A 112,119-nucleotide genomic window follows, 5' to 3' on the forward strand; every position below is an offset into this window, starting at 1 on the left:
CAGAGCATTCGACTGTTAATCGAAGGGTTACTGGTTCAAGTCCAGTCGGAGGAGCAACCGAACCCCGTACCGGCCAAGGCTGGTGCGGGGTTCTCCTTTTCCTACACGAAATCCATCTCTACTTGGAGGAAGCGTGCGGCTTCGCCAACCGCGGCGAGGAAGGCCTCTTGTTCAGTGGGGGGAGTCCTCGGGTCGCGTGGATGCCATTCATGGGGTGCGGAGTGCACCCGCGTGAATCCGCCACCGGGTGGAGCGTAGAAGATGCCGAACCGCTGTACGGGCCACTCAGGTGATGTTTCGGGCGCGACCAACAACGCGGCGTCGGTCTCGGGGTTGTACCACTGGGCGATGGGCCGCCGTCGATCATCCATGAACAGGCCGGCCGCGTAGAGGGCGGCCGACTGGGCGCTGGTGACCGAGCACAACCGGTCCCACCACAGCGGCAGGATGCGTTCATCCCGTCGCTGCCAAGGGGATGGAAGCGGCTGCAGGTCTTGCCATGGGGGCACGAGGCAATTTTATCGCCGGGCGTGGGTGCAGGAAAGGGGTGGACGAGCCTGGGGAAGAGTTAGTCGCGGTTCCAAGGACCCGGGTTGACGCGGTACAAAAGGGCGGCCCCGATGACAGCCCCCAATGCCGCCCCGAAGGGCGCTCCGCCTACCGTCCGGCCCAACAAAGCACCGGCAATCGCTCCCAACATGGCGCCGAGGAAAAGGCCCCTGCCGTTGCGGTGCGGTTTCTTCATCGACTTCTTGGTCATCGTCCTAGCCTACGGGTTCGGCTGCCCTGGTGAGGGGCCTGGGGGAGTGAACTGGGAGACGGGACTTAGTGGATGGAGGGGACGGTGCGGGGACGGACCACCAACCACAGTGCGGCCATGGAGCCGGAAATGCAGACTGCTTGGACGGCGCCCATCGGAACGGCGGAGCCGACGCCGAGCCAACCAACCACCGGCGGTACGATCCCGGCCATCAGGAACTGCGCGGCGCCCAGCAATGAGGCCGCTGTCCCCGCTTGCGCACCATGCTTGGCCAAGGACAGGACCTGGACGCAGGGGAACATGAATCCGGTGCAGCAGATGTAGAACCACAGCGGAATGAGGATACCGAAGAGGCCGGCATGGACCAGATCCAGGCCGACAATCAGCAGGGCCATGAGCAACATGGCAGCGGTAGCCCCAGCCACGATCCACTGTGGTGCAACCCGCTTTATCAACCGTGAACTGATCTGTACGCCGGCCACGATGCCCAAGGAATTGACCCCAAAAAGCAATCCGTATTGCTGCGGCGAAAAGCTGTAGACGTTTTGGAACAGGAATGTCGACGCCGAGAGGTAGGCAAACAAACCACCGAAGTTCAGGCTGCCAACCATCAGCATGCCTACAAAAATGCGGTCAGTCAGCACCGACTTATAGCGTTGCCGAACGGTGGCCGTGGACTTGCCCCGTTTCTCTGCCGGCAGCGTTTCCCGGATGAGGAAGATCGCGGCAATGATCACCAGGAAGCCATAGCAGGCCAGGAAAACAAAGATGCCGGGCCATGCGAAGATCAGCAGCAGTTGGGAACCAATGATGGGCGCGAGGATCGGTGCGAGTCCATTGACCAACGACATACGGGAAAACATGCGAACCATCGCGTACCCGTGGAAGAGGTCCCGGACCATGGCCATCGCCACGACGCCACCACCTGCGGCGCCGATCCCCATGAGCACCCGGAAAAGGGAAAGCAGGCCTATGTCCGTGGACAAGGCAGCCCCCAAGGATGAGCCGATGTGGACGCCGGTGGCCAGAATTAGTGGAAGGCGCCGGCCAAACTTGTCACTGAAAGGCCCCACAACCAGCTGACCCAACCCAAAGCCCACAGTGGTGCCTGTCAGGGTTAGCTGAATAGCTGCAGCTGATACGTCAAAGCTCTTCTCCAACGCCGGGAATGCGGGGAGGTAGAGGTCCACGGTGAAAGGGCCCAAAGCGGTGAGGGCGCCCAACAGGACAATGTACACAAGCTTTTCGCGTCGGCTCAGGGAATCGCCTGGGGCGATGGAGGAGGTCACGAAGACCAATTCTATGGCCCAAGTCATATTTATTAGCGGCAGCGATGGCGCGGCGCGGTTACAAGGCGAAAATTGCTGAAGAACCTCAGTGATAGCTTTGTGGACAGGCGTGCGGGGATTAAACCCTCCGCATTCGCCCGACACGATGCCCAGAGGAAGCAGTTAGGCGGAACCCATGAGTGGACGTCATACCGGCAGGACCAGCCAAGGACCAGCCATTCGTACTTTGCCGAAGACCCTCAAGCTTGTTGCGCGGCTGGCCCCGCGGCAAATCAACGACGAAATTGCTTTGGCCAAGGTGGAGCTCAAGCGCAAGGCGACCCAGCTTGGGGTTGCCGGAGCCTTCTTTGGCGTGGCGCTGGTTTTCCTGGCGCTACTGGTCATTGCCCTCGTTGTGGCCGCGATCCTGGCCCTCGCCACCATTATGCCGGGCTGGCTTGCGGCTTTGATTGTTGCGGCCTTTTTCCTGGTGATTGTGGCAATTGCAGGGCTGATAGGCCTGGCAAGGTTCAAGAAAGCAATGCCCTTGATTCCGGAGGACACCATCCGGGGTATCAGGCACGATCTCGGAATCGCGAAAGAAGGGTCCGCATTCGACGCGTCGATCCTCGATCCGAATTCGCCCGCCGCCAAGGCAGCTAAGGCTGAGAAGGAAGCTGCCGCACAAAAGGCCAAGGCGGAAAAGGCAGCCAAGGAAGCGGCCAAGGAAGCGGATGCCGTCAAGGCCCCCACTGAGGCCGAATTGCGTTCGCGCTTGACCAGGCGCCGTGAGCACTTGACGGGTGTTCGTGACGAGCTCGGAGAGCAGCTGGACGTCAAGACACAGGGACGGGCCTTGTGGGAGAGTGCCAACGGCAAGTTCCAGGAGGGCAGGGAATTCGCGGGCGAACGGATCTCCGGCCTCGGAGGCTCGGTTCCCGGCGGCCTCTCGGCAAGAATTGCTGCCCGTTGGAAGGACCTTGCGGCCTTCGTAACTGCCGCTGCGGTCTTCATCGTTGCCGTGAGGAAGTTGCTGCAAAAGTAGTCACGTCCCGCTGCGGTGCACATTCAGGAAGAAAGGGGGACAGGATGAAGTTGATTGGAGCCGGTTCTCGGCCCGGCCGTCCCCAAGTGGACCACGACCTCATCTTCACGGTCCCCAACCTTCTTACCGTGCTCCGATTCATGGGCGTCCCGCTGTTCATGTGGCTCGTGCTGGCCAGGCAGGAGTTCGGGTTCGCTGTGTTGGTTCTGGTCCTCATGGGCAGCACGGACTGGGTGGACGGCTACGTTGCGCGTCGTTTCAACCAAACGTCCAAACTGGGCCGGATCCTCGATCCGATGGCAGACCGCGCGGCGCTCCTGGCGGTGGCAGTCACCTTGGTGATTGCCGGCGTCGTGCAGTGGTGGTATCTCGCCGCGCTCATGGTGCCGGACGCTGTTCTCGCCCTGGCGTCGCTGCTCTATTTCCGTGGACATCCCGACCTGCCGGTGAGCATTGTTGGCAAGATCCGTACCGCGCTGTTGTTGCTTGGCACCCCGCTTTTGGTTCTGTCCAAAATGCACCTCGCATTGACGGACGTCTACTTTGTTGCCGCGTGGACCTTCCTGGGCTTGGGGCTCGTGGGGCATTGGATCGCCGCCTACAACTATTTCTGGGCTATCGTGCGCAAGGGTAAAGACTTGAAAAACGACGACGAAGGGCGCCGCTGATGGTTTGGCTGGCGGTTTTCCTGGCCGTCCTCGGGGCCTTTTTCCTGGCTATCGGGGCACAACGGCAAGGCAGTGCCGTGAAGGCGGACACAGGTGGCCTGGCACTGAGCTCCAATGGCTTCCTTCGGCTCCTGCGTAATCCCCGGTGGATGCTTGGTCTTCTCTTCTTGTGCCTGGGGATGGTGATGAACTCCATAGCCCTTGTGTCTGCGCCGCTGACTGTCGTCCAACCCATCGGGGCCATTGCCCTTGTGATCACCACGGTGGTCAACGCCAAGGACCAGGGCCTGAGTATCAACCGTGCAACCGTGGTGGCCATCAGTACCTGCGTCACGGGGTCTGCGCTCTTTGTGCTGCTGGCCGTTTTTGTCACCCAGGAGAACCACCACGTCAGCGGCGAGGACGAGCTGACCATCGTGTTGTTGTTGGCTTTGGCCGTGGGGATCTTTGGCAGCTTGGCGGTGTTGTTCAAGCACCGGCTGAGTGCATTTGTGTACATTGTGGGCGCAGGTGTCCTGTTCGGGTTCGTTGCCGTACTGACCCGCATCATCGGCAAGCATCTTCTCGATCCCAACGGGCTGTTCCTGCTCAACGTGCAGTGGTACACCGTCATTGCGATCATCGCGGCCGGGGGACTGGGCTCGTGGTTTGTCCAGAGCGCCTATTCGGGCGGCCCGCCGGACTTGGTCATTGCGGGATTGACGGTCATAGACCCCATGGTGGGCATTGCTATTGGCATCATCATCCTTGGTGAGCTTCGTCCCGATGTGCACGCCGTGATGGCGATCGCCATGGCCGCTGCCGCTTCGCTTGCTATCGTGGGGGTTATTACCTTGAGCCGCCACCACCCGGAAGTCACCAAGCGCAGGAAAGAAGCGAAGGCGACCTCCGGTCGGAAGGCCTAGGGCAAAGCAGCACCTTGCGCCCCCGCCCTGCGCGGATCGGCAAATCGGCGACACCTCAGCATTACCACCATCAATGCTGTCCGCACCGTGACCATCAGGAGTTCTCTACGTGACCATTCCCGACACCGCCCAACCCCTCACCTTATTGATTGCGGCTGATACGTATCCTCCGCACGTCAACGGTGCTGCCCAGTTCGGCTACCGCTTGGCCAAGGGGATGACGGCCCGAGGACACAATGTGCACGTCTTGGCGTGCCGGCCGGACACGGGCAAGAGTTTCACTGAGTTCCGCGATGAGGCCACGGTCCATCGACTCCGCTCGCACGGCGTGTTCACACACGAATATTTCCGCATCTGCTTCCCTTGGGAGATCAAGAAGGAAATCAGCCTCCTGTTCGACAAAGTGCAGCCGGACGTGGTTCACATCCAAAGCCACTACATGATCGGCGAGCAGGTTCTTTACGAGGCCGTAAAGCGAGGCATCAGGGTGGTTGCCACCAACCACTTCATGCCCGAGAACCTGAATCCGTTTTTGCCCTTCCCGCAGTGGTTCAAGGACATTGTGGGCCGGATCTCCTGGAAAGACATGGGCAAGGTCATGGGCAAGGCGGACGTCGTCACCACCCCCACCCCATTGGCTGCCAAGGCGATGCACCAGCACGCCTTCCTTCGCAAAGTCCTGCCCCTGTCCAATGGGATCGACTCCTCTGCGTACGAACTCCAGCCCGGTGAGACCCTTGAGCCGCATGGCCATCCAACGGTTCTCTTCGTAGGCCGCCTTGCCGAAGAGAAGCACATCAATGTGTTGATCGATGCCGTCGCCAAGACACCGCGGGAGCTCAACGTCCATCTGGAAATCGTCGGTGGGGGCGAAGTCCGTCCTGCCCTTGAAGCCCAAGTGGCGAAGTTGGGGCTACGGGACCGCGTCAGGTTCCTGGGGCTGGCCAGCGATGACGATCTGCGCGAGGCGTACATCAAGGCGGATATCTTCTGCATGCCCGGGACGGCCGAATTGCAGTCCTTGGTCACCCTTGAAGCGATGTCCGCGTCCACCCCCGTGCTGTTGGCCAACGCCATGGCCCTTCCGCACCTGGTCCGCGATGGAGAGAACGGCTACCTGTTCACCCCCAACGACAGCAACGACCTGGCCGCGAAGATCACCAAGCTCGTGGAACTGCCGGAGGACCAGCTCAAGGCCATGGGAAAGCTCAGCCGCGAGATGGTGGAACCGCACAGCATCAACAGCACTCTTCAAACCTTCGAGGACCTCTATCGCGGTGCCTCGTACGAAGACATGGTGGTGTGACCGGAGCACTACCCGGCAGCCATTAGTATTGCTAGAGTGCTTTGCCCGCTGCCGTGATTAAGCGGTGGCTGGGCGGGTGCCAAGGGGCTATAGCTCAGCTGGTTAGAGCGCGGGACTCATAATCCTAAGGTCCTCGGTTCAAGTCCGAGTAGCCCTACCAGATCCGGATCGTCCCCCTTCCCTGCGTATGCGTGGGAAGGGGGACGTTTTTGTGTCCGGCCATGTAGTGCCGATCCAAGCGGCGTCCATTGCGGGAAGACGTGCATCTGCGATATGTTACTGACCAGTAACTTTCCCTGTGGTCCCTTGCCACCCTTGAAGGAGCGAACATGTCCAACGCTGCATTCGACGCCGCCACCCTCCCGTATGCTGACGGTGACTTTTACGCCTTTGAGCAGATGTTGACGGGCAAGGAGCGCGATCGGCTCGCCGAGGTGCGCGAATTCCTGGCCCGTGAGGTAACCCCCATCGCCAATGACTGCTGGAACCGCGGCGAATTCCCCATGGATCTCATTCCCAAGCTTGGTGAGCTGGACCTTGTCAGCCCCGTGCGCCGCCAGGGATTCTCCAACTTGTTTGCCGGCATGCTCCACGCCGAGGTCACCCGCGCCGACGCGTCGATAGCCACCTTCATGGGTGTGCACGACGGCCTCTTCACCGGCTCGATTGAGGCGCTGGCGTCCCAAGAACAAAAGGATGCCTGGCTGCCGGACATCTACTCCTTGAAGAAGATCGGCGCCTTCGGACTGACCGAGCCGTTGGGTGGTTCGGATGTGGCTGGCGGAACCCGGACCACGGCGCAGCGGGACGGTGATAGTTGGATCCTCAACGGCGCCAAGCGTTGGATCGGCAATGCAACTTTCTCGGACTGGGTGGTCATCTACGCCAAGGACGTGGCCGATAACCAGGTCAAGGCATTCCTGGTGGACACCTCACTGCCTGGTTACTCGGCCAGCAAGATCGAGAACAAAATCTCGCTGCGCACCGTGCAGAACGCCGATATCACCCTGGACAACGTGGTGGTGCCGGACTTCTACAAGCTGGCCAACGCCAACAGTTTCCGTGACACCAACAAGGTCCTCAAGGTGACCCGCCTAGCGGTTGCGTGGCAGGCGGTGGGGCTTCAGATGGCCGCCTTTGACGTCGCGCGCCGGTACGCCGTTGAGCGTCAGCAGTTCGGCCGTCCGTTGGCAGCATTCCAGCTCGTGCAACACCAACTGGTGCAAATCCTCGGTAACACGGTGGCCTCCACTGGGATGATGGTTCGCCTCGCCCAGCTTGAGGATGCCGGGGTTGCCAAGGACGAGCAGTCAGCCCTTGCAAAGGCATTCGCTACCGCTCGCATGCGTGAAAGCGTCGCCCTCGGACGCAGCATCCTTGGCGGCAACGGCATCGTCACGGATTATGGGATGGCGAAGGTCTTCGCCGACGCCGAGGCCATCTTCTCCTACGAAGGCACCCATGAGATCAATACCTTGGTGACAGGGCGGGCCATCACGGGGGTTTCCGCAATCGTCTAAGGTGACGGCGTAAATCCAAGGCGCTGGCTGATCATCCCAGTGGCAGCAGTATGGAGGGCCGCATGTCCTGCACGAAATCCAAAGGATTGACGTACTCATCGCCACGTCTCACCCCCCAATGCAGGCATGGACTGCTGCCGCAGTGCCCGGAAACCGGCTCAATTGAACCTATTATTTGTCCTTTGCTCACAGGATCGCCAGGCCTGAGATTACTGGTCGCCGGCTCAAAACTGCTCTTGAGGCCATTGCCGTGGTCAATGGTAAGGACTGACCGATCGACGACGACGCCGGCAAACGTCACCACGCCGTCCGCAGGCGCGGTGACGGGTTCGCCGTCGAGCACTGGCCCCAGATCCACGCCGCGGTGCCCGCTCAGCCACGGTTTGTCCGGCGGATCAAAGGTCCGCAGAACCGCAGGTTTGGGCGAGAGCGGCCAACTCCAATGTTCCCCCGTAGGGTGCACCGGACTGGACGGGCCCGCCGTGATGGCAATGGCGAGGAATGCGGACAATAGGGGCTTCAAGAGGAGCATCTGACAAGCCTTCCGCCTAGGCACCCGCACCGCGATCCCGACCCTTGGCTATGTGGACAACGCGAAGGTCCGCGCGGTCAGATGGAGGGGGTCGCTGTAGTACACTTGTTGGAGCAGTTTGCTGTGCCCTCAAGCTTGTTCAGGATCGTGTCTCATTCAGATATGCGAGGGCGCCGAACTGACTACGCGTATCCAGCCCTCCACCAGCGAAGCCAACAAACTTCAGGCTGCGGAGGATTGCGCCTCCTGCGGTCCGGCAGAGCCTAAGGGCTTACCCGGATGGGAAGTGCAATGGATGCCAGGAGCCGCGCCCGTCCGGGCAAGGCTAAACAACCGTCAACTATTGGCAGGGTAAGAGCAGCCCCATGGGCGCTCTCATGAATGACCTGCCGGAAGGAGCGTCGGCATGCCCGTCGTAACTATGCGCCAGCTGCTTGACAGCGGCGTCCACTTTGGACACCAGACCCGTCGTTGGAACCCGAAGATGAAGCGCTTCATCTTCACGGAGCGCAACGGCATCTACATCATCGACCTCCAGCAGTCGCTGTCCTACATTGACCGCGCTTTCGAGTTCGTCAAGGCTACTGTCGCCCACGGCGGCACCGTCCTTTTCGTCGGCACCAAGAAGCAGGCTCAGGAAGCAATTGCCGAGCAGGCTACCCGCGTTGGCCAGCCGTACGTCAACCAGCGTTGGTTGGGCGGTATGCTCACCAACTTCCAGACCGTTGCCAAGCGCATCCAGCGCATGAAGGAACTCGAAGAGATCAACTTCGAGGACGTCGCAGGCTCCGGTTACACCAAGAAGGAGCTCTTGCTCCTCAAGCGTGAACTCACCAAGCTCGAGACGAACCTCGGCGGTATTCGCAACCTGACCAAGGCCCCCTCGGTCCTCTGGGTTGTTGACACCAAGAAGGAACACCTGGCAGTTGACGAGGCCAAGAAGCTGAACATCCCGGTTGTTGCCATCCTGGACACCAACTGCGATCCCGACGAAGTCGACTTCCCGATCCCGGGTAACGACGACGCCATCCGCTCCGTCAACCTGCTGACCCGCGTTGTTGCCGACGCCGTTGCTGAGGGCCTCATCGCCCGTAACCAGCGCGCAACGGGCACCACCGAAGCTCCGGAAGAGCCGCTGGCTGAATGGGAGCGCGAGCTCCTTGAAGGCAGCAAGGCTGAAGAAGCTCCGGCCGAGGCACCTGCCGCAGAAGCACCCGCAGCAGAAGCTCCCGCGACCGAAGCCGGCGCTGGCGAAGCCGAAGCCGCGAAGTAAATCTTGACCTTCCCTGGTGCCGGTAACGGCTCCAGGGGCAACTGACAGGATGGCAGCTCACCTTGTGGGCAGCCGTCCTGTCAGTCCGTAAACACACAAATTTCTAGACAGAGGGGTTCCCATGGCGAACTACACTGCTGCTGACATCAAGGCCCTGCGCGAGCGCACCGGCGCTGGCATGATGGACGTCAAGAAGGCTCTCGACGAAGCCAACGGTGACGCCGAGAAGGCCATCGAGATCATCCGCATCAAGGGCCTCAAGGGCGCTACCAAGCGCGAGGGCCGCTCCACCGCAGAAGGCCTGGTTGCTGCCAAGGTCAATGGCGGCGTGGGCGTCATGATCGAGGTCAACTGCGAAACCGACTTCGTGGCGAAGGCTGACAAGTTCATCCAGCTGGCGGACAAGGTCCTCAACGTGGCTGTCGAGTCCGGCGCTGCCGACCTCGAAACCCTGCTGGCCACCGAGGTTGACGGAAAGCCGTTGTCCGAGGTTGTCATTGAAGAAGGCGCCGTTCTGGGCGAGAAGGTCGTCGTTCGCCGCATTTCACGCGTCGAGGGCACCACGGTTGATGCCTACCTGCACAAGACCTCCAAGGACCTCCCGGCCCAGGTTGGCGTTTTGTTCGCAGTCGACGGCGAAGGTGAAGCCGCTACCACTGCTGCGCACGATGTCGCTGTCCACGTTGCAGCCATGGCGCCGAACTACCTCACCCGCGAGGATGTTCCGGCTGAACTGGTTGAGTCCGAGCGCCGTATCGCAGAAGAGACCGCCAAGGCTGAAGGCAAGCCCGAAGCGGCACTTCCGAAGATCGTCGAAGGCCGCGTAACTGGCTTCTACAAGGGTGAAGTCCTGGTTGACCAGGCGTTTGCCAAGGATTCCAAGAAGACTGTTGCACAGGTCCTCGAAGAAGCCGGCGTCAAAGCAACCGCAGTATCCCGTTTCCGCGTCGGAAACTAGCACGTCATGAGAAGGGGTGGTCACTTCGGTGGCCGCCCCTTTTTCATGCAACCGTCCGGTCAATAACTGCCCGGGCCATCAGCACGATAACCTAGCCAGAGTCCACCAACGGGAGGCACCATGGAAACCGTCAACACTGCAATCCACCCCGAGAAGACTCGGCGACGCGTACTTCTGAAACTTTCCGGCGAAGTAATCGGTGGCGGCAAGCTCGGCGTCGACCCCGAAACCGTCCGGGCCATCGCCAAGCAGATCGCCGCGGCCGTGTCCGACGTCGAGGTGGCAATCGTCGTCGGCGGCGGTAACTTCTTCCGCGGTGCCGAACTGTCCCAGAGCGGTATGGACCGCTCCCGCGCTGACTACATGGGCATGCTGGGCACGGTCATGAACTGCCTCGCCCTGCAGGACTTCCTGGAACAAGCCGGTGTTGAGACCCGGGTCCAGAGCGCCATCACCATGGGCCAGGTAGCCGAGGCGTACATTCCCCGCCGTGCCATCCGCCACATGGAAAAAGGCCGCGTGGTCATCTTCGGCGCAGGCGCCGGTTTGCCTTACTTCTCCACCGACACCGTAGCCGCCCAGCGCGCCCTCGAGGTGCACGCTGACGAGGTCCTCATGGCCAAGAGCGGCGTGGACGGCGTCTACACAGCGGATCCCAAGAAGGACCCCGCAGCAGAAAAACTCGATGTCCTCAGTTACGACGAAGCGTTGCGCCGCGATATCAGGGTTATGGACCAGACAGCGATGACCATGTGCAAGGACAACAACCTTTCCATGGTGGTCTTCGGTATGGAAGGCGAGGGCAACGTCACCCGCGCTATCTTGGGCGAAACGCTGGGAACCCGGGTAAGCCCCTAGCAAGGGCTAGGATATTTCTAGGACCGTCCGCCCCTCGTGGCGGCGCTTTAATGTGCAGTGCCGCTTCCAGCCAGGCGGCGACTAATTTTGAGGAGACACCCGTGATCGAAGAGACTTTGCTCGAAGCCGCCGAGAAGATGGACAAGGCGGTGGAGGTCGCCAAGGATGACTTCGCGACGATCCGCACGGGTCGGGCCAACCCCGGTCTCTACAACAAGGTCATTGTTGAGTACTACGGCACGCCCACCCCGCTCCAGCAGTTGGCCTCCTTCGGCGTTCCGGATGCACGGACCATCTTGATCACCCCCTACGACAAGACCGCGCTGCGGGACATCGAAAAGGCCCTGAGTGACTCTGAGGTTGGCGCCAACCCGTCCAACGACGGCAACGTTATCCGCGTGACAATCCCTGAGCTCACCAAAGAGCGCCGCAAGGAATACGTGAAGATCGTCAAGGGCAAGGGTGAGGACGCCAAGGTCTCCATCCGCAGCATCCGCCGCAAAGCCAAGGACACGTTGGACAAGCTTGTCAAGGACGGCGAAGCGGGCGAGGACGACGGCGCCCGCGGCGAGAAGGAACTAGACGCCCTGACCAAGCAGCATGTCGACAGCATCGACGAGCTGCTCAAGCGCAAGGAAGCCGAGCTGCTCGAGGTCTGATGAACCAGGCTGAGCCGGCGCCCGCAGAGCGGGCCCCGACACACGATAGGCCCCGGCGTGCCAAGCGGCCCCGGGAGAACCCCACGCCGAAGGCGGGCCGGAATCTTCCGGCGGCCATCGGCGTCGGGCTCGCCATGCTCGTGGCGGTCCTGGGTGGATTGCTGTTCCTTCCCCTGGGCTTCGTCCTGGTGACCACGGCCTTCGCAGTGTTTGGGGTGTGGGAGGTCTTCCGGGCCCTGCAGGCCCAAGGCACCCGGCTGCCGATCGTCCCCGTTATGGTCGGGACATTGGTGATGCCGGTTTCGGCCTACTTCGGTGGCTTGGAAGGCCTGCTGTTTACCATGACAGCCTGCTCGGTGGCGGTGCTCGTCTGGCGTTCGGTGGAGAGTGCCGCAGGGGCGCCGCGGAGTGTTTTCGCCGGGGTTTTCACCTTGGCGTGGGTTCCTTTCCTGATCAGTTTCGCAGCACTGCCGCTCCATGCCACCGGAGGTGCGACGCCGATCGGCTTGTGGCCGAGCGGTATACCGCAAGGTGCTTGGCAGATCGCGACTCTTCTGCTGCTCGTGGTTTCAAACGACACTTTCGGCTACATCGTGGGCGCTTCGATCGGGAAGCACCCCATGGCGCCTAAAATCAGCCCGAAGAAGTCTTGGGAAGGCTTCGCGGGATCCGTGGGTGGTGCCATGGTGATTGGTGTCCTTGCCTGTATTTTCCTTCTCGACAAACCATGGTGGGTTGGCTTGGTGCTGGCCCTTGGCATGGTCGCCGCCGCAACTGCGGGGGACCTTGCGGAGTCCATGGTCAAGAGGGAATTGGGCGTCAAGGACATGAGCAGCATCTTGCCCGGCCACGGGGGCGTCATGGACCGGTTGGATTCCATTGTCTTTGCGGCCCCCGTAGCTTATGTTTTGTTCGCGCTGCTCAGCGGCGTATGAGAACCCGATGAAGGATAATTAGTGTCCGTGGATATTCGACGCCAGATTCCCGCAACTTTCAATCGCGTGGAGCGCAGCAAATACGGCTACAACGCCAAACAAGTGGATGACTTCCTCAGCCGCGCCAAAACGTCGTTCGAGAATCCGGTGGGCGCCCCCGGCCACGTTGCCAGCGCAGACGTCCGTGCGGTTGCCTTCGACCCCGTCAAGGGTGGTTACGACGCCCACACCGTCGATGCAGCCCTGGATCGACTGGAGGATGCCTTGGCCCGCCGGGAGCGGGACGACCTGATCGGGAAAGAGGGCGAAGAAGCCTGGCTGCGCCAGATCGGCAAGCTATCGGGAATCCTGCGGGGCAGGCTCCACAGGCCCGACGGCGAACGGTTCCGCCGCCCGTCACACAAGCGCGCCCGCAGTTACAACGTCCAGGACGTTGATGCTTTGTGCGCGGAATTGGTCGGCTACCTTGAAAACGATCAGACCCTGAGCGTGGATACCGTGCGCAGGGCCGTATTCCGCGCGGCCCGTGGCGCCGACGGCTATGAGGAAGCCCAGGTGGACGCGTTCCTGGAGCGCGTGGTGGAGTTGATGGCGGCCATCGACTAGCGGCCGGGCTGCTTCGATCGGGCTACTTTTTGAGGCTGAGCCATTCCGTGAGCTGCTCCAGCGGCCACGTGGTGACAATCCGTTCCTTGGGCACTCCAAGCGCCTCCGCCCGCTCGGCGCCGTACTGCAGGAAGTCGAGCTGACCGGGGGCATGGGCATCGCTGTCGATGCTGAAGAGGCACCCTGCGTCTAGCGCTAGTTTTATCAGGTTATCGGGTGGGTCCTGCCGCTCGGGCCGGGAATTGATTTCGACGGCGACACCCCATTCGGCGCACTCGGTGAACACCTTAGCGGCATCGAACTCCGACTCCGGCCGTGTACCCCGGGATCCCTGGACGAGCCGCCCAGTGCAATGGCCCAGCACATTTGTGTGTGGATCCCGAATGCCACCTAACATCCGCTGGGTCATGGATTGCCTGTCCGCGCGCAGCTTGGAATGCACGCTGGCGACCACGACATCCAGGCGGTCCAGCATCTCCGGCGTTTGATCCAGGGTGCCGTCCTCCAGGATGTCCACTTCGATGCCCTTAAGCAGCCGAATGTCCTCCTGTGATGAGTTGATCCCCTCCACGATGCCAAGCTGCTTCTCCAGCCGCTCGACGCTCAGCCCGTTGGCGATGGTGAGGTTGGGGGAGTGGTCCGTGAGCGCGAGGTATTCCCGGCCCAGTGTGCGGGCAGCGGCGACCATGGCTTCGATGGGGGAGCCGCCGTCGGACCAATTGCTGTGGCTGTGTAGGTCCCCGCGCAGCGCCGTCCGCAAAGTACCGCCACCAGCGGCCAGTGCTTCCTTGCCACGCTCCCGCAGGTCGGCCAAGTAGTCCGGAACGGCGTCAGACATGGCCTGTGTGATGACCTCACCGCTGCGGGCGCCCACGCCTTTAAGGCTGGTCACCCGCCCGGAGTCGACCAATCTCCGCAGTTCTTTCGGTGCGAGTTGCTGTATCGCATCTGCGGCTTTGCGGAAGGCTTGGACCTTGAACGACGGGGCCTGGCTGCGTTCGAGCCAAAAGGAAATTTCTTCGAGCGCCTCAATGGGATCCATGGGTCCATGATCCACGAACCGGGGCTGCCATCAACAGAAGGCAGGGCGGCCGGTGCGCCGGACAGTGCCATCGCTAGTGGTGATGTCCCTGATTCAGGGTGAGGTTCGTGTCTTGGCCTGGTGCGGGAGCTTGGCCGTGCTCTCCATGGGGAACGGCGTGCTGTCCCGCCAAAGAGGCGGCCAACCCGGGCGTCGCCACGGAGGAAACAACGACGGCGGCGCCGAACGCCGCTGCCAGGAGTCGCCCACTCCGCGGCGGTGCGCCTGCACCGCCGTCGTTGGTCTTGTGTTGCCGCCGGAGCCACCCTGTGCCGGCAAGTGCCATCAGCACCAATCCGAACGCTGCAAGATCGCTGACGCTCATGAACCTGGGAACAGCGCTCAGGCCAGTCGCTATGGAGGCGACATGGCCGACGGCGGCAAGGATCAATGCCGGTGCGGCGTAACGGGTCAGGACCAATGCGTTCCGGTGGAGCCCCCAAAGGGCCCACATCAGGAAGCACAGCCCTGCCAACAGGGTTGCCGGACCGGCAATGATGAGGCCGGGAGTGGGGGCGGCGTGCCCCGCGAGGTATCCGGCAGCCAGGGAGAACTCAACCAGCCCGGCCGCCATAGCCGCGAAGTAGATGAAAAGCAGTACTGCCGCTTTGACTGTTGGGCGTTGGTACTCCATGGTGCCGCTCCCTTCCGGTTCTCTGGTGGTGGGGCTAATCAGGCGCGGGCTGTTGCGACTGTTGCTTTGTCCTGTGACAGGGCGACTCCGAGAAGGAGGACGGCGCTGGCAAGGTGCAGCACGTTGTCTGCGCCGTTCAGGGCAATGATGTTCAGTGAGGTTCCCACGAGGAACAGGCCGAGGATACCCACCAGGAGGTAGACCCCGCCGATGGTTGTGTTGACCGACTTGGCGGCAGTAACGCCGTTCATTCCGGAGTAGAGGAGTGCCGCACCGATAGCCAAGTGGATGACGTTGTGGAGCGGGTTCACATCAAAGATGATCAAGGTGGCACCCTTGGTCGCGAAGAAGCCGGTTCCGGATGTGACGAAAAACCCGAGCAAACCTACCAAGAGGTAGACGGCTCCGAAGACGGTGGCGATCAAGCGGTTGGGCGAAGTGCGCATTGGTCCAAACCTTCCTATGACGGCCGGGTTGGCCGGCCATTCTGCTGAGCCCCGGACGGGACTCTCAGCAGTGATTCGGACCATGGATCGCGGTGGATGGGTGGAAGCCGGATTTATTCTGTTTCTTTGGCGACCTCAGGCCTGCGAGCCCCGCCCTAGCAGGGGTTGAACGCGGTAAGGGATCATCTCACGCATGGCCAGCGCCGTATCCGTTCGGTCCACTCCATCGCAGGCAAGGATCTTCCCGTTGATGCGGAAGAGGTCTTCGGCATCCAAGGCAACAACGCGCAGCAGCAAGTCCGCGGATCCGGTAAGCCCGAACCCTTCGAGAATTTCCGGAATGTCGGCCAGGTCCTGGGCCAGCGAGGCCAGCTTTTGCTGCTGGACGTGTACAGAAATGAATGCCGTAAGGGGATAGCCGAGGGCTGCCGGATTGATCCGTCGTTCGAAGGATAGGAAGGCGTGTTTCTTCTCCAACTGTGCCATGCGGGCCTGGACGGTGTTTCGTGACAGCCCAAGCTTCTGCGCCAGGGCCACCACCGTCCCCCGGGGGTCTTTGGCCATGGCTGAAAGGAGCCGGGTATCAGTGCCATCCAAAGGTTGCATAATGCGCAAGATTAGCACGGTGAAAGCACCCATTACCGTGCGTGATGATCAATTTTTTCGCCGGCAGTTGTACCCGATGCTGGTTGTGAGTAGGGTCACAAATAACTCCGGTGAAGGCGCCGGAGGGCCGATCTGCGGCAGGATCACAAGTCCTGCCAACGCCGGCAAAACCGAACCGGAAGGGTGCGATCACCTGTGTTAACGGATCAGGCGGGCAAACGGGCGCAAGGGTACGCTCCGACCCCGGAAACCCCAGGCAATGACGCTCGGAATCCATTGCGGACCGGTGGCGAGCTGCTTCAGCTGGTCTCACCGGAGGGCGAACGCATCAGTCATCCGGAGTTCGACGTCTGGGTCAAGGACGTTGGGGATGAACAGTTGTGTGGCCTGTATGAGGACATGACGGTCATCAGGCGTATCGACACCGAGGCCACAGCCCTTCAGCGGCAGGGGGAGTTGGCCCTTTGGCCGCCGCTCCTCGGCCAGGAAGCGGCCCAGATCGGTTCCAGCCGTTCACTGCACGACGACGACTTCGTCTTTCCCAGTTACCGCGAAAGCGGTGTGGCTTACGTGCGCGGTGCGCATCTGAGCGAAATCAGCAGGGTATGGCGAGGCAACTCTTCCTACGGCTGGGATCCGCAGCGCATCAATATGGCAACACCCCAAATCATCATTGGCTCCCAGAGCCTGCATGCTGCCGGATATGCCATGGGAGTCCAGCTCGAGGGCGCCACTACCGCTGTGATCGCGTACTTCGGAGACGGCGCCACAAGTGAGGGTGATGTCAGCGAAGCCATGGTTTTCGCCGCCAGCTACCAGGCTCCGGTGGTATTTTTCTGCCAAAACAACCACTGGGCCATATCGGAACCTGTCCGCATCCAATCGCACATCGAATTGGCCGACCGGCCCAACGGCTTCGGTATTCCCAGCATGCGCGTTGACGGCAACGATGTGTTGGCCGTGATGGCCGCGACCCGCCTTGCCCTGGATAGGGCGAGGAAGGGTGGTGGCCCCACGTTCATTGAGGCCGTAACCTACCGGATGGGTCCGCACACCACCGCTGACGATCCCACCCGGTACCGGGATCCCATCGAGTTGGAGGACTGGGCTGCCAAGGACCCGATCGTTCGGTTGCGCAAGCTCCTGGAAACCAAGGGGCTGCTGACGGACAGCGTGGAAGCAAAGGTTAAGGCCAAGGCCGACGCCGTTGCCGCTGAGTTCCGTTCCAGCTGCATAGGAATGCCGGACCCGAAGCCGCTGGAGGTCTTCGACCACGTCTACAGCACGCCCAACTCCTGGATCGAACGCCAAAAAGACCACTACACGCGGTATTTGAACAGTTTCGGCGAGGGCGATGCAGCCCAGCCAGGCCAGGAAGGTGGACGCTGATGTCCAAGCTCACATTCGCCCGCGCCATCAACGCCGGCCTGCGCAAATCGCTCGAGGACGATCCCAAAGTGGTTCTTTTGGGCGAAGACATTGGCTCCCTGGGCGGGGTATTCAGGGTGACCGATGGTCTCCAGAAAGACTTCGGCAAGCACCGTGTCATCGACACTCCCTTGGCGGAGTCCGGCATCATCGGTGCTGCGGTCGGGCTGGCCTACAGAGGATTCCGACCGGTATGCGAGATACAGTTTGACGGTTTCATCTACCCCGCGTTTGACCAGATCGTCAGCCAGGTCGCCAAGATGCATTACCGTACCCAGGGCCGCGTCAAGATGCCGATCACCATCCGAGTTCCATTCGGGGGAGGGATCGGTTCACCGGAACACCACTCGGAATCTCCGGAAGCCTACTTCACCCACACGTCCGGATTGCGCGTGGTGGCAGTGTCTAACCCGCAGGATGCGTACACGATGATCCAGCAGGCTATCGCTTCCGATGATCCGGTTCTCTACTTCGAGCCCAAGCGGAGATACCACGACAAGGGGGATGTGGATGAGGCCTTGGACCTTTCCCGCGCCCTGTCCTTCGAGCGGGCCGCCGTCGTAAGCGCTGGCAAGGACGTGACGTTGGTCGCCTACGGCCCGCTGGTCAAGACAGCCAAGGACGCCGCGCTCGCCGCAGCCGATGACGGCATTTCCGTTGAAGTCATTGACCTGCGGTCCTTGGCACCTGTTGATTACCCGCTGGTTGAGGCATCGGTACGCAAGACCGGTCGATTGGTCATTACCCATGAAGCGGGGCAATCGGGGGGCCTCGGTGCGGAGATAGCAGCGAGCATCACGGAGCGTTGTTTCAACTACCTCGAGTCCGCACCTGTCCGCATCACCGGCTTCGACGTCCCGTATCCGTACTCGAAGCTGGAAATGCACCATTTGCCGGACCTGGACAGGATTTTGGACGGCGTTGACCGGGCGCTGGGGCGCCCCAATTCATTGAGCGGTTTGGAAGGATGAGCGCCACCATGATCAAGGAATTCAGGCTGCCGGACTTGGGCGAAGGTCTGACCGAGTCGGAAATCCTGAGTTGGAAGGTGGCCGTGGGGGACACGGTTACCCTCAACCAGGTCATCGCCGAGGTGGAGACGGCCAAGGCGGTAGTGGAACTGCCCTCACCGTTCGCCGGTGTGGTGGCCGCACTCCACGAGCAACCGGGAACAGTGGTGGAGGTCGGCAAGCCCATTGTCTCCTTCGAAGTGGATTCCGCTGAGGGCGGCTCCGCCCAAGCTGACACCAACGAACACGACGACGGCGGCCACGGCGGCGAAGTGCCCACCGCGGCAGCCAAACGAGAGCCGAACCTGGTGGGATATGGTGCAGTCCTGGAAAACACCGGGCGTCCCACGCGGAAGGCCCGGGGACAGGTGGCCCCGGCCCAGTCGCCGGTGGCGGCCCGAGTCGAACCCACAGTTGCCTTGGAATCAGCGGGCGCTGAGCGCCCGCGCTCCACGCCGCCGGTTCGCAAGCTCGCCCGGGATTTGGGCATCGATTTGAGCGCGGTTCAGGGTTCCGGGCCCGGCGGCCTCATCACCCGGGAAGACATCCAGCAGTACACGGACGCTGAAGCCTCGCAGAAAACCGGGCAGGGAACGGCCACCCAAGCCTCTCCCGCCAGGCAGGGCGAGCGGGAGACGCGGACGCCCATCAAGGGTGTCCGCAAATTCACCGCCGCAGCAATGGTGCAGAGCGCTTTCACTGCCCCGCACGTAACCGAGTTCCTCACAGTTGACGTCACGGCGACCATGGAGCTTTTGGCCCGCCTGAAGGGCAGTAAGGCCTTTGAGGGCTACAAGCTGACGCCCCTGACCCTCGCAGCCAAGGCGTTGCTGGTCGCGTTGCAGAATAACCCGTCGTTGAACTCACGGTGGGATGAGGCCAACCAGGAAATCATCCAATTCAACTACGTGAATCTGGGTATTGCCGCCGCGACGCCGCGAGGCCTGACGGTTCCGAACATCAAGGATGCGGACCGCCTGACGCTGCGGGAACTCTCTGCGGCACTGACTGACCTGACGGACACGGCCCGTTCCGGAAAAACCCAACCGGCGGACCTCTCCGGCGGCACCATCTCCATCAGCAACATCGGCGTCTTCGGCATCGATGCGGGGACTCCCATCCTCAATCCCGGCGAAGCTGCGATCCTTGCCTTGGGAAGCGTCCGGAAAGCGCCTTGGGTTGTGGAGGACCAGGTCGTGGTCCGCCAGGTCATGTCCCTTAGCCTGTCCTTCGACCATCGCTTGGTCGACGGGGAACAGGGCTCCCGGTTCCTGGCTGATCTCGGCACCATCCTGGCCGACCCGGCCATGGTGTTGACCATGATCTAGCCGGCCAGCTTCGCGCCGGACCGCCTCAGTCTTCGGTGGGGGTGGTCCGGCTCGGGTGGACATCGCGCCAGCTGTGCTGGGGTTCAAAACCCAGCAGCTTGCGCGCCTTGTCGATCGAGAGCATCGTTTCGTGTTCGCCCAACTCCTTGACCACCTCGACGCCGGGAAACACTTCGGCGGCCAACGCGGCACTGCTGCGGGTCATCACGGTATCCGAGGCGGCAATGATGAAGGTTTCGAAACCCGGCGTCCCGTGTTCCAGTGCCTGAACCACGGCAAGTGCACCGTCTCGCGCGTCGATGTAACCCCAGAGGTTCCATTTGCGCAGAGTCGGGTCCGAATCAAAGGACGGGAAGGCCTCATAGTCTTCCGGGTCCATGACGTTGGAGAACCTCAGCGCCGTGATGCTCAGGTTCGGGTCCCACCGCGTCAGTTGGATGGCCATCTGCTCTTCGAGGTGTTTCACCAGCGAGTAGGTACTCTCTGGCCGGGCTGCATACTCCTCATCCACAGGGATGTACGGCGGTTCGACGTCGAAGGGCAGCCCGAGGACGGTCTCGCTGGAGGCGTACACCACCTTGGTGATCCCGGCCCTGCGGGCCGCCTGGAACACGTTGTACGTGGAGAGCATGTTGTTCTCAAAAATCGCGGCGTCAGGAGCGAGCCCCGGGGCGGGAATTGCTGCCAGGTGCACAATGGCATCTATGCCGTTGTGCCTGTCGTCGAGGCCAAGGATCACGTCCAGGACCTGTCCGTAGTTGCGGAGGTCCACGTTTACGTAACCCGGGCCGCGAGTTCCCACGCGATCCAGATTCAGTACGTCGTGGCCATCGTGGACGAGCCGCCTGACGACGCTCCTGCCCAATTTTCCGCTTCCCCCGGTGACGGCAATCCTCATCGTGAACTCCTCGCTTGTAGCTGCCCTAGCCAAGGGCCTGTTGTCCGAATGGTGCAACGAATGGTCGGTCTTCCAACCCTAAACTTCAGGAGCACCCATAACAGCCCCGTGGCTGGCCCTGTGAGTCCTAGGATGTGCAGAACGGGTGAGATCCCCGGCGGCGTCAGTGCCCTTCGCCGTCGTCGTCCTGTTCATCAGCGGTGAGGGCATCAGCGGTGAGGGCCGAGTACGCCATTTGCTCCAGGATGGGCCGTGCCGTCTTGGCCGCGATCTTTCGCCCGTGGTGGCGGACCGAGTGGGGTGTGGAATTGATGAGGCCAAAAGCGGCGTGGGCACGAACCCGGAGCCCGGAAATGTCCGAGTCCGGGTGGATCCTTGCCAGCACCTCTACCCACGTCTCCACGTAACTGCGCTGCAGGGACCTGACCTCGGCTTGGTCCGCGTCAGTCAGGCTTCCGAAATCGCGGTCCTGAACCCGAATGACGTCGGGGTGGGTTAGCGCGAAGTCGACCTGAAATTGGACTAGGGCCCGCAGGGCATCTTTTGGGTCGGAGCTTTCAGCTGCGACCCGGCGCCCGCCGTCGAGCAGGTCCCGGCTTACGCTCAAGAGGAGTTCGCCGAGGACTGCCTGCTTGCCCGGAAAGTGGCGGTACACAGCCGGGCCGCTCACTCCAGCTGCCGCTCCGAGGTCTTCCAGCGAAACCCGGCTAAAGCCGTTTTCGGCAAAAAGACCCGCCGCAGCGGACAACAAAGCAAGGCGTCGGACTTCCTTTGCCTGGCTCCTTTGGGTTGCCGTGGCGCGCGTGCCCGCAGTGCGTGCTTCCGGCACTCCAGTCACTTTCTCCTCCTTGGCCCAATACGGGCCGGCTGGCAGGACACCGTCAAGGTTTCCGTCGGCGCCTTCGAATCCACATCCACTCCTGCCCGAGGACGATCCTAGCCGGTGGCACCCGGGGTGCCCAGTTCCCACCCCGGCCGGAAAGACGGAGCTAAATGAAAGGGTGCGGAAGCGTGTTGCCTGGTAGCCCGTTCCCGGCGGCAGCCGCACCAAGCACGTTCCACTCCAACGCCTCGGACATTCGAAGGGGCTGGAGGGTGTCGCAGAAGATCTTCACCGCCCACCAACCCATCTCCTTGATCGCTTGTGGCAGGCGCGGTGTCAGATCCACCAGCGTGTATCCAGCCAAGATGTCCAGCCAAGCTCCTTGCTCTCCGTCTGCGGCGCCCGCCTCCGCATCGGAGCGGAGGAAGTGGCGCGCGCGGGGGATGCGGTCCAGCCATGTACGGATTGCCGTGATACTCGCATCGGCTGCCCAGTAGCGAGCCCGGGCCATCTCACTGGTGATCGGCGGCAGTATGGGCCTCTCGCCCTCGGAATCTTTCATATTGATGAGCAAGGACCTGATTTGCAAGGACTCCTGAACGGCACGCAGCACGCCGAGGAACCGGTCATGTTCCAGGCCTAGTCCCGCGCCCACAACCCCGTGCTTTGTGTCGATGGCAACGGCCATCCACACTGCGTGTCCGTGGGGCTCGTCGAGGAGGACCAGTTCCAGTTCCACGCCTTGGGAGGCGGCGCCTTTGGCCACATCAAGGACCCGGGTGTCGGGGCCTGCGCTCTTCAGCCCGGGAGCTCCGCTGTCGGGTTCGAACGCCGCCTCGGCAAGATCGAACCGCAGTGCTGCTTCGGGCCGGTCCCACCCTCGCATTGCGGCGTGGCGTTCGATGATCTCCTTGGCGGCCGACTGTGCCGCGGTTGCCCGGTTGATGCCCGCAGCGGTCCCCGACGGGCTGGGGTCAAAAAGATCCTGTGCTCCTGGCGATGCTGCACGAGGGAAGTCCACCGCCGCCGCAGGTACAGCCACCGCTCTTTCTGTGCCGTCGCCGTCGTATCTTGTTGCGGCATAAAAGTCCACGTTGGGTAGGGCTGAGATGTCTGCCCAGCTCACACCGCGCGGCGCCATGGGAAGTCCGGCACCGTTGGGCAGTCCAGGGTGGGGGATGAGCGCTCGGCGCTCCACGGCTTCGCCGGCCGCCCGGGCGAACGTCGGGGCGCGCCTGACGCCTGCCGCACCCACCCAACTCATATCGATGCCGGCGTTCGTTTCGTCCGGGCGTTCCTGACCGATATCGACGGCGACCGTCCACAGCAGGCTTTTCGTACCGTCCGGGGGGAGAACGCGAACACGGCGCGCCAATCCGAGGGCAGGGTTCAGTGTCTGGAGGTAGTCAACTCCCATAGGGATCAATCCTTAAGTCAGTCAGGCCGGCGGCCCGGAGACCGGCTGCAAACATTTCCGACACTTGCTCATGCCCCAATTCCTTTTTCATGGGACGCCCCCGGCCAAACCGACGCAGGGTGTTCCGGGCCAACGTATCGGCGAGGCTTGGGGGAATGAGGCTGCCGCCGCCCGAAGGCCCGCTTCCCGAAACATCGCTTACAGGACGCAGGCCCTCGGAACGCCGGCCTCCGGAGCCGGGGGCACGATCCGGCCCCGACCGCGCGGCGCTCGCCGCAGGGGCAACGCCGTCGGCAACCAAGGGCCAGAACTCCTCGAGCTTTTGCACGCTACCCCAAACGGTGTTTCCTCCGGCGACGGCGGCGAGCCACGGCCCCAGCAGGAGTATGGATGCCTGGTTCTTACGGATACCCAGGGCCATGGACAACTCGTTCGCCAAGAACCACAGCGACGACGGCGCCGGGCCACGGCCGCGTAATGACCAACCAGCGTGCGACTCCGCACTCAGCAGGGCCGCATCCAGACGCTCTTGGCTGGACAATCGGAAAGCACTCTCAGTCCCGGCCAGGAGGTTCGCACCAGCGGCTCCGAGCAGCCAACGCCCCTGTGCCTCCGAGTAACCCAGCGCTGATCCGCCTTCCACCAGTGAGGTTAAGAGCCGGACAGCGGGTTCCAACAGGCCCTCTGCCGCGAGCCACGGTGGTGCCTCAAGGAACCCGGGGTCGTAGGCGACCATGGACGTGCTCAAGCCCTCCAGCAGGACCAGGTTCTTTGCCCTGCCCGGCCAGGGGTCGCCGTCGTCACTGCGGGGCGATTCGTAGCAGGCGCCGGCGTTGATCTCGGAACCCGTACCAAACGTGCTGGGGATCACGCCAAGCTCTATGTGGCCCGCGAGCGGCCGGGGGAGGATAGCGACGCCGTTTCGGTCGCCCATACGCCGCAGGAACGGCTCCACGGATGGATCGGACGCCATTGCTACAGCGAGCTTTGCGACGTCCATGGTGTTGCCACCGCCCACCGCAAGAAGGCGTTCGACGCCGGACTGGTCCAACCGCCGTGCGAGCTTTGACGCCGTCTCAATACCGGTTGGCAACCCAGCATCCTCGACCCACAGGAAGCCGCCCGGGCCGAGGATTTCCAGTCGGTCGCTCAAAGCCGGGTCAGCCACCAGTACGGTCCTGGTGGAACGAAAAGCCTGCGCCAGCCGGACGGCCGACCCCGCCCCGGCAATCTGTGCGGGAGTGGCCGGCCTTTGAACAAGGGCGGAAATCACGCGAATTGCCCGGCCAAGTAGTCCGTTACGACACCTTGGATCCGGTCGAACAGCACGTCCAACTCCGCGTCGGGATAGTTCAGCGCCGGCACGAACTGCAGCGCCCCCGGAGAAGGCTGGACGACGGCGCCTCGCCGTCGGCACTCGCTGACGAGTTCGAAGACTTTGTCCGTCCCGATGAGTTCTCCTGCCTCGTCGAAGAGCTGCACAGCGCGGAATGATCCGCGGCCGAACCCTTTGACCCGCGGTGAAAGGCTCTCCAGCCCGGAAATAAAGGCCGCAAGCCTCCTGCCCACGCGGGCTGCGGAGGTAGCTATGTCGAGGCGGTCGATTTCATCCAAAGTCGCAACGATGGCGGCACAGGACTGCGGGGACCCGGCTTGGGTCTCGCCGTGCCAGAACACTTGCTGTGCCTGGTCGAACGCGTCCACAACACGGTCACCCAGGAGCAGCGCCGACGCGGCACATGTTCCGTTGGTGAGGGCCTTGCTGAGGACCAGGACATCGGGCTGGATCCATTCATGGCTTGCGAATCGTGGGCCTGTCCGGTGGAAGCCGGTGGCGACCTCATCGGCAACAATGAGGAACCCTTCGGATTCCCGGTAGGCGTACACCGCGTCGACGATGTCTTGTGGCACCGGTAGCGCGCCGGAACCCAGAACGGGTTCCATGATCACCGCGGCAATTTCCGGACCAAACCTCTTCATCACGATGTCCAAGGCCGCGAGGTCATCGTAGGGAATCTTGATGTTAAGCCGTTGATCCACCTGGTAGACGTCCTGGAAAAGATAGGAGCCCGTAACAGCCATCGCGCCCATGGTCACACCGTGGTAGCTGGCGGTGAAACTGACAATCCTGCGGCGCTTGGGATTCGAGTTGATGTTGTGGAACTGGCGGCTGAGCTTGACCACGGCATCGAGCGCCGAGCTGCCGGAGGTGGCGTAGAAGACCGAAGAGTACTCATGGGGAAGGGCGAACTCCAGCAAGCGGGTAGCAGCCTCGCGCGAGTAGGCACTGCCGCGGCGGAAGATCGGCAGGGTGGCCGCGTTGAGGTTCGCTTCGTTGATCGCTTCTGCTACCGCCACGTTGCCGTAGCCCAGGCTTGCGTTCCAGAGGCCACTGATGCCGCACAAAGCCTCTGTCCCATCCGCAAAGGTGATGGTGTTGCCGCGAGCAGCCGTTGCTTCGGCATTTCCCCAATCCTTGGACGGGAGGTAAAACTCGAAGTACTCACTGCTGGACATCCGTGGTTTCCCCATCGCGTCTGGCCCAGGACAGTGGGCCCTGAAAAGTTTGTAGTCGCCGATCGCACCGACCCGGTTCCGCGGCCCGACGTCGACCGCGTCCTTGAGGACCAATCCCGCCTCGCGCAGTTCAGTCCTTAGCTCGGTTTCGGTCAAAAGATGTGTCGTCACCGAATACTCCGCGATAGCCTGCCCGTCATCTGTTCGTTCGATCAACGTCGAGGAGAACGTTCCGCGGACGGGGTCGAACCTCTCCTCGATTGCCAGGTTCGGCGATACTTCATGCACGTATCTGTTCTGTCCGCCTAAATCGGGAGTACGCAACGAGAGCAGGAGCTCGCCCCCTGGGTTTAACCATTGGCGGATGTCGGCAAGGAGCGAGCGGCGCTGGTCGGCGTCGAAGAGACAGAAGGATGTGGTGCCGAGGACGACGCAGTCGAAGTGGCCACCCGGCTCCAAGCTCAGGATGTCAGCCAGGACGACGTTCGCTTTTGACGCAGCGTTCTTGCGGTTTGGCCGTGCAAGTTCCTCGCTGAGTATGCGCAGGAGCTCCGCTGAGTTGTCCACGGCCGTGATGGATCGGACGAAGGGCAGGAGAGCAAGCGTTATTCGGCCGGAACCTGCCGCCAGTTCAAGCACGCGGGCGTCCTTGCCTCTGAGGCTGTGGATGATCTCTCGCAGTTCAGAGGTGTCCGATTGGACGATCTCATGGTAGAGCTCGGCGCCCCTCCCGGTGTAAAGGGTTGCGTGGGGGCCGCTCATGTGATGATGACCGGAACGATGGTCAGTGCGGGATTCACGGGAACTGCAACTGCAGGGGGCGCTACGGCGTCCATGCCGGGGCTAACGTCGATGCCCAGATGGCTGAACAGCATTTGCAGCTCCTTGCTCCGGGCAATCTGCGCGGAGGGGGCAAGATCCTTGCCCGAAAGCTTCAGCCCGAGCCTGCCCTGCAGTTCCGCACCAAGCTCAACACCTGAAAGAATGGTTTCCACGGCTTGGGCGACGTCCTTGGGAACCTTGTTCAGCCGTCCCGTGCGTAGCTCCGTCACGAAATACTGTTCGTCGGCAACGATGACGAAGACGCTATCCCGGCGGGACCGTTCCGCTGCGGGGTCGCCGTCGACCAACGAGGACCCGAAGCCCGAAATCCGGGCGTCAGCCGGGAACCGGCTTTGTGCGGCTCTTAGCACCTTTGCTGCCCCGAGAAAGCGCCCGATCCCGCTGTTTTCGCTCAGCATTTTCGCGTTCTCCTCACCGGCAACCGGGGAGTGAGTGGTGTACGCGCCGTCATTTATTTCAACGCCGCCCCCGGCCGGTCCCGAGAGCATCAGCGATGATCCCGCGGGGACAAACAGCCGCGCGGGATCACTGCCCAGTTGGCCACAGCGGTGCCAGAATTCCTGGTCCACGATTGTGACGAGCTGGGTCAGCAGGAACCGCGGAAACACCCCGGTTTCGAAGGCCGTCGCGGCATCTGCTGCCACGGCTTCACGGTCAGCGTCTTCTTCGATGGAGAAGGCTGTCGGGCAAGAGATCGCAACGTAGGGGGCCGTTGCATAGCCCTCAAGCTGGACCACGAAATTGGTCCCGATTCCGATTTCTCCGCCGTTCGTCGAGAATTCACCGTTGTAACCGACAACCCTTGAGCGGGTTAGTGCCTGTGCGGCTTCGACCTGGGATTCCTCGACGAACAGCAAGGACTCTTCAGATCCGGGAAGCGACGTCATCGCCTCATCACTAAGGGCGCCCACCACGAGTGCATCATGGACCCCCAGGGCAGGCCGTGTTCCTTCAAGCCACAAACGCAGCCGTTCTGAAAACGCGGCCTCCTGCGTCAAATCTTCACTCATGGTTACCCCTCCTGAATATGTGCAGTTCCATGTCTTTAAGCCTGAATTTCTTGAAGTCTCCGCGCCAACGCAGATCGCATGTGGGCCACAGCTCCGGGGAATCGGTGGCTAAGAACCGTCCCAATGGCTCGGCGGTGGCTGCCGCTGACTACCGGCGCCGCAAGGCCTACCAGCCAGCCATCCTTGCCGCCCGGAAACACGCCCAAGGCGAAGGTCGCGCCTGGAGCTCCGGATGTGCCACCGGAGAACCCGGACATCTCACCCGTAACGTGCGACTCTGCATCCGGTACGGAGCCAACCCCGGTGAGTGGCATCATTGTTAGCGGGTCGTCCTCGATGTCCGCAGCCCAGCGACGGAAGTCTTCAGTGAATTCATCAGCCGGAACGTTCCGGTGCCACTCATCGAGCAATGAAACGGCTGCGTTCTCGCCGGAGGTGCTGGCCAGCGCCGTGACCATGGTGTAGTCCAGCGAATGCCGCCGGGTCGACCCGGAAATGGAAACAACCGCAGTCGGTTCATCGACGGGCTGCAGGGCAGCTCCCTGGCAGGTCATCCGCCACCAGAGGTCCCAGTCCTCAAGGCCGGCTCCCGCGCGGCACCAACCTCCAGCCCGCTCCAACAGCCCGTGACGGTGGGCCACGCGGCTTGGCTCTGCGTAGGGATCGAGGGTGGCAATGTCCGGATGCCACAGGAGGTTTCGGCCGCGAAGGAGGGTGGACTGTCCGTCCTCCTGTTGGTAGGTGGCGCCACTGGCCACGAACTCTGAACCGCCGTCGAGTGCCTTGCCAAGGACCGCGAGATGGTCCCCCCGCCACAGGTCGTCGTGGTCGATATAGGCCACGTACTCGTCGCGGATGCCGAGGCTCAGTTGGCGCCGGACCAGACCCGGATCACCGGTGTGCGGATAACGCAGCAGCTTCACGCGCCGGTCAGCTCGGGCGAAGCCGTCAACGACGTCGTCCGTATCGTCTGTGGAACCATCAGAGCCAACAAGAAGGTCGAAGTTGCCGTTGCTTTGGCCCAGGACGCTTTCAAGGGTGGGCGCGATCGCTGTTGAGCGGTTGTAGGCGGGGCAAATGACGGTAAACCGGGGATGGCTCATGGCCCCATCACCCTGCCCACGATATTTCCCGCCCATTGGGCCATGGTCTGACCTGGAACTTCCCACACGGCTGTGCCGGTCCGCGGTGCCGTGCCGGCGTAGTCAAGGCGAACGCAGAGCGCTTCTCGGGTCAGGTCCGACTCCTTTACGGCCACCGTTGCGGCCAACGGAACCGTGCAGGGGGCTGGCGCTCCGATTGCGGTTGCTTTTCCGATACTGCTGCCGGACACGAGCCCGGGACCAAAGAGGTCCACTGTCCCGCCCGCAGAACCGGTGGAGCCGCCGAGTAAGACAAGCTTTGGACCGTTGGCATCGATATAGAGTCCGCCGCGGACGTTGTTCGGGAAGGGGATTGCTACCACGAGAACCACGGCGGCAGCGAGGAGGGCGAGGGCATATGCGGTGGCAGGGCCCTTGCGGATGCCGGACTTGCGCAGTTCGATCACGTGTCCGATTCCCCGCATGAGCAGCCATATGGCCAAGGCGCCTGCCAAAAACAATTGAATCCACGCGGCAGCCTTGCCAAGCGAAGAGAGGTAGCTGCCGGCAGCAGCGACAACACCGACCAGGATAAGCAGCGGGAATACAGCGCAGAGGAGGCCGAAGAGAAGACGGAGGGGAGTGGACGGCAGCCCGGGCTCCCGGCCGGTGCGGAAAATCAACGTCCGGGTCCAAGCGCGGAACTCATGCATGCAGCGGGCTCGAAGATTCGGCGTGTCCAAAAGCCCGATCAGCGCGATGTAGCCATCCAGCTTCACGAACGGAAGCAGGTTAAGCACACCGTAGAGGAAGCACAGCGCGCAGAAGGTGGCAGCGAGGGTGGCCAGGTCGCGGGGCAGCACGAAGGCGCCGACGCCGGCGACGGCTGCCAAATTGCCTTGGGCGGCGATACCTGCGAGGGCAACCTTGGCGCGTTCGGCGGGTTTCAGTTTCCAGGCCTCGGTGACATCGCAAAAGAACGCCGGAACGAGATAGAACAGCATGAAGCCAACACGTCGAGACGTCCCCCCGTAGGCAACCAGGGTTGCTGCATGGGAAAGCTCGTGAACAAAAACAGCCAGATACAGGGCCAGGAGTAAGTAGAGGTATCCCGCCACAGTGGTGGTGTCGTGCAGGGCACTTTGCGAGTCCAGGAGCAGCGCAGCAACGGCGACCACTCCGACGGCATTGAGGGCGGCGACGCTCCACCAGAAGCCGCGGCTACGGATGATTCGTCCAATACCGGGCAAGCGGCCCAGCAGTCTTGACGGGTCCAACAAGGTCAGCTGGATGGAAAATGGTTTGCGGAATTGAAGGCGCCGGGTTGAAGGTGCGTCTATCCGTGCCAGAGCCGGGTTCTTGCCCAAGGTATCGAGCAACAGTTGCACTTCTTCCCCGGTCACGGGTTTCGTGACCGTTCCGGTCCGCCCTGCTGAAGCGGTGGCCCGGAGCCTATCCGCGATCACTTGGACGTCAATGTCCGGTAATGACTGCTGCGCTTCCTCAACGATGCGCCCCAAAGTGTCCGGCAAACGTAGGACTGGGCCGGCAGCGCTACTAACCAGGACTCGGCCCGCTTCATCGGCATCGGAGAGATGAATCTGGCTCAGCCAAGGGTACTGGCCGTTCATAGGAGGTCGGTTCGTTTGAGTCGGATGGCGGCTGCGGTGAAAAGAAGCACAAGCCACCCCAGGTAGGTAGCGTAGCCGGCGCCTACCGGAAGCATGTCGAACGTGGCCGAAGGATCAAGGCTCATGGCTTGGCCCGCGGCGCCGGGAAGGAACTTGCCGACCACTGGTAGAAGGTTCACGAGGTTGGGCTCGAGGACCAAGGTCCATGCGACCAAAGCGATGACTACGGGCAGGGACTTCCGGCCCTGCCAAGCGACAAACTGGCCCAGGTAGGCCGCAAAGACAATGGTGAAAAAGACTCCCGCCAGAGTGGTCCTTCCGTCGGTATCGAGGATGAATAGTCCGCCCTTTGACGAAAGGCTCATCATGGCTACGGCCACCACGGATAGGGTTCCTGCGATGGCGAAAGCGATGGCGGGAAGCAGCAAAGCGAAGGCACGCAGGGTCAGCAAGCGCAGTGGGCCGCCGGAGAGGAAGGCGCTCCGTCCGATGGAGGAGTTGCCGAAGTCGCGCGTGACACAGATGATTCCAAAAATCATGGAAAACAGGCTCGCTCCGAACCCGAGGCCCACCAGCGAGGCAGTGGCCTTCTCTGAGCCGCCCGGCAATGACAGCCCGGCGGAGTCCATGCCTGTGGAGGTGCCATAGGCCGCGAGGACATTCATGGCGAATGCGCTGAGAAGCAGAACAGGCAACGACCAACCACGGGACATGCGGAAAACTTCAGAACGAATCATGAGCGCTCAGCCACCCCTGCGGTGTCCCGGGCGGCGGTTTCGGGATCGTCGTCGACCAGCGACAAGTACCAGCGTTCCAGTTCCGCCTCATCCATGCCGGGAATGGCGCCGTCGAACCGCAGGCTGCGGCGAACCACGATAGCCCGCTCCGCCAGGCGCCGTATCTCTGAGAGATTGTGGCTGGAGATCAGGGTCGTCTTGTTCCGGGCTGTTCGCGCTTCGATCTTCCTGCGAAGCCAACGCGTTGATTCAATGTCCAAACCGTTCATGGGCTCGTCGAGGACCAAGATCTCCGGGTCGCCCATCATCGCAGCTGCCAGGGCTGTTCTCTGCCGCTGGCCTGTGGACAGCTTCCGCACGCGACGGCCCGCGAATTCGGATAGCTCAAAGTCCGCCGTGGCGGTGGCGACGGCGGTTCCGTCCAGTTTTTGGCCCAGCGCCTCGATGGTGAGGCACTCCCTGACCGTGAGATCCGGCGCGAGGCCGGCGGGATCGAAAACAAAGCCCATTGTGTTGCCGGGCTCCGTGACGGAACACGGATCCTGGCCCAAGATGCGGACGTGCCCTGCGCTGGGCTTGATCAATCCACACAGGGTTTTCAAAAGGGTTGACTTTCCAGCCCCGTTCGGTCCCAGAAGACCGACGCATTCACCCCGGCCAATGGTGAGGGTAATTCCTGTGATTCCTGTTTTCCGGCCGTATCTTTTTTCCAGGTCCTTCACGGAAACGACCGGTTGCGTTGTCATTGCCACTAACTCCGCTTCCGCAGCAGTCCAATGAAAATGCCAAGCACTATCAGCAGGATGAGGCATACCGCCAAAGAAATTCCGAGGAGGATCGGCTGGGTGCCGTTAACCGCAAGCATCGCGGTCAATCCGCCCAGCGTTGCCACGAGGGCTCCAAGTATGGCTATGAGGGGGATGACAGCCTTACCTTGTGTCATTCGAGTCGTCACTCTTTTCTGCACTTTGATGTCAGTGGACCGTGATGAATTGCGGTCGTGGTCTTCAGGGTGTGCCTGTGGGGGCGGAGTGTAATGGCCGCCCCCACAGGGACGGTCATTCCTAGGTGATGGCTACGCCGATGCCGATGCCGCCGGCGACGACGCCTGCAGCACCAACTCCGATAGCTACTCCGCCGAAGAATTCTCCCCAGTTCCAAGCCGCGTCGAGCGACTCCAGTGGTTCGATTCCGGCTACGAGGGTCATGAATTCGTTGTCTACATCAAGAGTGGTTTCCATTTTCACCTCCCCAAAGGCCTTATATGGACAGTCCGGACTCGCCATTGAATATCAGGTGATTGCGACGCCGATGGCGATGCCGCCGTAAATGAGGCCACCGCCAACAACTGCGCCTACGCCGATTCCGGCAACCCACTCACCCCATCCGGGTGCGTCAAGTTCTTCAAGCTGCTCAATCTGAGCCAGTTGGTTCTCCATGGTTCTTACCTCCCCCCAGGAATAGAACAATGCACTTGTCCATTCATTGGACAAATGGAATCTAACAGCAGGAGTGAGCCAAGTCTTGCCCCGGACAACGGCCCCTTTCGTTTGACTTGCGTTCGCTGCTGCAGCATGGGACAGTCTCTGGCCCGTCCGAAGGCGAGCAGCTCTAAAGGGCGAAAGCGCGGGGGTTTTCAGCTCGCCGGGCTGTCCATCGCCTGGCGATTCCGTGGACCTCACGCCGCTTGATCCGCTCCATTTTTAGCTCTCAGCGAAATCGTCAAAGGGCGACACGTTGGCCTTCAAACCGCTGTGCCCGGCATCGCAAGAGGCTGGACATTTCAGTTAATAGCCACTAACCTAAATCCTACTGGGGTGCTACTTGGAGCACGGTCCGGGAGCGGAACGGGACAGGGGTCAATGGAGACGATTTCCAGCTTTGCAGGGGCGGTCAGCGGCACGTTCGAAACTAACCGGGAAGGGCAACTGAACCTGGTGCGGGAGCTGAAAGAACGTTTGGCGACGTCGGCTCTCGGCGGCCCGGCCAAGTCACGGGAGCGGCACGTTGCCCGCGGAAAACTCCTTCCGCGCGAACGGATCGATTACCTGCTGGATGAGGGCAGCCCATTCCTGGAGATTGCACCGCTTGCGGCAAACGGCATGTACAACGACGATTCGCCGGGAGCCGGGGTCATCGCAGGAATCGGCCTGGTTCACGGCCGGCATGTCCTGGTCATCTCAAATGACGCCACCGTCAAGGGCGGCACGTACTATCCCATGACGGTCAAGAAGCATCTCCGGGCACAGGAAATCGCGATGGAGAACAAGCTTCCCTGTATCTACCTCGTGGATTCCGGGGGAGCCTTCCTGCCCAAGCAGGACGAGGTTTTTCCCGACAAAGAGCACTTCGGCCGGATCTTCTTCAATCAGGCACGGATGTCGGCGGCCAAGATTCCCCAGATCGCGTCAGTCATGGGCTCCTGCACCGCAGGTGGTGCCTATGTGCCCGCCATGAGCGACGAGACTGTGATCGTCCGGAACCAGGGCACGATCTTCCTGGGTGGTCCGCCCTTGGTGAAAGCAGCAATCGGTGAGATTGTCACGGCCGAGGAACTCGGCGGCGGGGATGTGCACTCCCGTATCTCGGGAGTCACCGACCACTTGGCCGAGAACGACCAGCACGCCTTGGAAATCGTCCGGGACATCGTGGCGACCTTGCCGAAGCCGGCGCAGCCGGCCTGGGATATGCTCGACGTCGTCCTGCCGCCCGTCGTCGATCCCGCAGGGATCTATGGCGTGGTTCCTACGGATGTCAACGCCCAATATGACGTCCGAGAAGTCATCGCGAGGATTGTTGACGGCTCGGAGTTCCACGAGTTCAAGAAGAACTACGGCACCACGCTGGTGACCGGATTCGCGCACCTGCATGGGCACCCCGTGGGCATAGTGGCCAACAACGGCGTTCTCTTCAGCGAGTCGTCCCTCAAAGGCGCCCACTTCATCGAACTTTGCGACCAGCGCGGCATTCCCTTGATTTTCCTGCAGAACCTGTCCGGCTTCATGGTTGGCAAGGACTACGAGCAAGGCGGCATCGCGAAGAACGGGGCCAAAATGGTCACCGCCGTGGCCACGGCGCGGGTGCCGAAATTGACGGTGGTGATTGGCGGCTCCTTCGGTGCAGGCAATTACTCGATGTGCGGCCGCGCTTACTCGCCACGGTTCTTGTGGATGTGGCCCGCTGCCCGTATTTCCGTGATGGGCGGAAACCAAGCCTCCAGCGTCCTCGCCACGGTGAAACGCGACCAGTACGAGGCCGCCGGCCAGGAATGGTCCGCGGAGGACGAAGAAGCCTTCAAGGCCCCCATCAAGCAGCAGTATGAGGATCAGGGGAGCCAGTACTACTCCACGGCCCGGCTCTGGGACGACGGCATCATCGATCCAGCGGACACACGCCGCGTCCTCGGAATGGCTCTGGACGTCATCTCCCGCCAACCATTGCCCGAGACCTCCTTCGGCCTCTTCAGGATGTGATCATGACGCTGTCACCAACCACAACAGTGCAACCAATGATGCAGACCGCCTTCAGTGCGGTCCTTGTCGCCAACCGCGGTGAAATCGCCTGCCGCGTCATCCGCACGCTGAAAGCCATGGGCATCCGCTCCGTGGCTGTCTACTCGGACGTGGATAAAAATGCCAAGCACGTGGCACTGGCTGACACCGCCGTTGCCATCGGCGGAACCACTCCGGCCGAGAGCTACTTGAGGATCGACGCCATTGTCGATGCTTGTCGGCGAAGCGGGGCCGAAGCCGTCCACCCCGGCTACGGATTCCTCTCCGAGAACGTGGAGTTCGCCAAGGCGTTGGACGCAGCCGGCATCACGTTCATCGGGCCGGGGATTGGCGCCATTGAGGTGATGGGGGACAAGATCCGCTCCAAGAACCACGTGATGGCCCACGGCGTGCCGTGCACCCCCGGAATTTCAAAGCCCGGACTGACGGACCAGCAGTTGATCGAGGCCGCTCCGGAAGTCGGCTTTCCCCTGCTGATCAAGCCGTCGGCGGGCGGCGGCGGCAAGGGCATGCATGTGGTCGAGCGGGCTGAGGACATGGCCACTACGCTGAGCACCGCGCGGCGCGTTGCGGCCTCAGCATTCGGCGATGACACCCTCTTCCTGGAGCGGCTGATCTCCGCGCCGCGGCACATCGAGGTGCAGATCCTGGCAGATAAGCACGGCAACGTCATCCACCTTGGCGAGCGCGAGTGTTCCTTGCAGCGCCGGCACCAAAAGGTCATTGAGGAGGCGCCATCTGCGTTGTTCGAGTCGCTGCCCGACGGCCCGGCACAGCGGGCCCGCATGGGTGAGGCAGCCTGCAACGCAGCCCGTTCGGTCAACTACACGGGCGCTGGAACCGTGGAATTCCTGGTTTCGGATGAGCACCCCGACGAGTTCTTTTTCATGGAGATGAATACCCGCCTTCAGGTGGAGCACCCCGTCACGGAGATGGTGACCGGCGTCGACCTCGTTGAGTGGCAGGTGCGGATCGCCGCCGGCGAGGTGCTCACCGTGGCGCAGGCCGACGTCGAACTTAAGGGCCACGCTGTGGAGGCGCGGGTTTACGCCGAGGTGCCCGAGCGGAACTTCATGCCGTCCATGGGGCGAATCGTAGCGCTCGCCGAACACGGTGCCCCGGACCCTGGGGTGTCCGGCGTCCGAGCGTCCCGTGGAAATGTCCGCATCGACTCCGCCATGCGGGAGGACTTGGAGGTCACCGGCGACTATGACCCGATGCTTGCGAAGGTCATTGCCTGGGGTGCGGACCGCGCCGTAGCGTTGGACACGCTCGACGATGCACTGGGCAGGTATACGCTGCTGGGCATTGACACCAACGTCGAGTATCTCCGGTTGTTGATCAACGATCCGCAAGTCCGCGCCGGAGAACTCGATACCGGCTTGATTGAGCGCAAACTGACGGCGATGAAGTTCCGGCACGCGGGCACTCACGAGCTCATTGCCGCCGCAGTCACGCTGTGGTTGGAACGCAGCGGAACGACGAAGGCCGGCAACGCGTGGGCATCACCGGACTCATGGCGGCTGGGTGGCGCCGGGGCATGGAGGGTGACCCTGGGCTTGCCCGGTGGCGATGCAGCCACTGTGTCCATCACCGAGGCGCATGGCAGCCTGATAGCGACAGTGGCCAATGCCCTGACCGGCAGCCTCTCGGCACCGACCGAACCCCAGTACCGGGTCTCAATGGCCGAGCGCACAGGCGATGGCATCCGGCTGGAGTTCGACGGCGGTCCGGCTGCCTACGCCGTGGGTACCAAACACGGTGTGACTGGTGAAGTGGAAGAGATTTTCCTGGGCAACGACGGCTGGTCCTGCCGGTTCGAGGTCCTCAACCGGGCCGAGCGGTTACGGCGGATGCTTGCTGGCATTGAACGCGAAGAAGGTGCTGCCGATCCCGAGGTGCGCTCGCCGATGCCCGGAACCGTGGTGTCCGTGTCCGTGGCGGATGGTGATTCCGTCAGCGAAGGCCAAGTCCTCCTGGCCGTCGAAGCCATGAAGATGGAGCACCAACTGGTGGCGTCGGTGGCCGGAACGGTTCACCTGACCAGCAAACGCGGGGACCTGGTCAAAGCCGATCAAGTGCTCGCCACGATTCATCAACCCGTTTCTGCTGAGAATGAGGAAGTTTAGCCATGAGCTCTTTTGAGTTGTCCGAGGAATACCAAGACCTGAGTGACTCCGTCCGTGAATTCGCAGACGAAGTAGTTGCCCCCGTGTCCACCAAACACGACGAAGAGCACAGCTTCCCTTACGAAGTGGTCAAGCAGATGGGGGAGATGGGCCTGTTCGGGCTGCCCTTCCCCGAAGAATTCGGTGGCATGGGTGGCGATTACTTCGCCCTCGCACTGGCCCTGGAGCAGTTGGGCCGGGTGGACCAGTCAGTCGCCATCACCCTTGAAGCCGGGGTATCACTGGGGGCCATGCCTGTGTACCGGTTCGGTACCCAGGAACAAAAGGAACGCTGGTTGCCCGAGCTGGCATCGGCACGGTCCTTGGCCGGGTTCGGACTGACCGAGCGCGAAGCGGGTTCGGACGCCGGGGGCACCAAAACTCAGGCCCGGCTCGAAAACGGTGAGTGGGTCATCAACGGAAATAAGGAGTTCATCACCAACTCCGGCACTGACATCACCACGTTGGTGACCGTAACAGCCGTCACCGGGCAGCAGGAGCGCGCCGACGGTAGCATCAAGAAGGAAATTTCCACCATCCTGGTACCCACTGAGACGCAGGGTTTCCGGGCCGAAAAGCCCTATAACAAGGTGGGCTGGAATGCCTCGGACACCCACCCCCTGACGCTGGACAACGTCCGGGTTCCAGAAGCGAACCTCCTAGGCCAGCGCGGCCGCGGTTATGCAAACTTCCTCTCCATCCTGGATGAGGGCCGGATTGCCATTGCTGCTTTGGCTACTGGCGCAGCCCAAGGCTGTGTGGACCTGTCCGTTAAGTACGCCAAGGAACGCAGTGCGTTCGGGCAGAACATCGGCAAGTACCAGGCCATCCAGTTCAAGATCGCCCGCATGCAGGTCAGAGCACACACCGCCCGCCTGGCTTACTACGATGCGGCGGCCAGGATGTTGGCAGGTAAGCCGTTCAAGACCGAGGCGGCCATCGCTAAGATGGTCGCAGGCGAGGCGGCCATGGACAACGCACGGGACGCTACCCAAGTGTTCGGTGGCTATGGCTTCATCAACGAGTTCACGGTTGCCCGGCATTACCGTGATTCGAAGATCCTTGAGATCGGTGAAGGCACCACTGAGGTCCAGTTGATGCTGATCGCCCGCGAGTTGGGTCTGTAACCGTAGGGGAAGGATCAAGGATGATTGACAAGGTTGTTGCCAGTGCCGCCGAGGCAGTGCGGGACATACCCGATGGCGCGTCACTCGCCGTCGGCGGTTTCGGCTTGTGTGGTATTCCGGTCTCACTCATCGATGCGCTCCACCAGCAGGGCACCACGGATCTCGAAACTGTCAGCAACAACTGCGGTGTGGACGACTGGGGGCTGGGGATCCTCCTCAAGGACGGCCGCATCCGCCGCACCATCAGCTCGTATGTTGGCGAGAACAAGGAATTCGCCCGGCAGTATTTGGCGGGGGAGTTGGAGGTGGTCCTGACCCCGCAGGGAACGTTGGCTGAGAAGCTCCGCGCGGGCGGCGCGGGCATCCCTGCGTTCTACACAAAGGCCGGTGTGGGAACCCAGGTGTCCGAAGGCGGCCTACCGCAAAAGTACGACGCCGACGGGAACGTCGCCATTGCCTCCGCACCGAAGGAGGTGCGGACGTTCAATGAGGCAGACTACGTCTTGGAGGAGTCCCTGACCCCGGATTTTGGGCTGGTCCATGCTTGGAAAGGGGATCGGCACGGCAACCTGGTGTTCCATGCTGCAGCCATGAACTTCAACCCGCTCTGCGCCATGGCGGCCACCACCACTATCGCCGAGGTGGAGGAACTGGTGGAGCCGGGGGAGTTGGATCCCGGCCAAATCCACACGCCCGGTATCTTCGTCCAGCGGGTAGTGGTTGCTCCGGCCACGGAGAAACGGATCGAGAAGAGGACGGTGGCACTGTGAACGACCACAGCTACCAAGACATTCCGCCCCGCCCCGAAGCCGTCCGGCACGAGTACCGGCGTGCCGACGTCGAACAGCACGAAACCAAGGGCTGGACCCGGAACGAACTCGCCGCCCGCGTTGCGCAGGAACTGATCAACGGGCAGTACGTGAACCTCGGAATTGGAATGCCCACCTTGATTCCCAATTACATCCCGGACGGTGTGGAGGTCATTCTTCACTCCGAGAACGGCATCCTCGGGGTGGGACCCTACCCGGCCGAGGACAAAGTGGACCCGGACCTGATCAACGCGGGGAAGGAAACCGTGACCACAAACGCGGGAGCTGCGTTCTTTGACTCTGCCACATCATTCGGAATGATCCGCGGTGGTCATGTCGATGTTGCCGTGCTGGGAGCCATGGAGGTTGCCGCCAACGGGGACCTTGCCAACTGGATGATCCCCGGAAAGATGGTCAAAGGCATGGGCGGGGCCATGGATCTGGTGTTCGGGGCCAAGAAGGTCATCGTCATGATGGAGCACGTAGACCGAAACGGCAGACCGAAAATTTTGCAGGACTGTACCTTGCCGCTGACGGGAAAGGGGTGCGTGGACAGAATCATCACGGACCTGGCGGTGATCGACGTCGTGAAAGATGCCGGCAACCCGAGACTGGTCCTGCGCGAGTTGGCCCCGAACGTGACCCTCGACGACGTCGTGGCTGCCACCGGTGCAGAGTTGTTCGAAGAAGACCAGGAGCTCACGGTATGACCCGCGTTGTCGAGCAGCGCGGCTTGTATTTCGATGAGCTTGACGAGGGCGTGATCTACGCGCATAAGCCAGGGCGCACGGTCACGGAAACGGACAATGTCCTTTTCACCACCTTGACCATGAACACACAAGCACTCCATCTGGACGCTGCGTGGAGCTCGTCGCAACCGTTCGGGCAACGGCTCATGAACTCCATGTTCACGCTGTCCACCATGGTGGGCCAGTCGGTCACCCAGCTGACGCAAGGGACGATCATCGCGCAGTTGGGCCTGACCGACGTCAGCTTTCCGCACCCGCTGTTCCACGGCGATACGCTGTACACGGAGACGGTGATTACCGGGAAACGTTTGTCATCGTCCCGGCCGGGCCAAGGGGTGGTGACCATGGAGCACACCGGTCGCAACCAGGATGGGACCGTGGTTGCCTTGGCCAAGCGCACCTGCCTCATGTGGACCAAGGAAGCGCACGCAGCCCAATCCTGAAGTTTTTTTCCCTGACACTCCAGCAGCTAGGAAACCCATGCTTTCTCCCGACTCGACGTCCCCGGCGGCAGCCTTGCCTTTCACCATGGGCCCGGCCCTCTTGTTTTGCCCAGCGGACCGGCCAGAGCGATTCGGGAAGGCGGCCGACCGTGCCGATGCCGTGATTCTGGACCTTGAGGACGCAGTCGCTCCGGGCGATAAATCCGCTGCCCGGCAAGCGATTTTCGAGCAAGTCCGCGACGGCGGTTTGGAACCAGGCAGGACCATAGTCCGCGTGAATCCAGTGGGGACGCCCGAGTTCGCACAGGATATCGAGTTGCTGGCCAAGACTCCTTACCGGACCGTTATGTTGGCCAAGGCCGAGGGCGCGGAGCAACTCCGTGCTTTGGCGGAGTACCAGGTGATAGCTCTTTGCGAGACGGCGGCCGGGGTTGTGAACGCTCCGGCTATTGCGGCCGAACCCAACGTTGTTGGACTGATGTGGGGGGCGGAGGACCTGCTCGCTTCCCTCGGTGGCCTCTCCAGCAGGAACGACGACGGCGGGTACCGGGCCGTGGCCCTGCACTCACGCTCCGCTGTGCTGCTCGCCGCCAAGGCCGCAGGCAAGGAAGCCATCGACTCCGTGTACGTGAACATCCCGGACCTCGAAGGTCTGGCCGAGGAGTCCCGCGATGCCGTTGCCAGTGGCTTCGGCGCGAAGGCGTGCATCCATCCGAAGCAAGTAGCGGTGGTTCGGGAAGCTTACGCCCCGGCTCCGGAGGCAGTGGCTCACGCAACCGAGTTACTGGCAGCAGCATCCGCAGCCGGTACTGGCGTGTTCCAATTCAAGGGCCAGATGATCGATGGTCCCATCCTCAAGCACGCCCAATCGGTACTTCTCCGGGCGGGTCAGCTGGCACTCTAAGGCCCGCTCGCGCCGCCGAGATGCCATTTAATGCCCATAAAGTGCTGGAACACTGGCATTACTGGCATTACTGGCATTACTGGCATTACTGGCATTAACCGACATCTCGGCGGGGGACGCGAAGGGCTAGGCGCGTACCGTCGTCGAGAGTTCTGTCAGTTCAACGGCTGCGGGCCGCGGCGCGGTGCTCCGGATGGCTACGGCTTGGCCTGTTCGCGCCGATTCCAAGACGGACTCCATGACCTCAAGGGCATGGAACGCCAGCTTGCCACCGGCACGAGGTTCTTCGCCGGGAGGGGTGGCCGCAAGGTCGGCAATGCCGAAACCTCGTCCCGAATCCACGTAGCCCGCGGAGACCGGGAGTGTCTCCCAGTCCTCGGCGCCAAGGGCGAACAGCTGAACTTCGCCGTCGAAATAGTTCGGATCCGGGACCACCAGCGAACCGGTCTCGCCGTGGACCTCGATATTAGGGCTCTTGGTCTTGACGGCGTCGAAGCTCATGAACAGGGTGGACAGTGCCCCCGATTGGTGGACCAGGACGCCCGTGACGTGGGAATCGATGTCAACGGGGACTTTCTGGCCCTCCCGCGGGCCCGCGCCGATGGTGCGCTCGTTGCGGGTGTGGCTTGCTGCACCGATCACCGAAACCACCGGTCCCAGCAGTGTGACGAGTGCCGAGACGTAGTAGGGGCCCATGTCCAAGAGTGGGCCGCCGCCGGGCTGGTAATAGAAATCGGGGTTGGGATGCCAGCGTTCGTGTCCTGGTGTCGCCATGGTGGCGGTGGCCGAAACCGGTGCCCCAATCAGGCCGTCGTCGATCGCCTTGCGGGCTGTCTGGATGCCGGTACCCAGGACAGTGTCAGGAGCGCAACCAACCACCACTCCGGCCGCCGAAGCCGCGTCGAGTACCTTCCTGGCTTCCGCCGTGGTGGCTGCCAATGGCTTCTCACCGTAGACGGATTTACCGGCGGCGATGGCCTTGAGGGCGACGTCGGCATGCGCGGCCGGGATGGTGAGGTTCAGGACGAGGTCCACATCGTCCGCTGCAAGGAGATCATCCACAGAAAGCGCGCGAACGCCGTCGTAGGAATCCGCAACTGCCTTGGCGCGGGCCGGGTCCAAGTCCGCCACAGCCACCAGGTTGATGGAATCCAGGCGGCGGAAGTTGGTGAGGTACTGGGCGATGATGGCCCCGCAACCGATGATGCCCACGTTCACGGGCTGGTCTGCCTTTAGCGCGTTGCCCAAAGCATTCCCCTTTCGATGATGGTGCGTACGTTCTGGTCCTGGAGGATTTCCACTCGATGTCCGGGAGTGGAGACGAAGATCCTGCCTTTCCCCCATTGCCGGGTCCAGATGGCGGGTGAGGTGACTTCGCGGTTCCATGGGTCCCATTCACGGACTTTTTGGGTGGTGGTTGCCAGAACGTCGATGTAGTCGTCAGATAACACCCAGTACTGCTCGGTGATGAGATCGAAGTCGCCTATTCCCTGGGTGATGGGGTGTTCGGCGGCCGCGGGCAGCATATTCAAGGTGTAGGGAACGTAGTTGTCCGACTGCTCACCCGTCAGCTCGTCAGGGTGCTTGCCCGGATGGCAGGCAAATTGGCCGCCGATCAAGTGGAGGTAGTCCGAGTTGTTACGGTAGGAATCGGCGATGCCGCCGTGCCAGCCTGCAAGGCCCGTGCCGTTTTCGACGGCGGTGCGGAGCCCCTCGAACTCGTCCTTTTCGATAGTGGACATCGTCATGCACTGCACAATGAGGTCCACGCCGGCCATGTAGTCGGCGTCGGCGTAGATCTTGGGCGACTCTTCCACACGAACCTCGTAACCGTTCTCACGCAGGTAGGGGAGGAACAGTTCGGTGGCTTCCACCGGCTGGTGTCCGTCCCAGCCGCCGCGAACCACCAGTGCTGTCTTGCTGTTGCTTGTCATTGCTTCCTTCGTTTCGGGGCGTCTCAGGTGTGAGTCAGGGCTATGTGCGCGTCAGTTTCAACGACTAGCGAAAGCGGCGTCAAAAGCCGCGGCGGGAGGTTGGATAGCTGCTAATTTGCGGACCATGTCCAACGCCTGGGGAGCGCCGACCAACCGGTCCATTCCTGCGTCCTCCCATTCGATGGTGGTGGGCCCTGCATATCCGATCGCGTTCAGCGTGCGGAAAATCGGTTCCCAGTTCACATCGCCATGTCCGGCCGTGACGAAGTCCCAGCCACGCCGGGGATCTGCCCACGGTAGGTGGGACCCGAGGCGGCCATTGCGTCCGTTGAGTTGGCGGATGGACTCCTTGACGTGGACGTGGAAGATCTTGTCCGCGAAGTCCTGGAGGAACATCACCGGATCCAGGTCCTGCCAGATGAAATGGGAGGGGTCGAAATTCACGCCGAATGATTCCCTGTGGCCGATGGCTTCCAAGGTCCGCTTGGTTGTCCAGTAGTCGTAGGCGATTTCCGACGGGTGGACTTCCAACGCAAACCGGACACCAACCTCGTCAAAGACATCCAGGATGGGGTTCCAGCGCTCGGCGAAGTCTTGGTAACCCCGCTCGATCATGGCGTCGGAGGCAGGCGGGAACATGGCGACGCACTTCCAAATGGACGAGCCGGAAAAACCCGTGACGGTGTCCACTCCGAGCCGTGCCGCAGCCCGGGCAGTAGTCTTCATCGCCTCGGCCGCACGCTGCCGCACCCCTTCGGGGCTACCGTCACCCCACACGGAGGGCGGGAGAATGTCCTGATGCCGCTCATCAATGGGATCGTCGCAGACTGCCTGCCCGGTGAGATGGTTCGCGATCGCATGGACCTTCAACTGGTACTTCTCCAGGATGTCGAGCTTGCCTTGAAGGTACGCGTCGTCATCAACAACGAGCTGCGGGTCCAGGTGATCGCCCCAACAAGCGATCTCCAAGCCGTCAAAGCCCCACTCGCTTGCGAGCCGTGCAACTTCCTCGAAGGGAAGATCGGCCCATTGACCTGTGAAGAGCGTAATGGGTCTGTTCATGATGTCTCCTTTCAGACGATCTGCCAGCGACTTGAGTTCTCCGCGCTCGCCTCGACGGCTGCAAGCACTTTTTGCACCTGCAAAGCATCAGCGAACGACGGCGAGGGCTGCTCGCCCGCGCCGATGGCCGTGACGAGATCCACCACCTGGTGTGTGAATCCGTGCTCATATCCCAGGCCATGGCCAGTAGGCCACCAGTTACCCGTGTAAGGGTGGGACGGCTCAGTGACCATGATTTTCCGGAAGCCGGCGTCCGGTTCCAACGAGGATTCGTAGAACTGCAAGGAGTTCATGTCCTCGAAATCGAAAGCGATGGATCCCTTGGTGCCGTTGAGTTCCAGGCGCATGGCGTTCTTGCGGCCCAAGGCGAAGCGGGTCGCTTCGAAGATGCCGATGGGACCCGCGGGGCCCGAGCCTGTTTTGCCCAAGCCTGTTTTGCCCGGGCCTCCTGCTATCCCGGCGTCGTCCGGTGCCTCAAAGCGGGCCGTGAACAACGCGGCGTCGTCCACTGTCACTGGGCCCTTGGGGCCGTCCGTGCCCCCACGCCCACCAAGTCCCACGAAGTCGCCGCCCACCGGGCGCTCTTTGACGAACGTTTCCATCAGCGCGGAGACGCCGGAGATGTTCAGCCCGGTGATCCATTGGGCGGCGTCGATGCTGTGTGCACCGATATCGCCCAATGAACCCGAACCTGATTTCGACTTGTCCATGCGCCAGGTCAATGGTGCGTCGGCGTCGCTTAACCAGTCCTGCAGGTATTGGGCCCGTACATGCCGGATCTGACCCAGGCGGCCGTCGTCGACCATCCGCTTGGCAAGGGCCAGCGCCGGAGTCCGGCGATAGCTGAACCCGCACATGGACAACACGCCCCGTGCTGCCGCGGCCTCGGCCACAGCGGTCATTTTCTCAGCTTCGGCGACGGAGTTAGCCAAGGGCTTTTCGCACAGGACGTGCTTTCCCGCTTCAAGGGCGGCGATCGCGATCTCAGCGTGCGTGTTACCGGGCGTGCAGATATCGATGAGATCGATGTCGTCCCGCTCAATCAAGCGTCGCCAATCCGTTTCCACAGAGTCCCAGCCGTACTTGGTGGCCGCCGCCCAGACGGCTTCTTCATTCCGGCCGGCTACGGCGGCAAGTTGCGGTGCCAGCGGAAGGTCGAAGAAACGGGGAGCGGTGCGCCAAGCATGGGAGTGCGCGGCGCCCATGAATGAGTAGCCCACCATGCCAACACGGAGGGGTTTGGATTCAGTCATCACATGCTCCTTTCATATTTCCGGCCACTACTTGCTGAAACCGGCCGTCAGGCCACTGAGTAGCTGACGGCGGCCGAGCACATAAAGCACCAGGATGGGCAAGGTGCTGAGGACAACTGAGGCGAGCACTGCCGGGATGTTGACGCTGAACTCGCCTTGGAATGTCCATAACCCCAGGGGCAGGACGCGAAGACCGGGGCTTTGGGTCAGCACGAGGGGGAGGAGGAACCCGTTCCACACCTGAAGCCCGTTGTAGATAGCCACGGTGACAATTGCGGGCCTGGTCAGCGGCAACGCCAGCCGCCACAGGGTCTGCCACTCGCTGCAGCCGTCCAGGCGCATTGATTCAAAGAGCTCGTTTGGTACGTCGCGAATGAAGTTGGACAGGATCAGAACCGTCAACGGAATGGCGAAAGCGATCGAGGGCAGCATGAGCGCCAGAAGGCTGTCATACAAGTTGAACCGGATGATCATCAGGTAGATCGGGATGATGGTGGCCTGGAGTGGGATTGCCAGGCCCATGAGGAACACGCCGTTTACCAGCTTGAGGAATCGGCCCTTGCCTCGGACGATCGCGAAAGCTGCCATGAAGGAGACCAGCACCGTGGGGATGACGGAACCTGCCGTGACGATGACACTGTTGAGGAAGTACCTGGCGAAGTCCGAATCCAGCACCAGTTGATAATTTTCCAGAGTGGGAGACGACGGCGGCGCCAGCGGGTTCTGGCCGAAGTAGCCTGATTGCGTCTTCAAGCTGGTGATGACGATGTAGTAGATCGGAATGATGATGATGGCGAGCCACATCCAGCCGCCGAGGCCTCCGACAATGTTCAGCCGCCGCATCCGGAATCCCAGACCCTGCCGTGTTGTGGCCGGCGGGGTGGGCATGGTTTCTTTGGCGCTGGTGAGGGTGGTGCTCATCCTACAAACCTTCCAATTGGCTGCTCTGCTTGTCCTTGCCTCCAAGGCGCTGCAGGAACAGGGCCAGGACAAGGCCTATGACGACGAGGACAACGGCAATGACGCTCGCCGGCCCCATCAGGTTGGCCCGGAACCCGCGCAGGTACATGTCCAAGGCGAGGATCCGGGTGGAGTTCCCGGGGCCTCCGCCGGTGAGGACGAAGATCAGGTCGAAATACGTCAGGGATCCGACCACCATCAGGGTTGAGGAAGTGATGATGGTGTACTTCAGCTGCGGCAGCGTGATGCTGAAGAACTGCTTGACTGTTCCTGCCCCGTCAATCTGCGCTGCCTCATACAGGGACTTCGGGATCTGGCGGACGCCACCTTGGTAGATGAGCGTGTGGAAGGGCACGAACTGCCAGGCAATGACGAAGATGACCAGGCCTACGGCGAGTTGGGGCACACCCAGCCAGTCCTGGGCCAGAAGCGGCAGCCCCAAGCCCGTGGCCAGACCGAAATTTGGGTCGAGCAGCGCCTTGTAGGCAATGGCTACGGCAGCAGAAGAGAGGAGCAACGGAAGGAAGTACAGGACTGCCAACGCCGCCCGGTAGCGCTGGCTTCCGGCGGTAAAGACTCCGAGCAGCAGGCTGATGGGGGTCTGGACCAGCCATGAAGCGATCATGATGAGGAAGGTCAGCCCCAAGGAGTTATAGAGGCCCGGATCCGAAAAAACGGAGAGCCAATTGCTCACGCCGGCCGAGCCGATAGCGCCGATACCGTCCCAGCTGGTGAAACTAAGGATGATCACACCAACGAGTGGAACGATGGCGAACACCACGAAGACCACCAGGGCGGGCAACGTCAGCCAGGCAAGGCCACCTTTGTTCCCCCGGGTGCGAACGGCCCCACTTGCGGCCGCGGTGGAGGACTTTTCTGCAGTGGAGACAGCGTTACTCATTTGCCGAGGGTGGCATTCATGTTTTGGGCGAATTGCTGCGGCGTGATTGATTTCAGGAAGAGTTGATCGATGTTGTTCAGCAACGCCTCAGCAGCAGTCGGACTCAGCGCCTGGTCCCAGGACTGTTGGAAGTTGGGAGCGTTCTTGGCCATGTCGTAGACGAAGTTGAGGAAATCCTTGTCCGCCGAAGCGCTGAGCTTGTCCTCGATGCCGTTGACGATGGGAACGGAACCGGTGTTGACGTAGGCCGTGAGGACCGTGTCGGTCAGGATCCCATCCTTGAAGAACTTCTTGGCTGACTCCTTCTCCGCATCGCTGGCCTTGGACGAGATGGACATGTATTGGGCCGGGTTTCCCACGCCATTCTTGGGGTCGCCCTTGCCACCGGCGACTGTCGGGAAGTTGACGAAGCCCAGCTTTCCGTTCTGAACGAAGTTCTGCCCGTCCTTTTTCATGGAGCCATAGGTCCAGGAACCGTGCAGCATCATTGCCGCCTTGCCAGTGAACAGAAGTGCTTGATCGGCGTTGGAGTCTGCGGTGATGGAGGAGAAGCCCTTGATGAATCCATCGGCCGAAACGAGTTCCTGAATTTTGGTGCCGGTCTCGATCACTGCCGGGTCCATCCATGCGTTGGGTTTGCCTTCGAATATTGCCTTGAACACGCCCGCGCCGCCGATGCGGTCCAATAGGTACTCCAGCCACATCATGGATGTCCATCGCGACTGGCCTCCCAACGCGAATGGTGCCACTCCCATGCCATTGAAGGTCTTGACCAGCGACATGATGTCGTCCCACGTTTTGGGAGGCTGAACGCCGGCCTTGGCGAAGAGCTCCTTGTTGTAGAAGAGGACAATCGGGGCAATGTATTGGTTGGGTATGGCGTAGATCTTGCCGTTGACGGTGGCTGCACCAAAGACGGAGGGGAAGAACTTGTTTTTCACGTCCGGGTTCTGGTCGAACCAACTGGTGAGGTCATCCACCTGGTTGGCCTCGGCGTATGCCTTCAGAGTGCCGCCGCCCCAGCCGTAGATGATGGTGGGAGCCTGCCCGGCACCGATGGCGGTCTTGATCTTGGTCTTGTAAGCGTCGTTCTGGAAGAACGTGGTGGAAATCTTATTGTTCGGGTTGGCGGAGTTGAAAGCGTCAACAGCCTTCTGCTCGATTGTCTGGTTAGGCTCGCCGGTCAAATACCACATGCTCGCCCCACCGCCACTGGAGGAGCCGGGGCCGGAAGTCCCACAAGCGGTGGTGGTCATGGCGGCCAGGGGAGTGAGGGCAGCAAGGGCGAGAAAGGAGCGCCGGGATGTTTGAGATTGCTTCATTGCTTCTCCAATTGAAAGTCGCTTCAGGGAACTGGCATCTATTGGCAAATTCTCGAAATATTTCGAAACAAGCGAATTAGATCACGACCTAAACTAATGGGGTTGATGCGCACCGTCAAGGGTTTTTGCAGAAGGCTGCCGGGCACGGCGGGTCTTGTTGACCCGGTCCTGGGGATTCGTCAGAATGAAGCCACGATAAATTCTCGAAAGATTGCGAACGCTCATGGTCACTGCAGCTAGTGGGACGAAGGCCACGTTGGCGACCATCGCCCGCGAAGCCGGCGTCTCGGCCCCCACCGTTTCCAAGGTCGTCAACGGACGTGACGATGTTGCCCCCAAAACCAGGGCGCGTGTGCTGGCCGCGCTCGAACAGGTGGGGTATCAATCGCCGGTACAGCGCCGATCCGTCGCGGACCTTACCCCGGTCGTGGAGGTCGTCGTTGACGTCCTTGACTCCGGATACACGATCGAGGTGCTCGCCGGCATCCTCGCCTTTGCGGCGAGCGCCGACGTCGAGATTCTCGTGAGCGTGACGGACCCCTCCGGCCGCCCAAGCCCGGAACGTCGAGCCCAGCGCATCGCCGATGTAGGCAGGGCCGGCATGATCGTTGTGACGTCCGCCTTCAGTGAAGCGCAACTGCACGCGTTCCGGCGTCGTCACATTCCGGTGGTCGTCATTGACCCGCTCAATCCCCCCTCGGCAGATGTGGTGAGTGTGGGGACGACCAACTGGGCCGGCGGCAAGGCGGCAACTGAGCATTTGCTGGACTTGGGTCACCGGCGCATCGCATATATCGGCGGCATAGAGGCGGCCGAGTGCAATCAGGCCCGACTGCACGGATACATGGCCGCACTGATGGCGCGGGGCCTTCCCGTGGAGCCCCGGTACATTGTTTCCGGCGGGAAATTCCGGCGTGAGAGCGGGGTGGCGGGATTTCAGCAGTTGCTGGAGCTCGAACAGCGCCCCACCGCAATTTTTGCAGGAAGCGACAGCATCGCCCTGGGTGTCCTCAGCGAAGCCGTACGGCAAGGCGTGAGCATTCCCAACGACATCAGCCTCATCGGATTCGACGGCACCAGGCAAGGGGAGGAGTCAGTCCCTCCGCTGAGTTCCGTCGCCCAACCGTTGGAGGAAATGGGCCGGGCGGCGCTGCGGTCGGTGCTGCGCCAAGCTCGGGGGGAAGTGTTGGACTCTCATCGCGTGGAACTTGCCACGCAGGTGGTCGTTCGCGGTTCCACGGCGCCTCCGGCTGGGGAACGGCCCGCCTAGGCAGCGCCCCGAGGGCCTCCGCCGTCGTGCTTCCACGGCGCGTTCGCAGCCCTGAGCCGAGGCTGGGATACTTGGACTATGCAGCCGCGCAAGATCGTCATCCTCGGGTCCACCGGTTCCATCGGCACGCAGGCGATCGACGTCGTCGACGCCGCCCCGCACCTTTTCGAGGTGGTTGCGCTGAGCGCTGGCGGCGGAAACCTCGAACTCATCGCGCAGCAGGCCGTCCACACACGGGCTCAGGCCGTCGGCATCGCCGACGGGGACGCTGGGAGCCTGGAGCAACTGATCAACGCCGCCGCTGGGCAGGCAGGTTTGCGCAACTTCCGCCCGGAGATCTTCGTCGGCCCCAACGCCTCCACAGAGATCGCGGCCATTGAGTGCGACGTCGTCCTCAACGGCATCACCGGTTCCATTGGACTTGCGCCGACGCTGGCTGCCCTCGGCACGGGTGCCACCTTGGCCTTGGCCAACAAGGAATCACTGATAGTGGGCGGTTCCCTGGTCAAAGCTGCGGCATGTGACGGGCAAATAGTCCCCGTTGATTCCGAGCATTCGGCGATCGCCCAGTGCCTGCGATCAGGCACCCCCGGGGAAGTGGACAAACTGATCCTCACTGCCTCCGGCGGGCCGTTCCGGGGGCGTTCGCGGGAACAACTTCGCGATGTCACCCCGCAGGAGGCGCTCGCCCACCCCACCTGGGACATGGGCCTCATGGTCACCACCAACTCGGCAAGCCTGGTCAACAAGGGCTTGGAAGTGATCGAGGCGCATTTGCTCTTCGACGTTCCCCTGGACAGGATCGACGTCGTAGTCCATCCGCAATCAGTGGTCCACTCGATGGTCCAGTTCGTGGACGGCTCCATTATCGCGCAAGCCTCGCCTCCGGACATGCGGTTGCCGATCGCCTTGGGGCTTGGCTGGCCAGACCGGGTTCCCCGCGCTGCGACGCCCTGCGATTGGAGCCAAGCCACCAGTTGGACGTTCGAGCCGTTGGATAGCGTCGCGTTTCCCGCCGTGGAACTCGCCAAGGAGGCCGCGAAGCAAGGCAGCACCTATCCGGCAGTGTTCAATGCTGCCAACGAGGAAGCCGTGACTGCTTTCCACGGAGGGCACATCCGCTTCACTGACGTCGTTGACACTGTGGAGTCCGTACTCAGCGAACACTCAGGTTCCTCGGAGCTAACAGTGGAGTCCGTGCTGGATGCTGAGAAGTGGGCACGCACCCGGACCCATGATCGTTTAGCCACCAGCGCCCGTTAGAAGCATCTTTTTATGGAAGCAGTCCCATCGGTATGAATCCCGTCCTTCTTTTCATCCTCGGAGTCGTGTTCGTCGCCCTAGGCGTCGCGATTTCCATTGCCCTTCACGAGGTGGGCCACCTGGTGCCCGCGAAACTCTTCAAGGTGCGCGTCACTAAGTACATGATCGGGTTCGGCCCCACCATTTGGTCCACGAAGCGAGGCGAGACAGAGTACGGCTTCAAGGCCCTGCCTTTGGGCGGTTACGTCGCCATGATCGGCATGTATCCACCCAATAAGGACGACGGCGGTGTCAGGCCTTCGAGTACCGGAATGTTCCAAACGCTCGCTACCGAAGCGCGTTCCATGGCACACGAGGAAGTTGGTCCCGCGGACGAGGCCCGCGTTTTCTACAAACTTCCCGTGTGGAAGAAGATCATCATCATGTTGGGCGGGCCCGCCATGAACATGCTCATCGGTTTGGTCTTGCTGGCCGTGCTTTTGATGGGGTTTGGTGTTGCCACAGCCACCACCACGATCGCAGACGTCTCCAAGTGCCAGGTGGCTGCCGGGAAAACGGTGGATCCCAATTCCACCGACTGCAAACTTACGCCGGCTGCGGCCGCTGGCCTCCAACCCAATGACACCATCAAATCCTTCGACGGTAGGCCGGTCACCAGTTGGGACGAGCTCACCGGCTGGATCCGGGCATCGGCCGGGAAAGCCGTCGCCATCACGGTGGAGCGCAACGGCTCCGAAGTAACCACGTCCGTGACGCCCGTTTTGTCCTCCAGGCCGGTGGTTGGCGCCGATGGCCGGCAAGAACAGGATGCCAGTGGCGCTCTGAAGTACCAAGAGGTCGGTTTCCTCGGGATCGGCGCCCAAAGCGCCTTGGTGCCGCAACCGGCGTCGTCCGTCTTGCCCATGGCGGGGCAGAACATCGCCCAAATATCCGGCGTCATCTTCAATCTGCCGGCCCGGGTAGTGGGAGTCGCGAAAGCGGCGTTCAGCGCTGAGCCGCGGGATCCAAACGGCCCCATCAGCGTGGTGGGGGTCGGGCGGGTTGCCGGCGAGGTAGCGGCCATGGAACAGGTGCCTTTGCAGGCCCGCATCGGAACCCTTGTGGGGCTGCTGGCCGGCCTCAATTTTGCCTTGGCAATCTTCAACCTGGTGCCGTTGCTGCCTCTCGACGGCGGACATGTGGCCGGAGCGCTGTACGAGGGGGCCCGGCGTCGTGTGGCCAAATGGCGAGGCAAACCCGACCCTGGCGCGTTCGACATCGCGAAGTTGTTGCCGGCAACCTACGTCGTGGCGGCGTTGCTGATGGCCATGAGCGCGTTGCTGATCTATGCCGATATCGTCAAGCCCGTGAACATCTTCGGCTAAAGCGGCGGGATAGGCTAGTCCCATGACTGTTTTTGCCGTTGAGTACGTATACGTCGCAGAATCCGATGCCATCCGTGATGAGACCCGGCCAGCCCACCGAGCTTGGCTCGGTGACTTGGCTGAGGCTGGACAGCTGTTGGCCAGCGGCCCGTACGGTGACGGTGCCGGAGCGCTCCTGGTGTTCAAGGCCGCAGGCGAAGCCGCCCTTACCGATCTCCTCATGAAGGATCCGTTCGCTGAGGCCGGGGTCATTGCCGGCATCCGTACCACCGAGTGGTCTCCCGTCATCGGCCTTCTGGCTGAGCACGCTTCCTAAAAGGCCCTTCACCCCAACGATTCACCACACAACGATCCACCCCAACCCAAGGAGTCCACGTGACCTCGGTCAGCCTGGGAATGCCAGCCGCCCCACCCCCCGTCCTGGCGCCGCGCCGCAAGACTCGCCAAATCAAGGTAGGGTCCGTTGGCGTTGGATCAGACTCACCCATCAGTGTGCAGTCCATGACCACAACCCCCACCACGGACATCAACGCAACACTGCAGCAGATCGCCGAACTGACGGCTTCCGGTTGCGACATTGTCCGCGTTGCGTGCCCCTCTGCCGATGATGCCGAGGCGTTGCCGATCATCGCGCGCAAATCCCAGATCCCGGTCATTGCGGACATCCACTTCCAGCCGAAGTACGTCTTTGCCGCCATCGAGGCCGGGTGCGCGGCAGTCCGCGTGAATCCAGGAAACATCCGTAAATTCGATGACCAGGTCAAAGAGATCGCGGCCGCAGCCAAGGATCACGGCACCTCCATCCGGATCGGCGTCAATGCCGGTTCCCTGGAGCCGGGCATCATGAAGAAATACGGCAAGGCCACTCCGGAAGCCCTGGTTGAATCAGCCGTCTGGGAAGCCTCGCTCTTCGAAGAGCACGGCTTCCACGATTTCAAGATTTCCGTCAAGCACAACGACCCCGTGATCATGGTGGCCGCTTACGAGATGCTCGCCGAAAAGGGCGACTGGCCCCTGCACTTGGGCGTCACGGAAGCGGGGCCGGCGTTCCAAGGCACCATCAAATCCGCCACCGCCTTCGGTGCGTTGCTCTCCCGCGGAATCGGCGACACCATCCGTGTTTCGCTCTCAGCTCCGCCGGTGGAGGAAATCAAGGTCGGCAACCAGATCCTGCAGTCCTTGAACCTGCGCCCACGCAAGCTTGAAATCGTCTCCTGCCCGTCGTGTGGCCGCGCCCAGGTTGACGTTTACACGTTGGCCGAGCAGGTGACCGCCGGTTTGGAAGGCATGGAGGTCCCGCTCCGGGTCGCTGTCATGGGCTGCGTCGTCAACGGTCCCGGCGAAGCACGTGAAGCTGATCTCGGCGTCGCCTCCGGAAATGGCAAAGGCCAGATTTTCGTCAAGGGTGAAGTCATCAAGACTGTGCCCGAGAGCCAGATTGTTGAGACACTGATCGAAGAAGCCATGCGCATCGCTGAAGAGATTGGGGAGGCCGGTGGCGAAGATGCTGTCAAAGGCGGCCCCGTGGTTAGCGTCTCGTAACGGGACCGGCCTGGGAGTCAGGGTGCTCGGCAGTGCCGACACCCCGGCTCTTCGTGCTCTGGCGCAGGAAGATCCGGTGGCGAACGTCTTCATCCTGGCGCAACTGGACAGTACCGGGACAGCGGCTCCAACCAGCGCCGGCGCAAGTATTTTTGGAGTGTTCGACGACGGAAACCTTCTGGGCGCCTGCTGGGCCGGGGCTAACCTGGTTCCGATCCAGCTGGACCCGGCGTTGGCCCGGCACGTCGCAACCGCGGCCCATCAGACAGGCCGCCGCTATGCCTCGATCTTCGGGTCCGCTGAGTCCGTGCTGGCCCTGTACTCGGTTTTCGAACAGTTGGGCCACCCGGCGCACGAAGTCCGGTCATGCCAACCACTCCTTGCCATATCGGGAAGCCCGGCCATCGGTGCGAACCCGGCGCTGAGCGTTGCCACCATGGACGATTTTGACCGCCTCCTGCCGGCCTGCGCGGCGATGTTCGAGGAGGAAGTCGGCTACTCGCCGTTTCTCGGTGGCCAAGAGTTTTACAGTCGACGGGTGGCAGGCCTCATCAGGCAAGGGCACTCGTTGGTACATATCGAGGACGGCACCGTGGTCTTCAAAGCCGAACTCGGTGCTGTGACTCGTAACGCCACGCAAGTTCAGGGTGTATGGATGAATCCCGGATTACGTGGCCACGGCCGGAGCGCCGGCTACATGGCCGCCGTCGTAAATCTGTCCCGCACGTTCGCCCCGGTGACGAGCCTGTACGTGAACGATTACAACGCCAAAGCACGGGCAGCATACGAGCGTGTTGGTTTCGAACAAGTTGGTACCTTCGCGACGGTGCTCTTCTAGGCCCAGCGAGCTACATGGGCGATGCGGGCTACAAGGGGGAGTCGAGGTCGCCGGTGAGGTACCGCTGGATGTTTGGGGCCACCATGCGGATCACGTCCTCTTGCGTTGCGGAGGCGATCGGCTCCAAGCGCACCACATAGCGGACCAGCATCAGGCCCACCACCTGCGTGGCCACGAGGTTGCCGCGCATCCTTACCTCTTGGGCAGGGCCTGGAAGCCCCACCATCAAGCGCGTCAGGATGGTCCTGTTCACCATCTCGCGCATGAGGGCGGTCTTCGCCGTGGAGCCCAGCGTTCCGCGGACAAACGCGATGAGGCCATGGTGGGCCGGGCCCTCCCAGAGGAGCAGCACCGCCCGGACAATCGCCTCCGCGCGCCTGCTTGGGCTCGAGGTTTCGACGTCGGCAAGGAACACCGCAGGGTCCGCCGGCAACTCGACGCTGGAGGCGAACAACTCGTCTTTCCCCTTGAAGAAGTGGTGCACCATGGCCGGATCCACGGCGGCTTCCCGCGCTACCTGCCGCAGGCTGGTGCCGTCAAAGCCCTGTTCGGCGAACAACTTACGCGCGGCAGCAAGGATGTCGTCACGGGAGTGATCGCCGGCGCTGCGACGGCCTCGCCGGACCCCCTGGAAGCTCACTTGGTTTGCCGCCGCAGGGTCAGGGATGCGAGGACGAGGACCACGAGCACGATTCCGGCCATGATCAGCGTGTCTTGCCACATGGCGGAAGTCGCCTCGGCATTGGTGGCGATCTCCTTCAGCGCATCTACCGAGAACGTCAAGGGCAGAACCCCGGAGATCGCGTCCAGGACGTCGTTCATGTGGTCGCGGGCCACGAAAAGGCCGCAAAGGAGGATCTGGGGCACCACCACCACTGGCATGAATTGGACGGCTTGGAACTCCGTGCGTGCGAACGCCGAGCAAAACAGGCCGAGCGCGACGCCAAGTACTGCGTTGATCACCGCAATCAGTACAACCAGCCCTGGGCTGCCTTGGATATCCAAGTTGAAAACCCAGTAAGCCACGGCGGTTGCCACCACGGACTGGAGTGCCGCCATGATGGAAAACGCGAGCGCGTAGCCGAAGAGCAGATCTGCCTTGTGGATCGGCGTCGTCAGAAGGCGTTCCAGGGTGCCGGACGTCCGCTCTCGCAGCATTGTGATCGAGGTGACCAGGAACATCACAACGAACGGAAAGATTGCCAGCATCATCAGGCCGACCCGGTCGAAAGTCCGTGGCACGCCGGGCGGAAGGGTCTCGTTCTCGTACAGGAAGTAGACGGCGGTCAGCAACAACGCCGGCACCACGAGGATGAGTGCCACGCTGCGGTGATCGTGCCGGAGCTGTCCCAAGACGCGGGTGGTGGTTGCCAGGGTCATTCGGGGGTTCATCGTGCCACCGGACTTTCGTTGTGCCCATCATCGAGGTTGGTTCGGTCGGAGGTTTTGATCATGGTCAGGAATGCCTTCTCCAGGTCATCGCTTCTGCCACGCTCAGCGAGTTCGGCCGGTGTCAGGTGAGCCAGGAGCAGACCGTCCCGAAGGAGCAGCAATGATGAACAGTGCGATGCTTCCTCCATGACGTGGCTTGAGACCAAAAGCGTGGTCCCGTAAGCCGCCATGGCGCTGAAGCGTTCCCAGAGTTCGGCGCGAAGAACCGGGTCCAGTCCCACCGTGGGCTCGTCCAGCACCAGCAGCTTGGGATGGGAAACCAATGCGCAGGCCAAGGAAACGCGGCTGAATTGGCCTCCGGAAAGGTCCGACGCTTTCTGTTTCGCGAATGACCCCAGCCCGACGGCGGCAATCGCCTCGGCAGCATCGGCGGCCGTTGCCCCGTGCATCGCTCCGAAGTACTTGACGTTGGCTTCGACGCTGAGGTCGCCATAGACGCTGGCGCCTTGGGTGACGTATCCGACGTCGTGCCTCAGGGGGGCGCTCCCCGCCGGAAGTCCGAGGACATTGATGGATCCGCTGGTGATCCTTTGGACCCCTACGATGGCGCGCATGAGAGTGGTCTTGCCGCTTCCCGAGGGGCCCAGAAGTCCAGTGATCTGCCCGGCGCCGACGGTGAAATCCAGTCCGCGGAGGATCTTGGTGCGTCCCCGCGAGATATGAAGGCCAGCTGCGGCGATGGCTTCCTTCTGTCCAACGCCGGCCCTTGGGGCCGCATCGGCTGGTCGGACGTTGTGGTGTGCGATGTGGGACATGCCGGCCTCCGTGAATGCACGTAATTCATCACCTGATGAATTAAAAAGATATGCCCGCCAGCGGCAACGGTCAAGGGGAGTGCGACAATGTCGAGCCATAGAGAAATCGCCTTCTTGAAAATGTGGCTGCAATCACATAAGTTCGTCCCAAGCCGTGTCGTTGGGGCGCGGATGGTTGATGGGGGATTCATGACAATGACCTTGAAGGGTGCCGCGGGCAGCCACACCATCCTGAAGCTCGGCAGTAACCAACGCATCCCAGTCGCAGGTGATTCCGTTCCGCTGGAGGGAACGGAAGACTAGTCACACGACAGAGCCTGCGGCCGATCGGCCGCTGAGCCACGCCATCGCAGGATGACCAGCCGGAAGCGGCCAGGGGCTTCCAGACGCGACGGCGTGGCTCTTCTGTTGTTACCGGCGCCTGTTGGTTGCGGGGCGCGGAGTGCGGAACCGGTAGATTGGTAGGCAGTTGATTTCGCCACATCTGCCATAGAAACGGATACGAACACGTGGTCCTTCGTCTTTCCCAGCTGTTCCTGCGCACCTTGCGCGAAGATCCCGTCGACGCCGAGGTCGCAAGCCACAAGCTCCTGGTCCGGGCCGGCTATATTCGCCGCGCCGCCCCCGGGATCTACACGTGGCTTCCCTTGGGCCTGAGCGTCCTGCGGAAGGTCGAGGAGATCATTCGCCAGGAAATGGCCGCAATCGGGGCCCAGGAAGTCCACTTCCCGGCGTTGCTGCCGCGCGAACCTTACGAGGCCACCAATCGGTGGACCGAATACGGCGAAGGTCTTTTCCGTCTCCAGGACCGCAAGGGTGCGGACTACCTCCTTGCCCCCACGCATGAGGAAATGTTCACGCTCCTGGTGAAGGACCTGTACTCGTCCTACAAGGACCTGCCGCTGAGCCTGTACCAGATCCAGAACAAGTACCGCGACGAAGCCCGTCCCCGGGCAGGCCTCCTGCGCGGACGCGAGTTCATCATGAAGGACTCCTACTCGTTCGACGTCGACGACGCCGGCCTGGACGCCAGCTACGCAGCCCACCGTGCCGCTTATGTGAAGATCTTCGAGCGCCTCGGCCTGGAAGTTATTCCGGTGGCTGCCACGGCAGGCGCCATGGGTGGATCCAAGAGCGAGGAATTCCTGTTCCCAACCGAGATCGGTGAGGATACCTTCGTCCGTTCAGCCGGCGGCTACTATGCCAACGTCGAGGCGGTCACCACTGTTGTTCCGCCGGAGATCGACTTCACCAACGCGCCCGCCGCCCAGGTGATGGACACTCCGAACACCCCGACCATCGATACCCTGGTGGATGCGGCGAACTGCCTGGCTCCGCGCAGCGAGTCCGACGGCGGCGCTTGGGCCGCTGCTGACACGCTCAAGAACGTGGTTCTTGCCGTGACGCTGCCAACCGGTGAGCGCCAGATCGTTGTTATCGGCGTGCCGGGCGACCGTGCGGTGGATCTTAAACGGGTAGAGGCCAACATCGGTTCCTTCTTGCCGATTGCCGGTGAAATCGGGCTGGAAGCTGCCAACGAAGAAGACCTCAAGAAGCTGCCTTGGCTCGTCAAGGGCTACATCGGCCCCGGCCTGTCCCTGACCGAACCTGTTCTGGGCCTTGAAGGCTCGTCCAAGGTGCTTTACCTGGTGGACCCCCGGGTTGTCTCCGGTACCAGCTGGGTCACCGGCGCCAATGCTGGGGGCAAGCACGTGTTTGGGTTGGTGGCCGGCCGTGACTTCACGTGGGATGGCGTCATCGAATGCACCGAAGTCCGGGCAGGGGATCCCGCACCTGACGGCTCCGGTCCGCTGGAAACCGCCCGCGGCATCGAAATGGGTCACATCTTCCAGCTGGGCCGCAAGTACGCGGAGGCCCTGGACCTGAAGGTACTGGACCAGAACGGCAAGCAAGTGGTGGTCACCATGGGCTCCTACGGCGTCGGTGTAACGCGCGCGGTAGCCGCCTTGGCTGAAGCTAACCATGACGATCGCGGCCTCGTATGGCCCCGGACGGTCGCCCCTGCGGACGTCCACGTTGTGGCAGTGGGCCGCGGTGAGGAAATCTTTGCGGCGGCTGAGAAGATCTCGGCCGAGCTGGAGGCAGCAGGACTCGACGTCATTTACGATGACCGCCCGAAGGTATCACCCGGCGTAAAGTTCGGTGATGCCGAGCTCGTCGGTGTGCCGACCATCCTGGCTGTTGGGCGTGGGCTCGTGGACGGTGTGGTGGAGGTCAAGGACCGCCCCACCGGCGGAGCCGAGAACGTTGCCGTAGACAAGGCCGTGGACTACGTGGTCAACGCCGTACGAAGCCGGTGATTTCCGGCTTCGAATCAATCGAGCTGACCACCCTCATCCTCATCGTGGTGGCAGGATTCGCAGCCGGGTGGGTTGACGCCGTGGTAGGAGGCGGGGGGCTGATCCAGCTCCCCGCCCTGCTGTTGGTACCTGGCATCACGCCCGTCCAAGCTTTGGCGACGAACAAAATGGGCTCTATTTTTGGCACCACCACCAGCGCCGCCACCTACTATCGCCGGGTGGGGCCGGACCTGAAGACTGCAGTTCCGATGGCCGTTATCGCGTTGGCCGGCAGCTTCTGTGGAGCCATCCTGGCCGCGTCGCTTCCCGCGAGCGTGTTTAAGCCCATCATTGTGGTGGCCCTGATCGCCGTCGCCATTTTCACTGCCCTTCGGCCCGGCGCCGGTGAGCTCACAGCGTTGCGCCACGAGGGCCACAGGCATTACGTCGTGGCGTGCCTCATTGGGGCGGTGATCGGTTTCTACGACGGAATGATCGGGCCGGGGACCGGTTCCTTCCTGGTTATTGCGTTGGTTTCGGCCATGGGATACGCGTTCTTGGAGGCCAGCGCCAAGGCCAAAATCGTTAACATGGCCACTAATGCCGGTGCCCTGATTTTCTTCCTGCCCCACGGCGCTTTGATGTGGGGTGTGGGGCTGGTCCTGGGGCTTGCCAACATGGCCGGGGGCTACTTGGGTGCCAGGGCGGCGGTGTCCCAGGGGAGCAAGTTTGTCCGGATCGTGTTTTTGATCGTGGTCGCTGCGCTGATCATCAAACTGGGCCTTGACGTCTGGAACGACAACGTCGCCAAGTGACGTGTTGGGCGGCATCCTGGTGCCGTTTGGCCTGCCGGGGGTTTGGTCAGGCTGCCTCGCCCGGGGCGGGCAGGGCGTGTGCCGGCGGAAGCCCGTCCAGGGTCTTGCCTGCCAATGTGCTGGCCACCCAGAGCGAACGGGCTAAGTCTGCCTCGTGTCCGGCCTTCCCGGCATAAGCCACAGCATTTTCCACCTCCCGGGCAATGGTCCACTGCCGGGCCGTTTCGGGGTCCAGACCCGCGGCCACACTGAAGTCGTGGCAGCGCTCCAAGAGACCCTCCTCAGGACTGTTCCGCGGCAGCTCCCGGATCCGGTTCCACAAAATCGGAGCCACCGCGAACTCTGCCTCACCGATTTGGGGCTGGGGGTCGATGGCCAGGTACGCGCCTCGCCTTGATTGCTCATCAGGCATCGTGGCGAGGATGTTCATGAAATGAAGGTCCGTGTGAACGAGCACGTCCGTGCCTGAGCGGCGTCCCACGGCTCCCCGCGTCTGGCACACTTCCAGCGCCGCTTCGAGAAGCCATCTGGGAAATGGCCGGTCCAAGCGCTCCCAATCCGCTGGCAACTCATCGCTCCATCGCTCCGCAGTGGCCGCAATGTGATCCAGGTCAGCCCACTCAGCGCGGTCATCCGGCTCAATGGAGAGCTGACGCATAATGGCGCCCCAAATGTCCCGGGACTCATCCAGGGTCGCGTCTTGGAGCCGGCGCGAGGCGTCAAGCCGTTCGAGCACTGCCGAGCAGTCTGAGGCTTCTGATGCCAGGAGCCGTACTGCTCCGCGGCCTTCCCATAGTGCCAGCGCGTGCTTTTCCGCCATCGCTTCCTCGTGCGGAAAGGCAATTTTCAAGGCAGCGCGTTGACCGCCTTGGCGGACCACCGGAACTACGAGTGCGCCGTGGCCATTCCACGGTTCTTGGCCGGGGACGAGGTCTATGCCGAGATCCCAACGATCCAGCGCCCCGGCGATCAGCCCTGGCAGGCTGGCCAACCAATCCCGTCCAGCAGAGCTGCGGTTGTAGCGGGCATGCAAATCACCAGGAATGGGCACGATCACTCGAAGGTTCACGCGATCAGCTTAACTCCGGGCCAGCGCACTGCCCTTAGAAAACGCCGCTGGCCCCCAGCAGGGTTCCGATGGAGAACGTTGCCGCCAGGGCCAGAGCCCCGCCTAGGACAACGCGGACCGCAGCCCGCAGCCGAGGTGCCCCGCCGATCCAGGCGCCGACCGCGCCAGTGATAGCCAGTGCGATCAAAACCGCGGCGAATGTGAGCGGGACGCGCATACCGGCCGGTGGCAGGAGCATGGCAAGCAAAGGCAGCACCGCCCCCAAGGTGAACGCCACAGCAGAGGCGAACGCGGCGCTCCAAGGACTGACGATGTCGTCCTCATGGATGTTGAGTTCCGCTGAGAGGTGGGCCGCCAAGGCGTCGTGTTCCGTGAGTTCTTCTGCCACGGAGCGGGCTGTTTTAGGGCTGAGGCCCTTGCTCTCGTAAATAGCCGTCAACTCGTCGAGTTCCTCCTCGGGCTGCTCGTCGAGTTCACGGCGCTCCTTCTCTATCAGCGCTCTTTGGGTGTCGCTTTGGCTGCTGACCGACACATATTCGCCAAGAGCCATGGAGATTGCGCCACCCACCAAGCCGGCTACACCGGCCGCCAAGATGTTTCCCGTGTTCGTGGTGGCGCCAGCAACGCCTACCAGGATGGAGGCGACGGAAACGATACCGTCGTTGGCGCCGAGGACGCCGGCACGCAGCCAGTTCAACCTGTGCGCCAAATCATCCCGATGGGGCTCGTTCTCATGCTTAGCGGTGGTTTCGATGGAGGCCATGCATCAAGCCAAGCACCAGCCAGCCCTCAAGGCCAGCATGGCTAGGCTCGCCTACTTTCGCTTACCCTTGCTTATCTTTGCCCGTCTCTTCCCCTATTCCCGGTTTCCCCACGTCTTGACTACCGCGACGGGATGGCAGAGGTCGTCGGCAACGTGGGCAAAGAACCCGGCTGGAGGTTTATCCCCGGCAACTCAGGCAGCGCCGCTCCCCATTGCTGTCCTCGCCGTCCGGTCTGCAGCAAGTTTTCCAGGGCCCAATCCCGGGCTGGCCCGGAGGACAACGCGATCAGGTCACCCCAGACGGTCAGGGAGCCAATTTCCAGCGCGCCCAGGGACGCCGCAGGGTCCCTGCTGAACCCTGCGTCAAGGCGGTAGCCAGCCTCTGGCATGGGAACTCCGGTGCACTCCGCGCGGGTCAAGTCTTCAGCCTGTTTGAGTTGTGATTCGTGGTCCTGCAAGCCTTTTGCGGCCGATGCCGCATCGGCTCCGCCTAAGCGTTTGAGGGCGACCTGGTACAGGTAAACGGCCCGGTGGCCCGCAGCCACGGTGGCTGCCAAGGCTGCAGGTGTGGACGCTTGGGCGGACTCGGCCGGGGGAGTGGCCGACTGGCAGGAAGCCTTGGCGGTTGGGCTGGTGGAAGGCTCGTTGGCCGCCGCCGTCGACGACGGGGCCGGCAACTGCCAAAGGGTAGCCAGTTTGCCCGACTCCAGTAACTGCGCGGATCCGACGGCGGCCAGCAGCCGCGCGATCCCGCCGTCGGCCTTGCGTGCGTCGTCCATCCGACGTCGGCCGCTGGCGGCCAGGTCCGACACAAGGTCCGCGGCGTTAGCGGCGGGAGCACCTGGGCCAGTGACAGTGCCCGTCGAAGCTCCGCTAGGCGAACGCCCATCCGGCAAGTCTCCATCCGGGCCAAGGAGGGCGCTGGCATGGGTTGTCAGCAAAGTCACAACATCTTTTAGCGCGGCCTCTTTAGCATCGCCCCCTCCACCGGCGGGGCTCCCGGTGAGGGCCAAACGTGCCGATGACTCACGAAGCCGCACGGCATCCGTCAACGCGCTGATGCGCGCAGTAGCAGAGAAGGAGAGTGGGGCGGGAGCGGCGGATTCACGCGGAACCAGAACCATTCCCGTGCCCAGAACGAGGAGTGCCACCAAGGACAGGAGGAGGACTTGTCCCCACCTCTGCCCAGTTTGTCTTTCGCTGCTCCGCCCGTTCACAACTCACCATCGTGTCATGGCGGCGGTAAGGTCCGTGCACCAAGCGCCTCCGAAAATCGTTAGGCTAGTAGTCACAACAACATCTATCGGGAGGCGGCGAGCATCGTGAGTGACTCGGAAGCCACGGCTTCAACGGACCGGACAGCATCGAACTCGTCGGCCACCATCCACAACCCGGAGGAAAGCAGGCTCAAAGCGCTGCTTGGGCCCGCCGTCGTCGCCAGCAGGCTCTTCCTCGAAGATGTAGCCATCCATGTTGCGGGATCGCACCGGACCGTCCACGTCGTCGTCGACCTGCCGCAGGAACAAACCGGTGGTGTCAGTCTCGATGCCATCGCGGAGGTCTCCAAGGCTTTGTCGGATATTCTGGACAACGATCCCCACGATGACGGACGTCCATACGACCTTGAAGTTTCCTCGCCCGGCATTGGCCGTCCGCTGACCGAACCGCGCCACTGGCACCGCGCCCGCGGTCGCATGGTCCGGGTCAACGTCAAACAAGGCGAGAACCTTCTGGGCAGGATTGCGTCCGTTGGCACCTCGGACGTCACGCTCATCCCCGAGCATGAAGTCAAGAAGGGCATGAAGCCCAAGCAAGGTGACCCCATCACCATTCCTTTCGACAGGATCCGCCAAGGAAAAGTCGAGATAGAGTTCAGCCACCTCCCCGAGGCTGCGCTGGAAGACGAACACAATGGACCTTCTGAGGAGGCCTAATGGATATTGACATGAGCGCACTGAGACTCCTGGAGCGTGAGCGTGAAATCCCGCTGGATCTCCTGATTCCCACCATCGAACAAGCATTGCTGGTGGCCTACCACAAGACGCCCGGTGCCTTCGAGAAGGCCAGGGCGGAGTTGGACCGCAAGAGCGGCCACGTGACCATTTGGGCCACCGAAATTGACGACGACGGCGAGCCGATCGGCGAGTTCGAGGACACGCCGGCGGGATTCGGCCGCATTGCGGCAAGCACGGCGCGGCAAATCATCCTTCAGCGCCTCCGCGACGTTGAAGATGACAACGTGCTCGGCGAGTTCAAGGGCCGCGAAGGTGAACTCGTAGCCGGAATGATCCAGCAGGGCAACAACCCGCACATGGTCCAGGTCAACCTCGGCACCGTGGAGGCACTCCTGCCGCCGCCCGAGCAGGTTCCCGGCGAAAAGTACACGCACGGAAGCCGTCTGCGTGCCTTCGTCATTGACGTGCATCGCGGGGCAAAAGGTCCCTCGATTACGTTGTCCCGCTCGCACCCGGGACTTGTTCGCAAGCTCTTCGAAATGGAAGTTCCGGAGATTGCGGACCACTCGGTCGAGATCGTGGCACTGGCTCGCGAAGCCGGTCACCGCACCAAGATCGCCGTCAAAGCAAACGCTCCGGGCATCAACGCCAAGGGTGCTTGCATTGGCGAGATGGGTTCGCGGGTCCGGGCCGTCATGACCGAACTCAACGACGAAAAGATCGACATCGTCGACTACAGTGACGATCCCGCCACCTTCATTGGCAACTCACTCTCGCCGTCGCGGGTGAATTCGGTCACCATCACGGACGAAGCCACCCGCTCGGCCCGCGTGGTAGTTCCGGATTACCAGTTGTCGTTGGCCATCGGCAAAGAAGGCCAGAACGCACGACTCGCCGCGAAGCTGACCGGTTGGCGGATCGATATCGTGTCGGACGCAGCGGCCGCCAAGAACCAGTAGTCGTACAGCCGTTTCGGTGCCGTGGTTTCGGTGTCGCGGTTTCAGTACTGCGGCGCCTTGGGGCTAGACTAGAAGTAACCGGGCTTACCTCCGGTATCCGCGCGCCTCGGTGTGCCTCGATTGCTTGTGCAATCCGGGCATCGGGTGCCAGTAGCGTAAGGCAGGTTGGACACGTCGTGGCTGAACTGCTTGAACCCGGCCACGGCCCGGTTCGTACCTGCATCGGATGCCGGAAGCAAGGCTCCCGGTCCCAGCTTGTCCGGCTTGTCGCCCAGGGCAGCGGTTCGTCCGCGGTCATCGTCGACGTTCGACGCCGGATGGCCGGCAGGGGTGCGTGGCTGCACCCCAACGACAAGTGCTTGGCATTGGCGATCAAGCGGCGCGCGTTTGGCAGGGCCCTTCGGGGTGCCGGCGATACTGCCGCCGTCGAACGCTTCTTCCTGCCTGGCATGCCACCCGTGGAGGCCCCGGCCGTCGCGGGAAAACCGTCCAAACCTGAAAGCGGGTCAGAAAACTGATGGAAACCCGATGAGTTCCCAGCGATGAGTGCGTAACGATGACAACTTTGTTGCGCTCTGCAATGGGCCTTTCTGCCGCTCAAACGGTGAAGGCCCGCAGTAAGAAGTAGACGGTTCGTGCCTGGCTCGGTGCGGACCGAGACAGGAGAAATGTGGCCAAGGTCCGCGTACATGAGCTCGCTAAAGAGCTCGGTATCACTTCCAAAGATGCAGTAACAAAACTGCAGGAATTGGGCGAATTCGTTCGCTCCGCCTCATCAACGATTGAGGCTCCGGTCGTGAAGAAGCTTCGCGACGCATACCCCGGTGCAGGCGCTGCAAAGTCCGCCGCGCCGGCAGCAGCACCGAAAGCACCCGCAGCATCCCGCCCGGCCGCGCCGGCTCCCGGTCCTGCCGCGCCGAAGGCTCCGGCCCCCGCTGCACCGGCTCCGGCCGCTTCGGCACCCAGCCAAGCTGCTGCGCCGAACCCCGCTGCCGCAAGCCCGTTTGCTGCTCCGGCAGCGCCCGGCAAAGCTGCTGGCAGTCCTGCACAGGGAAGTCCTGCACAGGGCAGCCCCGCGCCCAGCCCCACAGCTTCGACGCCGTCGGCTCCGACGTCGTCCGTTTCTGCGAAGCCCGGCGCCCGTCCTGCCCCTAAGGCAGAGACGCCGGCTCCGTCCCGTCAGGGCGGCCAGGCTCCGCGTCCCGGCGGTCCCCGTCCGGGCAACAACCCGTTTGCTACCTCCCAGGGCATGCCCCGTGGACGTGGCGGCGACGGCGATCGTCCGCCGCGTCCGGGTAACAACCCGTTCGCACCGTCCCAGGGCATGCCCCGCGCAGGCGGCCGTAACGACGGCGAACGTCCCGGTGGTCCCCGGCCCGCAGCTGGTGCAGGCGGTCCCCGTCCTGCAGCAGGCACCGGTGGTCCCCGTCCGGGCGCTCCGCGGCCCGGTGCACCCCGTCCGGGTGCCCCGCGTCCCGCAGGAGGCCCCGGCGGAAACCGTCCTACTCCGGGCATGATGCCCAACCGCACCGAGCGTCCGGCTCCCGGTGGCGCAGGTCGCCCCGGTGGCGCTGGCCGTCCGGGTGGCGGCGGTCCGGGTCGTCCCGGTGGCGCACCTGGCGCAGGTACCGGTGGCGGAGCTCCCGCCGGCGGTGGCTTCGGCAAGGGCGGCCGCGGTCGCGGTGGTACCCAGGGTGCCTTCGGTAAGGGCGGCGCCGGTCGTGGCAAGCAGCGCAAGTCGAAGCGTGCAAAGCGCCAGGAACTGGAGCAGATGAGTGCTCCGTCGCTGGGTGGCGTATCGGTACCCCGCGGCGATGGCGAGACCATCATCCGCTTGCGTCGTGGCTCGTCCATCACAGACTTCGCCGAAAAGATCGATGCGAACCCCGCCTCACTGGTGACCGTGCTGTTCCACCTTGGTGAAATGGCAACGGCCACCCAGTCCCTGGACGAAGACACCTTTGGCCTGCTTGGCGCCGAACTTGGCTACAAGCTCCAGGTTGTTTCGCCGGAGGACGAAGAGCGCGAGCTGCTCGACCAGTTCGACATCAACATCCAGGATGAACTCGACGCCGAAGGCGACGACGTCCTGGAGGCACGCCCGCCGGTCGTCACCGTCATGGGCCACGTTGACCACGGTAAGACCCGCCTGCTCGATGCCATCCGCAACTCCAACGTTGTGGCCGGCGAGCACGGTGGCATCACCCAGCACATCGGTGCTTACCAGATCAGCCACGTCCACGAGGGCAACGCCCGCGACATCACCTTCATTGACACCCCCGGTCACGAGGCCTTCACGGCCATGCGTGCTCGTGGTGCCAAGGTCACCGACATCGCGATCCTGGTTGTTGCAGCCGACGACGGCGTTATGCCGCAGACGGTGGAAGCACTCAACCACGCCCAGGCGGCCAACGTGCCGATCGTCGTCGCGGTCAACAAGATCGACAAGGAAGGCGCCAACCCTGACAAGGTCAAGGGTCAGCTGACCGAGTACGGACTGGTTCCCGAAGAATACGGTGGCGACACCATGTTCGTTGAGGTCTCTGCTCGCCAGAACCTCAACATTGACGAACTGATCGACGCTGTCCTCCTGACGGCCGATGCCGCGCTGGATCTTCGGGCAAACCCGGACAAGGACGCTCGAGGCATCGCCATCGAAGCGAACCTGGACAAGGGCCGCGGTTCCGTGGCTACCGTCCTGGTCCAGTCCGGTACCTTGGCCGTGGGTGACACGATCGTGGCCGGTACAGCACATGGACGCGTCCGTGCGATGTTCGACGAAAACGGCGAAGCGCTTGACGTCGCCCTCCCGTCCCGTCCGGTCCAGGTCCTGGGTCTTTCGAACGTGCCGCGTGCAGGTGACACCTTCTTGGTGACACCGGACGAGCGGACAGCACGCCAGATCGCTGAGAAGCGTGAAGCTGCCGACCGCAACGCTGCCTTGGCCAAGCGCCGCAAGCGCATCAGCCTCGAAGACTTCGACCAGGCCGTTGCCGCGGGCAAGATCGACACCCTCAACCTCATCCTCAAGGGTGACGTGTCCGGTGCCGTGGAAGCCCTCGAAGACGCCCTCCTCAAGATCGACGTCGGCGACGACGACGTTCAGCTCCGTGTCATCCACCGCGGTGTGGGTGCCATCACGCAGAACGACGTCAACCTCGCCACGGTGGACAACGCCATCATCATCGGGTTCAACGTCAAGCCTGCCGAGCGGGTGGCCGAACTGGCCGACCGCGAAGGCGTGGACATGCGCTTCTACTCCGTCATCTACGCAGCAATCGATGACATTGAGATGGCCCTCAAGGGCATGCTCAAGCCGGAGTACGAGGAAGTCCAGCTCGGTACGGCCGAGGTCCGCGAAGTATTCCGTTCCTCCAAGTTCGGAAACATCGCCGGCTCGATCGTCCGCAGCGGCATCATCCGCCGTAACACCAAGGCACGTGTCAGCCGCGATGGCAAGGTCATCGGTGACAACCTCACCGTTGAGACGCTCAAGCGTTTCAAGGATGACGCCACCGAGGTCCGTACCGACTTCGAGTGTGGTATCGGTCTTGGCTCCTTCAATGACATCAACGAAGGCGACATCATCGAGACCTTCGAAATGCGCGAGAAGCCGCGCGTTTAGGTTCCGTTGGAACGGGTCCGTCGGGTCACCCCGGCGGACCCGTTCCGTACCCGTTTCTACTTTCCCAGGAGGAAGTCATGGCTGATCCCGCACGCGCTGCCAAGCTGGCACAGCGGATAAAGGTCGTCGTAGCTGAGGCCCTCGGACGTCGGGTCAAGGATCCGCGCGTCGAGGGCATCACGGTCACTGACGCCCGCGTCACCAACGACCTTCAGCACGCCACCATCTACTACACCGTGTTCGGTGACGAAGTAGCCCATTCCGATGCCGCGAAGGCATTGGAGAAGGCAAAGGGTGTGCTGAGGCAGGAAGTCGGCCGCAACATCACCGTCCGCCTGACGCCAACGCTCGAGTTCGTAGCCGATCAGATTCCGGTCAACGCCTCGAACCTCGAGGAACTGCTCCGCGAAGCCAAGCGGCGCGACGCCGAGGTGGCCGCCTTGGCTGCCAACGCAAAGCACGCAGGCGAAGCCGACCCGTACAAAGGCGACATCGACGAGGACGACTTCGACGAAGAGGACACTGACCTCGCCGGCGACGACGAACTCGATGAGGACGCCAACCGCTAAAGGACAACAGAAAGACCGGTTTCCGCATTGGGAACCGGTCTTTCTGCTGCCCGGCCTCGCTAAGATCAGAGCATGTCGACGCACAGTGCCCAGCAGCCTGAGGAATCCCTGACGCGCGATGAGTTTCTGAATCGTGCCGTGCAGCTAGCCGTGCAAAACGTAGCCGACGGCGGCGGCCCCTTTGGCGCCGTCGTGGTGATGGCGGATGGAACTGTGCATGAAGGCGTGAACCGGGTAACACGTGACTTCGACCCCACAGCCCACGCAGAGGTAGTTGCGATCCGGCGGGCAGCGGCGGCTACCCGACGCTTCGATCTGTCCGGTGCCGTGCTCTACACAAGCTGTGAACCGTGCCCGCTGTGCTTGTCCGCAACGCTGTGGGCCAGGATTGGCCGCGTCTATTATGCGGCGGACCGGTTCGGCGCTGCCCGCGCGGGCTTCAGTGACGCCGTGTTTTACGAGTATTTCGCCGGTTCCAGGCCCGAGCTTCTTCCCGTGGAGCACTCACCCCTGGAATCGTCCGGGCAGCCCTTCGAAGCCTGGCGGCACCACACCCGGCGCACCGCCTACTAGCCATCCGGTTTCACGCGGGCTCTTCTCGGGCCGGGAGCCTGCCGACGCCGTCGAGCAGTTCTTGCTGGCTGCCGCAAAGGGCGATCCTGATCCAGCCCTCGCCAATCGACCCGAAGGCGGTTCCCGGCGCGAACGATACGCCCGCGTCCGCCAAAAACTGCCGCACCCATGCGCGGACATTCCCGCCGCTTACGTGTGAGACGTCTGCCCATAGATAAAAGGCCCCCTGGGCTCCCAGGAAGGGAATTCCCTTGGCCGCAAGGACAGCCGAAGCTACATCCCGGTTGCTGCGGTAGTGCTCCCTTGCTGCCACCACGTAGTCCTGCGGGCCCGTCAGCGCTGCCAACGCGGCGTACTGGGAGGGGGATGCAACGCAGGAGACAATGGCCTCCATGACGTTGTTCATCTTCTGCTCGAGGCCGGGAGGGCAGATCAGCGCACCGATGCGGAGGCCGGTGAGGCCATAGGTTTTGGACAGCGTCAGGGAAGTGAAGACCCGCGCCTCGCCGGGGACGTCGCTGTCGAACCGGGCCGCGCTGACGTGCGGGACGTCGAAGGTGAAGGCCTCGTAGCATTCGTCGGAGATGATCCAGAGATCGTGGCGGACAGCGAGTTCCACGAGTTGGCGGGTGCTTTCTTCGCTGATGACGGCGCCCAGGGGATTCGACGGCGAGTTCAGCATGAGCACTTTGGTCCGCGGGGTGATCAGGGCTTCGATGTCCTCGATATGCGGCTGGAAATCATTGTGCGGGTAAAGCGGATACTGCACCGGGACGGCATGGAGCAGGCGGCTGGTCATGGCAAAAGTGGGATAGCCGGGGTTCGGGATCAGGATCTCGTCGCCGGGTGACAGCAGGAGGCTCATGGCTAAATGAAGGCCCTGCTGCGCCCCGTCCACCACGTACACCCGCTCGGCGTTGATGTCCACGCCCTGCTGCTCCCGGAAGCGGGCGGCGAAAGCCTCGCGTAAGGCAGGTATCCCGGCATTGGGCGTGTAATTGGTCTCGTCCCGGTCCAAGCATGCGATTCCGGCATCGAGGACGTGCCGCGGCAGGGCAAAGCCCGGTTCCCCGATGCTGAGGACGATTGCGTTAGGTGTCGCCCACGCGGCTTCGGTGATCTCACGGATCTGGTTCACGGGGACTTCGCGGACGTGCGCGGCAAGCTCAGGCATGGGAGCCATCCTAGCCACCCATATACTGGTAAGCGTGCTTTCTGGACTGGTGATCGTTGACAAACCGCAGGGATGGACCAGCCACGATGTGGTTGGCCGGATGCGGCGACTGGCCGGCACCCGGAAAGTTGGTCACGCGGGCACCCTTGATCCCATGGCCACAGGTGTCCTGGTGCTTGGAATCAATAAGGCAACCCGCCTGCTGACCTACATCGTGGGCACCTCCAAGACGTACACGGCCACGATCAGGCTGGGCGAATCCACCATCACGGACGATGCCGAGGGTGAGGTTACTGAATCCCACAGCGCGGTTGATGTCACCGACGCTGCGATTGCCGCGGGAGTCGCAGCCTTGTCCGGGACTATCCAACAGGTTCCCAGCAGCGTCAGCGCCATCAAGGTCGATGGCGAACGGTCCTACGCGCGCGTCCGCTCCGGCCAAGAGGTCAAGCTTGCTGCCCGCCCGGTCACCATTCACCGCTTTGAGGTCCACAATGTCCACCGGGTGGACGGCGGCAGGGTCATCGACGTCGACGTCACCGTGGAGTGTTCCTCCGGAACGTACATCCGGGCCCTCGCACGGGACCTGGGCGCTGGCTTGGGCGCGGGAGGACACCTCACCGTATTGCGCAGGACGCAGGTGGGTCCCTACACGCTGGACCAAGCCCACACCCTGGCTGAACTGGCCGAGGAGCTCGACGTCTTGGACATGTCCTTGGCGGCGCGCGCGCTGATGCCCAACCGGGAACTGACCGAAGACGAAACCATAGAGATCTCCTATGGGCGCCGTATTTCCGGAGGTCCGGGAGCCGGCACTCCGGATGCCGCGACGGCCGAGCGGCCGGCGGCGGCGTTCGCGCCGTCGGGGGAACTCGTTGCACTGTTGGCCGATACGGGCACCTTCGCCAAACCCGTACTGGTGTTTGCCCCGGGAACCGGCCCCGGAACCGGCGTCGACGCGCGGGAGGCGAAGTAGGCATGGACGGTTACTTCTATTCAATCCTCGTGGTCGGTCTCGTCTCCACCGTCATGTGCTTGGTTGCCGGTCTCATGAAGAAGGCCCCGAACGACCCCACCATCCTTTCCGTGCTCGCCGTCGAACTTGCCCTGCTGGTCTACCTTGTGGGCTCGATTGTGCGCGTAGCGTTGGGTGAGCGGATTGCGGGGGAGACCTGGGAGTTCTGGGGCTACATGATCACGGCCCTGATGATTCCGCTGGGCGCTGTGTATTGGGCCGTGCTGGAACGCACCCGCTGGTCCAACTTTGTCCTCGCAGCGGTAGGCGTGACCATCGTGGTCATGGGCGCACGCATGAACCAGATCTGGTACTGACTTGAAGGAAGAGCACAACGTGACTGGAACTGAACGCAACCAGCAGCTTCAACAGCCTGCCAAGGACACCCGGAATACGGGCCCGGGGCGTCTGCTGATCGCCGTGTATGCGATATTTGCGCTCTCCGCAACAGCTCGGGCAGGCTACCAAATAGCTACGAAGTTCGCTGATGCGCCGCTTTCGCACATCCTGTCGGCCTTTGCCGCCGTCGTCTATATCCTCGCAACGGTCTCCCTGGCAAAGCCGGGGCGCACTTGGTTCAAGGTGTCCCTGGCGGCGGTGCTGACCGAACTTGTGGGTGTGCTGGTGGTGGGGGCCATCAGCCTCTTCGATCCCGTCCTGTTCCCGCACGATACCGTGTGGTCGCTTTTCGGCCGCGGGTACGGTTTTGTGCCCCTTGTGCTGCCGATCCTTGGGTTGTTGTGGCTGAACCGCCGGAGGCCGTCCTAAGCCGCTGCGCGTGGCGGGTAACCTTAATATGTTCCGGCGCCGGAAGCTGCCGGGCACAATGAACATCTGCAGTAAAAGGCGAGGTTGATGGTCCACATTTGGAACGATCCCACCGAGGTCCCCAGGGACTTCGGCCCGACTGCCGTGACGATCGGTAATTTCGACGGCGTCCACCGGGGCCATCAGCATGTTCTTTCGCAGTTGACGGACACCGCCAAACGCCACCTCATCCCTTCGGTGGCCGTGACGTTTGATCCCCATCCGGCCCAGGTCCACCGGCCGGGTTCCGCGCCGGAGCTGCTCATGGGGCTTGAGGACAAGCTCCAGGCCCTCGGTGCGGCGGGCGTGGATGCCGTGCTCGTCATGAAGTACACCCTTGACCTTGCCGCTATGTCGCCGGAGGCTTTTGTCCGCGACGTGCTTCTGGATGGTCTCCATGCAAGCCACGTGGTGATCGGCCACGATCTCCGTTTTGGCGCCGGCAACTCCGGCGATGTAGCCACGATGGAGGACTTGGGCGAGCAGTTTGGCTTTGGCGTCCAGGTGGTCAACGAGTACGGCGCCGGAGTATCCACCGACGACGGCGGCATTGACCGCCGCTGCTCGTCGACCTGGGTCCGGGAAGCATTGTCAGAGGGCGACGTCACGACCGCGGCAGCCTTGCTGGGCAGGCCGCATCGCATGCGCGGCGACGTGGTTCACGGTGCTGCCCGTGGCCGTGACCTTGGCTTCCCAACCGCAAACCTCGCCCACGACTCCACCGGGTTCATCCCGGCGGACGGCATCTACGCCGGCTGGCTGGTCGATCAGTCCGGCACGCGGTGGCCCGCCGCGATCTCCGTGGGGTCCAACCCCACCTTCGATGGCGTCAGCCGCCAAGTGGAAGCACACGTTATCGATCGCCCGGAGGAAAACGTGGAGGACTTCAACCTCTACGGCCAGTGCGTCGCCGTCGAATTCACCCGCCGCCTGCGGGGCATGGTGGCCTATCGCGGGCCCGAAGCCCTCGTGGAGCAGATGCGCCTGGACGTTGCCCAAGCCCATGAGTTGCTGACCGGGCCGTAGGCATTTCGACAACAACGCTGACCTCCCGGTAAACTGATAAGTGGTCCGGCTGCAGTCCGTGGCGGCTGGACCTGTTTTTGTGTGCGGCGACGCAGCAAGGGCAACCCGTCAGCGAGGCGCTGCATCGGGACGCACGGCACAACTCTAGGAGTTCACGTGGCACTTGAAGCCGCTGTCAAGCAGTCCATCATCAAGGAATACGCAACCTCTGAAGGCGACACCGGTTCGCCCGAGGTTCAGGTTGCTGTCCTGACCCAGCGGATCAAGGATCTGACTGAGCACATGAAGGAGCACAAGCACGACTTCCACACCCAGCGCGGTTTGCTGGCCATGGTTGGTCGTCGCAAGCGCATGCTTTCCTACCTGAAGAACACTGACATCGCCCGCTACCGTTCGCTCATCGAGCGCCTCGGCCTGCGTCGCTAGTCTGCCTTTAGGGGTGGCCCGGACCCCCGCGGAACGGGCCACCTTCTTCACCAAAAATTAAAAACAGGAATCAACCGCATCGCGCATTCGCGGTCCTCGGTAGTGATTCCCGGGAAGGCCCTCTGTGGCCGTGAACGCCCGTGGATCTCGATCGATGACCGGGTGTCGTACAGGCCAGGAATAAAGAAGAGGCCTGGGTTGATGCGGCGGACTTCCGCTAACAGAAACGGAGGTGACTCTCTATGGAGGGTCCCGAAATCCAGTTCTCCGAAGCCATTATCGACAACGGCCGTTTCGGCAAGCGCGTCATTCGCTTCGAAACGGGCCGCCTCGCCAAGCAGGCCGCCGGCGCCTCGATGGTCTACATCGACGACGACACCGCGTTGCTTTCGGCAACCACGGCAGGCAAGCAGCCTCGCGAGGGTTTTGACTTCTTCCCGCTGACGGTCGACGTCGAAGAGCGCATGTACGCTGCCGGCCGCATCCCGGGTTCGTTCTTCCGCCGCGAAGGTCGCCCGTCCACCGAAGCCATCTTGGCTTGCCGCCTCATGGACCGCCCGCTGCGCCCTGCCTTCGTGAAGGGCTTGCGCAACGAGGTCCAGATCGTCGTTACCGTCCTGGCGATCAACCCCGATGAGCTGTACGACGTCGTCGCGATCAACGCGTCGTCGATGTCCACGCAGCTTTCCGGCCTCCCGTTCTCGGGCCCGATCGGCGGTGTCCGTGTTGCACTGATCGCCGATGAGCAGGGTTCGCAGTGGGTTGCCTTCCCGAAGCACTCGCAGCTCGAGAACGCCGTGTTCAACATGGTTGTTGCCGGCCGCGTTGCAGGTGACGATGTCGCCATCATGATGGTCGAAGCAGAAGCCACCGACAACTCCTGGAACCTCATCAAGGAACAGGGCGCCACCGCTCCCACCGAAGAGGTTGTTTCCGAGGGCCTCGAGGCTGCCAAGCCGTTCATCAAGGCACTGTGCGATGCACAGGCAGACTTGGCAGCACGCGCTGCCAAGCCCACGGTCGAGTTCCCCGTCTTCCTTGACTACCAGGACGACGTCTACGCCGCTGTTGAGTCTGCCGCGGCCGAGAAGCTGGCCGCTGTGTTCCAGATCGCCGACAAGCAGGAGCGCGACGCCGCTTCCGACGAGCTCAAGGACGAGGTCCTTGGCGCCCTCGCCGGACAGTTCGAAGGCCGCGAGAAGGAGCTGTCCGCAGCTTTCCGCTCCGTGACCAAGCAGGTTGTCCGCCAGCGCATCCTCAAGGACCAGATCCGCATCGATGGCCGTGGCCTGACGGACATCCGCCAGCTCACCGCTGAGGTTGAGGTCTTGCCGCGAGTTCACGGTTCTGCCATCTTCGAGCGCGGCGAAACCCAGATCATGGGTGTCACCACGCTGAACATGCTCAAGATGGAACAGCAGATCGACTCGTTGTCGCCGGTAACGCGCAAGCGCTACATGCACAACTACAACTTCCCGCCGTACTCCACCGGTGAGACGGGCCGCGTTGGCTCCCCGAAGCGCCGCGAAATCGGCCACGGCGCACTCGCAGAGCGCGCTTTGGTTCCGGTCCTGCCGAGCCGTGAAGAGTTCCCGTACGCCATCCGCCAGGTATCCGAGGCTCTCGGTTCCAACGGTTCGACGTCCATGGGCTCGGTGTGTGCCTCGACGCTCTCCATGCTCAACGCCGGTGTGCCGCTGAAGGCAGCCGTTGCAGGTATCGCCATGGGCTTGGTCTCTGACCAGGTTGACGGCCAGACCCGCTACGCAGCCTTGACTGACATCCTTGGTGCCGAAGACGCTTTCGGTGACATGGACTTCAAGGTGGCCGGTACGTCGGAGTTCGTCACGGCTATCCAGCTGGACACCAAGCTTGACGGCATTCCCGCCTCGGTGCTGGCAGCAGCACTGAAGCAGGCCCGTGAAGCGCGCCTCCACATCCTCGAGGTCATCAACGCCGCGATCGACACTCCGGACGAGCTCTCCGAGTTCGCCCCGCGCGTCATCGCCGTCAAGATCCCCGTGGACAAGATCGGCGAGGTCATTGGCCCCAAGGGCAAGATGATCAACCAGATCCAGGAAGACACCGGCGCGGACATCTCCATCGAAGATGACGGCACCGTCTACATTGGCGCCACCAACGGTCCGTCTGCAGATGCAGCACGCACCGCTATCAACGCCATTGCCAACCCGCAGGTTCCGGAAATCGGCGAGCGCTACCTGGGTACGGTCGTCAAGACCACCACCTTCGGCGCTTTCATTTCCCTTACCCCGGGCAAGGACGGCCTGCTGCACATCTCCGAGCTCCGTAAGCTGGCCAACGGCAAGCGCGTGGACAACGTTGATGACGTCGTCTCCGTGGGCCAGAAGGTCCAGGTGGAGATCACCAAGATCGATGACCGCGGAAAGCTCTCGCTGTCACCGGTTGTCGCCGATGAAGAAGGCGCAGCCTCCGAGGACGTAGCGGCTGAGGCTGTAGAAGCTTCCGCAGAGTAGTTCCTTGAAGTAGTACCCGGCGGGGCTGGTGGGCTTGAAAAAGCTCCACCGGCCCCTTCGGACCTTAACCCGAAAGGCTTTGATGACAGTCGTACCCTTGCCCTTGGAGCAAACCCTCCCCGGTGGCGAATTGATCCACGGAGCCGAAGGCGGTTCTGTGGTTCGGCGCTCGGTACTACCGGGCGGCGTCCGCGTCCTCACCGAGGCCATGCCCGGGCAGCGTTCGGCGACTATTGGCTTCTGGGTGGCGGTTGGCTCGCGTGATGAGGCCGAGGGCCAGCACGGGTCCACGCACTTTCTTGAACACTTGCTCTTCAAGGGCACCAAGCGCCGCACAGCCCTGGAGATCGCGTCAGCCTTTGACGAGGTGGGCGGGGAATCCAACGCGGCAACGGCAAAGGAGAGCACGTGCTACTTCGCCCGGGTGCTCGACACTGATCTCCCCATGGCGATCGATGTGATCGCGGACATGGTCACCGGTGCCGTGCTGGATCCCGCTGAACTTGAGCAGGAACGTGACGTGATCCTTGAGGAAATCGCCATGGATAGCGATGACCCCACTGATGTTGCCCATGAAAAGTTCGTTGAGGCGGTGCTGGGCACCCACCCGTTGGCCCGTCCGATCGGTGGAACTCCGGATGCCATCAGGGCCGTGGCAAGGGACTCGGTTTGGGAGCACTACCAGCGGTATTACCGGCCCGAGGAACTGGTCATTACCGCCGCCGGCGGCTTGGATCACGACGTCGTCTGCAACCTGGTGCTCGATGCCCTGACCGAAGCCGGCTGGCAGCTTGAGCCGGGAGTTTCCCCTGTCCAGCGCCGGGCGACGAACCAGGCCGTCATTTCCGGAACGCCCGGCCTGCATGTGGTCAAACGCCCGGTGGAGCAGGCCAACATCATTATGGGTTGCCCCACGATGGTGGCCACGGACGATCGTCGGTTCGTGATGAGCGTCCTGAATGCTGTCCTCGGCGGGGGAATGTCCTCCAGATTGTTCCAGGAGATCCGGGAAAAGCGCGGCCTTGTCTACTCCACCTATTCCTTCACGGCCGCTTACGCCGACGCCGGGTACTTCGGCATGTACGCCGGATGCACGCCGTCGAAGGTTCGACAGGTGGTGGATCTGCTCGGTGTTGAGCTGGATAAGCTCGCCCAGGACGGGATCACCGAGGAAGAGCTCCGGAAGGCTGTTGGCCAACTGAGTGGCGGGATCGTCTTGGCACTGGAAGACACCGGCTCCCGGATGTCCAGGCTGGGACGGGCGGAGCTGGTGTCCGGAGAGTTCCAGGACATTGATGAGACGCTCGCACGGATCCAAGCAGTGACCGTTGACGAGGTCCAGGAACTGGCCCGGGAACTTGCCGAGGCTCCGCGCACCATCACGGTGGTCGGGCCATTCGAGGACAACGAAACCTTCGGGCTGTAACGAGCCGGGGCGCTAGCGGGTGAGGGCTCTAGCCTCCGGCGAAGGGAGGCAGGACGTCGATGACGTCCTCCGAGCCCAATTCCACGAAGTGGTCCCGGACGGCAACCTCATTTCGTAGGAAGCTGCTCCGGGCCACGATACGGGCCAGCGGCGGGGTGCCTTCAGGAGGAATTGGACGTTCGACGGCGAGGGCCACCTCGAGTAGCGCGTGCAGGCTGGTTCCTTCCGGAAGCGCGTGCACTTCCTCGTCCACACCTGCCGCTGCGCGTGCGGCAGCGAAGTATCGTACAAGCAAGGATTCAGCCTCCGATGGCGCTCATGCTGCGGTCCGGCTGGACGAAGTCCGGTGCTCCCAAGCCCGTGTGGTCCATGCCGTGGGCTTTGGGCTTGGCCCACATCGCGTCCTGCCAACGCGCCACCAGTTCCGCGTCCGTGGCACCGGCGCGCAATAGGCCCAACAGGTCGAATTCTTCACGGGAAAAAAGGCAACTCATGATCTTGCCTTCAGCTGTGATGCGGGTGCGGCGGCAGTCCGAACAGAAGGGCTCGGTGACTGAGGCGATGATCCCTACTGTGCCAAGCACCGGGCCGGTGGCTTCACCGGACGCCGCGTCCCGGCGTCGAACGTCAAATCTTTCGGCCGGGGCGCCATCCCTTGCGCGGCTGTCCGGGCTGAGGACAAAGTCGCGGGACAAGAGCGTGCGGATTTCCGCGGCCGTGATCATGGTGCGACGGGTCCAGCCGTGGTCAGCGTCAAGGGGCATCTGTTCAATAAATCGCAGTTCGTAACCGCGTCCCAGAGCCCACTCCAAGAGGTCGGGGGACTCGGTATCATTGATGCCCCGCATGAGGACTGCGTTGAGCTTGACCGGTCCCAGGCCTGCGGCCCAGGCGGCATCGACGCCTGCCAGGACGCGGTCCAGGAAGGGGCGCCGGGTCAGTTTGGTGAAGGTTTCCTCGTGGAGGGAATCAAGTGAGACGTTGATACGGGTCAGTCCGGCGGCCTTGAGGCGGGCGGCTTTCTTGTCCAGCCCGACGCCGTTGGTGGTCATGGAGATGGGCAGTTCCGGATGGTTATCGCGGATGGCCGCGATGATGTCAGGCAAGTCGGCGCGGACCAGCGGCTCACCTCCGGTAAGCCGCAACTCCCGCACTCCCAGTGCTTCCACTCCTAGCCGAACGATCCGGACGATCTCGTCCTTGGTCATGACAGCTTGTTTGGAGAGCCACTCCAGCCCCTCGGCCGGCATGCAGTAGGTGCATCTCAAGTTGCATTTGTCCGTCAAGGACAGGCGCATGTCCGTGGCGCGCCGACCGTAACGGTCCCACAGCCCGGCCGGAGTGTTATCCGGGCGTGGAGGCGGTACCAAGCCGCTTGCAAGGTCTCCGCCGGCACGGTCACCGGTGGGAAGTGCCGGGATGCCCAGCTGAACAGTCATAAATTCAGGCTACGCCACACTGGTGAGCAGTGACACATCGAAGCCCGCTTTGGCGTCTCCTGGGAAACGTGACTGCTTCATGACTCGCTGCGTGGCCCAGGATCGGCCGATACTTCTGCGCGCCGTTCCTCGATCAGCTCCTTGGTGCGCACAAGCCGGAGAAGAGTCACCAGTGCGATCCCGCCCACTACGTTGAACAGGAGGGTATAGCCGAACCAGCCGAGCCATTGGCCATAGCCGATGCCTGTGCCGGAATGGATCGCGGCGAAGATCAACAAGGAGTCCAGTACTGAGTGGAAGAGCGGTAGTCCGGCAAGCAGGAACCCGCCGATGATCGTGGCAACGATCCTGGCGACGTCGTTGTCGGTGCCTTGTTGCATCCGGCTCATGAGGGTGATGGTGCTGCCGCCAAGCACCGCCAGGGCAATTGTCTGCAGCGAGAAGGGGGCGTCAATGTAGTGGTGCGCGCTTTCAGCCACCACCTTTGACCATTCGGGAAACGCCTGCATCACGATCCAGACGAACACCCAGCCACCCGCCAGGTTCCCCACGAGGGTGCCAACCCAGAGCTTTGCCAGTTGAGGGAGGCTGCCTTCCTTAGCTACAACAGCGGCAACAGGCATCAGGAAGTTCTCGGTGAACAGCTCGCTGTGGGCGAGCAGGAGGGCAACCAGTCCGATACTGAAAGCCAGCCCTGCCAGCAGATGATTCCCCGTCTGGTGCAAGACAGCGAGGTAGGCCATGATTCCGAGGCCGATCTCGAAACCACCGAACACGCCTGTAACGAGGATGTTCCTCGTTGTGCGGTGCAGGCGTTCGGCACCCTCGCCGATCGTCTTGTCGAACGACTCTTTGAGTTGGTGCTCAATGGGGGCGTCAGACTCGCCGAGGTCCCGTCGTCGCTGTTCGCTCATGACTGTTCCCTCCATGACTGTTCCCGCCATGGGTCTTCCGCAGGGCGCCGTTTCGACGTCGAATTCCTCAGCATACTGATTATCTTGCGGGACATTGCGTCCCGGCGTCCAGCAGCCACCGCGAGTCCTTACGGAATTCGTACACTTGCACACTTGGTGCCCGCAGCCCGTGCCGAGGCGCCTTCGCGTACCTATGCTGAAAGCGTGACCACACATGCGGCGGTATCGGCGGATCCGGGAAACCGTCGGATCCTTTTGGTAGAGGACGAACAGACCATCGCCGATGTTGTCCGCGGATATCTCTTCAAGGCCGGATTCCAAGTGGATGTCGCAGGGGACGGATTCACCGCGCTGGCCCTGGCAGCGGAACGTAAACCGGACTTGGTGATCCTGGACAGGATGCTTCCCGGCTTGGACGGAGTTGAGGTGTGCCGTCGGCTGCGCCTGAGCATGACCGTCCCGGTGATCATGGTGACCGCCCTTGGAGCAGAAGAGGATCGCGTCCTGGGCCTGGAGATGGGTGCTGACGACTACGTCACCAAACCCTTCTCGCCCCGGGAACTGGTCCTGCGGGTGAAGTCCGTATTACGCCGGAGCATCAAGGACTTCGCGCCTGAACCTCCGGTGGAAGCCAGCGGAATCGAACTCGATCCAGCGGCCCGCACAGTCAAGCATCACGGCACCCCCTTAGCCCTGACCGCCCGGGAATTCGATCTCTTGGCATTCCTCATGCGGCGGCCAAACCAGGTATTCAGTAGGGAAGACCTCATCAAGGCCGTGTGGGGCTGGGACTTTGGAGACCTTTCCACAGTGACGGTGCACGTTCGCCGTTTGCGGGAAAAAATTGAGGTCAACCCCACCAAGCCCGAACTCATCAAGACCGTGTGGGGCGTCGGCTATCGCTTCGAGGCGAAAGGATCCGGGCATGCAGGGCAATGAACTCGTCACGATCCTCGCGTGGGTCCTGCTGTGGGCCGTGGTGATCGGAGCAGGAGCGTTGGCGCTGCTGCGGGCGCTTGGCAGGGCTTCGGTGCTGACCCAAATTTGCCTCGTGGTCCTGGCCACCGTAGCCGTCCTGGTGGCCGGCATGGTCAGCGCCTTCAACGCCATGTTCATCTCCGCCAGGGACCTCGAAGTCATGTGGTACATCCTGGGCATGGCATCGGCGGTGGCTGTTTGCTTGTCCCTCATGCTCGGGGCGGGCGTTTCCCGCAACGCCGCCAAGCTGGTGGAGTCCGCGCGTCGCCTGGGCCGGGGTGAAACACTCGATTCGAGCGTCGAAGACCGCCGTAGACCTGCTCCGGCCATGTCCTCAGAATTGGCAGAGCTCGCCACGGAATTGGAAGCAAGCAGCCGCAACTTGGCCGAGTCCCGGAAACGTGAAGCGGCCATGGAGACAGCGCGCCGGGAGCTGATGTCCTGGATCTCGCACGATCTGCGGACACCGCTGGCGAGTGTGCGCGCCATGACCGAAGCGCTCGAGGACGGCATGGCCACCGACGTCCCCGGCTACTACCGGAAAATCATCGGCCAGACCGAACAAATGACGGCCATGGTCAACGATCTTCTGGAACTGTCCAAAATCCAAGCCGGGAGCCTCCTGCTCCGGGCTGAGGCCCTGGATCTCTATGACTTGGTCAGCGACGCCATCTCAGACCTCACACCCTTGGCCGCGCAACGCGGTATCAGGCTCGACGGCGGCGGCAACAGGGAGTGCATGGCGGTGGCCGATGGACCCAGCCTGGCCCGCGCCGTGAGGAACGTGCTTCACAACGCCATCCTCTACAGCGAACCCGATACCGATGTCCATGTCAGCGTCGGGAGCAATGACGGGAACGCAGTGGTTTCAGTGCAGGACCATTGCGGTGGCATTCCGGCGGAGGATCTGCCGCACCTGTTCGAAACAGGCTGGCAAAAGGATTCGTCGCGCAGCAGTTCCGACCCCTTGCAAGGACGCTACAACGGAGCCGGAATCGGACTGAGCATGGTGGCGGGGATCGTGAAGGCACATGGCGGGACGGTCACCGTCCAGAACGTCGACGGCGGCTGCCGCTTCGTTTTGTCCCTTCCCACCACACCGCCGACCCGAAGTGCGCCGCACCTCGAACCACCTACCACTGCCCGGGAGGCACTTCATGAACAGGCCTAAGTTGTGGGCCGCGGCCGCTGGCCTCGCCGCCGGTGCAGCCGGAGTCGCAGTCGGTGAGCTGGTCGCCGGCCTCCTGAGCCCGTCAGTTTCGCCGGTAACAGCCCTCGGCGGCGCAGTGATCGATGCCGTGCCGCCAGGTGTCAAGGATCTGGTGATCCAACTGTTCGGCACCTCGGACAAGGCCGTACTCATCGTTTCCATCGTGGTAGTAGCCGCTGTCCTCTCAGCGCTGGCCGGCATCCTGGAGCGCCGCCGGTCGGGCCTGGGCCTGGCGCTGGCTGGACTGGCAGGCATCGCGGGGCTGACCGCCGTCGTGACCCGTGCGCAGGCCACCACCCAAGCGGCATTCGCGCCGATCGTTGCCGCCGTGGTGACGATGTTGCTGCTCCGGGCGCTGATCCGGCGGCTCGCCACCTGGACCCCGCGCCCGCCCACGCCGGGAATGGAAGCTCACGCCCCGGCGCCCATTGCGCGGCGCAGTTTCCTGAACACCCTGGCGGGAACGTCCATCGCCGCCGTCGTTGCCGGAACCCTCACCACCGTGATGACGAGGGCCACAGCGGCTGCCTCCGGGTTTCGGAGTTCCCTGGCACTCCCGGCGCCGGCAACGGCACCGCAAGCCATCCCGCCGGGGGCGACCTTGCCCGTGGACGGTATCAGCCCGCTCGTCACCCCGAACCGGGACTTTTACCGCATCGACACCGCTCTGACGGTGCCGGGGATCGATCCGCCCACCTGGAAACTGAAGGTCACAGGGATGGTGGAGCGGGAAGTTGAACTCGATTTCGCCACCCTCTTGACCAAGCCCATGACGGCCCGGCACATCACCATAGCGTGCGTTTCCAACGAGGTTGGCGGAGATCTGATCGGCAACGCTTTGTGGCTCGGATGGCCGGTCCGGGAACTCCTGGCCATGGCCGGACCTAAGGCGGGAGCGGACATGGTGCTCTCCACCAGCAGTGACGGTTGGACAGCCGGCACGCCTTTGGAGGCCTTGACCGACAGCCGGGATGCGCTCCTGGCTGTGGGAATGAACGGTGAACCGCTGCCACTGGAGCACGGGTTCCCCGTCCGGATGATCGTGCCTGGGCTCTATGGTTTTGTCTCGGCCACCAAGTGGCTCACGGAGCTGAAAGTCACGCGGTTCGCCGATGACATCGGTTACTGGACGCCGCGCGGATGGAGTGATCACGGACCCATCAAAACCGAATCACGGATCGATGTGCCACGCACCGGCCGCAGTGTCCAGCACGGCAGGGTGCAGTTCGGTGGAGTTGCCTGGGCCCAGCACCGGGGGATCGAGCGTGTGGAGCTGCGGACCAACCGTGGGCCATGGCAACAGGCGACCCTTGCCAGCGCGATTTCCACGGACACGTGGTATCAGTGGCAATGCAGCTTCGATCTCGGCCCCGGTGACTACGAAGTCCAGGTGCGCGCCACGGATTCCACCGGCACTGCGCAGACCGAAGACCGGGCTCCTGCGGCCCCCGACGGTGCTACGGGCTATCACACCATCAATCTCAAAGTGACCTGAAAGAACCGTCACCTGAAAGAACAGTGACCTGAAGAAGCGTGACTCGAAGAACTACGCTGGTTACGTCCGGACCCTAACGTGAGCCGGCATGCCGCAGGAGGAAAACCGTGCCGATAAGCGTTCAGGACCATCGCCAGGCAGTAGTGGACCTCCTATCGGGGATCTCCGGGTCCAAGGGCACCCAGGACCTGCCGTTGCTGGAAGCGCTGGGCAGAGTGCTTGCCGTGGACGTCCGAGCGCCGTTGTCACTGCCGCCGTTCGCGAATTCCCAGATGGACGGTTTTGCGGTGCGTTCACAGGACATTCCCGACGACGGCGCGCAGCTCAGCGTCGCTGAAGCGGTCCCGGCAGGTGCGGTGCCAGGACCGCTCCGCCCCGGCTTCGCCGCACCGATCATGACCGGGGCCATGATCCCGGAGGGGGCAGACGCCGTCGTGCCCATCGAAAAGGCGACGCCGGACTCCTTTCCGCAACCGGAAACAACCGACGCCGTGGTCCAACTGCCGCCAGTGAAACCGGGCACCTACGTTCGGGACGCGGGAAGCGACATCGCAGCAGGCACCGTGGCACTCGCCGCAGGCACTTTGCTGGGCCCAGCCCAACTCGGCCTCCTGGCGGCCTTGGGAATGACGACCGTCCAGACCCGCAAGCCTTTGCGCGCGCTCCTGGTCACCACCGGAGATGAAGTGGTGGAGCCGGGGCAGGAGCTCACGCCAGGAAAAATCTACGATGCCAACGGAACCCTCTTGGAAGCGTCCATGCGCCAGGCCGGCCTCGGAGTAGTGAGGGCCGGAATCAATGACGACGATCCCGGCAGCCTCCTGCGGTTGCTCCGCCGGCACACGGGAGCTTCGGAGGACCCGGTGGATCTGATCCTCACCACCGGGGGAGTGAGCAAGGGCGCCTATGAGGTGGTCCGCCAAGCCATGGCGGCCCAGCCGGTGGAGTTTGTGCACGTTGCCATGCAACCCGGGGGGCCGCAAGGCTTGGGCACGTTCGACGGGGTGCCTTTCCTGGGCTTCCCGGGTAATCCGGTCAGCTGCCTGGTTTCTTTCGAAATGTTCCTCCGGCCCGCGCTGTCCTTGGTTCACGGCGCCCCGGCACTGCGGACGTCCCGGACTGCACGCTTGGGGGAGAGCCTGACCTCCCCGCAGGGTAAGCACCAAGTTCGACGCGGCACATTGCGAGGGGACGGTTCAGTCCGCTTGGAAGGCGGGGCAGGTTCCCACCTGGTCCACGCGCTGGCCCGTTCCAACGCTTTGGTGCACATCCCCGGCGATGTCACAGAACTTCCCGACGGCGCCGAGGTGGAAGTATGGATGCTGTGAATCAACATCCCGAAAACCCTCCCGGCCTGACCCACCTGCGGCATGACGGCACCGCCCAGATGGTGGACGTGTCCGGGAAGACCGAGACAACCCGCGAGGCAACTGCCACCGCGACTGTCCGGAGCACGCCGGACGTCCTGGCCCTGCTCGGCGCAGGCGAGCTGCCCAAGGGCGATGCGCTCGCGGTGGCCAGGGTGGCGGGGATTATGGCCGCCAAGAAAACTCCTGAGCTCATTCCGCTTTGCCACCCGCTGCCCCTGGCCAAAGTCACCGTGGACTTTGAATTGTCAGCCGACGCGGTCCGGATTCTGGCGACCGTGAAGACCCGCGGAGTTACCGGCGTGGAAATGGAAGCGCTGACGGCAGCGTCCGTTGCCGCGCTCAGCATCTACGACATGATCAAAGCCGTGGACAAGCACGCCGTTTTGACCGACATTATTGTCCTCGCCAAGAGTGGCGGAAAGAGCGGCGATTGGTCGCTGGAGGCCGAGCAGCCCGCGTCACCGGAGCTTCGCTCATGAACGCCTGCGAGCCGCACCACGGGCCGCGGAAGGCCGGCGTCGTGATTGCCTCCACCCGCGCGGCGGCGGGCCTTTACCCGGACGAAACCGGTCCTGTCATCCAGGATTGGCTCACCGAACACGGCTTTGCCGCGTTCCCCACCATGGTGGTTCCCGACGGCGAACCGGTGGGGGCTGCACTGAGGGCGCTCCTCACGCAGGATCCTGCGGTGGTGATCACCAGCGGAGGCACCGGCCTCAGCGCCGACGACCGGACTCCCGAAATGACGTTGCCGCTACTGGATCGGCATATTCCCGGCCTCATGGAGGGCATCAGGCGGGCAGGAGCTGCCAAAACACCCTTGGCGATGCTGAGCCGTGGCCACGCCGGCGTCTCGGGGAAGACCTTTATTATCAACCTCCCGGGATCCCCGAAGGGTGTCATGGATGGACTGGCCGTCCTTGACCCCGTGATCGGGCATCTCTGCGAGCAAATGGAAGGAAGCCATGGGCACTGAAACGGACTTCGAAGTCCTGAACGCCGTGCTGAGTGCCGAGCCCATCTCCGTGGACCAAGCGGTGACAGCCGTTGAATCCGATACCGCCGGGGCAGTGGTCAGCTTCAGCGGCGTCGTCAGGGACCACGACGGCGGCAAGGCAGTGGAGCGGTTGAGTTACAGCGCCCATCCCACGGCGCACAAGGTCATGTCCGACGTCGTGGCGCAGCTCGTCGCCGAGCACCACGGAGAAGCCGAGCAGCCCGTCCGGATCTGGGCCGCACACCGGATCGGCATGCTGGAGATCGGCGATCCCGCACTGGTGTGCGCCGTGGCCGCAGCACACCGCGGCCAAGCGTTCGCGGTGTGCTCGGAGCTCGTGGACCGGATCAAAGCGCGGGTCCCCATTTGGAAGGAGCAGTTCTTCGCGGATGGCTCCGTGGAATGGGTTGGTGCGGGGCAGTAGGGTCGGGTCACGGTTCCAGCCGGCGGGTAGCCCGGCGGTAGGGTTGACTCCATGACCGAACAACTTGCTGTTGCAGTACTTGGCGCCAATGGACGCATGGGACGTGAGGCTGTCAAGGCCGTCGACGCAGCTGCCGACATGAAGCTCGTGGCGGCCCTGGGCCGCGGAGACTCCATGGATACACTTCTCGACGCCGGTGCACAGTATGTTGTGGACCTCACGGTTCCGGACACCACCGAGGCAAACGTCCGCTTCGCCGTCGAGCATGGCATCCACGCTGTGGTGGGAACGACCGGGTGGGACGCGGAGCGGTTGGCATCGTTGCGGAAACTGCTGGAAGCCCACACCGAAACCGGTGTCCTCATTGCACCCAACTTTGCCTTGGGGTCAGTGCTGGCTTCGGCGTTCGCCGCCAAAGCCGCGCAATACTTCGAGTCAGTGGAAATCATTGAATTGCATCACCCGAACAAGGTCGATGCTCCGTCCGGCACCTCCGTCCGTACCGCCCAGCTCATCGCCCAAGCCCGCGAGGAAGCCGGAGTTCCGGCCAGCCCGGACGCTACGGAGTCGTCCCTGGAGGGGGCTCGCGGTTGCGATGTCGACGGCGTGCGCGTCCACAGCGTGCGACTCCGCGGCCTCGTGGCACACCAAGAGGTCCTGTTCGGCGGGCCGGGGGAGCAGCTGACACTCCGTCACGATTCCTTCGATCGAGCCTCGTTCATGCCCGGCGTGTTGCTGGGATTGCGCCAGGTTTCGTCCCACCCCGGCCTGACCGTTGGCTTGGACGGCTACCTGGACCTGGGACTCTAGGACATGGGGAACTTCTGGAGCGTTCTGAAGAAAAACCGCACCAAAGTGTGGGTCGGCGCCATCACCCTTTTACTCGTGCTGTATTTGGTGGTGTCCCTGCAGCGTTCAATCCTCCTGCTTGGCGATGCCAACCTCATCGCCAAGGCAATTGGTGCCGCTTACCTTGTCCTGCCCCTGATCGGCGCCTGGGCGATGATCCGCGAGCTTTTGTTCGGTGCCAGGACTGAGCAAATGGCCAAGGTCCTGGAGGCCGAGGGTGGTTTGCCGGTCGACGAGCTGCCCCGGACACCTGCGGGACGGATAGTACGTGCGGCCGCAGACGCCGAGTTCGAGAAGTACCGTGCCGAGGCGGAGGCCGCGCCCGGCGATTGGCGTTCGTGGTTCCGTTTGAGCTGCGCCTACGACGCATCGGGGGACCGGAAGCGTGCCCGGGAGTCCATGAGGGATGCGGTCAGACTCTTCCGATCCCAAGCAACGACGGCTGGACGGTAGCCTCAGCCGAAAGCGCCCCCTCCTTTGCGCTGGATGGCAGCGTCCCCGGTTCCGGACTTTCAATGAGCCTTGTGTTCGAATATATGTTCGAATAGCATTGCTGCATGAGTGATGTAGCCAAGCTGCCCGAAGGCCTCCATGAGCCGATGAAAGCCATGAGTCCGGGAGTGGTTGACTTTCTGTTCCGGCAACTCGTCACGGGTAAGTCCCCCGAAGACACCCAGTGGCACCGGGAGGGCAAAGTGCTTGCCGAACAGGAGCCCGGGGCGGAGTTGGCCCGCCGCTTGTCGGAAACGGACCTGGACTCCCTGACGCCCTTGGAACTTTTCGAATACGTCAGGGCTGCGCAGCGCCTGGTCGGCTGGGCCGAGCACCTCAAGGAACGGGCCGTGGAGCAGTATTGCGCCGGCCAGCCCGGTCGTCGGACAGCCACCCCCTAACCCCGGCCCCACAGCCTGGATGAGTACCATCACACGGACCCATTCTTCTAACGTGCCCCGGACAAGGTAACGTTTTTCCTATGTCTGACTCGCACGCCCGCATTCCCGCCCTTGGTACCCTGCTGACCGCCATGGTTACTCCGTTCACCGAGGACGGCAAGGTGGATTACCATCAGGCCGCGGCCCTTGCGGAAAAACTCGTCGAGGACGGTTGCGATGGCCTGGTGGTCACGGGCACCACCGGCGAGACGTCCACCCTTACGGACGACGAGAACCTGGGCATGTTCCGCGCAGTCAAGGAAGCTGTTGGTGGCAAAGCTGCCATCATTGCAGGGACCGGGACCAACGACACGGCGCACTCCGTGCATCTCTCCCAGCGCGCTGCCGAAGTCGGCGTCGACGGCCTTCTCGTGGTTACCCCTTACTACAACAAGCCGAGTCAGTCGGGGCTTCGTGCGCACTTCGAGGCTGTTGCCTCATCTACGGACCTGCCGGTGATGCTGTACGACATCCCGGGCCGTTCATCGGTGGCGATCGCACCCGAAACCATGATCGCGTTGTCCAAACACCGGAACATCGTGGCCGTCAAGGACGCCAAAGCCGATTTCGCCGCCGCCACCCGCGTCATGGCCGAGACCGATCTGGTGTTCTACTCCGGCGATGACGGATTGACACTGCAGTGGATGGCGCTGGGGGCAGTGGGGCTCGTAGGCGTGACCACCCATGTTGCCACGCGTCGCTTCCGTGACTTGGTAGACGCCATGAACGCCAGTGACCTCGCCACAGCGCGAACCATCAATTTTGAATTGGAGCCTGTGGTCCGTGCAACCATGACCCGGGTCCAAGGCGCAGTAGCCGCCAAGCAGATTCTCAAGTGGCAGGGAGTCCTGCCCAACTCGGTTGTCCGTTTGCCCCTCGTGGAGCCGGACGAGGCCGAGATCGACACCATCCGCGGGGATTTGGCCGAAGCCGGAATGGACTTCACTGTCTAGGACCGTTTCGCCGGAAAGTAGCAAAATATGACCCAAACCGCCCTTCCTGGACTGGTTACTCCGCCTAAATTGCCGAAAGGTACGTTGCGGATAGTTCCGCTTGGTGGACTGGGAGAGATCGGCCGCAACATGGCTGTCTTCGAAATCGACGGCAAGTTGTTGGTGGTTGACTGTGGTGTGCTCTTCCCTGAGGAGACCCAACCCGGAGTCGATTTGATCCTGCCCGATTTCTCGTACATCGAGGACCGGCTGCAGGACGTAGTAGGAGTTGTGCTGACGCACGGCCACGAAGACCACATTGGTGCTGTCCCGTATCTCCTGCGCCTGAAGGCTGATATCCCGCTGATCGGGTCCCAGTTGACCCTGGCGCTGGTCGAGGCAAAGCTGCAGGAGCACCGGATCAAGCCGTACACGCTGACCGTGACCGAAGGCCAAGTGGAGCAGTTCGGGCCTTTCGAATGTGAATTCGTTGCGGTCAACCACTCCATCCCGGATGCCTTGGCGGTCTTTATCCGGACCGACGGCGGAAACGTCCTCCACACAGGCGACTTCAAGATGGACCAGTTGCCTTTGGATGGCCGAATCACCGATCTCCGGCACTTCGCCCGCTTGGGTGAAGAAGGCGTGGACCTTTTCATGGCAGATTCCACCAATGCCGACGTGCCCGGGTTCACCACGGCCGAAAAGGAGATTGGTCCCACCTTGGATCGCCTGTTCGGCCAGGCCAAGAAGCGCATCATCGTGGCGTCTTTCTCGTCCCACGTACACCGTGTACAGCAAGTGCTGGATGCGGCTGCAAAGCACAACCGCAAAGTGGCGTTCGTGGGCCGGTCGATGGTGCGCAACATGGCTATTGCCGCCAAGCTCGGCTACCTGGATGTGCCGCCAAACATCGTGGTGGACATCAAGAACATTGACACTATGCCCGATGACCGTGTGGTCCTCATGTCCACGGGTTCCCAAGGTGAACCCATGGCTGCGCTTTCCCGCATGGCCAACGGCGACCACCGCGTGGTCGTAGGCCAAGGCGATACCGTCATCCTTGCCTCCAGCCTGATTCCAGGTAACGAGAATGCAGTCTTCCGCATCATCAACGGGCTCCTGAAGCTCGGTGCTGACGTGATCCACAAGGGCACGGCAAAAGTCCACGTCTCCGGGCACGCCGCAGCAGGCGAACTCCTTTACTGCTACAACATTCTCGAGCCGCTCAATGCCATGCCGGTCCACGGAGAAACGCGGCACCTCATTGCCAACGGCAACATTGCGTTGGAGTCAGGCGTGCCGTCCGACGGCATCATCCTCAGTGACAACGGCACCGTGATCGACCTGAAAGACCACGTGGCCAACATCGTGGGCCAAGTGGAGGTGGGCTTCGTTTATGTGGACGGGTCCAGCGTGGGAGAAATTACCGACGCCGATTTGAAGGACCGCCGCATCCTGGGCGATGAGGGATTCATTTCCATCATCACGGTCATCAACAGAAACACTGGAAAGATCGTGTCCGGTCCGGAAATCCACGCCAGGGGAGTTGCCGAGGACGATTCCGTCTTTGACGAGATCATCCCCAAAATCAATGCCGCTCTCGAAGAAGCAGTACTCAACCACGCGGACCACACTACCCACCAGTTGCAGCAGGTGGTCCGGCGAATCATTGGCACCTGGGTCAACCGCAAGCTCCGCCGGCGTCCCATGATCATCCCTGTGGTCCTGGAGGCGTAGTTCTCAGTAACCGGTCTGCGCGCGTGAGGCGTCCATGCCATTGAACATGTTCCCCAAGGGGGCCTGAAATCCCCGGATTTCAGGCCCCCTTGGGGTAGCGTGGCTTGTATGGCGACCCGTACTACCTCCGCGCCACGAGGCAGCTCCAGCAGTAAACCCGGCGGAACAGGCCGGAGCGGAGCCGCATCCAAAACCAGCGCAGCCGCATCGAAAAGCGGTTCATCTGCCGCCAGGAACGGTCGCGGCAGCAGTGCCCGCAGCAAGCAAGCAGCCGCCGTCGAGCCCGTGGTTCCACTGCCGCTGCGCATGCTTTCAGGCGCGTGGCAAGGACTGGGCCACCTTGTAGGCGCAGGGGTCCGCCGTATAGGCCAAGACGTCAGCGACCTTGACCCTGCCGACCGCCGGGACGGAGCAGCACTTTTCAATCTCGTGCTGGCGGTGGCTATTGCCACTTTCGCTTGGTGGGGCCTGACCGGCTGGCTTCCTGACGCCGTTCATGCCGTGGTCAACGGAACTTTCGGCTGGATGACACTGTTGCTGCCGTTCATGCTTTTTGTGTGCGCCTTCCGGCTGTTCCGCCGTCCCCAGGATGGGCGGGGAAACAACCGCGTGGGCATCGGTTTCATGATCATGACCCTTGCCGGATGCGGGCTCGCCCATGTCTTCGGTGGCCTCCCGACGGTGGGCGATGGCTTCGAAGGCCTCCGGAACGCGGGCGGAATGCTTGGTTTCCTGGCAGCAGCGCCCTTGGCCGCAATTCATCGTGCCGTTCCGCTGGCTCTCTACGCTTTCCTGGCCTTCGTGTCCGTGTTGATTGTGACGGCGACACCCTTTGGCGCCATTCCGTCCCGTATCCGCGGGGCTTATGACCATCTCATGGGTATTGACCTGATGGACGAACCCGGCGATGACGGCCACGATCGCAGCTACCTATACCAGAGCCAGGCCGCCGCCGCTCCAAAGAAAAAGAGGCGCTCTCGCTTCTTCGGCAAGGATACGGACCCTGGTCCCGGACTTGAGGGTTACGTCGGTGACGAGGCCTTTGAGCACGCAATCATCGACGACGACGAATCGACTCAAGCCTCCGACGACTCCCGTGCAGCGGGAAGTTCCGGTCCTCGCGTGCCGCCGGGCGTGCGTCGGCCCACCCAGGCCGAGATCGCAGTGGGCAAGATCAAGGCCGCCCAAGGCCTGGGTGGAGCTGCCGGAATAGACAATCCCACCGAAGCCATCCCGATGATTACGCCACAGGCGGCGCCGCAGGTCAGCGCGCAGGCCGTGGAACAGGTTCCGGCCCGTCCGGCCGCGCCGGCACCACCTCCTACGCCCATCCCGCAGCGCACCGAGCAACTCTCGCTCGCCGGAGATGTCACGTATACGCTGCCTTCCTCGGATTACCTGGCGCCGGGCTCCATTCCGAAGGAGCGCACGGAGGCCAATGACGCCGTCGTCGCTGCTTTGACCGATACGCTCACCCAGTTCAACGTTGACGCCGCGGTGACCGGGTTCAGCCGTGGTCCAACGGTAACCCGCTACGAGATCGAACTCTCGCCCGGCACCAAAGTTGAACGCGTCACGGCGTTGTCCAAGAACATTTCCTACGCCGTGGCGTCGAGCGATGTCCGCATCCTGAGCCCCATCCCGGGCAAATCCGCCATCGGCATCGAAATTCCCAACACCGACCGCGAAACTGTCTCTTTGGGCGATGTCCTGCGGAGCCAGAATGCCCGCCGAACGGACCATCCCATGGTCATGGGAGTGGGCAAAGACGTTGAGGGCGGCTACGTGGTAGCCAACCTTGCCAAGATGCCGCACTTGCTGGTGGCCGGTGCTACCGGTGCCGGTAAGTCCAGCTTCGTAAACTCCATGATCACGTCGATCCTCATGCGGGCCACCCCCGATGAAGTCCGTATGGTCATGGTGGACCCCAAGCGCGTGGAACTGACCGCTTATGAGGGCGTTCCGCACCTCATCACGCCCATCATCACCAACCCGAAGAAGGCAGCCGAGGCGCTGCAGTGGGTAGTCCGGGAAATGGACGCCCGCTACGACGACCTGGCAAACTACGGCTACAAGCACATCGACGACTTCAATAAAGCGGTCAGGGCGGGCAAGGTAGTGCCGCCAGTGGACTCCAAGCGCGTCATCAAGCCCTACCCGTACTTGCTGGTGATCGTGGACGAGCTCGCCGACCTCATGATGGTGGCACCGCGCGACGTCGAAGACTCGATTGTCCGCATCACCCAGCTCGCCCGTGCCGCTGGCATCCACTTGGTCCTTGCGACCCAGCGCCCATCCGTTGACGTGGTCACAGGTTTGATCAAGGCCAACGTTCCGTCCCGGATGGCTTTTGCTACCTCGTCTGTTACCGACTCCCGCGTTGTGCTGGACCAGCCGGGTGCCGAGAAACTCATCGGCCAAGGTGACGCCTTGTTCCTGCCGATGGGTGCCTCCAAAGCGATGCGCGTGCAGGGCGCCTGGGTCACCGAGTCGGAGATCCATAAGGTGGTGGAGCACGTCAAGGGACAGCTCCAAGCCGTCTACCGTGACGACGTTGCCGCAGAGGCCCCCAAGAAGCAGATCGACGACGACATCGGAGACGATCTCGAGGTGCTGTTGCAGGCAACCGAGTTGGTGGTCACCACGCAGTTCGGCTCCACCTCAATGCTCCAGCGCAAGCTTCGCGTCGGCTTCGCTAAGGCGGGCAGGCTCATGGACCTTCTTGAATCGCGTGGCGTGGTGGGCCCTTCCGAAGGCTCCAAAGCGCGGGACGTCCTGGTCAAGCCGGACGATCTCGCAGCCGTCCTTGCAGCGATGAAGGGACAGGAATCACCGGCTGCGCCCGATGCGCACACGGCGGCCCTCAGCGACAACGCAAACTCGAATATCGCCGTCGGCGGTTATGCGGAAGACCTTGTGGCAGCAGACCTGGACAATCGCACGCAGGCCATTGAGTACCACGACGGTGCTGACGGTCCGGATGACGACGACGGCGGCGAGGACGCCTGGTCGCTCACCGGGCGGTAGCTCCAAAGACTGTAGCCTAGAAGGGTGACTACAGCCGAGGGCGATACCACCGCGTCGAGAAGTTCCGACATCTGGAACCTGCCCAACATCCTCACGATGCTGCGCATCGTCCTGGTCCCGTTCTTTATCTGGTTCCTGCTCGCTGACGATTCCCGGAACGGCATTTGGCGCTGGGCCGCTGTGCTCACTTTTGCGGTCGCGATCTACACAGACAAGCTCGACGGCGACATAGCCAGGGCCCGCGGCCTCGTCACGAACTTCGGGAAGATCGCCGATCCCATTGCCGACAAACTGCTGATCGGTTCGGCCTTGGTCCTCCTATCCGTACTGGGCGAACTCCCGTGGTGGGCCACCATCCTCATCCTCGTCCGGGAGTGGGGGATCACTGCCCTTCGCTTCTTCGTGATCCGTTACGGCGTCATGCCCGCTTCCCGGGGCGGGAAGCTGAAGACTGTGGTGCAAACCGCGGCCATCTTCCTCTACATCCTGCCGCTGGGGGCGATAGCCCCCTGGCTGGTATACGTGGCGTTCGGAGTCATGATGGTTGCACTGGCGATCACGCTGTGGACCGGTGTGGAGTACGTGATCCAGGCGATGAAACTCCGTGCGGCCGGACGGCGCGCGTGAGCATTCCGGTAGCCGCTTCCGGCTCGGCACGGTCCGCGGCCGCAGTGGTTGCCCGCGCCATTGAACAAGACCTCACCGTCGCGACTGCGGAGTCGCTCACTGCCGGGATGGTCGCTGCGGCACTTGCCAATACGCCGGGCGCCTCCGGCATGCTGCAGGGCGGTGTTGTCGCGTACCACAATGCAGTCAAGGCCGGTGTCCTCGGCGTCCCTATGGAACTGCTGGCCGACGTCGGATCCGTCGACGGCGGGGTGGCTGCGGAAATGGCCAGCGGGGCCCGACGAGTCTGCGGCGCCGACGTCGGAATCTCGACCACGGGCGTGGCGGGTCCTGAGCCGCACGACGGCAAAGCCGTGGGCACGGTTTTCATCGGTGTCGCCACACAAACGGGACAAACATCGTTTGAATACCGTTTTTCCGGGGACAGGCAAAGTATCAGGGAGCAGTCATGCGAAGCCGCTTTGGCGCGTCTGCTTGCCGCCCTTGGTGAGGTTGGTTACCGTTCGTAAAGTAGCCGGGAACAAAAAGTCATTCCCAATAGTTGTGTCATTGTGTCGCCTCGGATGAGCCGGGGCGCCTAGGATGAAGACATTAACCGGGTCCGCAAGCCAGCGATCCGGATGAACGAGGGAGTAAGGCGATCCAGATGGTAAAGCAGCCCGTATCCGTAAACGGCGTTGTCCGCTGGAGGGATGTGGGCTTGGCTAGTCAGGCACAGAGCGAACAGAAGGAGCGCAAAATGGTTGTACTACGCCACGAAATTGGTGATGTATTGCGCGATGTCCGCCAGCGCCAGGGCCGTACCCTTCGCGAGGTCTCGCACAGTGCCCGTGTATCGCTTGGTTACCTGAGCGAAGTTGAGCGTGGCCAGAAAGAGGCCTCCTCGGAACTCTTGTCCTCCATTTGCACCGCCTTGGACGTCCCGTTGTCCCTGATGCTTCGTGAAGTCAGCGACCGTGTGGCAGTAGCCGAAGGCGTTGCAGTCCCGGACACCGTTCCACAAGAATTTTCCCAGCGTTACGGTCGCGATATGGACCTCACGGACGACTTCCCCCAGGGGATGCTCTCCGGCGCTCGCTAAGAGTCCTCCACGAGGAGCACAAAGGGTCCCCAAGCTTGTCGGCTTGGGGACCCTTTGTTGTACGCAGAGTATCAGTGTGCCTGTTGGCTGGAACCTGAGTCGGTGGGGGCCGGTTCCTTGGGGGCCAGCTCCTTGGAGGTGAACTCCTTGGAAGAGGATTCCCTCAGGAGTCCGTCTGCGTAAACGGCATTGAGCCGCCCCATGTAGTCTGCCAACGCTTGGACATCCTCCGCTGGCCATTCGCCCAGGCGTTCCCGAAAAACCTGCTTCCGGGCGTCTTGGACCTGATGCATCTTTTCTTCGCCCTTGTCCGTCAAGCGGATTGACTGGGCCCTGCCGTCCTGGGGGTCGGCTTCCTTGTAGACGAGCCCGATGCTCTCAAGGAAGGCAATCTGCCGGCTGACCGATGGTTTGCCGACGCCAATGCAGGTTGCAAGCTCCGTCAGCCGGATCGGACCATCTTTACGAATGACGGTCAGTAGCCCGTAGGCCGCAGGCTCCATGTCGGGATGAACCTGGCGGGAAAGTTGCTGGGACAGCGAACGCGCCCGCCGCAGGAGCAGGCTCAGTTGATGTTCCACTTGCCGAAGGGCATCATCTTCGGCGTCGCCTCCGACGGCCGGAAGCGGCGCGTTCGGGAAAGGATTGCTCATGGCAACCATTCTAGAGTCCGTCGCTGTGAGAGACTCTATCCGTGAGGGCAAGTGACTTTTGGCGACTGATGGACGACGAGTTCGGGTCCGGTTACTCCCGGGTCCTCGCCAGTTCCCTGGTGCTGGCCGGCGTCGGCGGACGAACGGCCGTGGACGCCCTGGCTTCGGGCTTTCAGCCCCGCGATGTCTGGCTGGCGATGTGCGAGGTCCAGGATGTCCCGCCGGAGCGAAGGCTTGGCCGGGATATCAAGCCCGCAGCCAACTGAGGCCCTACCCACTTGGCGCTGGCATCCGACCCGCCGGAGACACACCGCGGTGATTTGTTCGAATATCTGTTCGGATGGGGATATGCTCCTGAAAGAGGAAAATTGATCCTGAAAGACGCGTTCCAGAGCATCCGGCAGCCCCGTTTATCCACATAGCAGGGATCGACTTGAAAAAATGTCAGGGCACCGTAATAGCGTCTGACATGACAGGAAAGCGGCCCTTCGGGCCACTCCACAGCGAGAAAGCATCAGAGGTGTGAACCATGGCGGCAGCCCCGGATCGTGAAAAGGCGCTCGAAGCAGCGCTTGCCCAGATCGACAAGCAGTTCGGCAAAGGCTCTATCATGCGTCTGGGTGATGACACCCGCGCTCCCATCGAGGTTATTCCCACCGGCTCCATAGCCTTGGATGTCGCCCTTGGCATTGGCGGCCTGCCGCGGGGGCGCGTCGTGGAAATCTACGGCCCGGAATCCTCCGGTAAAACCACTGTGGCCCTGCACGCGGTGGCGAACGCACAGCGCGCCGGTGGCATCGCGGCCTTCATCGACGCCGAGCACGCACTGGATCCGGACTACGCAGCAAAGCTTGGCGTGGACACGGACGCACTCCTTGTTTCCCAGCCGGACACCGGAGAGCAGGCCCTGGAAATCATGGACATGCTTGTCGGTTCGGGTTCACTGGACGTCATCGTCATCGACTCCGTGGCAGCGTTGGTACCCCGGGCTGAAATTGAAGGCGAAATGGGCGATTCCCACGTGGGCCTGCAGGCACGCCTCATGAGCCAGGCGTTGCGTAAGATCACCGGCCGCTTGAGTCAAACCAAGACCACCGCCATCTTCATTAACCAGCTCCGTGAAAAGATCGGCGTCTTCTTTGGATCCCCTGAAACCACCACCGGTGGTAAGGCCCTGAAGTTCTACGCCTCAATCCGCATCGATGTCCGTCGGATCCAGACACTGAAAGAGGGTGCGGATTCCGTTGGTAACCGCACCAAGGCAAAGATCGTCAAGAACAAGATGGCTCCGCCCTTCAAGATCGCCGAGTTCGACATCATTTACGGGCAGGGCATCTCCCGCGAGGGCGGCATTATCGACATGGGTGTCGAGCACGGCATCATCAAGAAATCCGGTTCGTGGTTCACCTACGACGGAGACCAGCTCGGGCAGGGCATGGAGAACTCGCGGCGCTTCCTGCGGGACAATCCCGAACTGGCCCAGGAGCTCGAACGATTGATCAAGGAAAAGCTCGGCGTGGGCGTCAAGCCGGAAGCGGACTCCCCGAAGCTCAAGGCCGTTGACGGTTAACAGAACCGGGCGTCCGGCCGTGCCCGTTGATGCCAAAACCGATCCGGATCGCGAACCTGATCCTGAATCCGTGGCGCGTGCCATTGTCCTGAGGCAGTTGACAATGGCGCCACGGAGCAGGCTGCAGCTCGCGCGAAAACTTGCCGAGCGTCATGTTCCCGAGGACGTCGCTGAGATGGTCTTGGACCGCTTTGCGGAAGTTCAGCTCATCGACGACGCCGAGTTCGCACGGATGTGGGTTCGAAGTCGTGCACAGACCAAGAAGTTGGCCAAGGGCGCACTCCGGCGCGAGCTGACCGAGAAGGGCATCGACCTGGAGGCGGCAGAGGAAGCTTTGTCGCAGCTCAGCGATGAAGATGAGGAATCGGCCGCCCGGGAGCTCGTTCAGCGAAAGCTGCGGTCCGGCGTTGATTTGTCAGACCGCGCCGAATGGGACAAATACACTCGCAGGCTGGCGTCCATGCTGGCCCGTAAGGGCTATGCACCTTCGTTGGCATTCAGGATCGTCGGTGAGGTACTGGCGGAAGCCGGTACCCTTGAGTAGTGAGTTTGACCATTCCCTCCCCAGCAGCTGCCCCTGCTCCTTTGGCCCACCCCAGGACTTATCAGGTCCGGACCTTTGGCTGCCAGATGAACGTCCATGATTCAGAGCGCATGGCGGGCCTTCTCGAGGAGGCGGGTTACGTACCGGCAGAGGGTGACGTTGCCGACGTCGTGGTCTTCAATACTTGCGCTGTGCGCGAGAACGCGGACAACAAGCTCTACGGAAACCTGGGCCAGCTGCGGCCGGTCAAAGCCGCCAATCCCGGGATGCTGATCGCTGTTGGCGGCTGCCTGGCCCAGAAGGACCGGGAGACCATCGTCAAAAAGGCGCCGTGGGTAGACGCCGTGTTCGGTACCCACAACGTGGGGGCGCTTCCAGCGTTGCTCAACCGGGCCCGCCACAACAATGAAGCCCAGTTGGAGATTCTCGAATCCCTGGACGTCTTCCCGTCCACGCTGCCTACCAAGAGGGACTCTGTCTACTCCGGTTGGGTCTCGATCTCCGTGGGCTGCAACAACACCTGCACGTTCTGCATAGTTCCTTCGCTGCGGGGCAAGGAGAAGGATCGACGTCCGGGAGAGATCCTGGCCGAGGTTCAGGCACTCGTCGATGACGGAGCAGTGGAAGTGACGTTGCTGGGTCAAAATGTGAACTCGTACGGTGTTGAATTCGGAGACCGCCTGGCGTTCTCCAAGCTTCTGCGGGCCTGCGGTGAGATCGATGGCCTCGAACGGGTCCGGTTCACCAGTCCCCACCCCGCAGCGTTCACGGACGACGTCATCGACGCCATGGCTGAGACGCCTAATGTCATGCCGCAGTTGCACATGCCGCTGCAATCGGGCTCCGACAAGGTCCTCAAGGATATGCGGCGCTCTTACCGTTCCAGCAAGTTCCTCGGAATTCTGGACAAGGTGCGCGAGCGGATCCCGGGCGCGGCGATCACCACCGACATCATCGTGGGCTTTCCGGGCGAAACCGAGGAAGACTTCCAAGCCACCTTGGACGTTGTGGAGAAGTCGCGGTTTGCTTCGGCGTTCACTTTCCAGTACTCCAAGCGGCCCGGCACACCCGCTGCTGACTTGCCGGAACAACTTCCCAAAGAGGTGGTTCAGGAGCGTTACGAGCGACTGACGGCGCTCCAGGACCGAATCGCCGCTGAGGAGAACGCCAGGCAGCTTGGGCAAAAAGTTGAAGTCCTCGTGACCTCCCAGGCTGGCCGTAAAGCCGAAGAAACGCACCGCTTGTCCGGCCGCTCCAAGGACCAGAGGCTGGTCCATTTTTCCGTGCCGGAAGGGGTGGAAGCGCCGCGTCCAGGTGATTTCGTGACCGTGACCATTACCGAGGCCGCAGCGTTCCACCTCGTCGCGGATCCCTTGACCGCTGCGGACTACCACTTGCGCCGTTCGCGCGCCGGTGACGCGTGGGACCGGGCCCAGGCTGACTCCTGCGGAGTCCCGGCACCCGGATCAGCTTCCGGCTCGTCGTCGGGCGTTTCGCTGGGCATGCCGTCCTTGCCGCCTCGTCGCGCCTAGCAACGGACCCAAGATCACATGACGAGTCCCGTCTTTCGTAACCCGGGGTCTGTAGTCGCGGTAGTGGGGCCAACCGGCTCCGGAAAATCGGATCTCGGCGTCAGCCTGGCCCAGGCCCTCGATGGTGAGGTCATCAACGCTGATGCGCTGCAGTTCTACCGCGGCATGGACATCGGTACGGCAAAGATCAGTGTTGACGAGCGGCAAGGCATCCCGCATCACCTCTTGGACATCATGGATGTTACTGAGGAAGCCAGCGTGGCAGACTTCCAGGAACAATGCCGGGCCGCCATTGCCGAGATTCATTCGCGGGGCAAGCGGGCCATCCTGGTGGGTGGGTCCGGGTTGTACATACGCGCAGCCCTGGACGTCCTTGAATTCCCCGGCACGGACACCTCGGTCCGGAAGCAGCTGGAAGAGGAGTGCGAAGCCCTCGGCCTAGCGGCGCTACGGACCCGTCTGGAGGACGTCGATCCGGTGTCGGCGGGCCGGCTCGGCGATGCCCGCCGCGTGATCCGAGCCCTTGAGGTGCATGCCCTGACGGGCCGTCCGTTCAGTTCGTTCATGCCCCAGCGCCAGTACTTCCAGCCTGCCCTGCAGATCGGCCTCTCGGTGGACCGGGAGGTGCTGAGGGAGCGCTTGGCGCTACGGGTGCACTCCATGGTGGACGCGGGCCTGCTCAACGAAGTGCGGAGGCTGGACGACGCGGGACTGCGGCAGGGGAAGACGGCATCGCGCGCCTTGGGTTACTCACAATTCCTGAAAGTGCTCGACGGCGAAGCGGACGCCGCTGCCGCGGCCTCGGAGACAATCGTTGCCACCAGGCAATTCGCTCGACGCCAGCTGACATGGTTTCGGGCCGATCCCCGCATCGCATGGTTTGATTGGCAGGATCCGGACCTCGTCTCCAAAACCGTGGCTGCGGCTGGACAAGACTAACTTCCGCGGATTCAATTTCGGGCGGCGGTAATTTCGGGGCAAACAACCGTGGCAGGTAGCCTAGTTCCATGGATGAAACCACCACCTTTCCCGCCCAGCAGCCAGCAGCTGTAGGCGACTCCACGCCACTCGCCGGCCTCGCGGGACTGGCGTTCTCAAAGGGGCATGGAACTGGCAACGACTTTGTCCTCATCGCGGACCCTGGAGACGCACACGAGGTGACGCCGGAGCAGGTGGCATTGTTGTGCGATCGCCATGTGGGCGTTGGTGGCGACGGCCTCATTCGCGCCGTTCCGTCACGTTTCCTTCCCGAGGGCAGGGCATTGCTGGAGCAGGACCCGGCCGCGGAGTGGTTCATGGATTACCGCAACGGTGACGGTTCCTTGTCTGAGATGTGCGGCAACGGTGTCCGCGTCTTCGTGCAATTCCTCATCACTGAGGGCTTGGTGGATCTGGGGCAGGGACAAACCCTGACCATCGGTACACGCGGTGGCGTGAAGAAGGTAGTGCGGACAACCACCGGGTATGCAGTGGATATGGGCCCGTGGGAGTTCATCTTTCCCCGTGAGGCCACCAGTAAAGCCATGGACGCCCTTGTCAGCGCCGAGGGGCTGGAAGTTGCACGTCCGGGCCTGTCCGTGAGTATGGGCAACCCCCACACCGTAGTGGCGCTGGCCGAGTTGGCCGAGCTGTCCGCAACGCAACTTTTCAAGGCACCGGTGGTGGAGCCCAAGCCAGTCAACGGAACGAACGTGGAATTTGTGGTGCCCGCTGAGCCTTTGGTGGAGGACGGCGTCGGAACCATCACCATGCGTGTCCACGAACGCGGAGTGGGCGAGACCCAATCCTGTGGCACGGGCGCCTGCGCCGCGGCCGTTGCCATCCGTCATTGGGCTGGCCCTACCGCGCCCAACGACTGGCATGTGAAGGTCCCCGGCGGGGTGGTGGGCGTCAAGTTCTTCCCCGGTGCTGGCGGGCAGGAGCACGTGGAACTGAGCGGCCCCGCCGTCATAGTTGCTTCTGGGACGCTTTCCTGACCCGAAGGATCCTGAAAGATTTTGACGTACTTTCACGCGAAACCGTGAAACTCTCATCCAGTTCCGAAGCGAGCCACCGTTGCAGTGAGTCGGCGCCCAGGTTCTTCTGAACCACGAGCCAGGCGTTTCCGCCCGGTGCGAGTCGCGGCAGCCACGTAAGCAAGAGGGAATGGAGTTCATCTTTGCCGATGCGGATCGGCGGGTTGGACCAGATGGTATCGAACTCGATGCCCGGATCCACTTCGTCCGGCAGGCTCGCCGTAACGTTGCCCAGACCGAGCAGGGCAGCGTTCTCATTGGTCAGGGCGATGCAGCGTTCGTTTACGTCGACCGCGTGGACTGTGGCGTGGGGTGCCTTCAATGCCATGGTCAGCGCGATAGGACCCCAGCCGCAGCCGATGTCCAAGAGGTTCCCACGCGGGGACGGAGACGGGACCTCGGAAAGCAGTATCAGTGTTCCCTTATCCACCGCATCAGGGCTGAAGATCCCGGAGGAAGTCTGCAGATGCCGTGTTTCTCCGGCGAGTTCCACGGTGAGGGGCTTGCGGGTGAACGGTCCGGCCGGTTGGGCACTGAAATAGTGAGCAGACTCCATAATTTGCCAGATTAGTTGGCTGTGGGCCGCTTGGGAAACTGCAGCCTCCGGGGCCCGATTTGACGCGAATGATAAGATTAACTACATGATCTTGAATTTTCAGTAGCCGTTTGAGCTTCCGGTGCAATGATTGCCGGATGATCCCAGACAACCGGTCCCACAGCGATGCAGGTCCCGTTCGGCGCAAGTCCGCCCACGCCGGGCCTTTCCGCAGTCCAAGGTCCGTCCGGCAACCTCCCGCACACCATTAATTTTGGATGCGGGAGTCCCTGAAAATCACGTCCCCTGATGCCCGGCATTTTGCCCGTAGTGCAGCATCCCACCGGGGAAACCGTTTTTGACCGGCCGGCCACCCTTTCCTGCGGAACACTTCACATCTTGATCCGCCAGCAGCCGCGCGCCCGAACCCTGTGTTCGGCCCGCCGCGGACAACACACAGGAGGCCCATTGGCCCAGCCAGGTCAGCCCAGCGCGAAGAGTGCCCCGTTGAACAGCAATCAGCACTATTCTGGAATAGCCGAACAGTCTAAGGAGACCATGACCACCCAGAAGCACTCCGGATCCGATTCCGACGCCCAGGACATGAGTCCTGAACAAATCCAGGCCGTCATCGACCGGATACTTTCCAAGGATGCACCTGAGCAGCCAGCAAGCCGTGAGGACCCCCAGGGCGTCTTCGGCAAGGCGCAGGCCATTTCCGCTTTGGACCAAGAACACAGCATTTACGACGGCGACCAGCAAGACCTGGCCGAGCGGCGCGCCCTGCGCCGCACCGCGGGTCTCTCTACCGAACTCGAAGATGTCACCGAGGTTGAATACCGGCAGTTGCGCCTTGAACGCGTGGTCTTGGCCGGCCTGTGGACCGAAGGTACCCTGGCCGACGCCGAGAACTCGCTCCGTGAGCTTGCGGCCTTGGCAGAAACAGCTGGTTCCGAGGTTCTCGACGGTTTGGTGCAGCGCCGGGCGAAGCCTGACCCGGGTACGTTCCTTGGTTCGGGCAAAGCGCAGGAACTCAAGGACATTGTGTCCGCCACAGGTGCCGATACCGTGGTGGTCGACACCGAACTCGCGCCTTCCCAGCGGCGTGGCCTCGAGGACATTGTCAAGGTCAAGGTTGTCGATAGGACCACCTTGATTTTGGACATTTTTGCCCAGCACGCCAAGAGCCGCGAAGGTAAGGCACAGGTGGAGCTCGCCCAGCTCGAGTATCTTCTCCCGCGCTTGCGTGGTTGGGGTGACTCGATGTCCCGGCAGGCCGGTGGCCAAGTGGGTGGGGCCGGTGCAGGTATGGGCTCGCGTGGTCCGGGTGAAACAAAGATCGAACTCGATCGCCGTCGCATCCGGACCCGGATGGCTAAGCTTCGTCGTGAAATCGCGGCAATGAAGCCGGCGCGTGAGACAAAGCGGGCCAACCGCCGTCGTAATGCTGTTCCGTCTGTAGCGATTGCCGGGTACACCAACGCCGGAAAGTCGTCGCTGCTGAACCGCCTGACGGACGCAGGCGTGCTCGTGGAAAACGCGCTGTTCGCCACCCTGGATCCCACGGTTCGCAAGGCGCAAACACCGGACGGCATCGGTTACACGCTCGCGGACACCGTCGGGTTTGTTCGTTCGTTGCCGACGCAGCTGATTGAAGCATTCCGCTCCACCCTGGAGGAAGTGGCGGATGCGGACTTGATCCTGCACGTCGTGGATGCTTCGCACCCGGACCCCGAGGGGCAGATCGCGGCAGTGCGGTCCGTGTTCAGCGAGGTGGACGCACGCAAGGTCCCCGAGATCATTGTCCTGAACAAGGTCGATGTCGCCGATCCCTTCGTGGTGGAGCGCCTCAAGCAGAAGGAACCCCGGCACGCGGTGGTGTCCACCCGGACCGGACTCGGAATCTCTGAGCTTTTGGAGGAGATCAGCCGGTCCATTCCGCGGCCTGGTGTTCGGCTTGAAATGCTCATTCCTTACGAGCGCGGCGAGATGATCAGCAAGCTGCACAGTTCCGATGCTGAGATCCTGAGCCTGGACCATGAAGAAAGTGGAACGCGCGTCGTGGCGATGGTCCGGGAGGGCCTCGCTGCCGAACTGGAGTCATTCGTCAGTAATGGTTGAGAATGTCGCGGCGGACGCCGTCGAGTCGGTGGGGGAGAAGTTCACCCTGGAATTGCTGGACCGCGCTGTCTCCGGCATGGGTGGTCAAAGCCGTGCCGGCCAGCATGAGATGGCCAAGCACGTCGCCCGGGCCATTGAAACCGGTGAGCATTTGCTGGTCCAAGCCGGAACGGGAACAGGTAAGTCCTTGGCTTACCTGATTCCTTTGATCGCCCATTCCATGGTCAGCAACAAACCGACACTGGTGTCCACCGCAACCCTGGCGTTGCAGACGCAGATCGTTGGCCGGGACCTTCCCCGGTTGCTGGAAACGATCAGCCCTGCGCTTGAACGCCCGGTCAACGTTGCGCTGGTCAAAGGCCGGGCCAACTACGTCTGCTTGCAGAAGCTCGACGGCGGATTTCCCAGCGAGGAGCCCTCCGAGGGCCAACTGTTCTCACTCGGTGAGGACACCAGCGTCCCGCACTTCGCCGCCTCCATGGGGGGACCTTCGTCCCAACTTGGCAAGGAAGTGGTGCGGCTTCGGGAGTGGGCGGAAAAGACCACCACGGGGGACCGGGATGAGCTCATGCCCGGCGTGACGGACAGGGCATGGCGCCAGGTGTCCGTCACGTCCATGGAGTGCCTGGGGGCACAGAAGTGTCCGATGGCTGAGGAGTGCTTCAGTGAGCTGGCGCGATCCCGCGCTGGGGAGGCCGACGTCGTCGTGACGAATCACGCGATGCTGGCCGTCAGCGCCTTCGAGGGCCTCGCTGTTCTGCCCGAGTACGACGTCGTTGTGGTGGATGAGGCACACGAGCTACAGGACCGCGTCACGGGCGCAGTCTCGGGCCAGCTCTCAGTCGCCATGGTCCATGCTGCAGCTTCAAGTGCCCGAAAGCACACCGCCATCACCGTTGATGCACTCAACGCCGCTGCCGATCGATTGGATATGGCGATCGCCGGAGCGCCGAACGGGCTGCTGCCCAACGGACTCGATGACGAACAACTCGATTGCCTGGACCAGTTGCGCGAGGCAACGCGCGCAGCGCTCTCGGATTCGAAGCCGGATTCCTCGGGATCAAACTCTGCCGACGGCGGGAGGCAGCTGGCGCGCTCGCGGCTCATGCTCATCCTGGAACTCTGCGAACGGCTGCTCGCCGCCAAGGAGAATCGGGAGGTGGTCTGGTTCTCGCGCAACAGCACCTTCGACCCCCAGCAGGGGTACTCCCAGCCGGACGAGACCGCACCGGCCCTCATCAATATCGCGCCCCTGAGCGTCGCGGGAAGGCTCCGGGAAGGCCTGTTCACGGGCCATACAGTAGTACTGACGTCGGCTACGTTGGCAATCGGTGCTGCGTTCGAACCTGCGGCCGGCGGGCTGGGCCTCTTGGGCGACGGCGCGCCGAGTTGGACCGGGATCGACGTCGGTTCCCCCTTTGACTACCCCAAACAGGGGGTCCTCTACGTGGCGAAACACCTGCCGAAGCCAGGCCGCGGTACTTCCTTGGAGGCCTTGGATGAATTGGAGGACCTGATTCGGGCCTCCGGCGGCGGGGCCTTGTGCCTCTTCTCCTCGCGCCGGGCCGCGGAAGAAGCCGCTGATGCCATGCGGCTGCGGCTGGATGTGGATATCCTCTGCCAAGGCGAGTCCACAATGGCGGCCCTGGTCAAGCAATTCGCCGACGAGCCGGACACTTGCCTGTTCGGAACCATGTCTCTGTGGCAAGGAGTGGACGTTCCGGGAGGTTCCTGCCGCCTGGTGGTGATTGACCGTATTCCTTTCCCCCGCCCGGACGACCCGTTGATGACGGCGCGCTCCAGAGCAGTCGCACAATCCGGCGGCAACGGCTTCATGGCAGTCTCGGCGACACACGCGGCCATCCGTTTGGCACAAGGCGCGGGCCGGCTCATCCGCTCCACAGGGGACCGGGGAGTTGTGGCGGTCTTGGATCCCAGGCTTTCGACAGAACGCTACGGGGCGTTCCTGCGGGCAGCACTGCCGCCGTTCTGGCCCACGGTGGACCGAACGGTGGTAAGGGGTGTACTGGAGCGCCTGAGTAGGAAGAGCGCCTGAGTAGGAACTGCGCCTAGAGGGAACTGCGCCTACAGGGAACGCAGTACCGAGACGACCTTGCCCATAATGGTGGCCTGATCACCGAGGATGGGCTCATATTGGGTGTTTTGTGGCAGCAACCACGTGTGGCCGTCCCGTTGGCGGAACGTCTTCACGGTTGCTTCGTCATCCAAGAGGGCAGCGACGATGTCGCCGTTGATGGCGTCGTTTTGCCGTCGCACCACCACCCAGTCACCGTCGCAGATGGCGGCGTCGATCATTGAATCTCCGGCAACCTTGAGCATGAACAGTTCGCCGTGTCCCACGAGCTGTCGTGGCAGGGGAAGGACATCTTCCACTGTCTGATCGGCCAGGATCGGCCCACCGGCTGCGATGCGGCCTACCAACGGCACCATGGCTGTGTCGCTGGCGCTGGCCAGTTCGGTGACCGCGAGCCCACCGGCACTCCGAAGGCGGGCAGGTTCCTCAACCCCGGGAATGGGCCCGCCGCCGTCGAGGGTCAAGGGCATCAGGACTTCCATTGCCCGAGGGCGCTTGGGGTCCCTGCGAAGGTAGCCCAGCTTCTCCAGCTGGGTCAGCTGGTGGGTCACGCTGGAAAGGCTCGCAAGGCCCACCGTATCCCCGATCTCACGCATGCTGGGCGGATATCCATTGTCATTGACCGAGCGCTGGATGGTCTCGAGGATCTTCTTCTGCCGGACCGTCAGGCTCTTGGGGCTCTTTTGAGGCTGTTGGCTACGCAGGGGAGCGCTACCTCCTGTGGCTTTCGCTGCCATGTTTGCCAATGCCTTTCCGTCCGGACCGGGCGCGATACGGACCGCGCCGATGATGCCGGGCCTAAAAAATGTCAGACCCTGTTGGTTCACTGAAACAGTGGCTGCTTCTTCCATCAAACGTAGGGCAGGCACGGACCTTTATCAAACATTTGTTCTAGCGAGTCTCGACACCGTTCGTTGATAAGTGCTAAAAAGGTCTTAGCAAGGTTCGAATATGTGTTCTAACAACACCGCAAACCGTGCCGATGTTCGAAGAAAGTGTTCGAACGGTTCGGGTGGCGTCGGGAGAGCATACGGAATTGACCGCCGCGCATCGGACACCGGGGCACGGCAATCGCTCAGAAGGGCAAAGCTCATGTCTGCAATATCAACGCTTGAGGGTCTTCTCGGAGGGCCAGCGCCTGCACTTGCAGTTGCGCAGTCGGCACCAGTCATGGACGTGAAATCGAAGTCCACGCGGCTTCGCCTGACGCGCAGGGGGCGGATCGTCTTCTTCGGCATCCCCGCAATGCTGCTGGTGGCCGCGTTGATCACCCTTCTTGGCTTCGTCACTTCCCCGGCAAAAGCCTCGGACACCCAGGCTCAACTGCGTCCACCGGTTGCGATCTCCGTCACGGTTCAGCCCGGGGAGTCCCTGTGGGGCATCGCGGGGGCGGCCGCGCCCGGCCGGGATCCCAGGGATGTCATTGCCGAGATCATCCAGCTAAATGACCTCAGCGGCGGCAGCATCCATCCCGGCCAGAAGTTGTTCGTTCCAGCCGGCTAGAGGGCCGTGCCCAGGGAATCTGGCAAGTGTCCGGGCATACCCGTCGCGCGGTCCAAGGGGTCACAGTTACGCACCCATCCACGGAGGCCCTTAAACTGGAAACTGTGAGTGACAAGCTTGAGCGACTCGACCGACTTCCCCTCCGGACCAACCTGCGTGGACTGAGCCCTTACGGGGCGCCGCAGCTGGATGTGCCTGTTCTACTCAATGTCAATGAGAACACCCATGGCGTGCCGGTGGATGTCCAGGCAGCCATTACGGAGGCGGTCGCAGCCGCGGCCACTGGACTCAACCGCTACCCCGACAGGGAGTTCACGGAGCTGCGCCAGGCCTTGGCGGAATATCTCGGTCACGGGCTCGCTCCGGAGAACATCTGGGCGGCCAATGGCTCAAATGAAGTACTGCAACAAGTCCTCCAGGCCTTCGGCGGTCCTGGCCGCAAGGCTCTGGGTTTCCCGCCCACGTACTCCATGTATCCGCTGCTGGCCAGCGGCACTGACACCGAATACGTCCGCGGTTTCCGCGCGGCGGACTACGGCTTGGATGCGGCCTCTGCCGCGGCGCAAGTACGCGACACCGCCGCGAACATTGTTTTTCTCTGCTCTCCCAACAACCCCACGGGGACCGGGCTTACTCTCGACGTCGTCGAGGCCGTGTACAACGCCGGTGAAGCAAGCCAGGCCATAGTGATCGTTGACGAGGCCTACCACGAGTTTGCGCACGACAACACGCCCAGTGCCCTGACCTTGCTGCCAGGCCGCGAGCGGTTGATCGTTTCCCGAACCATGAGCAAGGCGTTCGCCTTGGCTGGCGCCCGTCTCGGTTACATGGCAGCCGCACCGGAGGTCACCGACGCGATTCGGCTCGTCAGGCTCCCGTACCACTTGTCCGCGATCACCCAGGCGACTGCCCTGGCCGCGCTGAACCACCGTGAGGCCTTGATGGCTGACGTTGAAGACATCAAGATTCAGCGCGATCGTATTGTGACTGAGCTCTTGCGGATGGGCCTTAAGCCGTCGGTGTCTGACTCGAACTATGTCTTCTTCGGTGGCTTGGACAACCCGCATGAAGTGTGGCAGGGGCTTCTCGACGCCGGTGTACTGATTCGCGACGTCGGTATCCCGGGCCACCTGAGGGTGACAGCGGGTACTGAGAAGGAGACCACTGTCTTCCTTGAGGCCCTGGAATCCCTGCTGCACGGACCAGCCGCCCCGCACGCCTAAACTTGTCTATAGACCCAACCCATTCTTCGTGTATAAGGACGTCCCAATGAGCGAAACCGGCTCAGTGCCCACCGCTGCCCGCACCGCGCGGCTCGAGCGCACCACCAGCGAGTCCTCCGTTCTGGTGGAGATCAACCTGGACGGCACGGGTGTCTCCGAGATCAGTACGTCGGTTCCTTTCTACGACCACATGCTGACTGCCCTGTCCAAGCACTCCTTGATCGACATGACCGTCAAAGCCACTGGGGACACCCACATTGACGTGCATCACACAGTGGAAGACGTGGCCATCACCTTTGGAGAGGTGCTGCGCACCGCATTGGGGAACAAGGCGGGCATCCGTCGCTTTGGCGAGGCAACGGTTCCTTTGGACGAGGCTTTGGCACAGGCCGTCGTCGATGTTTCGGGCCGTCCGTACCTTGTCCACGGCGGTGAACCTGCCGGCCAGGAGTACCACTTGATCGGCGGGCACTTCACTGGGTCCTTGACCCGGCACGTCTTTGAAGCGATTACCCTCCACGCCGGTATCTGCCTGCACATGAACGTTCTCGCCGGCCGGGATCCGCATCACATCGTCGAGGCCCAGTTCAAGGCGTTTGCACGCGCCCTGCGCTCGGCAGTTGAGTCCGATCCCCGCGTTGAAGGCATTCCCTCCACCAAGGGCGCACTGTGAGCGGCCAGTCTGTGGCCGCTGGTGCCGTCACGGATGCCATAGCCTCGCGGAAGCCGGAATCTCCCGATGGCAAGCCGACGGTGACAGTGCTGGACTACGGTTCCGGCAACGTCCGGTCAGCCGTTCGGGCACTCGAGCGTGCCGGAGCGCATGTGATTCTCAGTGCCAAGCCCGAGGACGTCCTGAATGCCGATGGCCTGGTGGTTCCCGGCGTCGGCGCTTTCGAGACCGTCATGCGGGAACTCAAGGCCGTTGACGCCATCAGGATGATCGGGCGCCGCGTCGCAGGCGGCCGTCCCGTGCTGGCCATCTGCGTCGGGTTACAGGTTCTCTTCGAAGCCGGGGTGGAGCACGGCACCGAATCCGAGGGCATGGCCGAGTGGCCTGGCAAGGTGGAACTCCTTCCTGCCGCAGTGGTCCCTCACATGGGCTGGAACACCGTTGACGCGCCGGAAGGCTCCAAACTGTTCGCCGGCGTCGAGCAGGAACGCTTCTATTTCGTGCACTCGTACGGTGTACAGGAATGGAATTTCGACGTCGTCCAGCCTCGCATGGCTCCGCCCATGGTGACGTGGTCCGAGCACGGCGCACGTTTTGTTGCCGCCGTCGAGAACGGGCCCCTTTGCGCCACGCAGTTCCACCCGGAAAAGTCCGGCGACGCCGGGGCGCGGCTCCTGCGCAACTGGGTGGATGGCCTGCGCAAGCAGCAGCCACTCGTTGACCCTGGAACGGGAGTGGCCTAAATGTGGTCCGTGCTCCTGATGGGACTCGGTGGCCTGATGGTTGGCGGAGGAATCTCCTTCCATCAACAGAACAAGCCCCGATGGGTCTCGATTTCCTTCTATGCGTTGGCGGCGATGTCCCTGCTGGCGGCCTACCTGCTCACGCTGCCGGGCAAATGACCGTGATCAACTGATCAGGATCCACTGATCACGCCCAACTCCGCTTCTGTCTCTGAACCGCTGCGTTCCCCTGACTCTCCTAGGACCTACATGACCACCTCACAGCCCATCCTGGAACTCCTGCCCGCCGTCGACATCGTTGAGGGCCAAGCAGTCCGGCTTTTGCAAGGTGAAGCGGGCTCGGAAACCAGCTACGGGACGCCCTTGGAAGCTGCGCTGAACTGGCAGGAAGCCGGTGCCGAATGGGTCCATATGGTAGACCTCGACGCAGCTTTCGGGCGCGGTAACAACGCGGACCTTATCAATGAGGTTGTCTCTCAACTCGACGTCAAGGTGGAATTGTCCGGCGGGTTGAGGGACGACGAGTCCCTCGAACGCGCCCTTGGCCTCGGCGTCGCCCGCGTTAATTTGGGAACTGCAGCTCTGGAAAATCCTGAATGGACCCGCCGCGCCATCGAACGCTTCGGTGACAGGATCGCGGTCGGGCTGGACGTTCGCGGCACCACATTGGCTGGCCGCGGCTGGACGAAAGAGGGCGGAGACCTGTGGGACGTCCTGGCCCGCCTTGAGGACGCCGGATGCGCCCGCTACGTGGTCACCGATGTCACCAAGGACGGTACTCTGCAAGGCCCGAACGTTGAGTTGCTGCGCCAAATGGTCGAGAAGACCGGCAAGCCCGTGGTGGCCTCCGGCGGAATATCGAGCCTGGAAGACCTCCGGGTGTTGCGTGAGCTGGTTCCCATGGGTGTCGAGGGTGCGATTGTGGGCAAGGCGCTGTACGCAGGCGCGTTCACTTTGCCCGAGGCCCTGGATGTTGCCGGCCGCCGCTGATGGCCGAGGAATCACGACGACGGGAACTGCCGGGGCATATCGCGGCGGCACTGGCCGGTGCTGGCGGAGCAACCGATTCAGCAGGCCAGCCGTGGGCCGGTCGAAGCCTCAGCGGGAATCACGCCGTCATCCATAATTTCGACAACGACGACGGACAGCCCGACGCCGGGTACCTCGCCGCGGTCGGAGCGTTGTTGGATGGCACCGGCAGCGAGGCCGATGTTGTGGCCTCCCTGGCGACGGCGAGGGTCTTCGTTCCTGTTGTGGCGCAGCTTGCTGAAGAAGCCGAGGGCGTTGACGGGTTGCATGCCGATAAACAAGCCGATATGGCCTTGGTCACCCTCACGGCTCCGGATGGCCGCAGGGCCATGCCCGTGTTCACCTCCTCCGCTGCCTTGGAGAACTGGCACACCGAGGCGCGTCCGGTGGCCGTTTATGCTGCTCGTGCAGCGCTGTCCGCAGTGTCCGAGAATGCCCAACTGCTGGTTGTCGATCCAG

114 protein-coding genes and 1 tRNA gene (1 of these 115 only partly in view) are annotated in these 112,119 nt (G+C 62.5%); 74 read left to right on the plus strand and 41 right to left on the minus strand.

Going from position 1 to position 112,119, the window contains the following annotated elements; translation table 11 throughout:
• Positions 1-101: 101 nt before the first annotated feature.
• From QRN04_RS13425 to QRN04_RS13435, 3 genes are all read right to left on the minus strand, one after another.
• Complete coding sequence (locus QRN04_RS13425) at positions 102-509, minus strand: hypothetical protein (RefSeq protein WP_284976521.1); 408 nt, start codon at positions 507-509, stop codon at positions 102-104.
• Between the two features lie 59 nt (positions 510-568).
• Positions 569-760 (minus strand): YMGG-like glycine zipper-containing protein, encoded by a 192-nt coding sequence (locus QRN04_RS13430; protein ID WP_284976522.1) that lies wholly within the window; start codon positions 758-760, stop codon positions 569-571.
• 65 nt (positions 761-825) lie between these two features.
• Complete coding sequence (locus QRN04_RS13435) at positions 826-2,076, minus strand: multidrug effflux MFS transporter (RefSeq protein WP_284976523.1); 1,251 nt, start codon at positions 2,074-2,076, stop codon at positions 826-828.
• A gap of 148 nt (positions 2,077-2,224) precedes the next feature.
• On the opposite strand from QRN04_RS13435, the gene QRN04_RS13440 reads away from it, so the two are divergent.
• From QRN04_RS13440 to QRN04_RS13465, 6 genes are all read left to right on the plus strand, one after another.
• Positions 2,225-3,073 carry a phage holin family protein gene (locus QRN04_RS13440; protein WP_284976524.1) on the plus strand — a complete coding sequence of 283 codons (849 nt, stop codon included), beginning with the start codon at positions 2,225-2,227 and terminating at the stop codon, positions 3,071-3,073.
• A gap of 44 nt (positions 3,074-3,117) precedes the next feature.
• The gene (locus tag QRN04_RS13445) at positions 3,118-3,741 is read left to right on the plus strand and encodes a CDP-alcohol phosphatidyltransferase family protein (protein WP_284976525.1); all 624 of its coding nucleotides are present in this window, start codon (positions 3,118-3,120) and stop codon (positions 3,739-3,741) included.
• The gene (locus QRN04_RS13450; RefSeq protein WP_284976526.1) at positions 3,741-4,646 is read left to right on the plus strand and encodes a DMT family transporter; all 906 of its coding nucleotides are present in this window, start codon (positions 3,741-3,743) and stop codon (positions 4,644-4,646) included. The genes QRN04_RS13445 and QRN04_RS13450 overlap by 1 nt, the downstream gene beginning before the upstream one ends.
• Before the next feature lie 109 nt (positions 4,647-4,755).
• Positions 4,756-5,952: a glycosyltransferase gene (locus QRN04_RS13455; RefSeq protein WP_284976527.1), complete on the plus strand. Its 1,197-nt coding sequence runs from the start codon at positions 4,756-4,758 to the stop codon at positions 5,950-5,952.
• A gap of 83 nt (positions 5,953-6,035) precedes the next feature.
• Positions 6,036-6,112 (plus strand) — tRNA-Ile (locus tag QRN04_RS13460).
• Positions 6,113-6,281: 169 nt separating this feature from the next.
• On the plus strand, positions 6,282-7,472 hold the full coding sequence (locus QRN04_RS13465; RefSeq protein ID WP_284976528.1) for an acyl-CoA dehydrogenase family protein: 1,191 nt from the start codon (positions 6,282-6,284) through the stop codon (positions 7,470-7,472).
• Between the two features lie 31 nt (positions 7,473-7,503).
• Here the strand turns inward: QRN04_RS13465 and QRN04_RS13470 are convergent, their stop codons facing one another.
• Positions 7,504-8,004 carry a M23 family metallopeptidase gene (locus tag QRN04_RS13470; RefSeq protein ID WP_284976529.1) on the minus strand — a complete coding sequence of 167 codons (501 nt, stop codon included), beginning with the start codon at positions 8,002-8,004 and terminating at the stop codon, positions 7,504-7,506.
• A 406-nt stretch (positions 8,005-8,410) separates the two neighbouring features.
• On the opposite strand from QRN04_RS13470, the gene rpsB reads away from it, so the two are divergent.
• From rpsB to QRN04_RS13500, 6 genes are all read left to right on the plus strand, one after another.
• Positions 8,411-9,277: a 30S ribosomal protein S2 gene (gene rpsB / locus QRN04_RS13475; protein ID WP_284976530.1), complete on the plus strand. Its 867-nt coding sequence runs from the start codon at positions 8,411-8,413 to the stop codon at positions 9,275-9,277.
• Positions 9,278-9,398: 121 nt separating this feature from the next.
• Positions 9,399-10,235 (plus strand): translation elongation factor Ts, encoded by an 837-nt coding sequence (tsf, locus tag QRN04_RS13480; RefSeq protein ID WP_284976531.1) that lies wholly within the window; start codon positions 9,399-9,401, stop codon positions 10,233-10,235.
• Between the two features lie 120 nt (positions 10,236-10,355).
• Positions 10,356-11,093: a UMP kinase gene (pyrH, locus tag QRN04_RS13485; RefSeq protein WP_284976532.1), complete on the plus strand. Its 738-nt coding sequence runs from the start codon at positions 10,356-10,358 to the stop codon at positions 11,091-11,093.
• 101 nt (positions 11,094-11,194) lie between these two features.
• A complete protein-coding gene (gene frr / locus QRN04_RS13490) occupies positions 11,195-11,752 on the plus strand; it encodes a ribosome recycling factor (RefSeq protein WP_284976533.1) in 558 nt (185 codons plus the stop codon).
• Entirely contained in the window at positions 11,752-12,687 is a 936-nt protein-coding gene (locus tag QRN04_RS13495; protein WP_284976534.1) for a phosphatidate cytidylyltransferase, read from the plus strand. The genes frr and QRN04_RS13495 overlap by 1 nt, the downstream gene beginning before the upstream one ends.
• 21 nt (positions 12,688-12,708) lie before the next feature.
• Complete coding sequence (locus tag QRN04_RS13500; protein ID WP_284976535.1) at positions 12,709-13,293, plus strand: DivIVA domain-containing protein; 585 nt, start codon at positions 12,709-12,711, stop codon at positions 13,291-13,293.
• 22 nt (positions 13,294-13,315) lie between these two features.
• Here the strand turns inward: QRN04_RS13500 and QRN04_RS13505 are convergent, their stop codons facing one another.
• The 4 genes from QRN04_RS13505 to QRN04_RS13520 all read right to left on the minus strand — a co-directional run bounded on the left by QRN04_RS13505 (position 13,316) and on the right by QRN04_RS13520 (position 16,060).
• Positions 13,316-14,335 carry a PHP domain-containing protein gene (locus tag QRN04_RS13505; RefSeq protein ID WP_284976536.1) on the minus strand — a complete coding sequence of 340 codons (1,020 nt, stop codon included), beginning with the start codon at positions 14,333-14,335 and terminating at the stop codon, positions 13,316-13,318.
• A 73-nt stretch (positions 14,336-14,408) separates the two neighbouring features.
• Positions 14,409-15,008: a hypothetical protein gene (locus QRN04_RS13510; protein WP_284976537.1), complete on the minus strand. Its 600-nt coding sequence runs from the start codon at positions 15,006-15,008 to the stop codon at positions 14,409-14,411.
• Between the two features lie 38 nt (positions 15,009-15,046).
• Positions 15,047-15,454, minus strand: a complete 408-nt coding sequence (locus QRN04_RS13515; RefSeq protein ID WP_284976538.1) for a DUF4383 domain-containing protein — start codon at positions 15,452-15,454, stop codon at positions 15,047-15,049.
• Between the two features lie 135 nt (positions 15,455-15,589).
• Positions 15,590-16,060: an Lrp/AsnC family transcriptional regulator gene (locus QRN04_RS13520; RefSeq protein ID WP_284976539.1), complete on the minus strand. Its 471-nt coding sequence runs from the start codon at positions 16,058-16,060 to the stop codon at positions 15,590-15,592.
• Positions 16,061-16,255: 195 nt separating this feature from the next.
• Between QRN04_RS13520 and pdhA the strand changes: the two genes are divergently transcribed.
• From pdhA to QRN04_RS13535, 3 genes are read left to right on the plus strand one after another with little or no spacing between them, the layout of a single operon-like run.
• Positions 16,256-17,449, plus strand: a complete 1,194-nt coding sequence (gene pdhA, locus QRN04_RS13525; protein ID WP_284976540.1) for a pyruvate dehydrogenase (acetyl-transferring) E1 component subunit alpha — start codon at positions 16,256-16,258, stop codon at positions 17,447-17,449.
• Entirely contained in the window at positions 17,449-18,459 is a 1,011-nt protein-coding gene (locus tag QRN04_RS13530) for an alpha-ketoacid dehydrogenase subunit beta (protein ID WP_284976541.1), read from the plus strand. Before pdhA ends, QRN04_RS13530 begins: the two co-directional genes overlap by 1 nt.
• Entirely contained in the window at positions 18,456-19,826 is a 1,371-nt protein-coding gene (locus QRN04_RS13535) for a dihydrolipoamide acetyltransferase family protein (protein WP_284976542.1), read from the plus strand. Before QRN04_RS13530 ends, QRN04_RS13535 begins: the two co-directional genes overlap by 4 nt.
• Positions 19,827-19,851: 25 nt before the next feature.
• On the opposite strand, the gene QRN04_RS13540 is transcribed toward QRN04_RS13535, so the two are convergent.
• The 13 genes from QRN04_RS13540 to QRN04_RS13600 all read right to left on the minus strand — a co-directional run bounded on the left by QRN04_RS13540 (position 19,852) and on the right by QRN04_RS13600 (position 32,223).
• Positions 19,852-20,724, minus strand: a complete 873-nt coding sequence (locus QRN04_RS13540; protein ID WP_284976543.1) for an NAD-dependent epimerase/dehydratase family protein — start codon at positions 20,722-20,724, stop codon at positions 19,852-19,854.
• Positions 20,725-20,887: 163 nt separating this feature from the next.
• Positions 20,888-21,562, minus strand: coding sequence for an SACE_7040 family transcriptional regulator (locus tag QRN04_RS13545; protein WP_284976544.1), 675 nt, complete (start codon positions 21,560-21,562; stop codon positions 20,888-20,890).
• Between the two features lie 151 nt (positions 21,563-21,713).
• Positions 21,714-22,964: a YcaO-like family protein gene (locus tag QRN04_RS13550; RefSeq protein WP_284976545.1), complete on the minus strand. Its 1,251-nt coding sequence runs from the start codon at positions 22,962-22,964 to the stop codon at positions 21,714-21,716.
• Positions 22,954-24,237 carry an iron-containing alcohol dehydrogenase gene (locus tag QRN04_RS13555; protein WP_502868800.1) on the minus strand — a complete coding sequence of 428 codons (1,284 nt, stop codon included), beginning with the start codon at positions 24,235-24,237 and terminating at the stop codon, positions 22,954-22,956. Before QRN04_RS13555 ends, QRN04_RS13550 begins: the two co-directional genes overlap by 11 nt.
• Positions 24,234-26,243 (minus strand): aminotransferase class III-fold pyridoxal phosphate-dependent enzyme, encoded by a 2,010-nt coding sequence (locus tag QRN04_RS13560; RefSeq protein ID WP_284976547.1) that lies wholly within the window; start codon positions 26,241-26,243, stop codon positions 24,234-24,236. Before QRN04_RS13560 ends, QRN04_RS13555 begins: the two co-directional genes overlap by 4 nt.
• Positions 26,240-27,334: a hypothetical protein gene (locus QRN04_RS13565; protein WP_284976548.1), complete on the minus strand. Its 1,095-nt coding sequence runs from the start codon at positions 27,332-27,334 to the stop codon at positions 26,240-26,242. Before QRN04_RS13565 ends, QRN04_RS13560 begins: the two co-directional genes overlap by 4 nt.
• Positions 27,335-27,369: 35 nt before the next feature.
• Complete coding sequence (locus QRN04_RS13570) at positions 27,370-28,437, minus strand: glycosyltransferase family 2 protein (RefSeq protein ID WP_284976549.1); 1,068 nt, start codon at positions 28,435-28,437, stop codon at positions 27,370-27,372.
• Complete coding sequence (mpaP, locus tag QRN04_RS13575) at positions 28,434-30,047, minus strand: daptide biosynthesis intramembrane metalloprotease (RefSeq protein WP_284976550.1); 1,614 nt, start codon at positions 30,045-30,047, stop codon at positions 28,434-28,436. Before mpaP ends, QRN04_RS13570 begins: the two co-directional genes overlap by 4 nt.
• A complete protein-coding gene (locus QRN04_RS13580; RefSeq protein ID WP_284976551.1) occupies positions 30,044-30,784 on the minus strand; it encodes a hypothetical protein in 741 nt (246 codons plus the stop codon). Before QRN04_RS13580 ends, mpaP begins: the two co-directional genes overlap by 4 nt.
• Positions 30,781-31,596, minus strand: a complete 816-nt coding sequence (locus QRN04_RS13585; RefSeq protein WP_350224940.1) for an ABC transporter ATP-binding protein — start codon at positions 31,594-31,596, stop codon at positions 30,781-30,783. Before QRN04_RS13585 ends, QRN04_RS13580 begins: the two co-directional genes overlap by 4 nt.
• Positions 31,536-31,727 (minus strand): hypothetical protein, encoded by a 192-nt coding sequence (locus QRN04_RS13590; RefSeq protein ID WP_284976553.1) that lies wholly within the window; start codon positions 31,725-31,727, stop codon positions 31,536-31,538. Before QRN04_RS13590 ends, QRN04_RS13585 begins: the two co-directional genes overlap by 61 nt.
• Before the next feature lie 121 nt (positions 31,728-31,848).
• Positions 31,849-32,025, minus strand: a complete 177-nt coding sequence (locus tag QRN04_RS13595; protein ID WP_284976554.1) for a hypothetical protein — start codon at positions 32,023-32,025, stop codon at positions 31,849-31,851.
• Between the two features lie 51 nt (positions 32,026-32,076).
• Positions 32,077-32,223, minus strand: a complete 147-nt coding sequence (locus QRN04_RS13600) for a hypothetical protein (RefSeq protein ID WP_284976555.1) — start codon at positions 32,221-32,223, stop codon at positions 32,077-32,079.
• Positions 32,224-32,646: 423 nt separating this feature from the next.
• On the opposite strand from QRN04_RS13600, the gene QRN04_RS13605 reads away from it, so the two are divergent.
• From QRN04_RS13605 to QRN04_RS13635, 7 genes are read left to right on the plus strand one after another with little or no spacing between them, the layout of a single operon-like run.
• Complete coding sequence (locus QRN04_RS13605; protein ID WP_284976556.1) at positions 32,647-34,257, plus strand: carboxyl transferase domain-containing protein; 1,611 nt, start codon at positions 32,647-32,649, stop codon at positions 34,255-34,257.
• Positions 34,258-34,259: 2 nt separating this feature from the next.
• Positions 34,260-36,425 (plus strand): acetyl/propionyl/methylcrotonyl-CoA carboxylase subunit alpha, encoded by a 2,166-nt coding sequence (locus QRN04_RS13610; protein ID WP_284976557.1) that lies wholly within the window; start codon positions 34,260-34,262, stop codon positions 36,423-36,425.
• Between the two features lie 2 nt (positions 36,426-36,427).
• Entirely contained in the window at positions 36,428-37,591 is a 1,164-nt protein-coding gene (locus tag QRN04_RS13615; RefSeq protein WP_284976558.1) for an acyl-CoA dehydrogenase family protein, read from the plus strand.
• A gap of 20 nt (positions 37,592-37,611) precedes the next feature.
• Positions 37,612-38,361: a CoA transferase subunit A gene (locus QRN04_RS13620; protein ID WP_284976559.1), complete on the plus strand. Its 750-nt coding sequence runs from the start codon at positions 37,612-37,614 to the stop codon at positions 38,359-38,361.
• Positions 38,358-39,110, plus strand: a complete 753-nt coding sequence (locus QRN04_RS13625) for a CoA transferase subunit B (protein WP_284976560.1) — start codon at positions 38,358-38,360, stop codon at positions 39,108-39,110. The genes QRN04_RS13620 and QRN04_RS13625 overlap by 4 nt, the downstream gene beginning before the upstream one ends.
• Positions 39,107-39,592, plus strand: a complete 486-nt coding sequence (locus tag QRN04_RS13630) for a MaoC family dehydratase (RefSeq protein WP_284976561.1) — start codon at positions 39,107-39,109, stop codon at positions 39,590-39,592. Before QRN04_RS13625 ends, QRN04_RS13630 begins: the two co-directional genes overlap by 4 nt.
• Positions 39,593-39,629: 37 nt before the next feature.
• Positions 39,630-40,496 carry an HpcH/HpaI aldolase/citrate lyase family protein gene (locus QRN04_RS13635; protein WP_284976562.1) on the plus strand — a complete coding sequence of 289 codons (867 nt, stop codon included), beginning with the start codon at positions 39,630-39,632 and terminating at the stop codon, positions 40,494-40,496.
• Between the two features lie 126 nt (positions 40,497-40,622).
• Here QRN04_RS13635 and QRN04_RS13640 read toward each other — a convergent pair whose 3' ends face one another.
• The 7 genes from QRN04_RS13640 to QRN04_RS13670 are packed head-to-tail and all read right to left on the minus strand — an operon-like array spanning position 40,623 to position 47,928.
• Positions 40,623-41,744, minus strand: a complete 1,122-nt coding sequence (locus QRN04_RS13640) for a Gfo/Idh/MocA family protein (RefSeq protein WP_284976563.1) — start codon at positions 41,742-41,744, stop codon at positions 40,623-40,625.
• Positions 41,729-42,430 (minus strand): ThuA domain-containing protein, encoded by a 702-nt coding sequence (locus tag QRN04_RS13645; protein ID WP_284976564.1) that lies wholly within the window; start codon positions 42,428-42,430, stop codon positions 41,729-41,731. The genes QRN04_RS13640 and QRN04_RS13645 overlap by 16 nt, the downstream gene beginning before the upstream one ends.
• 57 nt (positions 42,431-42,487) lie before the next feature.
• Positions 42,488-43,492, minus strand: a complete 1,005-nt coding sequence (locus tag QRN04_RS13650) for a sugar phosphate isomerase/epimerase family protein (RefSeq protein WP_284976565.1) — start codon at positions 43,490-43,492, stop codon at positions 42,488-42,490.
• 11 nt (positions 43,493-43,503) lie between these two features.
• Positions 43,504-44,745, minus strand: coding sequence for a Gfo/Idh/MocA family protein (locus QRN04_RS13655; protein WP_284976566.1), 1,242 nt, complete (start codon positions 44,743-44,745; stop codon positions 43,504-43,506).
• Between the two features lie 27 nt (positions 44,746-44,772).
• Entirely contained in the window at positions 44,773-45,666 is an 894-nt protein-coding gene (locus QRN04_RS13660; RefSeq protein WP_502868801.1) for a carbohydrate ABC transporter permease, read from the minus strand.
• A 1-nt stretch (position 45,667) separates the two neighbouring features.
• On the minus strand, positions 45,668-46,606 hold the full coding sequence (locus tag QRN04_RS13665; protein WP_284976567.1) for a carbohydrate ABC transporter permease: 939 nt from the start codon (positions 46,604-46,606) through the stop codon (positions 45,668-45,670).
• Entirely contained in the window at positions 46,603-47,928 is a 1,326-nt protein-coding gene (locus tag QRN04_RS13670) for an extracellular solute-binding protein (protein WP_284976568.1), read from the minus strand. Before QRN04_RS13670 ends, QRN04_RS13665 begins: the two co-directional genes overlap by 4 nt.
• Positions 47,929-48,151: 223 nt before the next feature.
• Between QRN04_RS13670 and QRN04_RS13675 the strand changes: the two genes are divergently transcribed.
• The 6 genes from QRN04_RS13675 (at position 48,152) to QRN04_RS13700 (ending at position 54,205) form a co-directional block, all read left to right on the plus strand.
• The gene (locus QRN04_RS13675) at positions 48,152-49,198 is read left to right on the plus strand and encodes a LacI family DNA-binding transcriptional regulator (RefSeq protein ID WP_284976569.1); all 1,047 of its coding nucleotides are present in this window, start codon (positions 48,152-48,154) and stop codon (positions 49,196-49,198) included.
• A gap of 78 nt (positions 49,199-49,276) precedes the next feature.
• Positions 49,277-50,461, plus strand: a complete 1,185-nt coding sequence (gene dxr / locus QRN04_RS13680) for a 1-deoxy-D-xylulose-5-phosphate reductoisomerase (RefSeq protein ID WP_284976570.1) — start codon at positions 49,277-49,279, stop codon at positions 50,459-50,461.
• 32 nt (positions 50,462-50,493) lie between these two features.
• Positions 50,494-51,825: a M50 family metallopeptidase gene (locus QRN04_RS13685; protein ID WP_284976571.1), complete on the plus strand. Its 1,332-nt coding sequence runs from the start codon at positions 50,494-50,496 to the stop codon at positions 51,823-51,825.
• A gap of 22 nt (positions 51,826-51,847) precedes the next feature.
• Positions 51,848-52,141, plus strand: coding sequence for a YciI family protein (locus QRN04_RS13690; RefSeq protein ID WP_284976572.1), 294 nt, complete (start codon positions 51,848-51,850; stop codon positions 52,139-52,141).
• A 59-nt stretch (positions 52,142-52,200) separates the two neighbouring features.
• Positions 52,201-53,367: a flavodoxin-dependent (E)-4-hydroxy-3-methylbut-2-enyl-diphosphate synthase gene (ispG, locus tag QRN04_RS13695; protein WP_284976573.1), complete on the plus strand. Its 1,167-nt coding sequence runs from the start codon at positions 52,201-52,203 to the stop codon at positions 53,365-53,367.
• Positions 53,330-54,205 carry a GNAT family N-acetyltransferase gene (locus QRN04_RS13700; protein WP_284976655.1) on the plus strand — a complete coding sequence of 292 codons (876 nt, stop codon included), beginning with the start codon at positions 53,330-53,332 and terminating at the stop codon, positions 54,203-54,205. The genes ispG and QRN04_RS13700 overlap by 38 nt, the downstream gene beginning before the upstream one ends.
• Positions 54,206-54,233: 28 nt before the next feature.
• Here the strand turns inward: QRN04_RS13700 and QRN04_RS13705 are convergent, their stop codons facing one another.
• The 3 genes from QRN04_RS13705 to QRN04_RS13715 are packed head-to-tail and all read right to left on the minus strand — an operon-like array spanning position 54,234 to position 56,412.
• Positions 54,234-54,845, minus strand: a complete 612-nt coding sequence (locus QRN04_RS13705) for a TetR/AcrR family transcriptional regulator (RefSeq protein WP_284976574.1) — start codon at positions 54,843-54,845, stop codon at positions 54,234-54,236.
• On the minus strand, positions 54,842-55,585 hold the full coding sequence (locus tag QRN04_RS13710) for an ABC transporter permease (protein ID WP_284976575.1): 744 nt from the start codon (positions 55,583-55,585) through the stop codon (positions 54,842-54,844). The genes QRN04_RS13705 and QRN04_RS13710 overlap by 4 nt, the downstream gene beginning before the upstream one ends.
• Before the next feature lie 8 nt (positions 55,586-55,593).
• Positions 55,594-56,412 carry an ABC transporter ATP-binding protein gene (locus QRN04_RS13715; protein ID WP_284976576.1) on the minus strand — a complete coding sequence of 273 codons (819 nt, stop codon included), beginning with the start codon at positions 56,410-56,412 and terminating at the stop codon, positions 55,594-55,596.
• A 509-nt stretch (positions 56,413-56,921) separates the two neighbouring features.
• On the opposite strand from QRN04_RS13715, the gene QRN04_RS13720 reads away from it, so the two are divergent.
• Both QRN04_RS13720 and QRN04_RS13725 read left to right on the plus strand, forming a co-directional pair.
• A complete protein-coding gene (locus QRN04_RS13720; protein ID WP_284976577.1) occupies positions 56,922-58,733 on the plus strand; it encodes a proline--tRNA ligase in 1,812 nt (603 codons plus the stop codon).
• On the plus strand, positions 58,730-59,527 hold the full coding sequence (locus QRN04_RS13725) for a sulfite exporter TauE/SafE family protein (RefSeq protein ID WP_284976578.1): 798 nt from the start codon (positions 58,730-58,732) through the stop codon (positions 59,525-59,527). Before QRN04_RS13720 ends, QRN04_RS13725 begins: the two co-directional genes overlap by 4 nt.
• 46 nt (positions 59,528-59,573) lie before the next feature.
• On the opposite strand, the gene QRN04_RS13730 is transcribed toward QRN04_RS13725, so the two are convergent.
• From QRN04_RS13730 to QRN04_RS13740, 3 genes are all read right to left on the minus strand, one after another.
• Positions 59,574-60,596, minus strand: a complete 1,023-nt coding sequence (locus tag QRN04_RS13730; protein WP_284976579.1) for an aminoglycoside phosphotransferase family protein — start codon at positions 60,594-60,596, stop codon at positions 59,574-59,576.
• A 34-nt stretch (positions 60,597-60,630) separates the two neighbouring features.
• The gene (locus tag QRN04_RS13735; protein ID WP_284976580.1) at positions 60,631-61,359 is read right to left on the minus strand and encodes a VIT1/CCC1 transporter family protein; all 729 of its coding nucleotides are present in this window, start codon (positions 61,357-61,359) and stop codon (positions 60,631-60,633) included.
• Between the two features lie 119 nt (positions 61,360-61,478).
• Positions 61,479-62,510 carry a DUF4439 domain-containing protein gene (locus tag QRN04_RS13740; protein ID WP_284976581.1) on the minus strand — a complete coding sequence of 344 codons (1,032 nt, stop codon included), beginning with the start codon at positions 62,508-62,510 and terminating at the stop codon, positions 61,479-61,481.
• 171 nt (positions 62,511-62,681) lie between these two features.
• Between QRN04_RS13740 and rimP the strand changes: the two genes are divergently transcribed.
• The 6 genes from rimP (at position 62,682) to QRN04_RS13770 (ending at position 69,040) form a co-directional block, all read left to right on the plus strand.
• The gene (rimP, locus tag QRN04_RS13745) at positions 62,682-63,293 is read left to right on the plus strand and encodes a ribosome maturation factor RimP (protein WP_284976582.1); all 612 of its coding nucleotides are present in this window, start codon (positions 62,682-62,684) and stop codon (positions 63,291-63,293) included.
• A complete protein-coding gene (gene nusA, locus QRN04_RS13750; RefSeq protein WP_284976583.1) occupies positions 63,293-64,273 on the plus strand; it encodes a transcription termination factor NusA in 981 nt (326 codons plus the stop codon). Before rimP ends, nusA begins: the two co-directional genes overlap by 1 nt.
• Before the next feature lie 176 nt (positions 64,274-64,449).
• On the plus strand, positions 64,450-64,791 hold the full coding sequence (locus QRN04_RS13755; protein ID WP_284976584.1) for a YlxR family protein: 342 nt from the start codon (positions 64,450-64,452) through the stop codon (positions 64,789-64,791).
• 152 nt (positions 64,792-64,943) lie between these two features.
• A complete protein-coding gene (infB, locus tag QRN04_RS13760; RefSeq protein ID WP_284976585.1) occupies positions 64,944-67,898 on the plus strand; it encodes a translation initiation factor IF-2 in 2,955 nt (984 codons plus the stop codon).
• Between the two features lie 77 nt (positions 67,899-67,975).
• Positions 67,976-68,467 (plus strand): 30S ribosome-binding factor RbfA, encoded by a 492-nt coding sequence (rbfA, locus tag QRN04_RS13765; protein ID WP_284976586.1) that lies wholly within the window; start codon positions 67,976-67,978, stop codon positions 68,465-68,467.
• Positions 68,468-68,539: 72 nt separating this feature from the next.
• Positions 68,540-69,040: a nucleoside deaminase gene (locus QRN04_RS13770; RefSeq protein ID WP_284976587.1), complete on the plus strand. Its 501-nt coding sequence runs from the start codon at positions 68,540-68,542 to the stop codon at positions 69,038-69,040.
• A 10-nt stretch (positions 69,041-69,050) separates the two neighbouring features.
• Here the strand turns inward: QRN04_RS13770 and QRN04_RS13775 are convergent, their stop codons facing one another.
• Positions 69,051-70,214, minus strand: coding sequence for a pyridoxal phosphate-dependent aminotransferase (locus tag QRN04_RS13775; RefSeq protein ID WP_284976588.1), 1,164 nt, complete (start codon positions 70,212-70,214; stop codon positions 69,051-69,053).
• Positions 70,215-70,248: 34 nt separating this feature from the next.
• Between QRN04_RS13775 and truB the strand changes: the two genes are divergently transcribed.
• The 7 genes from truB to QRN04_RS13810 all read left to right on the plus strand — a co-directional run bounded on the left by truB (position 70,249) and on the right by QRN04_RS13810 (position 77,409).
• On the plus strand, positions 70,249-71,190 hold the full coding sequence (gene truB / locus QRN04_RS13780) for a tRNA pseudouridine(55) synthase TruB (RefSeq protein WP_284976589.1): 942 nt from the start codon (positions 70,249-70,251) through the stop codon (positions 71,188-71,190).
• A gap of 2 nt (positions 71,191-71,192) precedes the next feature.
• Positions 71,193-71,546, plus strand: coding sequence for a hypothetical protein (locus QRN04_RS13785; RefSeq protein ID WP_284976590.1), 354 nt, complete (start codon positions 71,193-71,195; stop codon positions 71,544-71,546).
• Between the two features lies 1 nt (position 71,547).
• The gene (locus QRN04_RS13790) at positions 71,548-71,997 is read left to right on the plus strand and encodes a hypothetical protein (RefSeq protein ID WP_410551079.1); all 450 of its coding nucleotides are present in this window, start codon (positions 71,548-71,550) and stop codon (positions 71,995-71,997) included.
• 87 nt (positions 71,998-72,084) lie between these two features.
• The gene (locus tag QRN04_RS13795; protein ID WP_284976592.1) at positions 72,085-73,062 is read left to right on the plus strand and encodes a bifunctional riboflavin kinase/FAD synthetase; all 978 of its coding nucleotides are present in this window, start codon (positions 72,085-72,087) and stop codon (positions 73,060-73,062) included.
• 156 nt (positions 73,063-73,218) lie between these two features.
• A complete protein-coding gene (gene rpsO, locus QRN04_RS13800) occupies positions 73,219-73,488 on the plus strand; it encodes a 30S ribosomal protein S15 (protein WP_039240590.1) in 270 nt (89 codons plus the stop codon).
• A 242-nt stretch (positions 73,489-73,730) separates the two neighbouring features.
• Positions 73,731-75,983: a polyribonucleotide nucleotidyltransferase gene (locus QRN04_RS13805; RefSeq protein WP_284976593.1), complete on the plus strand. Its 2,253-nt coding sequence runs from the start codon at positions 73,731-73,733 to the stop codon at positions 75,981-75,983.
• Between the two features lie 82 nt (positions 75,984-76,065).
• Entirely contained in the window at positions 76,066-77,409 is a 1,344-nt protein-coding gene (locus QRN04_RS13810; RefSeq protein ID WP_284976594.1) for a M16 family metallopeptidase, read from the plus strand.
• A gap of 28 nt (positions 77,410-77,437) precedes the next feature.
• Here QRN04_RS13810 and QRN04_RS13815 read toward each other — a convergent pair whose 3' ends face one another.
• From QRN04_RS13815 to QRN04_RS13825, 3 genes are all read right to left on the minus strand, one after another.
• A complete protein-coding gene (locus tag QRN04_RS13815) occupies positions 77,438-77,704 on the minus strand; it encodes a MoaD/ThiS family protein (RefSeq protein ID WP_284976595.1) in 267 nt (88 codons plus the stop codon).
• Positions 77,705-77,708: 4 nt separating this feature from the next.
• Positions 77,709-78,848 (minus strand): GTP 3',8-cyclase MoaA, encoded by a 1,140-nt coding sequence (gene moaA, locus QRN04_RS13820; protein WP_284976596.1) that lies wholly within the window; start codon positions 78,846-78,848, stop codon positions 77,709-77,711.
• Between the two features lie 77 nt (positions 78,849-78,925).
• Positions 78,926-79,762: a formate/nitrite transporter family protein gene (locus tag QRN04_RS13825; RefSeq protein ID WP_284976597.1), complete on the minus strand. Its 837-nt coding sequence runs from the start codon at positions 79,760-79,762 to the stop codon at positions 78,926-78,928.
• A 204-nt stretch (positions 79,763-79,966) separates the two neighbouring features.
• Between QRN04_RS13825 and QRN04_RS13830 the strand changes: the two genes are divergently transcribed.
• The 16 genes from QRN04_RS13830 to QRN04_RS13905 all read left to right on the plus strand — a co-directional run bounded on the left by QRN04_RS13830 (position 79,967) and on the right by QRN04_RS13905 (position 95,424).
• Positions 79,967-80,701, plus strand: a complete 735-nt coding sequence (locus tag QRN04_RS13830) for a response regulator transcription factor (protein WP_284976598.1) — start codon at positions 79,967-79,969, stop codon at positions 80,699-80,701.
• The gene (locus QRN04_RS13835; protein ID WP_284976599.1) at positions 80,688-81,911 is read left to right on the plus strand and encodes a sensor histidine kinase; all 1,224 of its coding nucleotides are present in this window, start codon (positions 80,688-80,690) and stop codon (positions 81,909-81,911) included. The genes QRN04_RS13830 and QRN04_RS13835 overlap by 14 nt, the downstream gene beginning before the upstream one ends.
• Positions 81,898-83,445: a molybdopterin-dependent oxidoreductase gene (locus tag QRN04_RS13840; protein ID WP_284976600.1), complete on the plus strand. Its 1,548-nt coding sequence runs from the start codon at positions 81,898-81,900 to the stop codon at positions 83,443-83,445. Before QRN04_RS13835 ends, QRN04_RS13840 begins: the two co-directional genes overlap by 14 nt.
• Before the next feature lie 107 nt (positions 83,446-83,552).
• Positions 83,553-84,773: a molybdopterin molybdotransferase MoeA gene (locus QRN04_RS13845; RefSeq protein WP_284976601.1), complete on the plus strand. Its 1,221-nt coding sequence runs from the start codon at positions 83,553-83,555 to the stop codon at positions 84,771-84,773.
• The gene (gene moaC / locus QRN04_RS13850) at positions 84,761-85,294 is read left to right on the plus strand and encodes a cyclic pyranopterin monophosphate synthase MoaC (protein WP_284976602.1); all 534 of its coding nucleotides are present in this window, start codon (positions 84,761-84,763) and stop codon (positions 85,292-85,294) included. Before QRN04_RS13845 ends, moaC begins: the two co-directional genes overlap by 13 nt.
• Positions 85,291-85,791, plus strand: a complete 501-nt coding sequence (locus QRN04_RS13855; protein WP_284976603.1) for a MogA/MoaB family molybdenum cofactor biosynthesis protein — start codon at positions 85,291-85,293, stop codon at positions 85,789-85,791. Before moaC ends, QRN04_RS13855 begins: the two co-directional genes overlap by 4 nt.
• The gene (locus QRN04_RS13860; protein WP_284976604.1) at positions 85,781-86,236 is read left to right on the plus strand and encodes a molybdenum cofactor biosynthesis protein MoaE; all 456 of its coding nucleotides are present in this window, start codon (positions 85,781-85,783) and stop codon (positions 86,234-86,236) included. Before QRN04_RS13855 ends, QRN04_RS13860 begins: the two co-directional genes overlap by 11 nt.
• Before the next feature lie 51 nt (positions 86,237-86,287).
• Complete coding sequence (dapB, locus tag QRN04_RS13865; protein WP_284976605.1) at positions 86,288-87,046, plus strand: 4-hydroxy-tetrahydrodipicolinate reductase; 759 nt, start codon at positions 86,288-86,290, stop codon at positions 87,044-87,046.
• 3 nt (positions 87,047-87,049) lie between these two features.
• Positions 87,050-87,538, plus strand: coding sequence for a hypothetical protein (locus QRN04_RS13870; RefSeq protein ID WP_284976606.1), 489 nt, complete (start codon positions 87,050-87,052; stop codon positions 87,536-87,538).
• A 104-nt stretch (positions 87,539-87,642) separates the two neighbouring features.
• Entirely contained in the window at positions 87,643-87,978 is a 336-nt protein-coding gene (locus tag QRN04_RS13875) for a hypothetical protein (RefSeq protein WP_284976607.1), read from the plus strand.
• An 80-nt stretch (positions 87,979-88,058) separates the two neighbouring features.
• A complete protein-coding gene (dapA, locus tag QRN04_RS13880; RefSeq protein WP_284976608.1) occupies positions 88,059-88,970 on the plus strand; it encodes a 4-hydroxy-tetrahydrodipicolinate synthase in 912 nt (303 codons plus the stop codon).
• A gap of 27 nt (positions 88,971-88,997) precedes the next feature.
• Complete coding sequence (locus tag QRN04_RS13885) at positions 88,998-90,689, plus strand: ribonuclease J (protein WP_284976609.1); 1,692 nt, start codon at positions 88,998-89,000, stop codon at positions 90,687-90,689.
• A 108-nt stretch (positions 90,690-90,797) separates the two neighbouring features.
• Positions 90,798-93,716, plus strand: a complete 2,919-nt coding sequence (locus QRN04_RS13890; RefSeq protein ID WP_284976610.1) for an FtsK/SpoIIIE family DNA translocase — start codon at positions 90,798-90,800, stop codon at positions 93,714-93,716.
• Between the two features lie 24 nt (positions 93,717-93,740).
• A complete protein-coding gene (gene pgsA, locus QRN04_RS13895; protein WP_284976611.1) occupies positions 93,741-94,343 on the plus strand; it encodes a CDP-diacylglycerol--glycerol-3-phosphate 3-phosphatidyltransferase in 603 nt (200 codons plus the stop codon).
• A gap of 2 nt (positions 94,344-94,345) precedes the next feature.
• Positions 94,346-94,852 carry a CinA family protein gene (locus QRN04_RS13900; protein ID WP_502868805.1) on the plus strand — a complete coding sequence of 169 codons (507 nt, stop codon included), beginning with the start codon at positions 94,346-94,348 and terminating at the stop codon, positions 94,850-94,852.
• Positions 94,853-94,989: 137 nt separating this feature from the next.
• The gene (locus tag QRN04_RS13905) at positions 94,990-95,424 is read left to right on the plus strand and encodes a helix-turn-helix domain-containing protein (protein ID WP_284976613.1); all 435 of its coding nucleotides are present in this window, start codon (positions 94,990-94,992) and stop codon (positions 95,422-95,424) included.
• A gap of 71 nt (positions 95,425-95,495) precedes the next feature.
• On the opposite strand, the gene QRN04_RS13910 is transcribed toward QRN04_RS13905, so the two are convergent.
• Positions 95,496-96,077 carry a MarR family winged helix-turn-helix transcriptional regulator gene (locus QRN04_RS13910; protein WP_284976614.1) on the minus strand — a complete coding sequence of 194 codons (582 nt, stop codon included), beginning with the start codon at positions 96,075-96,077 and terminating at the stop codon, positions 95,496-95,498.
• A gap of 41 nt (positions 96,078-96,118) precedes the next feature.
• Between QRN04_RS13910 and QRN04_RS13915 the strand changes: the two genes are divergently transcribed.
• The 6 genes from QRN04_RS13915 to dapF all read left to right on the plus strand — a co-directional run bounded on the left by QRN04_RS13915 (position 96,119) and on the right by dapF (position 101,699).
• A complete protein-coding gene (locus QRN04_RS13915) occupies positions 96,119-96,343 on the plus strand; it encodes a DUF3046 domain-containing protein (protein ID WP_410551051.1) in 225 nt (74 codons plus the stop codon).
• A 263-nt stretch (positions 96,344-96,606) separates the two neighbouring features.
• Complete coding sequence (gene recA, locus QRN04_RS13920; RefSeq protein WP_284976615.1) at positions 96,607-97,647, plus strand: recombinase RecA; 1,041 nt, start codon at positions 96,607-96,609, stop codon at positions 97,645-97,647.
• A gap of 19 nt (positions 97,648-97,666) precedes the next feature.
• On the plus strand, positions 97,667-98,191 hold the full coding sequence (locus QRN04_RS13925; RefSeq protein ID WP_502868802.1) for a regulatory protein RecX: 525 nt from the start codon (positions 97,667-97,669) through the stop codon (positions 98,189-98,191).
• Positions 98,191-99,723: a tRNA (N6-isopentenyl adenosine(37)-C2)-methylthiotransferase MiaB gene (gene miaB, locus QRN04_RS13930; RefSeq protein WP_284976616.1), complete on the plus strand. Its 1,533-nt coding sequence runs from the start codon at positions 98,191-98,193 to the stop codon at positions 99,721-99,723. Before QRN04_RS13925 ends, miaB begins: the two co-directional genes overlap by 1 nt.
• 18 nt (positions 99,724-99,741) lie before the next feature.
• Entirely contained in the window at positions 99,742-100,662 is a 921-nt protein-coding gene (miaA, locus tag QRN04_RS13935; RefSeq protein WP_284976617.1) for a tRNA (adenosine(37)-N6)-dimethylallyltransferase MiaA, read from the plus strand.
• Positions 100,663-100,730: 68 nt separating this feature from the next.
• A complete protein-coding gene (gene dapF / locus QRN04_RS13940) occupies positions 100,731-101,699 on the plus strand; it encodes a diaminopimelate epimerase (RefSeq protein ID WP_284976618.1) in 969 nt (322 codons plus the stop codon).
• Here the strand turns inward: dapF and QRN04_RS13945 are convergent.
• Positions 101,671-102,294: a class I SAM-dependent methyltransferase gene (locus tag QRN04_RS13945; protein ID WP_284976619.1), complete on the minus strand. Its 624-nt coding sequence runs from the start codon at positions 102,292-102,294 to the stop codon at positions 101,671-101,673. The genes dapF and QRN04_RS13945 overlap by 29 nt on opposite strands.
• A gap of 537 nt (positions 102,295-102,831) precedes the next feature.
• Here QRN04_RS13945 and hflX point away from each other — a divergent pair.
• Positions 102,832-104,394, plus strand: a complete 1,563-nt coding sequence (gene hflX / locus QRN04_RS13950; protein ID WP_284976620.1) for a GTPase HflX — start codon at positions 102,832-102,834, stop codon at positions 104,392-104,394.
• Positions 104,387-106,450, plus strand: coding sequence for an ATP-dependent DNA helicase (locus tag QRN04_RS13955; RefSeq protein ID WP_284976621.1), 2,064 nt, complete (start codon positions 104,387-104,389; stop codon positions 106,448-106,450). Before hflX ends, QRN04_RS13955 begins: the two co-directional genes overlap by 8 nt.
• 29 nt (positions 106,451-106,479) lie before the next feature.
• On the opposite strand, the gene lexA is transcribed toward QRN04_RS13955, so the two are convergent.
• Positions 106,480-107,226: a transcriptional repressor LexA gene (lexA, locus tag QRN04_RS13960; protein WP_284976658.1), complete on the minus strand. Its 747-nt coding sequence runs from the start codon at positions 107,224-107,226 to the stop codon at positions 106,480-106,482.
• Positions 107,227-107,659: 433 nt separating this feature from the next.
• On the opposite strand from lexA, the gene QRN04_RS13965 reads away from it, so the two are divergent.
• The 7 genes from QRN04_RS13965 to QRN04_RS13995 all read left to right on the plus strand — a co-directional run.
• Positions 107,660-107,992 (plus strand): LysM peptidoglycan-binding domain-containing protein, encoded by a 333-nt coding sequence (locus QRN04_RS13965; protein ID WP_284976622.1) that lies wholly within the window; start codon positions 107,660-107,662, stop codon positions 107,990-107,992.
• A gap of 104 nt (positions 107,993-108,096) precedes the next feature.
• Positions 108,097-109,215 (plus strand): histidinol-phosphate transaminase, encoded by a 1,119-nt coding sequence (locus tag QRN04_RS13970; RefSeq protein WP_284976623.1) that lies wholly within the window; start codon positions 108,097-108,099, stop codon positions 109,213-109,215.
• 46 nt (positions 109,216-109,261) lie between these two features.
• Positions 109,262-109,888, plus strand: coding sequence for an imidazoleglycerol-phosphate dehydratase HisB (gene hisB / locus QRN04_RS13975; protein WP_284976624.1), 627 nt, complete (start codon positions 109,262-109,264; stop codon positions 109,886-109,888).
• Positions 109,885-110,631 carry an imidazole glycerol phosphate synthase subunit HisH gene (hisH, locus tag QRN04_RS13980; protein ID WP_284976625.1) on the plus strand — a complete coding sequence of 249 codons (747 nt, stop codon included), beginning with the start codon at positions 109,885-109,887 and terminating at the stop codon, positions 110,629-110,631. The genes hisB and hisH overlap by 4 nt, the downstream gene beginning before the upstream one ends.
• A complete protein-coding gene (locus QRN04_RS13985; RefSeq protein WP_284980028.1) occupies positions 110,632-110,790 on the plus strand; it encodes a CG2302 family histidine operon protein in 159 nt (52 codons plus the stop codon).
• Between the two features lie 90 nt (positions 110,791-110,880).
• A complete protein-coding gene (priA, locus tag QRN04_RS13990; RefSeq protein WP_284976626.1) occupies positions 110,881-111,621 on the plus strand; it encodes a bifunctional 1-(5-phosphoribosyl)-5-((5-phosphoribosylamino)methylideneamino)imidazole-4-carboxamide isomerase/phosphoribosylanthranilate isomerase PriA in 741 nt (246 codons plus the stop codon).
• On the plus strand, positions 111,621-112,119 hold the 5' portion of the coding sequence (locus QRN04_RS13995) for an SseB family protein (RefSeq protein WP_284976627.1). Its footprint extends 389 nt past the window's final position; 499 of the gene's 888 nt are visible here — the first part of the coding sequence; it begins with the start codon at positions 111,621-111,623; the stop codon falls past the right edge of the window. The genes priA and QRN04_RS13995 overlap by 1 nt, the downstream gene beginning before the upstream one ends.

Origin of the sequence: Arthrobacter sp. efr-133-TYG-104, assembly GCF_030208915.1 — a bacterium.
In the GTDB taxonomy this organism is placed as follows: Bacteria; Actinomycetota; Actinomycetes; order Actinomycetales; family Micrococcaceae; genus Arthrobacter.

What these genes read in the sequence shown, in the direction of transcription:
- QRN04_RS13430 (WP_284976522.1), bottom strand. Translation starts at nt 760, where the DNA reads ATGACCAAGAAGTCGATGAAGAAACCGCACCGCAACGGCAGGGGCCTT.
- QRN04_RS13435 (WP_284976523.1), bottom strand. Translation starts at nt 2,076, where the DNA reads ATGACTTGGGCCATAGAATTGGTCTTCGTGACCTCCTCCATCGCCCCA.
- QRN04_RS13440 (WP_284976524.1), top strand. Translation starts at nt 2,225, where the DNA reads ATGAGTGGACGTCATACCGGCAGGACCAGCCAAGGACCAGCCATTCGT.
- QRN04_RS13445 (WP_284976525.1), top strand. Translation starts at nt 3,118, where the DNA reads ATGAAGTTGATTGGAGCCGGTTCTCGGCCCGGCCGTCCCCAAGTGGAC.
- QRN04_RS13450 (WP_284976526.1), top strand. Translation starts at nt 3,741, where the DNA reads ATGGTTTGGCTGGCGGTTTTCCTGGCCGTCCTCGGGGCCTTTTTCCTG.
- QRN04_RS13465 (WP_284976528.1), top strand. Translation starts at nt 6,282, where the DNA reads ATGTCCAACGCTGCATTCGACGCCGCCACCCTCCCGTATGCTGACGGT.
- QRN04_RS13470 (WP_284976529.1), bottom strand. Translation starts at nt 8,004, where the DNA reads ATGCTCCTCTTGAAGCCCCTATTGTCCGCATTCCTCGCCATTGCCATC.
- rpsB (WP_284976530.1), top strand. Translation starts at nt 8,411, where the DNA reads ATGCCCGTCGTAACTATGCGCCAGCTGCTTGACAGCGGCGTCCACTTT.
- tsf (WP_284976531.1), top strand. Translation starts at nt 9,399, where the DNA reads ATGGCGAACTACACTGCTGCTGACATCAAGGCCCTGCGCGAGCGCACC.
- pyrH (WP_284976532.1), top strand. Translation starts at nt 10,356, where the DNA reads ATGGAAACCGTCAACACTGCAATCCACCCCGAGAAGACTCGGCGACGC.
- QRN04_RS13495 (WP_284976534.1), top strand. Translation starts at nt 11,752, where the DNA reads ATGAACCAGGCTGAGCCGGCGCCCGCAGAGCGGGCCCCGACACACGAT.
- QRN04_RS13505 (WP_284976536.1), bottom strand. Translation starts at nt 14,335, where the DNA reads ATGGATCCCATTGAGGCGCTCGAAGAAATTTCCTTTTGGCTCGAACGC.
- QRN04_RS13510 (WP_284976537.1), bottom strand. Translation starts at nt 15,008, where the DNA reads ATGGAGTACCAACGCCCAACAGTCAAAGCGGCAGTACTGCTTTTCATC.
- QRN04_RS13515 (WP_284976538.1), bottom strand. Translation starts at nt 15,454, where the DNA reads ATGCGCACTTCGCCCAACCGCTTGATCGCCACCGTCTTCGGAGCCGTC.
- QRN04_RS13520 (WP_284976539.1), bottom strand. Translation starts at nt 16,060, where the DNA reads ATGCAACCTTTGGATGGCACTGATACCCGGCTCCTTTCAGCCATGGCC.
- QRN04_RS13530 (WP_284976541.1), top strand. Translation starts at nt 17,449, where the DNA reads ATGTCCAAGCTCACATTCGCCCGCGCCATCAACGCCGGCCTGCGCAAA.
- QRN04_RS13535 (WP_284976542.1), top strand. Translation starts at nt 18,456, where the DNA reads ATGAGCGCCACCATGATCAAGGAATTCAGGCTGCCGGACTTGGGCGAA.
- QRN04_RS13540 (WP_284976543.1), bottom strand. Translation starts at nt 20,724, where the DNA reads ATGAGGATTGCCGTCACCGGGGGAAGCGGAAAATTGGGCAGGAGCGTC.
- QRN04_RS13550 (WP_284976545.1), bottom strand. Translation starts at nt 22,964, where the DNA reads ATGGGAGTTGACTACCTCCAGACACTGAACCCTGCCCTCGGATTGGCG.
- QRN04_RS13560 (WP_284976547.1), bottom strand. Translation starts at nt 26,243, where the DNA reads ATGAGCGGCCCCCACGCAACCCTTTACACCGGGAGGGGCGCCGAGCTC.
- QRN04_RS13565 (WP_284976548.1), bottom strand. Translation starts at nt 27,334, where the DNA reads ATGAGTGAAGATTTGACGCAGGAGGCCGCGTTTTCAGAACGGCTGCGT.
- QRN04_RS13570 (WP_284976549.1), bottom strand. Translation starts at nt 28,437, where the DNA reads ATGAGCCATCCCCGGTTTACCGTCATTTGCCCCGCCTACAACCGCTCA.
- mpaP (WP_284976550.1), bottom strand. Translation starts at nt 30,047, where the DNA reads ATGAACGGCCAGTACCCTTGGCTGAGCCAGATTCATCTCTCCGATGCC.
- QRN04_RS13580 (WP_284976551.1), bottom strand. Translation starts at nt 30,784, where the DNA reads ATGATTCGTTCTGAAGTTTTCCGCATGTCCCGTGGTTGGTCGTTGCCT.
- QRN04_RS13585 (WP_350224940.1), bottom strand. Translation starts at nt 31,596, where the DNA reads ATGCCTCATCCTGCTGATAGTGCTTGGCATTTTCATTGGACTGCTGCG.
- QRN04_RS13590 (WP_284976553.1), bottom strand. Translation starts at nt 31,727, where the DNA reads ATGACACAAGGTAAGGCTGTCATCCCCCTCATAGCCATACTTGGAGCC.
- QRN04_RS13595 (WP_284976554.1), bottom strand. Translation starts at nt 32,025, where the DNA reads ATGGAAACCACTCTTGATGTAGACAACGAATTCATGACCCTCGTAGCC.
- QRN04_RS13600 (WP_284976555.1), bottom strand. Translation starts at nt 32,223, where the DNA reads ATGGAGAACCAACTGGCTCAGATTGAGCAGCTTGAAGAACTTGACGCA.
- QRN04_RS13605 (WP_284976556.1), top strand. Translation starts at nt 32,647, where the DNA reads ATGGAGACGATTTCCAGCTTTGCAGGGGCGGTCAGCGGCACGTTCGAA.
- QRN04_RS13610 (WP_284976557.1), top strand. Translation starts at nt 34,260, where the DNA reads ATGACGCTGTCACCAACCACAACAGTGCAACCAATGATGCAGACCGCC.
- QRN04_RS13615 (WP_284976558.1), top strand. Translation starts at nt 36,428, where the DNA reads ATGAGCTCTTTTGAGTTGTCCGAGGAATACCAAGACCTGAGTGACTCC.
- QRN04_RS13620 (WP_284976559.1), top strand. Translation starts at nt 37,612, where the DNA reads ATGATTGACAAGGTTGTTGCCAGTGCCGCCGAGGCAGTGCGGGACATA.
- QRN04_RS13630 (WP_284976561.1), top strand. Translation starts at nt 39,107, where the DNA reads ATGACCCGCGTTGTCGAGCAGCGCGGCTTGTATTTCGATGAGCTTGAC.
- QRN04_RS13635 (WP_284976562.1), top strand. Translation starts at nt 39,630, where the DNA reads ATGCTTTCTCCCGACTCGACGTCCCCGGCGGCAGCCTTGCCTTTCACC.
- QRN04_RS13645 (WP_284976564.1), bottom strand. Translation starts at nt 42,430, where the DNA reads ATGACAAGCAACAGCAAGACAGCACTGGTGGTTCGCGGCGGCTGGGAC.
- QRN04_RS13650 (WP_284976565.1), bottom strand. Translation starts at nt 43,492, where the DNA reads ATGAACAGACCCATTACGCTCTTCACAGGTCAATGGGCCGATCTTCCC.
- QRN04_RS13655 (WP_284976566.1), bottom strand. Translation starts at nt 44,745, where the DNA reads ATGACTGAATCCAAACCCCTCCGTGTTGGCATGGTGGGCTACTCATTC.
- QRN04_RS13660 (WP_502868801.1), bottom strand. Translation starts at nt 45,666, where the DNA reads ATGAGCACCACCCTCACCAGCGCCAAAGAAACCATGCCCACCCCGCCG.
- QRN04_RS13665 (WP_284976567.1), bottom strand. Translation starts at nt 46,606, where the DNA reads ATGAGTAACGCTGTCTCCACTGCAGAAAAGTCCTCCACCGCGGCCGCA.
- QRN04_RS13670 (WP_284976568.1), bottom strand. Translation starts at nt 47,928, where the DNA reads ATGAAGCAATCTCAAACATCCCGGCGCTCCTTTCTCGCCCTTGCTGCC.
- QRN04_RS13675 (WP_284976569.1), top strand. Translation starts at nt 48,152, where the DNA reads ATGGTCACTGCAGCTAGTGGGACGAAGGCCACGTTGGCGACCATCGCC.
- dxr (WP_284976570.1), top strand. Translation starts at nt 49,277, where the DNA reads ATGCAGCCGCGCAAGATCGTCATCCTCGGGTCCACCGGTTCCATCGGC.
- QRN04_RS13685 (WP_284976571.1), top strand. Translation starts at nt 50,494, where the DNA reads ATGAATCCCGTCCTTCTTTTCATCCTCGGAGTCGTGTTCGTCGCCCTA.
- QRN04_RS13690 (WP_284976572.1), top strand. Translation starts at nt 51,848, where the DNA reads ATGACTGTTTTTGCCGTTGAGTACGTATACGTCGCAGAATCCGATGCC.
- QRN04_RS13700 (WP_284976655.1), top strand. Translation starts at nt 53,330, where the DNA reads ATGCTGTCAAAGGCGGCCCCGTGGTTAGCGTCTCGTAACGGGACCGGC.
- QRN04_RS13710 (WP_284976575.1), bottom strand. Translation starts at nt 55,585, where the DNA reads ATGACCCTGGCAACCACCACCCGCGTCTTGGGACAGCTCCGGCACGAT.
- QRN04_RS13715 (WP_284976576.1), bottom strand. Translation starts at nt 56,412, where the DNA reads ATGTCCCACATCGCACACCACAACGTCCGACCAGCCGATGCGGCCCCA.
- QRN04_RS13735 (WP_284976580.1), bottom strand. Translation starts at nt 61,359, where the DNA reads ATGGCCTCCATCGAAACCACCGCTAAGCATGAGAACGAGCCCCATCGG.
- nusA (WP_284976583.1), top strand. Translation starts at nt 63,293, where the DNA reads ATGGATATTGACATGAGCGCACTGAGACTCCTGGAGCGTGAGCGTGAA.
- rbfA (WP_284976586.1), top strand. Translation starts at nt 67,976, where the DNA reads ATGGCTGATCCCGCACGCGCTGCCAAGCTGGCACAGCGGATAAAGGTC.
- QRN04_RS13770 (WP_284976587.1), top strand. Translation starts at nt 68,540, where the DNA reads ATGTCGACGCACAGTGCCCAGCAGCCTGAGGAATCCCTGACGCGCGAT.
- QRN04_RS13775 (WP_284976588.1), bottom strand. Translation starts at nt 70,214, where the DNA reads ATGCCTGAGCTTGCCGCGCACGTCCGCGAAGTCCCCGTGAACCAGATC.
- QRN04_RS13785 (WP_284976590.1), top strand. Translation starts at nt 71,193, where the DNA reads ATGGACGGTTACTTCTATTCAATCCTCGTGGTCGGTCTCGTCTCCACC.
- QRN04_RS13795 (WP_284976592.1), top strand. Translation starts at nt 72,085, where the DNA reads ATGGTCCACATTTGGAACGATCCCACCGAGGTCCCCAGGGACTTCGGC.
- QRN04_RS13805 (WP_284976593.1), top strand. Translation starts at nt 73,731, where the DNA reads ATGGAGGGTCCCGAAATCCAGTTCTCCGAAGCCATTATCGACAACGGC.
- QRN04_RS13810 (WP_284976594.1), top strand. Translation starts at nt 76,066, where the DNA reads ATGACAGTCGTACCCTTGCCCTTGGAGCAAACCCTCCCCGGTGGCGAA.
- moaA (WP_284976596.1), bottom strand. Translation starts at nt 78,848, where the DNA reads ATGACTGTTCAGCTGGGCATCCCGGCACTTCCCACCGGTGACCGTGCC.
- QRN04_RS13825 (WP_284976597.1), bottom strand. Translation starts at nt 79,762, where the DNA reads ATGAGCGAACAGCGACGACGGGACCTCGGCGAGTCTGACGCCCCCATT.
- QRN04_RS13835 (WP_284976599.1), top strand. Translation starts at nt 80,688, where the DNA reads ATGCAGGGCAATGAACTCGTCACGATCCTCGCGTGGGTCCTGCTGTGG.
- QRN04_RS13840 (WP_284976600.1), top strand. Translation starts at nt 81,898, where the DNA reads ATGAACAGGCCTAAGTTGTGGGCCGCGGCCGCTGGCCTCGCCGCCGGT.
- moaC (WP_284976602.1), top strand. Translation starts at nt 84,761, where the DNA reads ATGGATGCTGTGAATCAACATCCCGAAAACCCTCCCGGCCTGACCCAC.
- QRN04_RS13855 (WP_284976603.1), top strand. Translation starts at nt 85,291, where the DNA reads ATGAACGCCTGCGAGCCGCACCACGGGCCGCGGAAGGCCGGCGTCGTG.
- QRN04_RS13860 (WP_284976604.1), top strand. Translation starts at nt 85,781, where the DNA reads ATGGGCACTGAAACGGACTTCGAAGTCCTGAACGCCGTGCTGAGTGCC.
- dapB (WP_284976605.1), top strand. Translation starts at nt 86,288, where the DNA reads ATGACCGAACAACTTGCTGTTGCAGTACTTGGCGCCAATGGACGCATG.
- QRN04_RS13870 (WP_284976606.1), top strand. Translation starts at nt 87,050, where the DNA reads ATGGGGAACTTCTGGAGCGTTCTGAAGAAAAACCGCACCAAAGTGTGG.
- QRN04_RS13875 (WP_284976607.1), top strand. Translation starts at nt 87,643, where the DNA reads ATGAGTGATGTAGCCAAGCTGCCCGAAGGCCTCCATGAGCCGATGAAA.
- dapA (WP_284976608.1), top strand. Translation starts at nt 88,059, where the DNA reads ATGTCTGACTCGCACGCCCGCATTCCCGCCCTTGGTACCCTGCTGACC.
- QRN04_RS13885 (WP_284976609.1), top strand. Translation starts at nt 88,998, where the DNA reads ATGACCCAAACCGCCCTTCCTGGACTGGTTACTCCGCCTAAATTGCCG.
- QRN04_RS13890 (WP_284976610.1), top strand. Translation starts at nt 90,798, where the DNA reads ATGGCGACCCGTACTACCTCCGCGCCACGAGGCAGCTCCAGCAGTAAA.
- QRN04_RS13905 (WP_284976613.1), top strand. Translation starts at nt 94,990, where the DNA reads ATGGTAAAGCAGCCCGTATCCGTAAACGGCGTTGTCCGCTGGAGGGAT.
- QRN04_RS13910 (WP_284976614.1), bottom strand. Translation starts at nt 96,077, where the DNA reads ATGAGCAATCCTTTCCCGAACGCGCCGCTTCCGGCCGTCGGAGGCGAC.
- recA (WP_284976615.1), top strand. Translation starts at nt 96,607, where the DNA reads ATGGCGGCAGCCCCGGATCGTGAAAAGGCGCTCGAAGCAGCGCTTGCC.
- miaA (WP_284976617.1), top strand. Translation starts at nt 99,742, where the DNA reads ATGACGAGTCCCGTCTTTCGTAACCCGGGGTCTGTAGTCGCGGTAGTG.
- dapF (WP_284976618.1), top strand. Translation starts at nt 100,731, where the DNA reads ATGGATGAAACCACCACCTTTCCCGCCCAGCAGCCAGCAGCTGTAGGC.
- QRN04_RS13945 (WP_284976619.1), bottom strand. Translation starts at nt 102,294, where the DNA reads ATGGAGTCTGCTCACTATTTCAGTGCCCAACCGGCCGGACCGTTCACC.
- hflX (WP_284976620.1), top strand. Translation starts at nt 102,832, where the DNA reads ATGACCACCCAGAAGCACTCCGGATCCGATTCCGACGCCCAGGACATG.
- QRN04_RS13955 (WP_284976621.1), top strand. Translation starts at nt 104,387, where the DNA reads ATGGTTGAGAATGTCGCGGCGGACGCCGTCGAGTCGGTGGGGGAGAAG.
- lexA (WP_284976658.1), bottom strand. Translation starts at nt 107,226, where the DNA reads ATGGCAGCGAAAGCCACAGGAGGTAGCGCTCCCCTGCGTAGCCAACAG.
- QRN04_RS13965 (WP_284976622.1), top strand. Translation starts at nt 107,660, where the DNA reads ATGGACGTGAAATCGAAGTCCACGCGGCTTCGCCTGACGCGCAGGGGG.
- hisB (WP_284976624.1), top strand. Translation starts at nt 109,262, where the DNA reads ATGAGCGAAACCGGCTCAGTGCCCACCGCTGCCCGCACCGCGCGGCTC.
- QRN04_RS13985 (WP_284980028.1), top strand. Translation starts at nt 110,632, where the DNA reads ATGTGGTCCGTGCTCCTGATGGGACTCGGTGGCCTGATGGTTGGCGGA.
- priA (WP_284976626.1), top strand. Translation starts at nt 110,881, where the DNA reads ATGACCACCTCACAGCCCATCCTGGAACTCCTGCCCGCCGTCGACATC.